The 110,097-nt window shown below is 73.6% G+C and carries 102 protein-coding genes, 1 other RNA gene, 2 pseudogenes and 1 riboswitch (1 of these 106 only partly in view); of the genes and pseudogenes, 64 read left to right on the top strand and 41 right to left on the bottom strand.

Going from position 1 to position 110,097, the window contains the following annotated elements:
* Positions 1–1,243 carry the 5' portion of an extracellular solute-binding protein gene (locus ACIRBY_RS09700; protein ID WP_403898545.1) on the bottom strand. Its footprint begins 32 nt before the window's first position, so only the first 1,243 of its 1,275 coding nucleotides appear in the window; the start codon lies at positions 1,241–1,243; the stop codon falls past the left edge of the window.
* A gap of 222 nt (positions 1,244–1,465) precedes the next feature.
* Here ACIRBY_RS09700 and ACIRBY_RS09695 point away from each other — a divergent pair, with 222 nt between their 5' ends.
* From ACIRBY_RS09695 to ACIRBY_RS09685, 3 genes are all read left to right on the top strand, one after another.
* Complete coding sequence (locus tag ACIRBY_RS09695) at positions 1,466–3,322, top strand: glycoside hydrolase family 13 protein (RefSeq protein ID WP_403898542.1); 1,857 nt, start codon at positions 1,466–1,468, stop codon at positions 3,320–3,322.
* A 26-nt stretch (positions 3,323–3,348) separates the two neighbouring features.
* A complete protein-coding gene (locus tag ACIRBY_RS09690; RefSeq protein WP_403898539.1) occupies positions 3,349–4,383 on the top strand; it encodes a LacI family DNA-binding transcriptional regulator in 1,035 nt (344 codons plus the stop codon).
* 102 nt (positions 4,384–4,485) lie between these two features.
* Positions 4,486–5,403, top strand: coding sequence for a phosphatase PAP2 family protein (locus ACIRBY_RS09685; protein WP_403898536.1), 918 nt, complete (start codon positions 4,486–4,488; stop codon positions 5,401–5,403).
* A gap of 78 nt (positions 5,404–5,481) precedes the next feature.
* On the opposite strand, the gene ACIRBY_RS09680 is transcribed toward ACIRBY_RS09685, so the two are convergent.
* Positions 5,482–8,469, bottom strand: a complete 2,988-nt coding sequence (locus tag ACIRBY_RS09680) for a bifunctional [glutamine synthetase] adenylyltransferase/[glutamine synthetase]-adenylyl-L-tyrosine phosphorylase (protein WP_403898534.1) — start codon at positions 8,467–8,469, stop codon at positions 5,482–5,484.
* Between the two features lie 261 nt (positions 8,470–8,730).
* Between ACIRBY_RS09680 and ACIRBY_RS09675 the strand changes: the two genes are divergently transcribed.
* Together ACIRBY_RS09675 and ACIRBY_RS09670 are read left to right on the top strand one after the other, a co-directional pair.
* Complete coding sequence (locus tag ACIRBY_RS09675) at positions 8,731–10,935, top strand: PIG-L family deacetylase (RefSeq protein ID WP_403898531.1); 2,205 nt, start codon at positions 8,731–8,733, stop codon at positions 10,933–10,935.
* Between the two features lie 287 nt (positions 10,936–11,222).
* A complete protein-coding gene (locus ACIRBY_RS09670) occupies positions 11,223–13,301 on the top strand; it encodes a PIG-L family deacetylase (protein ID WP_403898528.1) in 2,079 nt (692 codons plus the stop codon).
* Positions 13,302–13,374: 73 nt separating this feature from the next.
* On the opposite strand, the pseudogene ACIRBY_RS09665 reads toward ACIRBY_RS09670, so the two are convergent.
* Positions 13,375–13,461: pseudogene (locus ACIRBY_RS09665) on the bottom strand (glutamine synthetase); the annotation flags it as partial.
* A gap of 269 nt (positions 13,462–13,730) precedes the next feature.
* Positions 13,731–14,939 (bottom strand): restriction endonuclease, encoded by a 1,209-nt coding sequence (locus ACIRBY_RS09660; protein WP_403898525.1) that lies wholly within the window; start codon positions 14,937–14,939, stop codon positions 13,731–13,733.
* Positions 14,940–15,103: 164 nt separating this feature from the next.
* On the opposite strand from ACIRBY_RS09660, the gene ACIRBY_RS09655 reads away from it, so the two are divergent.
* On the top strand, positions 15,104–16,255 hold the full coding sequence (locus ACIRBY_RS09655) for a DNA cytosine methyltransferase (RefSeq protein ID WP_403898522.1): 1,152 nt from the start codon (positions 15,104–15,106) through the stop codon (positions 16,253–16,255).
* Between the two features lie 239 nt (positions 16,256–16,494).
* On the opposite strand, the gene ACIRBY_RS09650 is transcribed toward ACIRBY_RS09655, so the two are convergent.
* Positions 16,495–17,316, bottom strand: a complete 822-nt coding sequence (locus ACIRBY_RS09650) for an SLATT domain-containing protein (protein ID WP_403898519.1) — start codon at positions 17,314–17,316, stop codon at positions 16,495–16,497.
* A gap of 704 nt (positions 17,317–18,020) precedes the next feature.
* Between ACIRBY_RS09650 and ACIRBY_RS09645 the strand changes: the two genes are divergently transcribed.
* Positions 18,021–18,458: a GntR family transcriptional regulator gene (locus tag ACIRBY_RS09645; protein ID WP_403898517.1), complete on the top strand. Its 438-nt coding sequence runs from the start codon at positions 18,021–18,023 to the stop codon at positions 18,456–18,458.
* Between the two features lie 70 nt (positions 18,459–18,528).
* Here the strand turns inward: ACIRBY_RS09645 and ACIRBY_RS09640 are convergent, their stop codons facing one another.
* Positions 18,529–18,972: an NUDIX domain-containing protein gene (locus ACIRBY_RS09640; RefSeq protein ID WP_403898514.1), complete on the bottom strand. Its 444-nt coding sequence runs from the start codon at positions 18,970–18,972 to the stop codon at positions 18,529–18,531.
* A 29-nt stretch (positions 18,973–19,001) separates the two neighbouring features.
* On the opposite strand from ACIRBY_RS09640, the gene ACIRBY_RS09635 reads away from it, so the two are divergent.
* The 18 genes and pseudogenes from ACIRBY_RS09635 (at position 19,002) to ACIRBY_RS09550 (ending at position 32,519) form a co-directional block, all read left to right on the top strand.
* Positions 19,002–19,799, top strand: coding sequence for a GntR family transcriptional regulator (locus ACIRBY_RS09635; RefSeq protein WP_403898511.1), 798 nt, complete (start codon positions 19,002–19,004; stop codon positions 19,797–19,799).
* A 757-nt stretch (positions 19,800–20,556) separates the two neighbouring features.
* Positions 20,557–20,826, top strand: coding sequence for a DUF6284 family protein (locus ACIRBY_RS09630; protein WP_403898509.1), 270 nt, complete (start codon positions 20,557–20,559; stop codon positions 20,824–20,826).
* Positions 20,823–21,167, top strand: a complete 345-nt coding sequence (locus tag ACIRBY_RS09625) for a DUF6303 family protein (RefSeq protein WP_403898506.1) — start codon at positions 20,823–20,825, stop codon at positions 21,165–21,167. Before ACIRBY_RS09630 ends, ACIRBY_RS09625 begins: the two co-directional genes overlap by 4 nt.
* Positions 21,164–21,442 carry a DUF6303 family protein gene (locus ACIRBY_RS09620; RefSeq protein ID WP_403898503.1) on the top strand — a complete coding sequence of 93 codons (279 nt, stop codon included), beginning with the start codon at positions 21,164–21,166 and terminating at the stop codon, positions 21,440–21,442. Before ACIRBY_RS09625 ends, ACIRBY_RS09620 begins: the two co-directional genes overlap by 4 nt.
* A complete protein-coding gene (locus tag ACIRBY_RS09615; protein ID WP_403898500.1) occupies positions 21,439–22,287 on the top strand; it encodes a hypothetical protein in 849 nt (282 codons plus the stop codon). Before ACIRBY_RS09620 ends, ACIRBY_RS09615 begins: the two co-directional genes overlap by 4 nt.
* Positions 22,284–22,620: pseudogene (locus ACIRBY_RS09610) on the top strand (RRQRL motif-containing zinc-binding protein). The gene ACIRBY_RS09615 and the pseudogene ACIRBY_RS09610 overlap by 4 nt, the downstream one beginning before the upstream one ends.
* Before the next feature lie 26 nt (positions 22,621–22,646).
* Positions 22,647–22,892 carry a hypothetical protein gene (locus ACIRBY_RS09605; protein WP_403898498.1) on the top strand — a complete coding sequence of 82 codons (246 nt, stop codon included), beginning with the start codon at positions 22,647–22,649 and terminating at the stop codon, positions 22,890–22,892.
* Positions 22,893–22,912: 20 nt separating this feature from the next.
* The gene (locus ACIRBY_RS09600) at positions 22,913–23,443 is read left to right on the top strand and encodes a hypothetical protein (RefSeq protein WP_403898496.1); all 531 of its coding nucleotides are present in this window, start codon (positions 22,913–22,915) and stop codon (positions 23,441–23,443) included.
* Positions 23,440–24,057, top strand: a complete 618-nt coding sequence (gene traA / locus ACIRBY_RS09595) for a plasmid transfer protein TraA (protein WP_403898493.1) — start codon at positions 23,440–23,442, stop codon at positions 24,055–24,057. Before ACIRBY_RS09600 ends, traA begins: the two co-directional genes overlap by 4 nt.
* Positions 24,058–24,073: 16 nt before the next feature.
* Positions 24,074–26,128 (top strand): plasmid transfer protein TraB, encoded by a 2,055-nt coding sequence (traB, locus tag ACIRBY_RS09590; RefSeq protein WP_403898490.1) that lies wholly within the window; start codon positions 24,074–24,076, stop codon positions 26,126–26,128.
* 175 nt (positions 26,129–26,303) lie between these two features.
* Positions 26,304–26,768: a hypothetical protein gene (locus ACIRBY_RS09585; protein WP_403898488.1), complete on the top strand. Its 465-nt coding sequence runs from the start codon at positions 26,304–26,306 to the stop codon at positions 26,766–26,768.
* 10 nt (positions 26,769–26,778) lie between these two features.
* A complete protein-coding gene (locus ACIRBY_RS09580; protein WP_403898485.1) occupies positions 26,779–27,057 on the top strand; it encodes a hypothetical protein in 279 nt (92 codons plus the stop codon).
* The gene (locus ACIRBY_RS09575) at positions 27,057–27,401 is read left to right on the top strand and encodes a hypothetical protein (protein ID WP_403898482.1); all 345 of its coding nucleotides are present in this window, start codon (positions 27,057–27,059) and stop codon (positions 27,399–27,401) included. Before ACIRBY_RS09580 ends, ACIRBY_RS09575 begins: the two co-directional genes overlap by 1 nt.
* Positions 27,402–27,487: 86 nt before the next feature.
* A complete protein-coding gene (locus tag ACIRBY_RS09570) occupies positions 27,488–28,171 on the top strand; it encodes a DNA cytosine methyltransferase (protein ID WP_403898479.1) in 684 nt (227 codons plus the stop codon).
* Positions 28,168–29,013, top strand: coding sequence for a bifunctional DNA primase/polymerase (locus ACIRBY_RS09565; RefSeq protein ID WP_403898476.1), 846 nt, complete (start codon positions 28,168–28,170; stop codon positions 29,011–29,013). Before ACIRBY_RS09570 ends, ACIRBY_RS09565 begins: the two co-directional genes overlap by 4 nt.
* A gap of 2 nt (positions 29,014–29,015) precedes the next feature.
* Positions 29,016–30,491, top strand: coding sequence for an ATP-binding protein (locus tag ACIRBY_RS09560; protein WP_403898474.1), 1,476 nt, complete (start codon positions 29,016–29,018; stop codon positions 30,489–30,491).
* Between the two features lie 525 nt (positions 30,492–31,016).
* Positions 31,017–31,181: a helix-turn-helix domain-containing protein gene (locus ACIRBY_RS09555; protein WP_403898471.1), complete on the top strand. Its 165-nt coding sequence runs from the start codon at positions 31,017–31,019 to the stop codon at positions 31,179–31,181.
* Positions 31,182–31,253: 72 nt separating this feature from the next.
* The gene (locus tag ACIRBY_RS09550; RefSeq protein WP_403898468.1) at positions 31,254–32,519 is read left to right on the top strand and encodes a tyrosine-type recombinase/integrase; all 1,266 of its coding nucleotides are present in this window, start codon (positions 31,254–31,256) and stop codon (positions 32,517–32,519) included.
* Between the two features lie 75 nt (positions 32,520–32,594).
* Here ACIRBY_RS09550 and ACIRBY_RS09545 read toward each other — a convergent pair whose 3' ends face one another.
* The gene (locus tag ACIRBY_RS09545; RefSeq protein ID WP_007263785.1) at positions 32,595–33,956 is read right to left on the bottom strand and encodes a glutamine synthetase family protein; all 1,362 of its coding nucleotides are present in this window, start codon (positions 33,954–33,956) and stop codon (positions 32,595–32,597) included.
* Positions 33,957–34,130: 174 nt separating this feature from the next.
* Between ACIRBY_RS09545 and ACIRBY_RS09540 the strand changes: the two genes are divergently transcribed.
* From ACIRBY_RS09540 to ACIRBY_RS09530, 3 genes are all read left to right on the top strand, one after another.
* Positions 34,131–34,547, top strand: a complete 417-nt coding sequence (locus ACIRBY_RS09540; RefSeq protein WP_403898465.1) for a hypothetical protein — start codon at positions 34,131–34,133, stop codon at positions 34,545–34,547.
* Between the two features lie 69 nt (positions 34,548–34,616).
* Positions 34,617–35,267, top strand: a complete 651-nt coding sequence (locus ACIRBY_RS09535) for a DUF3105 domain-containing protein (protein ID WP_403898462.1) — start codon at positions 34,617–34,619, stop codon at positions 35,265–35,267.
* The gene (locus ACIRBY_RS09530) at positions 35,264–36,010 is read left to right on the top strand and encodes a DUF305 domain-containing protein (RefSeq protein WP_403898459.1); all 747 of its coding nucleotides are present in this window, start codon (positions 35,264–35,266) and stop codon (positions 36,008–36,010) included. Before ACIRBY_RS09535 ends, ACIRBY_RS09530 begins: the two co-directional genes overlap by 4 nt.
* On the opposite strand, the gene ACIRBY_RS09525 is transcribed toward ACIRBY_RS09530, so the two are convergent.
* The gene (locus tag ACIRBY_RS09525) at positions 35,979–36,905 is read right to left on the bottom strand and encodes an alpha/beta fold hydrolase (RefSeq protein ID WP_403898456.1); all 927 of its coding nucleotides are present in this window, start codon (positions 36,903–36,905) and stop codon (positions 35,979–35,981) included. The genes ACIRBY_RS09530 and ACIRBY_RS09525 overlap by 32 nt on opposite strands.
* Positions 36,902–37,618: a DUF998 domain-containing protein gene (locus ACIRBY_RS09520; protein ID WP_403898453.1), complete on the bottom strand. Its 717-nt coding sequence runs from the start codon at positions 37,616–37,618 to the stop codon at positions 36,902–36,904. The genes ACIRBY_RS09525 and ACIRBY_RS09520 overlap by 4 nt, the downstream gene beginning before the upstream one ends.
* 276 nt (positions 37,619–37,894) lie before the next feature.
* Here ACIRBY_RS09520 and ACIRBY_RS09515 point away from each other — a divergent pair, with 276 nt between their 5' ends.
* Together ACIRBY_RS09515 and ACIRBY_RS09510 are read left to right on the top strand one after the other, a co-directional pair.
* Entirely contained in the window at positions 37,895–39,601 is a 1,707-nt protein-coding gene (locus tag ACIRBY_RS09515; protein WP_403898450.1) for a DUF4352 domain-containing protein, read from the top strand.
* A gap of 68 nt (positions 39,602–39,669) precedes the next feature.
* Entirely contained in the window at positions 39,670–41,424 is a 1,755-nt protein-coding gene (locus ACIRBY_RS09510) for an NAD+ synthase (RefSeq protein WP_403898447.1), read from the top strand.
* A 62-nt stretch (positions 41,425–41,486) separates the two neighbouring features.
* Here the strand turns inward: ACIRBY_RS09510 and ACIRBY_RS09505 are convergent, their stop codons facing one another.
* Positions 41,487–42,536, bottom strand: a complete 1,050-nt coding sequence (locus ACIRBY_RS09505; protein WP_403898444.1) for an endonuclease/exonuclease/phosphatase family protein — start codon at positions 42,534–42,536, stop codon at positions 41,487–41,489.
* 307 nt (positions 42,537–42,843) lie between these two features.
* Here ACIRBY_RS09505 and panB point away from each other — a divergent pair, with 307 nt between their 5' ends.
* From panB to ACIRBY_RS09490, 3 genes are all read left to right on the top strand, one after another.
* Entirely contained in the window at positions 42,844–43,704 is an 861-nt protein-coding gene (gene panB / locus ACIRBY_RS09500; protein ID WP_403898441.1) for a 3-methyl-2-oxobutanoate hydroxymethyltransferase, read from the top strand.
* Positions 43,705–43,837: 133 nt separating this feature from the next.
* Positions 43,838–44,860, top strand: a complete 1,023-nt coding sequence (locus ACIRBY_RS09495) for an ATP-binding cassette domain-containing protein (protein ID WP_403898439.1) — start codon at positions 43,838–43,840, stop codon at positions 44,858–44,860.
* Entirely contained in the window at positions 44,857–45,699 is an 843-nt protein-coding gene (locus ACIRBY_RS09490) for an ABC transporter permease (RefSeq protein WP_403898436.1), read from the top strand. Before ACIRBY_RS09495 ends, ACIRBY_RS09490 begins: the two co-directional genes overlap by 4 nt.
* A gap of 56 nt (positions 45,700–45,755) precedes the next feature.
* On the opposite strand, the gene ACIRBY_RS09485 is transcribed toward ACIRBY_RS09490, so the two are convergent.
* On the bottom strand, positions 45,756–49,427 hold the full coding sequence (locus tag ACIRBY_RS09485) for an AfsR/SARP family transcriptional regulator (protein WP_403898433.1): 3,672 nt from the start codon (positions 49,425–49,427) through the stop codon (positions 45,756–45,758).
* A gap of 62 nt (positions 49,428–49,489) precedes the next feature.
* Here ACIRBY_RS09485 and ACIRBY_RS09480 point away from each other — a divergent pair, with 62 nt between their 5' ends.
* A complete protein-coding gene (locus tag ACIRBY_RS09480; protein WP_403898430.1) occupies positions 49,490–50,290 on the top strand; it encodes a site-2 protease family protein in 801 nt (266 codons plus the stop codon).
* 50 nt (positions 50,291–50,340) lie between these two features.
* On the opposite strand, the gene ACIRBY_RS09475 is transcribed toward ACIRBY_RS09480, so the two are convergent.
* Positions 50,341–50,523 (bottom strand): hypothetical protein, encoded by a 183-nt coding sequence (locus tag ACIRBY_RS09475; RefSeq protein WP_403898427.1) that lies wholly within the window; start codon positions 50,521–50,523, stop codon positions 50,341–50,343.
* A 127-nt stretch (positions 50,524–50,650) separates the two neighbouring features.
* A complete protein-coding gene (npdG, locus tag ACIRBY_RS09470) occupies positions 50,651–51,355 on the bottom strand; it encodes an NADPH-dependent F420 reductase (protein WP_403898424.1) in 705 nt (234 codons plus the stop codon).
* 96 nt (positions 51,356–51,451) lie between these two features.
* Between npdG and ACIRBY_RS09465 the strand changes: the two genes are divergently transcribed.
* Complete coding sequence (locus ACIRBY_RS09465; RefSeq protein WP_403898421.1) at positions 51,452–52,069, top strand: hypothetical protein; 618 nt, start codon at positions 51,452–51,454, stop codon at positions 52,067–52,069.
* Between the two features lie 9 nt (positions 52,070–52,078).
* Here the strand turns inward: ACIRBY_RS09465 and ACIRBY_RS09460 are convergent, their stop codons facing one another.
* Complete coding sequence (locus ACIRBY_RS09460) at positions 52,079–52,327, bottom strand: hypothetical protein (protein ID WP_403898419.1); 249 nt, start codon at positions 52,325–52,327, stop codon at positions 52,079–52,081.
* Between the two features lie 90 nt (positions 52,328–52,417).
* Between ACIRBY_RS09460 and map the strand changes: the two genes are divergently transcribed.
* Together map and ACIRBY_RS09450 are read left to right on the top strand one after the other, a co-directional pair.
* Positions 52,418–53,275 carry a type I methionyl aminopeptidase gene (gene map, locus ACIRBY_RS09455; protein ID WP_403898416.1) on the top strand — a complete coding sequence of 286 codons (858 nt, stop codon included), beginning with the start codon at positions 52,418–52,420 and terminating at the stop codon, positions 53,273–53,275.
* A gap of 135 nt (positions 53,276–53,410) precedes the next feature.
* Positions 53,411–54,058 (top strand): heme oxygenase (biliverdin-producing), encoded by a 648-nt coding sequence (locus ACIRBY_RS09450; RefSeq protein ID WP_403898413.1) that lies wholly within the window; start codon positions 53,411–53,413, stop codon positions 54,056–54,058.
* A gap of 51 nt (positions 54,059–54,109) precedes the next feature.
* Here ACIRBY_RS09450 and ACIRBY_RS09445 read toward each other — a convergent pair whose 3' ends face one another.
* Positions 54,110–54,760: a PhzF family phenazine biosynthesis protein gene (locus tag ACIRBY_RS09445; RefSeq protein ID WP_403898410.1), complete on the bottom strand. Its 651-nt coding sequence runs from the start codon at positions 54,758–54,760 to the stop codon at positions 54,110–54,112.
* 327 nt (positions 54,761–55,087) lie between these two features.
* Between ACIRBY_RS09445 and efeO the strand changes: the two genes are divergently transcribed.
* Genes efeO through efeU form a run of 3 tightly spaced genes read left to right on the top strand, consistent with a single transcriptional unit; the run spans position 55,088 to position 58,416 of the window.
* Entirely contained in the window at positions 55,088–56,239 is a 1,152-nt protein-coding gene (gene efeO, locus ACIRBY_RS09440) for an iron uptake system protein EfeO (protein WP_403898408.1), read from the top strand.
* Between the two features lie 31 nt (positions 56,240–56,270).
* Positions 56,271–57,551, top strand: coding sequence for an iron uptake transporter deferrochelatase/peroxidase subunit (efeB, locus tag ACIRBY_RS09435; RefSeq protein WP_403898405.1), 1,281 nt, complete (start codon positions 56,271–56,273; stop codon positions 57,549–57,551).
* 22 nt (positions 57,552–57,573) lie between these two features.
* Entirely contained in the window at positions 57,574–58,416 is an 843-nt protein-coding gene (gene efeU, locus ACIRBY_RS09430) for an iron uptake transporter permease EfeU (protein ID WP_403898402.1), read from the top strand.
* A 90-nt stretch (positions 58,417–58,506) separates the two neighbouring features.
* Here the strand turns inward: efeU and ACIRBY_RS09425 are convergent, their stop codons facing one another.
* Entirely contained in the window at positions 58,507–59,265 is a 759-nt protein-coding gene (locus tag ACIRBY_RS09425) for an SDR family oxidoreductase (protein WP_403898399.1), read from the bottom strand.
* 109 nt (positions 59,266–59,374) lie between these two features.
* On the opposite strand from ACIRBY_RS09425, the gene ACIRBY_RS09420 reads away from it, so the two are divergent.
* Both ACIRBY_RS09420 and ACIRBY_RS09415 read left to right on the top strand, forming a co-directional pair.
* Positions 59,375–60,694 carry a multidrug effflux MFS transporter gene (locus tag ACIRBY_RS09420; RefSeq protein WP_403898397.1) on the top strand — a complete coding sequence of 440 codons (1,320 nt, stop codon included), beginning with the start codon at positions 59,375–59,377 and terminating at the stop codon, positions 60,692–60,694.
* A 9-nt stretch (positions 60,695–60,703) separates the two neighbouring features.
* On the top strand, positions 60,704–61,717 hold the full coding sequence (locus tag ACIRBY_RS09415) for a small ribosomal subunit Rsm22 family protein (RefSeq protein ID WP_403898395.1): 1,014 nt from the start codon (positions 60,704–60,706) through the stop codon (positions 61,715–61,717).
* 43 nt (positions 61,718–61,760) lie between these two features.
* Here the strand turns inward: ACIRBY_RS09415 and ddaH are convergent, their stop codons facing one another.
* Positions 61,761–62,570: a dimethylargininase gene (gene ddaH, locus ACIRBY_RS09410; RefSeq protein WP_366452808.1), complete on the bottom strand. Its 810-nt coding sequence runs from the start codon at positions 62,568–62,570 to the stop codon at positions 61,761–61,763.
* Positions 62,571–62,721: 151 nt separating this feature from the next.
* Here ddaH and ACIRBY_RS09405 point away from each other — a divergent pair, with 151 nt between their 5' ends.
* Positions 62,722–63,333 carry a TetR/AcrR family transcriptional regulator gene (locus ACIRBY_RS09405; RefSeq protein ID WP_403898392.1) on the top strand — a complete coding sequence of 204 codons (612 nt, stop codon included), beginning with the start codon at positions 62,722–62,724 and terminating at the stop codon, positions 63,331–63,333.
* A 163-nt stretch (positions 63,334–63,496) separates the two neighbouring features.
* Positions 63,497–64,246 carry a bifunctional DNA primase/polymerase gene (locus ACIRBY_RS09400; RefSeq protein WP_403898389.1) on the top strand — a complete coding sequence of 250 codons (750 nt, stop codon included), beginning with the start codon at positions 63,497–63,499 and terminating at the stop codon, positions 64,244–64,246.
* A gap of 45 nt (positions 64,247–64,291) precedes the next feature.
* Here ACIRBY_RS09400 and yaaA read toward each other — a convergent pair whose 3' ends face one another.
* Positions 64,292–65,092, bottom strand: a complete 801-nt coding sequence (yaaA, locus tag ACIRBY_RS09395; protein ID WP_403898386.1) for a peroxide stress protein YaaA — start codon at positions 65,090–65,092, stop codon at positions 64,292–64,294.
* Positions 65,093–65,354: 262 nt separating this feature from the next.
* The gene (locus tag ACIRBY_RS09390) at positions 65,355–66,311 is read right to left on the bottom strand and encodes an ArsR/SmtB family transcription factor (RefSeq protein WP_403898384.1); all 957 of its coding nucleotides are present in this window, start codon (positions 66,309–66,311) and stop codon (positions 65,355–65,357) included.
* Positions 66,312–66,557: 246 nt separating this feature from the next.
* On the opposite strand from ACIRBY_RS09390, the gene ACIRBY_RS09385 reads away from it, so the two are divergent.
* Positions 66,558–68,000, top strand: a complete 1,443-nt coding sequence (locus ACIRBY_RS09385; RefSeq protein WP_403898382.1) for an RNB domain-containing ribonuclease — start codon at positions 66,558–66,560, stop codon at positions 67,998–68,000.
* Here the strand turns inward: ACIRBY_RS09385 and ACIRBY_RS09380 are convergent.
* Both ACIRBY_RS09380 and ACIRBY_RS09375 read right to left on the bottom strand, forming a co-directional pair.
* Positions 67,997–68,824: a hypothetical protein gene (locus ACIRBY_RS09380; RefSeq protein WP_403898379.1), complete on the bottom strand. Its 828-nt coding sequence runs from the start codon at positions 68,822–68,824 to the stop codon at positions 67,997–67,999. The genes ACIRBY_RS09385 and ACIRBY_RS09380 overlap by 4 nt on opposite strands.
* On the bottom strand, positions 68,821–69,555 hold the full coding sequence (locus tag ACIRBY_RS09375) for a MerR family transcriptional regulator (RefSeq protein ID WP_403898377.1): 735 nt from the start codon (positions 69,553–69,555) through the stop codon (positions 68,821–68,823). The genes ACIRBY_RS09380 and ACIRBY_RS09375 overlap by 4 nt, the downstream gene beginning before the upstream one ends.
* 77 nt (positions 69,556–69,632) lie before the next feature.
* Here ACIRBY_RS09375 and rnpB point away from each other — a divergent pair.
* Both rnpB and ACIRBY_RS09365 read left to right on the top strand, forming a co-directional pair.
* Positions 69,633–70,034, top strand: an RNA gene (gene rnpB / locus ACIRBY_RS09370) — RNase P RNA component class A.
* A gap of 70 nt (positions 70,035–70,104) precedes the next feature.
* Positions 70,105–70,455, top strand: a complete 351-nt coding sequence (locus tag ACIRBY_RS09365; RefSeq protein ID WP_403898375.1) for a hypothetical protein — start codon at positions 70,105–70,107, stop codon at positions 70,453–70,455.
* A 74-nt stretch (positions 70,456–70,529) separates the two neighbouring features.
* Here ACIRBY_RS09365 and ACIRBY_RS09360 read toward each other — a convergent pair whose 3' ends face one another.
* From ACIRBY_RS09360 to ACIRBY_RS09350, 3 genes are all read right to left on the bottom strand, one after another.
* Positions 70,530–72,053 (bottom strand): bifunctional RNase H/acid phosphatase, encoded by a 1,524-nt coding sequence (locus ACIRBY_RS09360; RefSeq protein WP_403898372.1) that lies wholly within the window; start codon positions 72,051–72,053, stop codon positions 70,530–70,532.
* Positions 72,053–72,433 carry a zinc ribbon domain-containing protein gene (locus ACIRBY_RS09355; RefSeq protein WP_403898370.1) on the bottom strand — a complete coding sequence of 127 codons (381 nt, stop codon included), beginning with the start codon at positions 72,431–72,433 and terminating at the stop codon, positions 72,053–72,055. Before ACIRBY_RS09355 ends, ACIRBY_RS09360 begins: the two co-directional genes overlap by 1 nt.
* A gap of 359 nt (positions 72,434–72,792) precedes the next feature.
* The gene (locus ACIRBY_RS09350) at positions 72,793–73,653 is read right to left on the bottom strand and encodes a Nif3-like dinuclear metal center hexameric protein (protein ID WP_403898366.1); all 861 of its coding nucleotides are present in this window, start codon (positions 73,651–73,653) and stop codon (positions 72,793–72,795) included.
* A gap of 291 nt (positions 73,654–73,944) precedes the next feature.
* Here ACIRBY_RS09350 and ACIRBY_RS09345 point away from each other — a divergent pair, with 291 nt between their 5' ends.
* The gene (locus tag ACIRBY_RS09345) at positions 73,945–75,042 is read left to right on the top strand and encodes a hypothetical protein (RefSeq protein ID WP_403898363.1); all 1,098 of its coding nucleotides are present in this window, start codon (positions 73,945–73,947) and stop codon (positions 75,040–75,042) included.
* An 81-nt stretch (positions 75,043–75,123) separates the two neighbouring features.
* Here the strand turns inward: ACIRBY_RS09345 and ACIRBY_RS09340 are convergent, their stop codons facing one another.
* The 4 genes from ACIRBY_RS09340 to ACIRBY_RS09325 form a co-directional block, all read right to left on the bottom strand.
* Positions 75,124–76,020, bottom strand: coding sequence for a hypothetical protein (locus tag ACIRBY_RS09340; protein ID WP_403898360.1), 897 nt, complete (start codon positions 76,018–76,020; stop codon positions 75,124–75,126).
* A 152-nt stretch (positions 76,021–76,172) separates the two neighbouring features.
* On the bottom strand, positions 76,173–77,114 hold the full coding sequence (locus ACIRBY_RS09335; protein WP_403898357.1) for a 3-oxoacyl-ACP reductase: 942 nt from the start codon (positions 77,112–77,114) through the stop codon (positions 76,173–76,175).
* Positions 77,115–77,128: 14 nt separating this feature from the next.
* On the bottom strand, positions 77,129–78,205 hold the full coding sequence (locus ACIRBY_RS09330; RefSeq protein ID WP_403898354.1) for a Zn-dependent alcohol dehydrogenase: 1,077 nt from the start codon (positions 78,203–78,205) through the stop codon (positions 77,129–77,131).
* A 44-nt stretch (positions 78,206–78,249) separates the two neighbouring features.
* Positions 78,250–79,122 carry a MaoC/PaaZ C-terminal domain-containing protein gene (locus tag ACIRBY_RS09325; protein ID WP_403898351.1) on the bottom strand — a complete coding sequence of 291 codons (873 nt, stop codon included), beginning with the start codon at positions 79,120–79,122 and terminating at the stop codon, positions 78,250–78,252.
* 237 nt (positions 79,123–79,359) lie between these two features.
* Here ACIRBY_RS09325 and ACIRBY_RS09320 point away from each other — a divergent pair, with 237 nt between their 5' ends.
* Positions 79,360–79,719 carry a DNA-binding response regulator gene (locus ACIRBY_RS09320; RefSeq protein ID WP_403899554.1) on the top strand — a complete coding sequence of 120 codons (360 nt, stop codon included), beginning with the start codon at positions 79,360–79,362 and terminating at the stop codon, positions 79,717–79,719.
* A gap of 101 nt (positions 79,720–79,820) precedes the next feature.
* On the opposite strand, the gene ACIRBY_RS09315 is transcribed toward ACIRBY_RS09320, so the two are convergent.
* A complete protein-coding gene (locus ACIRBY_RS09315) occupies positions 79,821–81,122 on the bottom strand; it encodes a cytochrome P450 (RefSeq protein WP_403898348.1) in 1,302 nt (433 codons plus the stop codon).
* Between the two features lie 191 nt (positions 81,123–81,313).
* Here ACIRBY_RS09315 and ACIRBY_RS09310 point away from each other — a divergent pair, with 191 nt between their 5' ends.
* Positions 81,314–82,435, top strand: coding sequence for an amidohydrolase family protein (locus ACIRBY_RS09310; RefSeq protein WP_403898344.1), 1,122 nt, complete (start codon positions 81,314–81,316; stop codon positions 82,433–82,435).
* 19 nt (positions 82,436–82,454) lie between these two features.
* Here the strand turns inward: ACIRBY_RS09310 and ACIRBY_RS09305 are convergent, their stop codons facing one another.
* From ACIRBY_RS09305 to ACIRBY_RS09295, 3 genes are read right to left on the bottom strand one after another with little or no spacing between them, the layout of a single operon-like run.
* Positions 82,455–83,645 (bottom strand): thiolase C-terminal domain-containing protein, encoded by a 1,191-nt coding sequence (locus ACIRBY_RS09305; protein WP_403898341.1) that lies wholly within the window; start codon positions 83,643–83,645, stop codon positions 82,455–82,457.
* 12 nt (positions 83,646–83,657) lie between these two features.
* The gene (locus ACIRBY_RS09300; protein ID WP_403898338.1) at positions 83,658–85,790 is read right to left on the bottom strand and encodes an acyl-CoA dehydrogenase; all 2,133 of its coding nucleotides are present in this window, start codon (positions 85,788–85,790) and stop codon (positions 83,658–83,660) included.
* 38 nt (positions 85,791–85,828) lie between these two features.
* Positions 85,829–86,842 (bottom strand): helix-turn-helix transcriptional regulator, encoded by a 1,014-nt coding sequence (locus ACIRBY_RS09295; protein WP_403898335.1) that lies wholly within the window; start codon positions 86,840–86,842, stop codon positions 85,829–85,831.
* Positions 86,843–86,942: 100 nt separating this feature from the next.
* Between ACIRBY_RS09295 and ACIRBY_RS09290 the strand changes: the two genes are divergently transcribed.
* The 5 genes from ACIRBY_RS09290 to ACIRBY_RS09270 all read left to right on the top strand — a co-directional run bounded on the left by ACIRBY_RS09290 (position 86,943) and on the right by ACIRBY_RS09270 (position 91,315).
* Positions 86,943–87,353, top strand: coding sequence for a DUF3224 domain-containing protein (locus ACIRBY_RS09290; protein WP_403898332.1), 411 nt, complete (start codon positions 86,943–86,945; stop codon positions 87,351–87,353).
* A gap of 129 nt (positions 87,354–87,482) precedes the next feature.
* On the top strand, positions 87,483–88,127 hold the full coding sequence (locus ACIRBY_RS09285; RefSeq protein WP_403898330.1) for a class I SAM-dependent methyltransferase: 645 nt from the start codon (positions 87,483–87,485) through the stop codon (positions 88,125–88,127).
* A 163-nt stretch (positions 88,128–88,290) separates the two neighbouring features.
* On the top strand, positions 88,291–89,250 hold the full coding sequence (locus ACIRBY_RS09280; protein WP_403898327.1) for an N-acetylmuramoyl-L-alanine amidase: 960 nt from the start codon (positions 88,291–88,293) through the stop codon (positions 89,248–89,250).
* Between the two features lie 104 nt (positions 89,251–89,354).
* Positions 89,355–90,140, top strand: coding sequence for a hypothetical protein (locus ACIRBY_RS09275; protein ID WP_403898325.1), 786 nt, complete (start codon positions 89,355–89,357; stop codon positions 90,138–90,140).
* A 164-nt stretch (positions 90,141–90,304) separates the two neighbouring features.
* Entirely contained in the window at positions 90,305–91,315 is a 1,011-nt protein-coding gene (locus ACIRBY_RS09270; RefSeq protein ID WP_403898322.1) for an LLM class F420-dependent oxidoreductase, read from the top strand.
* Positions 91,316–91,349: 34 nt separating this feature from the next.
* Here the strand turns inward: ACIRBY_RS09270 and ACIRBY_RS09265 are convergent, their stop codons facing one another.
* Complete coding sequence (locus ACIRBY_RS09265; RefSeq protein ID WP_403898319.1) at positions 91,350–91,991, bottom strand: hypothetical protein; 642 nt, start codon at positions 91,989–91,991, stop codon at positions 91,350–91,352.
* Positions 91,992–92,143: 152 nt separating this feature from the next.
* Here ACIRBY_RS09265 and ACIRBY_RS09260 point away from each other — a divergent pair, with 152 nt between their 5' ends.
* Complete coding sequence (locus ACIRBY_RS09260) at positions 92,144–92,446, top strand: hypothetical protein (protein WP_403898317.1); 303 nt, start codon at positions 92,144–92,146, stop codon at positions 92,444–92,446.
* 55 nt (positions 92,447–92,501) lie between these two features.
* Here the strand turns inward: ACIRBY_RS09260 and ACIRBY_RS09255 are convergent, their stop codons facing one another.
* The 3 genes from ACIRBY_RS09255 to ACIRBY_RS09245 form a co-directional block, all read right to left on the bottom strand.
* A complete protein-coding gene (locus ACIRBY_RS09255) occupies positions 92,502–93,590 on the bottom strand; it encodes a prenyltransferase (protein WP_403898314.1) in 1,089 nt (362 codons plus the stop codon).
* A complete protein-coding gene (locus tag ACIRBY_RS09250; RefSeq protein WP_390685539.1) occupies positions 93,587–94,321 on the bottom strand; it encodes a class I SAM-dependent methyltransferase in 735 nt (244 codons plus the stop codon). The genes ACIRBY_RS09255 and ACIRBY_RS09250 overlap by 4 nt, the downstream gene beginning before the upstream one ends.
* A 115-nt stretch (positions 94,322–94,436) precedes the next feature.
* Complete coding sequence (locus ACIRBY_RS09245; protein ID WP_403898311.1) at positions 94,437–95,747, bottom strand: glycosyltransferase family 4 protein; 1,311 nt, start codon at positions 95,745–95,747, stop codon at positions 94,437–94,439.
* Between the two features lie 317 nt (positions 95,748–96,064).
* Here ACIRBY_RS09245 and ACIRBY_RS09240 point away from each other — a divergent pair, with 317 nt between their 5' ends.
* Complete coding sequence (locus ACIRBY_RS09240) at positions 96,065–96,706, top strand: TetR family transcriptional regulator (protein WP_403898309.1); 642 nt, start codon at positions 96,065–96,067, stop codon at positions 96,704–96,706.
* Between the two features lie 40 nt (positions 96,707–96,746).
* Here ACIRBY_RS09240 and ACIRBY_RS09235 read toward each other — a convergent pair whose 3' ends face one another.
* Positions 96,747–97,484: an SAM-dependent methyltransferase gene (locus ACIRBY_RS09235; RefSeq protein ID WP_403898306.1), complete on the bottom strand. Its 738-nt coding sequence runs from the start codon at positions 97,482–97,484 to the stop codon at positions 96,747–96,749.
* 80 nt (positions 97,485–97,564) lie between these two features.
* Here ACIRBY_RS09235 and ACIRBY_RS09230 point away from each other — a divergent pair, with 80 nt between their 5' ends.
* Positions 97,565–98,098, top strand: coding sequence for a hypothetical protein (locus ACIRBY_RS09230; RefSeq protein ID WP_403898303.1), 534 nt, complete (start codon positions 97,565–97,567; stop codon positions 98,096–98,098).
* Here ACIRBY_RS09230 and ACIRBY_RS09225 read toward each other — a convergent pair.
* The 4 genes from ACIRBY_RS09225 to ACIRBY_RS09210 all read right to left on the bottom strand — a co-directional run bounded on the left by ACIRBY_RS09225 (position 98,087) and on the right by ACIRBY_RS09210 (position 102,395).
* On the bottom strand, positions 98,087–98,278 hold the full coding sequence (locus ACIRBY_RS09225) for a DUF1059 domain-containing protein (protein WP_403898301.1): 192 nt from the start codon (positions 98,276–98,278) through the stop codon (positions 98,087–98,089). The genes ACIRBY_RS09230 and ACIRBY_RS09225 overlap by 12 nt on opposite strands.
* Positions 98,279–98,361: 83 nt before the next feature.
* A complete protein-coding gene (locus ACIRBY_RS09220) occupies positions 98,362–100,569 on the bottom strand; it encodes a hypothetical protein (RefSeq protein WP_403898298.1) in 2,208 nt (735 codons plus the stop codon).
* Positions 100,570–100,710: 141 nt separating this feature from the next.
* Positions 100,711–100,944: a ferredoxin gene (locus ACIRBY_RS09215; RefSeq protein ID WP_403898296.1), complete on the bottom strand. Its 234-nt coding sequence runs from the start codon at positions 100,942–100,944 to the stop codon at positions 100,711–100,713.
* Positions 100,944–102,395, bottom strand: coding sequence for an aldehyde dehydrogenase (locus ACIRBY_RS09210; protein WP_403898293.1), 1,452 nt, complete (start codon positions 102,393–102,395; stop codon positions 100,944–100,946). Before ACIRBY_RS09210 ends, ACIRBY_RS09215 begins: the two co-directional genes overlap by 1 nt.
* A gap of 210 nt (positions 102,396–102,605) precedes the next feature.
* Between ACIRBY_RS09210 and ACIRBY_RS09205 the strand changes: the two genes are divergently transcribed.
* The 6 genes from ACIRBY_RS09205 to ACIRBY_RS09180 all read left to right on the top strand — a co-directional run.
* Positions 102,606–103,646: an MBL fold metallo-hydrolase gene (locus tag ACIRBY_RS09205; protein ID WP_403899550.1), complete on the top strand. Its 1,041-nt coding sequence runs from the start codon at positions 102,606–102,608 to the stop codon at positions 103,644–103,646.
* Positions 103,647–103,796: 150 nt separating this feature from the next.
* Positions 103,797–103,876, top strand: a riboswitch (cobalamin riboswitch).
* A 130-nt stretch (positions 103,877–104,006) separates the two neighbouring features.
* A complete protein-coding gene (locus ACIRBY_RS09200; RefSeq protein WP_403898290.1) occupies positions 104,007–105,257 on the top strand; it encodes a prenyltransferase/squalene oxidase repeat-containing protein in 1,251 nt (416 codons plus the stop codon).
* Positions 105,254–105,940, top strand: coding sequence for an SCO2322 family protein (locus ACIRBY_RS09195; RefSeq protein ID WP_403898288.1), 687 nt, complete (start codon positions 105,254–105,256; stop codon positions 105,938–105,940). The genes ACIRBY_RS09200 and ACIRBY_RS09195 overlap by 4 nt, the downstream gene beginning before the upstream one ends.
* On the top strand, positions 105,913–107,232 hold the full coding sequence (locus tag ACIRBY_RS09190) for an energy-coupling factor transporter transmembrane protein EcfT (protein WP_403899547.1): 1,320 nt from the start codon (positions 105,913–105,915) through the stop codon (positions 107,230–107,232). The genes ACIRBY_RS09195 and ACIRBY_RS09190 overlap by 28 nt, the downstream gene beginning before the upstream one ends.
* Complete coding sequence (locus ACIRBY_RS09185; protein ID WP_403898285.1) at positions 107,229–109,208, top strand: ABC transporter ATP-binding protein; 1,980 nt, start codon at positions 107,229–107,231, stop codon at positions 109,206–109,208. The genes ACIRBY_RS09190 and ACIRBY_RS09185 overlap by 4 nt, the downstream gene beginning before the upstream one ends.
* A partial coding sequence (locus ACIRBY_RS09180) for an ECF transporter S component (RefSeq protein WP_403898282.1) occupies positions 109,205–110,097 on the top strand: 893 nt, incomplete at its 3' end. The genes ACIRBY_RS09185 and ACIRBY_RS09180, both read left to right, overlap by 4 nt.

The following is a 110,097-nucleotide window of genomic DNA, read 5'->3' as shown; positions in this document are numbered from 1 at the left end:
CGACGCCGGCCGCCTTGGCCGCGTCCTCGGGGCTCGACGCACCGGTGACGGCCTTGGTGTACTCGACCTTCAGCGGCTCGAAGAGGGAGCCGTTCTCCGGGATCCAGGCACGCTCGACGGCCTTGTCGACGGCCGGCTTGAAGAACTGGACCATCTCGCTGCTCTTGACGTCCGGCTGCTCGTAGGCGGCGGTGCGCGTCGGGAGCAGGCTCAGCTCCTTGGCGGACTGCACCTGGACCTCCTGGGAGGTCATGTACTCGACGAAGGCGTGCGCGGCGGCGGTGTTCTTGGAGCCCGCGTACACGGCGAGGTCGTGGCCGCCCTGCGGGGCGCCGGCCTTGGCGGAGCCGGCCGGGACCGGGGCGACGCCGAGGTTGGACTTGTCCTTGAACTGGTCGCCGGCGTAGCTGTCGGCCACCGCCCAGGGGCCGTTGATCATCATCGCGACCTCCCCGGACTTGAAGGCGGTCTGCATGTTGGTCCAGCCGTCGGTGGCGTTGGTGACCGCCGCGCCGGAGGTGACCAGGTCGCGGGCGGCCTTGAAGCCCTTGACGCCGGCCGCGTTGTCGACGGTGACCGTCTTGGTCTTGGCGTCGACGAGGTCGCCGCCCTCGCCGTAGATGAACGGCAGGAACCAGTAGGAGTCGTCGCCGCGCAGGTAGAGGCCGGTCTTGCCGCTCTTGGCCTTGATCGCGGCGGCGGCGGTCTTCAGCTCCTCCAGGGTCTTGGGGGGCTGGACGCCGGCGTCGGCGAGCATCTTCTTGTTGTAGAAGAGGCCGAGGGTGTCGATGACCTGCGGGACGGCGAAGGTCTTGCCCTCGAACTTGCCGCTGGCGGCGGCCTGCGGCAGGAACTCGGCGTCGATCTTCTTGGCCTGGTCGGCCGGGACCTCGTCGAGGTAGCCGAGGGAGGCGAAGTCGGCGACCCAGCCGACGTCGGCGCGGATCACGTCGGGGGCGTCGGCACCGCTGCTGAAGGCGTTCTTGACCTTGTTCTGGGCGTCGCCGTAGGGCACGTTGACGTACTTGACGGTCACCTTCGGGTGCTTCGCGGTGAAGGCCTCGGCGATCTTCTGGAAGCTCGCCTTCTCGGCGTCGTTCGAGGTGTCCCACCAGGTGACGGTGCCGGACAGCTCGCCGCCGGCCTTCGTCTCGCCACCGTCGCCCTTGGTGTCACCGCCGCAAGCCGTCGCCGCGAGCGCCAGGGTCGCGACCAGCGCGGTGGCCGCTATGCCACGCCGCATATGAACTCCTTCGATGATCCCGGCCGCGCCCTCGCGGTCCCGAGTTGCAGGGAACGTAACAAGACTGAAAGCCGACGGAAAGACCTTGCGGCAATTTTCTGCAAGCGGAGGGGATCGTTACATCCGTGTGTCCCTACGGTTGCCGCAGCTTGCTGTTAGTTCGAGGCCGCTTCGATTCCCCCGGCCCGCAACCACGGGGCGTGTACGCGCGTTGACTGCGGTATGAACCACGAGTTGACGGCCCTCCCGCTTGCAAGAGCTTCCAGCGACCCGTCCCCGAACGGCGGCTGGTGGCGCGATGCCGTCATCTACCAGGTGTACGTCCGCTCCTTCGCCGACAGCGACGGCGACGGCATCGGGGACCTGCGCGGGGTGCGCGAGCGGCTGCCGCACCTGGCCCGGCTGGGGGTGGACGCGGTCTGGCTGACCCCCTTCTACGTGTCCCCGCAGGCGGACGGGGGCTACGACGTCGCCGACTACCGGGCCGTCGACCCGCTCTTCGGTGACCTCGCCGACGCCGACGACCTCGTCCGGGCCGCCCACGCGCTCGGGCTGCGGGTGATCGTGGACGTGGTCCCGAACCACACCTCCGAGCGGCACCCCTGGTTCCGGGAGGCCCTCGCCGACGTGCCCGGCGCCCGGGAGCGCTACCTCTTCCGCCCGGGGCGCGGGGTCGACGGCTCGCTGCCGCCGAACGACTGGGAATCCGTCTTCGGCGGTCCGGCCTGGACCCGGGTCGCGGACGGCGACTGGTACCTCCACCTGTTCGCCCCTGAGCAGCCCGACCTCGACTGGGAGCACCCGGAGGTGGCGGAGGAGTTCGCCTCGGTGCTGCGGTTCTGGCTGGACCTCGGGGTGGACGGCTTCCGCGTGGACGTGGCCCACGGCATGGTCAAGGCCCCGGGCCTGCCGGACATCGGCCGCGGCGCGCAGGCCACGCTGATCGGCACCGAGCCCCTCCCCTTCTTCGACCAGGACGGGGTGCACGCCATCCACCGCTCCTGGCGCCGCCTGCTCGACTCGTACGGGGACGGGCGCATCGGGGTCGCCGAGGCCTGGGCGCCGACCTCGGAGCGGCTGGCGCTGTACGTGCGGCCCGACGAGCTGCACCAGGCCTTCAACTTCCGCTTCCTGAACTGCCCCTGGGACCCGGCGGCGATGCGGACGGTGATCGACGAGTCCCTGGCCGCGACCTCGGCGGTGGGGGCGCCGACGACGTGGGTGCTGTCCAACCACGACGTCGTACGCCATGTGACCCGGTACGGGGGCGGGGCGCAGGGGCTGGCCCGGGCGCGGGCGGCGGCGCTGCTGATGCTGGCGCTGCCGGGGTCCGCGTACGTCTACCAGGGCGAGGAGCTCGGCCTGCCGGAGGTCACCGACCTCCCGGCGCAGGCCCGCCGCGACCCCGCCTTCCGACGCAGGCCCCCCGCGGGGGGCGGCGGCCCGGCGGGGGACGGCCGCGGCGCCGGCCCGGCGGGGACCGGGGCCCAGGCACAGGGCGGGGCCGGGACGCAGGCCCGGACTCCGGCCCGGGCACAGGCGCAGGACGGGGCCGGGGCCCAGGCACAGGCGCAGGACGGGGCCGGGACCGGGGCGGAGGGGCAGGACGGGCTGCGGGACGGGTGCCGCGTCCCGCTCCCCTGGTCCGGCCACGAGGCCCCGTACGGGTTCGGCCCCGGCCAAAGCTGGCTGCCGCAGCCCGACGGCTGGGGCGGGCTCAGCGTCGCCGCGCAGACCGGCGACCCGCACTCCACCCTGGAGCTCTACCGCGCCGCCCTGGAGCTGCGCCGCGCCCTGCCGGGCCTGGGCGCGGTCGAGGCCGGGCAGGGCGGCCCCGCCGAGGAGTGGCCCGGCACCGGGGCGGGACCCGCGGTCCTCGCCCGGGGCATGCGGTGGCGCCCGGCCCCCGAGGGGGTGCTCCTGTTCACCCGGCCCGGCTTCTCGTGCACCCTCAACACCCGCCCCTCCGCCGTGGACATGCCCTCCCCGGGCCGTCCCGTCCTCTCCAGCGCCCCCGTGGAGACCGACGGCCGCACGGTCCGTCTTCCCCCCGATTCCTGCACCTGGTGGGCTTCGTGAGCCCGCTACCGGTACAGTCCAATCCCGTGACCGCACGGCTTGCCGACATCGCAGCCCAGGCGGGGGTCAGCGAAGCCACAGTCAGCCGCGTGCTCAACGGCAAGCCCGGTGTGGCCGCAGGCACCCGCGAGTCCGTGCTGGCCGCGCTCGACGTGCTCGGCTACGAGCGGCCCGTACGGCTGCGGCAGCGCAGTGCCGGCCTGGTCGGCCTGATAACCCCCGAGCTGGACAACCCCATCTTCCCGGCGCTCGCGCAGGTCATCGGCCAGGCGCTGACCCGGCAGGGGTACACCCCGGTGCTGGCGACGCAGACGCCCGGCGGGTCCACCGAGGACGAGCTGACCGAGATGCTGGTGGACCGGGGGGTCTCCGGGATCATCTTCGTCTCCGGACTGCACGCCGACACCACCGCCGACACGGGCCGCTACGACCAGCTGCGCGGCCAGGGCGTCCCGTTCGTCCTGATCAACGGCTTCTCCGACAAGGTGCAGGCCCCCTTCGTCTCCCCCGACGACCGGGCCGCCATGCAGCTCGCGGTGACGCACCTGACGGCGCTCGGGCACACCCGGATCGGCCTCGCGGTCGGTCCGAAGCGGTTCGTGCCCGTGCTGCGCAAGATCGAGGGCTTCCGGCTCGCCATGCAGGAGCGGCTCGGGCTCGGCGAGGCCGAGGTCGAGGAGCTGATCCAGCACTCCCTGTACACCCTGGAGGGCGGTCAGGCCGCGGCCGCGGCGCTGATCGGGCGGGGCTGCACGGCCATCGCCTGCGCCAGCGACATGATGGCGCTCGGCGCGATCCGGGCCGCACGCCAGCAGGGGCTGCGGGTGCCGCAGGACGTGTCCGTGGTCGGCTTCGACGACTCCCCCCTCATAGCGTTCACCGATCCGCCGCTGACCACGATCCGCCAGCCCGTGCAGGCCATGGGGCAGGCCGCCGTGCGCACCCTGCTGGAGGAGATCGGCGGTACGCCGGCCCCGCACAGCGAGTTCGTGTTCCTGCCGGAGCTGGTGGTGCGCGGGTCGACGGCGTCCGGTCCCGGGCAGCGGCGCGCGGCAGGGTAGCGGGTCCTCCCCGGGGTGTCCTCCGCAGGGCGGAGCACGGGCGCGGAAGACCGTCCGGAGGGATGATCGGAGGCGAGGGCGTATCTGGCAGACTCTCTCCCCATGGGTGAAGCGAGCGTGAAGACACTGGAAACTCCCCCAGCCACCGCCGGGGGCGCCCCCAGGACGGACGTCTCGTCATCCCCCGTGGCCGAGGACGGCAGCCGCCCGGGGCCCGAGGGGCCCCTCCTCGCCCGGCTGCGCGCCCCTCGCCGGCCGCGGATCTGGTTCGAGGTCCTGCTGATCGGCATCAGCTACTGGACGTACTCGCTGATCCGCAACGCGGTCCCCGAGCAGAAGGCCGTCGCGCTCGCGAACGCGGACTGGATCTGGAGCATCGAGCGGGGCCTGGGCATCGCGGTCGAGCACTCCGTCAACCACGCCGTCAACTCGGTGACGTGGCTGGTCGTCGGCATGAACTACTACTACGCCACGCTCCACTTCATCGTGACCATCGGCGTACTGGTGTGGATCTACCGCTTCCATCCCGGCCGGTACGCGGCCACCCGCCTCATCCTCTTCGCCACCACGGGCGTGGCCCTGCTCGGCTACTTCTTCTTCCCGCTCGCGCCGCCCCGGCTGATGAACGGGGGACACTTCGTCGACACCGTGCTGGTGCACCACACCTGGGGCTCGATGGCCTCGGGGAACCTCAAGCACATGTCGAACCAGTACGCGGCGATGCCGTCCATGCACATAGGGTGGTCGCTCTGGTGCGGCCTGACGATCTTCGCGGTCGCCTCGGCCCCCTGGGCCCGCATCCTGGGCCTGCTGTACCCGGCGGCGACGCTGGTAGTGATCGTGTCCACGGCGAACCACTTCTGGCTGGACGCGGTCGGCGGCATGCTCTGCCTGGCCTTCGGCTACGCGGTCTCCCGCGCCTGGTACGGCGACCTCCCGCACCGCCTGCCCCGCAGCCCCCTGGAGACCTCGCCCCACCCGGCGACGGCGGCCGTACTGAACCGGCTGCGCCGCGCCTGACCCACTCCGGCGCGGCGACGGGCGACCCGGCCGCGCCGTCCCGGGGGGGGGACCCCGGGACCCGGGATCCCCGGGGGCTCACCCCCCGTAGAAGAGTTCGTCCACCACCGTGCGCGCGCGGCGGGTCGTGCGGCGGTAGTCGTCGAGCATCTCGCCGATCCTGCCCTCCGGGTAGCCGAGGTAGCGGCCGACGGCCGCCAGTTCCCGGGCGTCCGTGGGGAAGGTGTCGCCGGCGCGGCCGCGGACCAGCATCACGGCGTTGCGCACGCGGGTCGCCAGGACCCAGGCCTCGTCGAGGGTCTGCGCCTCCTCGGTCGGGATGAGGCCGGCGGCGTGGGCGGCGGCCAGGGCCTCGCGGGTGCGGGTGGTGCGCAGGCCGGGTTCGGCCCAGGCGTGGCGCATCTGGAGGAGCTGGACGGTCCACTCGACGTCGCTGAGGCCGCCGCGGCCGAGTTTGGTGTGGAGGGTGGGGTCGGCCCCGCGCGGCAGGCGTTCGGACTCCATGCGGGCCTTCAGCCGGCGGATCTCGCGGACCGCCTCCTCCCCCAGGCCTTCGGCGGGGTAGCGCAGCGGGTCGATCAGGTCGATGAACGTGCGGCCGAGGTCGGCGTCGCCCGCGACGGGCTCGGCGCGCAGCAGGGCCTGGCTCTCCCAGGTCAGGGACCAGCGGCGGTAGTAGGCGGCGTAGGAGGCCAGGGTGCGCACGAGGGGCCCGGAGCGGCCCTCGGGGCGCAGGTCGGCGTCGATGAGCAGCGGCGGGTCGGCGGTGGGGAGCTGGAGCAGCCGGCGCATCTCGGCGATGACGGTCTGGGCGGCCTTGGCGGCCTCCTGTTCGTCGACGCCCTCGCGGGGGTCGTGGACGAACAGGACGTCGGCGTCGGAGCCGTAGCCGAGCTCGTGGCCGCCGAAGCGGCCGACGCCGATGACGGCGAAGCGGGTGGGGAGGGTCTCGCCCCAGTGGTCGCGGACGGCGGCGCGCAGGGCTCCGGCGATGGTGGCGGCGGTCAGGTCGGAGACGGCGTCGCCGACCCGGTCGACGAGGGCGCCGGAGTCCGTCTCGGCGGGGCTGTCCTCGGTGCCGTAGGAGGCGATGATGTCGGCGGCGGCGGTGCGGAAGAGCTCGCGGCGGCGGACCCCTCGGGCGGCGGCGACGGCGGCTTCCCCGCTGTCGGCGCGGCCGACGGCCGCGAGCACCTCCTGTTCGAGGGCCTCGTGCGTACGGGGCTGGAGGCCTTCGGGGTCGCCGAGGAGGGCGACGGCCTCGGGGGCGCGCATGAGGAGGTCGGGGGCGAGGCGGCCGGCGGACAGGACGCGGGCGAGGTTCTCGGCGGCGGCGCCCTCGTCGCGCAGCAGGCGCAGGTACCAGGGGGTCTTGCCGAGGGCGTCGGAGACCTTGCGGAAGTTGAGGAGTCCGGCGTCGGGGTCGGCGGAGTCGGCGAACCAGCCGAGGAGGACGGGCAGCAGGGTGCGCTGGATGGCGGCCTTGCGGCTGACGCCGGAGGCGAGGGCTTCGAGGTGGCGCAGGGCGGAGGCCGGGTCGGCGTAGCCGAGGGCTTCCAGGCGCTGGCCGGCCGCGGCCGGGGAGAGGCGGGTCTCGCCGGGGGCGAGCTGGGCGACGGCGTCGAGGAGGGGGCGGTAGAAGAGCTTCTCGTGGAGGCGGCGGACGACGGAGGCGTGCCGGCGCCAGGCCTTGTTGAGCTCGGCGACGGGTTCGGTGCGCAGGCCCATGGAGCGGCCGAGGCGGCGCAGGTCGCCCTCGTCCTCGGGGACGAGGTGGGTGCGGCGGAGCCGGTGGAGCTGGATGCGGTGCTCCATGGCGCGCAGGAAGCGGTACGCGTCGTGGAGCTGGGCGGCGTCGGCGCGGCCGACGTAGCCGCCGGCGGCGAGGGCGTGGAGGGCGTCGAGGGTGGTGCCGGAGCGCAGGGTGGTGTCGCTGCGGCCGTGGACGAGCTGGAGGAGCTGGACGGCGAACTCGACGTCGCGCAGGCCGCCGGGGCCGAGTTTGAGCTCGCGGTCGATCTGGGAGGCGGGGATGTTGTCGACGACGCGGCGGCGCATCTTCTGGACGTCGGCGACGAAGTTCTCGCGTTCGGCGGCCTGCCAGACGAGCGGCGTTATGGCCTCGATGTACTGGGCCCCGAGGTCGGGGTCGCCGGCGACGGCGCGGGCCTTGAGGAGGGCCTGGAACTCCCAGGTCTTGGCCCAGCGCTGGTAGTAGGCCATGTGGGAGGCGAGGGTGCGGACGAGGGGGCCGTTGCGGCCCTCGGGGCGGAGGTTGGCGTCGACGGGCCAGATGCTGCCCTCGACGGTGGTCTCGGAGCAGATCCGCATGAGGTGGGAGGCGAGGCGGGTGGCGGCCTGGATGCCCTTGCCCTCGTCGGTGCCGGGCGCGGCCTCGCCGACGAAGATCACGTCGACGTCGGAGACGTAGTTGAGCTCGTTGCCGCCGCACTTGCCCATGGCGATGACGGCGAGGCGGCAGGCGGCGGCGTCCTGGGGGGCGGCGGCCGAGGCGATGCGCAGGGCGGCGCGGAGGGTGGCGGTGGCGAGGTCGGCGAGTTCGGCGGCGGTCTGGGCGACGTCTATGGTCGCGCAGACGTCGCGGGCGGCGATGGAGAGCAGGCAGCGGCGGTAGGCGACGCGCAGGGCGACGGGCTCGTGGGCGTCGGCGAGGCCCTGTTCGAACTCGGCGAGGCCGGGGTGCAGGTCGGCGGCCTCGTAGGTGACCAGGGCCTGCCAGTCGTGGGGGTGGCGGGCGAGGTGGTCGGCGAGGGCCTCGGAGGCGCCGAGCACGCCGAGGAGGCGGTCGCGCAGGGGCTTGGCGCTGACCAGGGTGTCGAGGAGGAGCCGCAGGTCCTCGGGGGTCTGCGCCTCGGCGAGGCGGACGAGTCCGAGGAGGGCGAGGTCGGGGTCGGCGGTGGCGCCGAGGGCGTCGAGGAGCACCGGGTCGGTGCGGACGGCGGCCAGCGCGTCGGCGTCGAGCAGCCGGGCGGCGGCGGTGGGGTCGGTGAATCCGCTCCGCAGCAGCCGGATGAAGGTACTGCTCCTGCGTCCCGGGACTGTCATCCCGCCGCCTCCCGAGTCTGTCGCCGCCGGTCCGGTCCGGCCCGGCCGGTGATCCGATCCGGCGCTGCCGGTGATCCGATCCGGCCCTGCCGGTGGTCTGGTCCTGTCCGTGAGCGAGCCTAGCCGGAGCAGGCGTTCGACTCACCGGGTGTCGTGGCCGATATCATGAGGCGGATTATCGGATTATCTGCTTACTTATAGCTCTCTAGATCTGTGCGTCAGGGGCCGCCGGTCCCCGCCCGACCGGCCGCGAGGAGCCCCATGTCCGACGGACCCCCGTCCTCGCCCGCCGTCGCCGCGCCCGCGTCCGAGCCCGGCCCCACCGCGCCTGGGACGTCCTCCGAGGCCTCCGCGACCACCCGGCACGGTCACCACCACGTCGGACACCCGCGCGCCCGCGCCGTCGTCAAGGCCGTCGCCCTCCTGGCCGCCACCGCCGCCGGCGGCATGCTCATCCTCCGCGGCAACGAGGCCCTCACCGGCCTCGACGCGCCCACCGCGCCCGATTCCCGGGCCACCACCGCCACCGCGGCGGACTCCCCCGACCCCGGCCGGGTGCTCCAGATCGTCGCCCACCCCGACGACGACCTCTACTTCATGAACCCGGACCTCGGGTACTCCATAGCCGCCGGCCACCCGGTGACCTCCGTCTACCTCACCTCCGGTGAGGCCGACGGCATCAACGCCTCCGCCGGCAAGGCGGCCACGACCCCGCCCGACAAGCCCGCCTACGCCGAGGCCCGGCAGAACGGCATCCGCGCCGCCTACGCCAAGATGGCCACCGGCGACCGCAGCAGCGCCTGGAAGCGCAGCGTCATCCCCACCAAGGGCGGCGGCCACGCCGAGGTCGACGTCCTCGTCGCACGGCCCCAGGTCAACCTCGTCTGGCTCCAGATGCGCGAGGCGGGCAACGTCTACCAGGACGTCCCCGACAGCCTCCACGGCCTGTGGGACGGGAAGGTACCCCACCTGGAGTCGGTGCTCGCCTCCGGGACCCCCGTCCGGCACGGGTTCACGTACACCAAGGACCAGGTCGTCCAGACGATCGTCGGCATCCTGGAGCGGTACCGGCCCACCACCATCCGCACCCAGGACCCGACCCCCGGCCGCTTCCGCGACACCAAGCGCTACACCGACCACCAGGACCACTTCTACGGCGCCCGGTTCGTCCAGATGGCCACCGCCGCCTACGCGGAGCAGTTCAAGGACCGGCCGCACTTCACCGTCCAGAACTACGTCGGCTACTTCAACGGCTCCCTGCCCCGCGCCCTCGGCCCCGGCGAGGCCAAGGAGAAGCTGGACATCCTGGACACCTACGCCTGGCTGGACAAGGAGAACCACTGCGGCAGCGAGGCCGGCTGCGGGGACCTCAAGGTCGCCGAGCACCCCTCGGGCAACGGCTGGACCCAGTCCATCAACTACGCGCGCGGCACCGGCACCACCTGGCTGACCTCCGACGCCGAGCACGGCCTGTGGGCCTTCAAGGTCCTCGACGGCCAGGTCGCCCTCTGGCACCGCAGCGGGCTCATAGGCCGCTGGACCGGCCCCCTCCTGCTGCCCGGCACCGGGATGGACCAGGGCATCTCCACCGTCACCCTGAAGGACGGCCGGATAGCCGCCTTCGGCACCCGCACCTCCTTCGGCGAGAAGCCCGCCGACTACCGGCGCGAGGTGGTCTACGCCGTCCAGCAGGCCCCCGGCTCCGAGGAGTTCGGCGCCTGGCAGTCGCTCGGCACCCCGGAGGCCTCCGACGCCGACTGGACCTCCGACATCAGCGCGCCCGCCGTCTCCGTCGACGGGACCGGCGCCCTCGCCGTGTACGTGCGCGACGGCGCCTCCACCCTGCGCGGCCGCGTCCGGCACCCGGACGGCACGTGGGGCCCGTGGGAGGCCCACGGCGGCGCCGACCTGCACGGCACTCCCGTCACCGCCACCGACGGGACCGGGCGGCGGATGGTCTTCTCCGCCACCACCAAGTCGGTGACCGGCTGGCTCCAGCCCGGACCCGGCGCCCCCCTGGGCCCGGCCACCCCCACCGGCCTGCCCGAGACCACCCTCCCCCTCACCGCGGAGGGCCGCGAGGGAGGCGTACGGGTCTGGTTCCGCAAGCCCGGCTCCGGCAACGTCCGCACCGCCCTGATGACGGACGAGGAAGGCCTGAAGGCGACCGGCCTCACCGACCTCGGCGGCCTCCAGGGCTTCGGCTCCGTGACGGCGAGCGGGCACCTCCTCGCCGGCCGCTCCGCCGGCGGACTCCTCGGCGCGGACGTCGGCGAGGGACAGCCCTGGCAGCGCTCGCCGCTGATGTTCGTGGGCGCCCCGTCCAGCACCATGACCGGAAAGAACCTGGTCAGCCTGGCGGTGGTGGGCCTCGACGCGCGGCTGTACGTCACCTCGTCGGCGGACGAGCCCGACGCCTACCTGGCGCCCTGGCAGCCGGTGGGCCCCCGCAACACCGCTCCATAACCCGCCCTTACCCAGGCATAGGCGACGCACCGGGTGGACAGACACCATCCGTGCCACACCAGCCCCAACACCCCGCACCAGGACCGTCCTTGCCCCGCGCGGGGGACGGCGCGCGTCCACGATCCGGGCGGACGCGCGCACCGGGCCGCCGACCGTGCACCACCACACCCGGTCGTTTTCGGAAAACGCGCGTCATCGGTGGAATCGGTGAACCAACCCGCCCGATTTCGCCTCTCAGTGACTACACAGCGGTTCTTCCCGTCCGGAACGACCCCAAGGCGTAACCGATGCCCGTTTCCCGCCGCCGCTTCCTCCTCGCGGCCGTCGTGCCCATGCTCACCCTGGGCGCCTCCGGCGTGCTCTCCATCGCCTCCGGGCAGCAGACGTCGGCCGAGGCCACCCAGGGCAGGGACCCCTCCGCCCTCCTGCCCGCCAGCACCACCTCGGGCACGGTCGTCCAGATCGTCGCCCACCCCGACGACGACCTGTTCTTCATGAACCCCGACCTCAGCCGCTCCCTGCTGGCCGGACTCCCCGTCACCACCGCCTACCTCACCTCCGGCGAGGCCGACGGCCGCAACGAGGCCAACGGGGGCCAGGCCAAGGACCCCGAGCAGCCCGCCGACCGCGCCCGCTACGCGGAGGCCCGGCAGAACGGCATACGCTCCGCCTACGCCCAGATGGCCACCGGCGACCGCACCAGCGCCTGGAAGCGCACGGTCATCCCCACCGCCGGCGGCGGCCAGGCCGAGCTCGACGTCCTCGTGGCCCGGCCCCAGGTCAACCTGGTCTGGCTCCAGCTGCGCGAGGCCCGCAACCCGGCCGCCGCGAACCCGGACAGCCTGCGCGGCCTGTGGAACGGCGACATACCGGCGCTGGGCGCCCAGCTCACCACCGGAACCCCGGTCAAGCAGCAGTTCTCGTACACCAAGGACCAGGTCGTCCAGTCCATATCGGGCATCCTGGAGCGGTACCGGCCCACGACGATACGGATGCAGGACCCGACGCCGAACCGCTACGCGGACACCGGCAAGTACACCGACCACCAGGACCACATGTACGGCGCCCGCTTCGTACAGGCCGCCACCGCCGCGTACGCCGAACGGGTCGCCGACCGGCCGCGGTTCTCGGTGCAGAACTACCTCGGCTACCACAACGGCACCCTGCCGCACGCCCTGGACCCGCAGACCGCCGAGACGAAGATCGGCTACCTCAAGACCTACGCCTGGCAGGACCACGCCGACTACTGCGGCTCCCCCGACGGCTGCGGCGACCGCAAGGTGGCCGGCAGCCCCACCGGCCGCAACTGGGCCCAGTCCCTGCGCTACGCCCGCGCCGACAACGCCTCCTGGCTCACCGAGGGCACCCCCGGCCGGCTCTGGGCCTTCGCCGCCCTCGACGGCCGGATGGCCGTCTGGAGCCGCGACCGCTCCGGCACCTGGACCGGCCCCGCCCTGCTCCCCGGCACCGGCATCGACTCCGGCGCCACCACCGCCCGCCTCCCCGACGGCCGCGTCGCGGTCCTCGCCACCCGCACGGTCCTCGGGCCCCGGCCGGCCGAGTACCGGCGCGAGGTGGTGTACGCCGTCCAGGCCGCCCCCGACGGCGCGTTCGGCGCCTGGCAGTCCCTCGGCACCCCCGAACCCGGCGACGAACCCGGCACCTCCGCCATCAGCGCCCCCGCGGCCGCCGTCGACCCCGAAGGCCGCCTGACCGTCTACCTGCGCGACGCGCGCCGCACCCTGCGCGCCCGCGTCCAGCAGCCCTCGGGCGCCTTCACCGACTGGCAGGAACTGGGCGGCGAGGACCTCCAGAGCGACCCGGTCACCCTCACGGACTCCGCGGGCCGCCGCCACGTCTACGCCACCACCACCAAGTCCGTCCTGGCCTGGACCCAGCCCGCCCCGGCCGCCCAGCTCGCCGGCCCGTACCCCACCGGCCTCCCGGCCACCACGGTCCCCCTCACGGCGGCCCGCGACGGCGCGGGCGTCCGCCTCTACTTCCGCCGCCCCGACTCCGGAGTGGTCCGCAGCGCCCTGGTCACCGCCGGCCCGGGCGCCCCGCAGGTCTCCAGCGTCTCGGAGTCCGGCGGCCGGGCGGGCTACGGCGCGATCGGCGTCGCGGGCCGCCTCCTGACGGGCCGCGCCGACGCGGGCACGGTCTCCACGAGCACCCTCGGCGGCCCCCCGGCCTGGACGGAGTCCCGCATGCTCTACGCGGGCGCCCCTTCGGCGGTCCTCGACGCGACGGGCACCACGACCACAGCCGCCCTCGGCCTCGACGCCCGCCTCCACACCGCCACACCCCGCCCCACCAGCCCCACCCCCACCTGGCACCCGGCGATCCTCCCGACCCCCACCACCTGACCCCGACACGCCCGCGGCCCCGCCCCCCTCGTCGGGGGCGGGGCCGCGGTCGCCGTGGCGGGGGCTCGGAGCCCTACAGCACCGGCAGGTTCTTGCGGAGTTCGAAGGCGGTGACCTCGCTCCGGTACTCCTCCCACTCCTGCTTCTTGTTGCGCAGGAAGTCATGACGCCGTTGACGCACCAGGAAGACCCCGCTGCAACGCCGTTCTGACCACCATCCAAGCGGTCGTCATCGGTTGTCCATGGTGACCCCCGGCCGCCTTCGGACGGCCCAGAGACGGCCCAGACCGGTCGCACAGGGGGCCCTCGGGGGAAGTCCGGACACGGCTCCGGAGGGCCCGTGCGTCTGACGCGTTCCAGCAGGTCAGAGGCTAGTAGACCGGCTGAAGGCACTCGGCAGTCCACGAATAGGCCGCGGCCAGCAATGGACTACGGGTGAGGGAAGCTTTGCTTGAGCCACTCCCGAACGGAGTCCACTGTTGTCCGCCCGTGCTGCCGCAGCACATCGATGATGTCCCGCCCGCAGACCAGTGCAATCGGATGGGCATCTTCGTGAACCTCGTCCTGCACCTGCTTGTTGAAAAACGAGGTCGTGACCAGCACGCCGAAGTTGCGGTGCCGGAGCCGTGAGATCAACCGGGAAACCTCGCGTACGCCGACCGAGCTGTCTGTTGCGTAGCACTTGGCTTCAAGTGCGAAGTCGATTGCGATGGGGTTCGCCACCGGGCCCAGCACGTAGATGCCCACCGCGTCTCGCCCACCGTCCCGGCTCGGGCGGGTGACGTCTACCGCTCCCGTGCTCGGGGCGATCAGGCGCCAGATGGCAACTGCGCAGGCCTCGAAGTCGTGCTCGCGTCCGCGGAAGTACTCGCGGATCTCTTCCAGGATGGCCTGGCCGACGGGGTCATCAGGGAGCTGGTTCGCCTTCGAGCGGATGACAGTGGTGGAAGGTGCCAGCAGGGGCCGGTAGACGCGGCTCTCGACCCACGTCCGCCACACGGCGGGGCAGTCTCCGCCCAGAGGGCCTCCTCCATCAAGCAGCTGCTGGATCCAGGTGCGGGGGATCAGGTTGTGGTCGAGCACGGTGAAGCGCGCCCGGTAGTTCTGGAACCGCTTGTCGCCGGTCGCTCTCCAGATCGCTGCCAGCTCTTCGTCAGAGGTCATAGTTGGCCCACCGGGAGCCAACAGGCCACGGAATCTGACTGACCGGCCTGAGGTGCCCGATTTCTCGAAGAGGAGAAAGGGCGGGACGTTAGCGCGTTCCGCAGGGGTCCCGTGAGACGCCTTGAACGCGTCCCGCATCAGGGCGTTGCCCAACCGCTTGGTCTCATGTAGCCCCTGCCCCGGCTTTTTGTTGTCGCCGTAGTAGGTGAAGGTGCCCGTCTGCACGTCAAGGTGGTCAGGCCAGTCCACGTCCTCGCCGCTGGTGTACAGCACGACCAAGCGCACTGTTCCCTTGGCTGGCGAGCCGGCGTACCTGAAGCCGCCCTGGTTGCCAACACCCTTTATCAGCTTGGACATCGGGTCGTCGCCGGTGTTGCCCTTCGCTCCACCTGCGTAAAGCTTGTCGACCACAAGGTCAGCGGACGGCAGGTCGGCGAAGGGCACGTGGGGTTCAGGAGCGACAGGGAGGGTCATGCTCCATGATCTATCACCCTGCGCTGACAGTCCCGCGGTCGCTGGCTCGCCTGCTGCGGTGTCTGGCGAAGGCGAACCGGCCCTAGCAGTCGGGGCTGTTGCGTAGGATCCCCTCGATACCGCCGGGTGATCTTGAGGGATGGTTGATGCGACCGCTGCGTGTGATGGACCTCTTCGCAGGCTGCGGGGGGTTCAGTGAAGGGTTCCGCTCGTTCTCCGCTGTGGGGCACGCCCGCGAGCACGCGTTCACTACCGTTGCGGCTGTGGAATACGCCCCTGCGGCAGCAGCTACCTTCCAGGCCAACCACGTGGGCGCCAATGTGATGTGCCTCGACATAGAGAAGTTCGACGCGTACGACTTCGAGGGTGGCGTCGACGTCATCACGGGTGGGCCGCCCTGCCAGGGTTTCTCGGGCCTCGGAAAGGAGGATCATTTTGATCCGCGTAACGCCCTCTGGGAGCAGTACGCCAGGATTGTGAGTCAGGTGCGCCCGAAGGCCTTCGTCCTGGAGAACGTCGACCGATTCTTTAGATCCATTGAGCATGAGCGACTCCTGGAGGCTGTTCGGCCGGGAAATCATCTCGCTGACTATACCCTGGCCGAGGGAATTCTGAATGCGGCGGACTACGGAGTTCCGCAGGCGCGCCGACGCGCTATTGTGATCGGAACGCATCGTTCGGCTGGGAAAGCGATTGCGCTCCCCGCTCCGACGCACGCGAAAGATCCGGACCGATCCGACAGTCTGCCTCTATTTGATGCGGAGCCCCCACTCCTGCCTTGGGTTCCAGTCGACCCAGTCTTCGAGAAGTCTGCGGCACTTGAGATACGTGGAACGCATCTCCCTGAGGGCCGCGAAGTCGAAAAAATCGCGGGGCCGTACTCCACACGAGAGCTGCATATTGGGCGCAGTCCCACGGCTCTCTCTCTGGCTCGATACCAGGCCATCCCGCCAGGAGGTAACCGGAAGAACCTCCGCGATAAGGAGGCTGAGGTCGATGGCAGGCTTATGTACCTCAGTACAGAGAACTGGGACAGACATCATCATGGCTCAGGGGATGTGATGGGGCGCCTGCGTTTGGGGCAGCCGTCTGTCACAATCCGCACCGAATTCTATAAGCCTGAGAAGGGCCGCTACCTTCACCCAGTGGAGCACCGCCCCATCACACACTATGAGGCCGCACTCATCCAGGGATTCCCTGAGGATTATCTTTGGCGTGGGACGAAAATTGAGATCGCGCGACAGATTGGCAACGCGGTACCTGTGGGGCTGGCGCGTGCCGTGGCCGGCGTCCTCCATCAGCGGCTCGCTACCTGAGCCTGGAGGGTTGCGTGGCCCAAGCGGAGCGTTTCTCCTGATTGGTGAAGTCGTGGGTTGATCGGGCCGCGGTCTGGGCAGTTCGAATCGTGTAGCTAATCACAGTCAGTGGCCAGGTCGGGGAGGCGCGGGGGGGCACATGTTCGGGACCCCCGTCGTTTAACCGCCGCTCCCCCACCTGATCCGGCGCGTGACGCGGTGTTGCCGACGACAGTGTGGCGTACGTCGAGAATCGAAAGCTAGATGACCTCTTGCTGGCCTTGGTGAGGTTGGTCGAGTTGCTGCTCCCGCTTCCTCTGCTCAACTCGCATATTCTCTACATTGTTTGCGAAGAGCTCTAGGTTCGCAGCCTCTTCCTGGACGTAAGGCGCGATTCCTAGATCAAGCGCGGTGACATGCTGTTCGATGTTATCCGCCGTCTGCTGCAAGTTGAAGGCGCGCTCGCGAGGTTTGAAATATCCGTTAGCGGCGGTGATTACCGTAATGGTGAAGCCCAGCGCGATCAGGACCCCTTTGCCCGGCTGTGGGGGGTCGTACCAGGCGGTGATCGCGGTAACGCCGGCCGAGCTGAAGAAGAGCAGCCATTGCATCCAAAGGTGTACACGGCGATAATGGCGGGATTCTCGCCGCAGCCGTTCCACCTCCGCAGGGGTTCTCTCCTTGTATGATGCTTGACGCTCCACGGGTGAGGGAGTAAGCCGCCTGGCTTCCAGGATCCGGCGTTCCTCCGCAAGTTCCAGGTCGAGGCGGAGCTGAGAAACCGACTTCCCTTCGTCCTCCCACTCCCAGAATTCATTGCTGAACTCAACGGCGAACTGAAGTGCGGTGGCAGCAGCCAGAATCGCTGACACTGCAAGGAACGCCACGTTGGCGGACCCGGGCATGTCCTGGCCTAACCAAAACAGATTCTTTGTGGCGATCCATGAAATGAGTGCAGAAATGAGCATCAGAGGGGTTCCGTAGAGCCCAAGGACCTGAATGCGTCGATTTCTAATGCGCCGCTGCAAGTCGGCGACGTCGCGGCGGTATTCAATCAGCTCGTTGGTCCTGGAGTTGGGCATGGGTCGCGTACCACCTCCGGCGTGATTGCAGACAATGCGCTGATGGCGTAGCTCTTCATCTGCTTCGATCTTTCGCCTCTGAGGCGACGTGGTGCAAGTTCGAGGCGAGTCTGCCAGCTGTGGACACTGAGCGTGTCAGCTTTCGTCACATTCCCGGCTGTGCCTACCTAGGGATATCGGCTCCCGTGGTGCCGTTGACGAACAGCACCGCTCCCAACTCCCATCCCGTCTGCCGTCGACCCACACGTATGTGGAGCGGGCGCGGTGTCGTGGCTGCTCGGCTTGTCCTGGGCGGACGGCAGACGGGATGGGAGTTCCCCCGCCTCAGCCCCCTTCGACCGGCACTCACGAGCGGCGCCCCCGCCATCCTGGTGCTTGTTGCGCCCCCGCCCGAAGGCATGTCGGTAAGAGTGGGATCCTGCGGCCCGTATGGGCTCGACTCATGCCTTGGGCCTATCCCGCCGTAGGGGCGGGCGCCGCCGCAGCGCGCGCGGAGCGGCCCGAAGGCAGGAGCGGCGCGCGGAGCGGAGCCGGGAAGCCCGCCCGGCGGAGCGGGCGCAGCAGGGTGCTTGATGAGGTAGAGAAACCTGTAACAGCTGACCGAGGCAGCCACAGACGGGCAGGAGGGCCTCGGTAGACGACTTTCGACGTGCGAAGCTGGGGAGGTCAACTGTCGCCACCGAGTCCCAGGAGAATGAAGCCGCGTGCCGCAGGCCAGTCCGCGAGGAACCTACCTGCTCATCTCGGAGGCGCTGCGAGCGAGGATCGCCGAGGGTGCCTACGCCGACGGCCTTCCGTCTGAGGCCGAGATCGGACGTGAGTTCGGAGTGGCCCGTACGACCGTGCGTCGGGCCCTGCGCACCCTGGAGGAGTCCGGGGACGTCGCCACCGTCGCAGGAGTGGGACGGCAGGTCCCTGGGGGCACCCGGCAGGCCCCTTACGAGCGGATCATGGCCGACCTGCTGCGCCAGATCCAGGAGGGAGCCCTCCCCGCCGGCTCCCGTCTGCCCAGCGAGGCTGAGCTTGCAGCGACCTACGACGCTGCCCGCGGCACCGTCCGCCGGGCGGTCCGAGAACTGGAGACAGCCGGTCACGTCAGGGCTCAGCAGGGAGCGGGGAGATTCGTCAGCCCTACCCCCTAAGCCGCGAGACTCCCTGAGGCGGGGTCGGGGGATCGCCGTCGTTCGCGGACGTTGCCGTCACGTACTGCCGTCAGGCCGCAAGCAGTCGAACCCCGTCGTGTGACCGGACGTGCGGCGCCGAGCCATCCAGCGCGTCCGCCACGCGAACGGCGAACACTTCCTTCATGGACTGCTCCACCTCGTCGGGCGTCAGCCAGCGGACCGCCGTCGATTCCTCGGACAGCTGCTCCACCCCTCCGACCGGCCGGCATCGGAAGACCAGGGCGATCACCCCGAGCGTGAGGTTCTTGTAGACCCCAGTGAGCCGCTCCACCTCGACGGCGATCCCCGTTTCCTCGGCGACCTCGCGCAATACGCCCTCCTCCGGCCGCTCATCCCGTTCGAGGATGCCGCCCGGCGGCTCCCAAGCGCCGTTGTCGGCGCGCTGGATCACGAGTACGCGCCCGTCCTCCCGGACGACGATTCCGGCAACCGAGACGGAGTGCAGCGGTCTCTCAGCGGTAGCGTTGGTCATATACATGAGTCTAGGAGAATCAGCAGAGTATGCCTCTATCGCCAGCACGTGACGCAGGTCGCCCGCGCTACCTCCAGATCGCAGACGACCTCAGCCAGCAGATTCAGGAAGCCCTCCGGGACCCTCAGGCCAAGCTCCGCCCCGGAGAGAAGGTGCCGAGTGAGTCCGAGCTCATGGAGCGCTACTCGGTCGCACAGGGGACCGTCCGCAAGGCGATGACCGAGCTCCGGGTTCGCGGTCTGATTGAGACGCATCACGGTCGCGGCAGCTTCGTGCGCAAGGCCCCGCCGGTGCAGCGGAAGTCCAGTGACCGCTTCCGCCGCTCGCACAGGAAGGCCGGCAAGGCCGCCTATCTGGCCGAAGCCGAGCAGTCGGGGGCGAAGCCCAGCGTCCGCGTCCTTTTCGTAGGTCAGACCGAGGCCCCGGCCGAGGTCGCCGCCCGGCTTGGACTGGACCCTGGCGCCAAGGTGCTCGCGCGTCGTCGCCTGTACTACACCGACGGCATCCCCACCGAGGAGGCGACGTCGTACCTCCCGTGGGACCTCGCCGAAAGCATCCCGCTCCTCAGGGAGGAGAACCCGGGGCCGGGCGGGATCTACGCCCGCATCGAGGAGCGCGGGGACCTGCTGGTGGAGTTCCGGGAAACCGTGCGGGTTCGTCTCGCCACCAAGGAGGAGCAGGGTTCGCTGAGTCTGAGCCCGGGGGCGCCTGTCATCCACCTCATGAGGGACGCTCAAATCGAGACAGGTCGTGTGGTTGAGGTCTGCGACACCCTCATGAGCGCTGACCAGTTCGTTCTGGAGTACCGGATCCCCGCCGGAGACTGACGACCTACCACATTCAAGTCAGCCCGCAGCCCGACTTGCTGCCGGACGAGTTGACTCCTCTACATGAGTACAGCACTCTCTTACTCGTAACTCCTGCACAGGAGTGCATGACTGTAGGAGATCTGGATGGCCCTTCTTTGGGCTGTCCAGGTGCAGAGGGCGGGGACGCTGCAATCCCGCTAAAGGCCAGGTAGGACGCAAAGGGCTTCGGCCCGACTGGCGAGGTGGCCCGGCGACCGCGAGCAACGGCCGGAGAGTGGGGACTCGGTCCCCCTTGCAGTGCTTCTACAGCCGCCGCCATAGGAGGTCATCGTGATCCGCTTAAGACTCTGGGCCCGTTCGTGCTGGACCGGTACGTACGGATAGCCCTCCGCGTCACCCGCCGCCATCAATCACACCGGGATCCCCGGTCGGCGGCCTACCCCCGCAGCCCTACCCGGCTGCGGCCGACTGCCTCCCTCGCCCGTCCGCCGCTCAGGCGGTGTACGGGCGGGGTGGTGGGGAGCCGGAGAGTCCTGCCCCGGAAGGGGTTCGAGATGGACAAGAAGCTCGCCGCCGCAATCAAGCGTGACAACGCGCTGGAGGACGCCGGATCAGAGCTGGGCCGCCGACTGCGCGGACCAGCCGTTCCACACCCAGCCGAGCGCGATGCACTACCCGCGTCCGGCCTGATCTTCCGCCCCCAACGGCGTGCGGCCCCGGTGCTCGAACACCGGGGCCGCTGTGAGCCGTCCACCTGCTAGGGAGAACACGACTCATGAAGCACATCGCCGCACTTCAGAAGCTCGTCACCTCGTGGTCCGACGGCCTGGAGCCGTCGGACGCGGAGCTGGACGCGATCGAGACCGAGATGCCGCTGGTCCTGGCCGAGGTCGAGCTGCTGGACGCGCTGATCGCCCAGCTCGACCGGACGCCGAACGACTTCGACGCCCGCAGGATCCGCCGGGCCCGCAACCGCGTACTGGACGCCCGCCGGGACCTCGCCAACCGCGCCGCCGACCTGACGGTTTCGGGGGACGCGGCATGAACAAGCAGATCTTCCGCGCGCAGCTGTCGCTGCGCTGCTGCGGCACCACCACCCCGGACGTGACGGCCGGCCCGTGCTGGCAGCTGTACGTGGCCAGGACGGGTCTGGTCTGCGAGTGGCCCACCTACACGTGGCCGCCGTCGGCGGAGATCCCGACGCTCGCCGAGCGGGCCGCGGCGCTGGCGGACCTCGGGTTCGCGCCGGCCGAGGACATCGAGGACGTCGAGGGTGCCGGGTGGGAGTGGATGGAGATCGCCAGCCCGGAGTACCACCCGCACCCGGTGCGGGTCCTGCTCCTGGGCGCGGTCAAGGTCCGGCTGTTGGACGGCGGTGCGGCATGACGTACAGCGCCCGCCTGGCCAACTCCTGCTTTGGGGAGTGGGAGATCTACATCGTCACCGACGGCCCCGCCCACAACTGGCCGGCGTGCGACTTCCGCCGCACGCAGCCGATCCCGACGCTCGCCGAGCGGACCGCCGCTCTGGCCGACCTCGGATTCGGGGCGGCCGACGGGGCCATGTGGGAGTGGATCGAGATGGACAACGGCGACACCGGCGACGTCGCCCTCCTCGCCGCGTTCGACGTCCGCCCCATTGCCCAGGGGCCGGAGCGGTGACGGCGCGGCCGCCGTTGGAGCAGATCGCGGCCCTCGAGGCCATGCTGTCGAAGCTGACGAAGGTCCTGGTGGCCGTCGCGTTCGTGGCGCTGGTCTTCACCGCCTCGAACGTGACGCTCTTCGCCATCGACCACCACGTCTCCCCGTGGATCGCCTGGCTCCTCGACCCCATGGTCGCCGTCGCGCTTGGCACCGTCCTCATCTTCGACGGGCGCCTCTCCGAGTACGGCCTCTACCCGTCCGGGTGGGCCACCGCCCTGCGCTGGTTCACCGGCCTGGGCACTTGGGTGATGAACTGCTGGACGTCGCTCTGGCCGGCGGGTTCCACCTTCGGGATCCCCCGCGAGGTGGACCCGGCCGGGCTCGTCCTCCACTCCGTCCCCCCGGTCCTCCTGATCGTCCTCGCCGAAGCGATCAACCACTACCGGCACCAGATCCTCGCCAAGACCGCCGCCCTTCGGGCCCTAGTGGACGGCGCGGTGGACGAGGTGGACACCGCCCCCGTCCCCTCCCCTTCCACCCCCGCGTTCACCCCGGCGGTGATGGAGGCCCCGGCGGAGCCCGCACTCGGGCCGCAGCAACGGAAGCCGCTGGTCATCTGCGGTGACCGGCAGGTGTTCCACCCGCACGTCCCCCGCCTGTCCACCCCCGTCCCCCGGGCGGAGCTGGAGCCGGTGCGCCTGTCGGCGGAGGAGGCCGCGAACGTGATCCGCGCTTGCTGGACGCAGGGCAAATCCCTCCCTGAGGCGGCCCGGCTTTCCACCCGTTCCACCTCCTACGTCCACAAGATCTACCAGCGCCTCGCCGAGACCCGCGAGGCCCTGCCCGCCGGGGTGGGTGGATGACCACCCTGCCCGTCTACCGGTGGCGCCTGGCCCCCGATGGCCTGGCCACCCGCCGACAGCTCCGCGCCGCCGGGCTCCGGCCCGGCGGCCAGGAAGTCGTCGCCCAACTGGAACGGCCCCCGCCGCCGGCGGGGGCCGCTGGTCGCCTACCTCTACCGGCTCGACCTCGCCAAGCCCGTCCGGCCCATGACTCCGGCCCGGCGGGCGGCCCTGGCCAAAGCCAACGCCGCCCGGCGTCTTTGCCCGGCCTGTGGGCGGGATGCCGGGTACGTGATCCCGGCCTCGCTCGGCATGTGCGTCCCCTGCGCGGACGCCCCGCGCCTCGCCGCCTGAACACCCCACCTCTTCAAGGAGTTCCAGTGACCTCCACGACCTCTACCGCCACGTCCCACATCCCGACCGCCGCCCAGGGCTCCCACATGTGGGTGCTGACCCTGGAGATGCCCGGCCGGGGGATGAGCACGCAGTACGGGACGTGGACGCCGCCCGCCGGCGCCACCCGCTACGACGTGTTCATCGTGCTCCGGGACCACATCGTGGCCCAGCAGCCGCAGATGGCCTCCGCCAACTGCGTCTTCTTCAGCCTGGAGCCCAACCAGCTCTGACCAGTGTCTTTGGAGGTTCGGTGTTCTTCACCAAGACCCGGCACGCTCCGGGCGTCATCACAATCCCCCGCCAGCGCGGTACCGGCCGGGGTCGTCAGCCGCTGATCGTCGTCGTCGAGCAGCCCCCGCCGTCGCTGTCGGCCCGTGCGGGCCGGGCGGCCGGCCGGTGGGTCTGGCGCCACCGCCGCCACTGGGCCCCCACCGGCCTCGCCGTCGCCGCGTGGCTGGCCGCTGGGATCGCGCACCTGATCGCCCCGGCCGCCGCGTCGTGGCTGTCCCCGCTCCTGCTGGCCCCGGCCGGCGTGTGGGCGTGGGCCCGTCTGCGGCGCCGGACCACGTTCCGCAGCACGCAGCTGTGGCGGGCCGCGCTCGCCGCCCTGGGCACCGCCCTGATCGGATGGCTCCTCGCCGCCGTCCTCGTCGGTCCCGCCCGCCCGGCCCTGGCGCTGGCCTGGCTGCTGCTGACCGGGCTGGTGCAGGCGCTCTGGCTCCTGCTCCGCCCTTCCAACTCCGCCTCGTCCACCGTCTCTGGTGAGGAGAGCAGCCGATGACCACTCCCCCTCAGCCCGGCTACCGCCCGACCGCCGGGATGCCTCCCGGCTGGACCGGCGGCACCTTCGGGCCCCCGCCCCCGCGCCGCCAGCAGCAGCCCCGCAGCGCGCCGAAGAACGGGGCGAGCGGGGCGCAGGCCAAGTCGAAGGTCAACAACAAGAGCTTCGCGCCGGGAATCACGTTCAACGTCACGACCGGCTCCCACAACACCACCGGAGGCGGGCAGGGCCGGGGCGGCGGGAACGGCGGCCGGTCGGTCGAGTCGCTGCTCCCGCCGCCGGAGTTCACCTCGCCGGCACAGATCAGGGACTACTGCAACAGCCTGCGGGCGGCGGCGGTGTCGCTGTCCATCGAGGTCGCGATGGGCGCCGAGATCCTCAAGGGGATCCTGGCGACGGTCCCGGACCCGGAGGGCCGTATCGGCGCCTCCCGGATGCGGGCCGCCCGCGTGTCCCGCAAGCTCGCCCGCAGCGCGGACGCGCTGCGGGACGCGGCGAAGAACGCCGCCAGCACGTACGCGATGTTCCAGCGCGAGTACGAGGAAGAGATCGGCCGCGTCCGCCACCGGGCCCGGCGTCCGCAGGCCCCGCGCATGGACTGGGCCCAGCAGTAACAGGGGAGGGATCGTGATGGTCGAGAACCACGTTGAGCAGCAGTACGAGGTCCAGCTCCAGGGCGGATCGGACGCGGCCGGTGTCGGCGGCTACCTCCTGCACCGGGCCAAGCCCCACATCCCGCCGTGGCTGTGCGCCGGCGGCGTCGGCGCGGCCGGCGTCCTCGGGAATCTCGCCTGGGCCAACAGCGCGGCGGCGGGGGTCGGGCTGACGCTCGCCTCGATCGCCCTGTCCGGGGTGACCTGGTGGGCGGGCAAGTCCACGTCGGCTCAGCGCAGGCTGCACTCGGCCATCACGGTTGCCGGCGGCTCCGCGTGGGTTACCGCCGCCGCCCTCGCCGGGCCCACCGCCGGGCCGCTCGGCGACCTCTACCTGATGGGGGCGCCGGCGTTGGCCCTGTCGTGGAACATCCGCTCGGTGCTGCGCCGCAACACCGACGGGGCCGCGGCCGGTTCGGACAGCGGCCTGCTGGAGAAGATCGGCCTGGCCAAGGCGCAGATCGGCCGGACGACGGTGGAGCCGAACCGGGTCACGGCGAAGGTGGCGTTGGAGCCGGGCGAGCAGACCAACGAGGACGTCTCCAAGAGCCTGGCCCGCCTGGCCTCGGCCCTGGACCTGCCCACCTCCGCCGTCCGCTACATGCCCTCGCCCGACTCGGCCCGGCGGGGTGAGCTGGTCATCGTCCCGGAGGACATGCTGGCCCAGCCCATGGACTGGCAGGGCCCTTCCAATCTGGGCGGGTCGATCGCCGATCCGCTGGTCATCGGCCGCTACGACGACGGCGCCCCGCTGATGCTGTGGCTGCCCGGAGACCCGGAGATCAAGCGCAACAGCACGCACCTGCTGATCGCGGGCGGGACCGGCTCCGGCAAGGGTGAGACCGCCCTGAACGTCATGCTGGAGATCCTCTCCCGCCGCGACGTGTTGCTGTGGCTGTCGGACCCGAAGATGTTCCAGGACTTCCGCCCGCTCCTGCCCGGCCTGGACTGGTCCGCCGAGGGCGGCACCTCCACCGAGGTCATGGTCGAAGCGATCCGCGCGGTCATCCCCGCCCGTACTCGCTGGCTCGGCGAGCACGGCTACCGCCAGTGGATCCCCGAAGCGGCAGGACGGCAGAGCAGCCGGGAGCACACCTGCCGCCCCGACGGCCGCCCCTGCGGCTGCCCCGGGATGCCGTTCGTCGTGGCGTGGGCGGAGGAGGCCGCGAACACCCTCCGCGCGATGGGCGACGACGCGTTCACCGGCATCGCCCAGGAAGCCCGCTCGGCCGGCGTCTCCCTGATCGTCTCCCTCCAGCGGCCCTCCTACGACCAGATGTCCACCTCCACCCGAGCCTCGCTCCCGTCGGTGGTCGCGCTGGGCTGCGACCCCCGCGACGAGGGGTTCTCCCTGCCGGATTCGGTGCTGGACGCAGGCGCCCACCCGGGCGCGTGGGGCAACCGCAAGCCCGGCTACTGCTACGTCGTCTCCCCGGGCATCCCCGAGGACCGCTACCCCTCCCCGGCCCGCACCTTCGCCGTCCCCCACACCGTCACCGACGAGATGGCCGCGCTGGCCGAGTGGGCCCAGCACCACGGCGCGGCCGCCGACCCCATTACCGCGGGCGCCGCGCGTTCGGTCGCCGGGAACGCCTACACCGGCCGCCCCGCCCCCGGCCAGACCACCACCCCGGCCCCGCTCCGGCAGGTGCCGGGTGGGCACGACGAGGAGGACGAGATGCAGGAAGCGGAATACACCGGGCCCCTCGTGGACCCCGAGGACGACGGCATCGACCCCGAGGCCGAACTCCCCGCTGGCGACCCCGGGGACGACACCCCGCTGTGGGAGTCGCCCGGCTACAAGCCGTCCCCGGAGGAGGCCCGCGAACTCCTCGCGCACGCCCTCGCCGAGTTCGAGCACGCCGGACAGATGGTCGTCGGTCCGAAGGACTTCACCGACTGGTGCGACCGCCACAACCTCTCCCGCCCGTGGGTCTCCGCCCGCCTCAAGGAAGCGGCCGCCGCCGGCCGTCTCGCCCCGACCACGGCCGCCGGCCGGTGGCGGATCGTGCCGGTCCCGGTCGCGGCCTGACACCTGACACCCCCTGACACCGTCAGGGCCCCGTGACACCCAAACCCTTAGGCAGACCCGCTGTCAGAAACCCGTGACACCGGGCCCTGACACTGCCTGACACCCGCGCCTGACACCTCACCCACGGGCCCGCGCCACCACCGCGCGGGCCCGCCCCTCTTCCCCGGAGGCAGTCATGCATCACCCCACCCAGCCCGCCCACACCCCGGTCCCGCTCCACTACGGGGACGCGCTCATCCACCCGCCCGCCATCCCCGGACCCCGGGCCCTGCCCGCCGAGATACCGCCCGGGATCCAGCTCGTCACCCTCCCCGACGGGACCCGCACCCTCGCCTACGCGCCCCTGCCCGAGCCGCTCCCGGCCCAGGGGATCCCGAGGTGGGCGAAGACCACCGCGCTGCTGACTCCGGCCATCGGCGGGGGCATCGCCGCCGCCGGAATCGGAATCTCCTACGCGGCCCCGGGACTGGCCGCCCTCAGCCACGCCCTGTGGGCCGTCGTCGCCCTCGTCGCCACCGGCGCCGCCGTCACCCTCGCCCGCCCCCGGCGCGCTGCGGCCCGGCCGACCACCCACATCACCCAGCACATCACCGCCACCGGCTGGTTCGGCAAGGCCACCGGCACCATCCACCACCGCTGAGGAGAAGCCCATGCTCCGACTCCGCATCCACCGCGCCAGCTGGCCCCGCCCGGCTCTGATCCTGATGGACACCCCCCGCCCGGCCTGCCCGGACTGCCGGGGCGAGGGCGGCCACAACCACGACTACGGCGATTACGACACCGGCGAGTACGCCGGCACCGAATGGGAGCCCTGCACCTGCTGGGACGAGAACCGCCGCTGGACCCTCCTCCCGCTCCCGCGCCTGCCCCGGCGCCCCCGCAGCAGCCCCGACCCGTGGGGCGGCTACAGCGACGAGCCCCCGTTCTGATGGACGCGGTCCCGCTCCTGGACTGGGGCGACAGCAGCCACTTCGACGCCCGGACCACCCGACCGTGCTGCCTGTGCGGCAAGCCCACCCCGATGCGCTCCCACGCCGACGAAGCGGTCCACAAGGTGTGCGCGGAAGAGTGGAACACCGCCCACCCGGACGAGCCCCGCCGCTACACCCCGCCCGCCCCGGGCCGAGAGCAGCACGACGTCGGCACCTGGCGCTTCCACAACGACGGCCCCACCGTCGAGACCTTGCGGCGCCCGGCCGCCGTCGCCCGCCGCTCCCCTCAGCGCCCCGCCGCTCCTCGGGCCGGGGACCAGGACGGCCTGTTCGCCGCCTGAACAGCACGAAAGAGGGCGGCCCCCGTCTCGGCGAAGTCCGGGGCCGCCCTCATCCAGCACGCCAACAACGACTGGAGGCATCCAGCATGACCCACACCACCCCCATCCGGCGAGGCCGCACGCTGCGGCTCCTGGACGCGTTCTGCTGCCAGGGCGGCGCCGGCATGGGCTACCACCGCGCCGGATTCGACGTGACCGGCGTCGACAAGGACGCCCAGACCCGCTACCCCCTCGGCTTCCACCAGGACGACGCCATCGACTTCATCGCCAAGTTCGGCGCCGGATTCGACTTCATCCACGCCTCGCCGCCCTGCCAGCGCTACTCCCGGGCGCAGAAGATCCGGGGCCGCCAGCACCCGGACCTGATCGGCCCGGTCCGCGAGGCGCTGGAGGCCACCGGCCGGCCGTGGGTCATCGAGAACGTGGTCGAGGCCGCCCCGGAGCTGCGGAACCCGGTGGTGATGTGCGCGGCCGTGTTCGGGATGCGCACCTACCGCCACCGCCTCTTCGAGACCGGCGGCGGCTTCACCCTCACCCCTCCCGCCCACCAGCCGCACACCGCGCCGCTGACCAAGATGGGCCGCCCGCTGCGGGAGGGCGACTGGTACCACGCCGTGGGCAACTTCTCGGGCGTTCCGTACGTCCGGGCCGACATGGGCGTGCCGTGGATGGACCGGGACGGGATCCGCGAGTGCATCCCCCCGGCCTACGCCGAGCACATCGGCCGCCAGGCCCTCGCCCACCTGACCGCCGGGGCGGTCGCCGCATGAGCACCGCCACCGGGCACCTGCGTACCGCGCTCCAGCTCGCCACGTCGGGCCTCCCCGTCATGCCCCTGCGCCGGGGCAAGATTCCCGTCGGCAACTGCCCGGCATGCGCGGGCTCCTTCTGCGGGGACCGGCCCCACATGAAGGCCGCCGGCCCTTGCCAGTGCCCTGCCCCCTGCCACGGCTGGGCCGCCGCCACGACCGATCCGGCCGTCCTCACCTCCCCGGCCTGGGCCCGGGCCTGGCGGCACGCCGAAGCTGTCGCCTACCACCCCGGCGGCGCCGGGCTCACCGTCGTTGACCTCGACACCCCGGACGCGGTCGCGTGGGCCCGCCAGGCCCTCCCTGCAACCATGACCGTGGCCACCACGCGGGGCGAGCACTGGATCTACCAGGGCGCCATGCGGTCCGTGAACGGCGTCCGCGAGGGCGTCGACCTGAAGTCCACGATGTCCTACGCCCGGTGGCGCGGCCTCGGCATCAGCCCCATGGCGCCCCTGCCGGACACCATCCGCGCGCTGGCCGTCAAGAACTCCGCTCCGGCCCGGCCCGTGCTGTCCGCCGCCGTGCCCGCATTGGCTGGGGGTGGGGAGTGCCGTCACCGCTCGCCCGCCTACCTGGAACGCGGCATCACCATGGCCGAACAGCGCATCACCACCGCCACCAGCGCGATCCACCACACGGTCTACCGGACGTTCCTCGCGGTCCTCTCCACGCACGGCCGGTGCGGCTGCCTGACCGAGGCACACGTCGAGCGGCTCTTCACCGCCGCGCAGGCCAAGGGCGAGTCGCTGCGGCACTGCACCACGGCCTGGACGAACGCCCGCACCGCGCTGGGGATGTGACCGTGACCGACGAGGACAAGACCCCGGCCCGTCAGATCATCACCGGTTACGCCCAGGCCCACTTCCGGTACTTCCGCACCACCGAAGGCACCGTCTACGCGCAGCGCAACGGTCACCCCGTCGCCCGGCCCATCCGCTCCCAGGGCACGACCGGCAGCCACCGCCAGGAACTCATGGTCGGCCTCTACAACGACGGGCACGCCTCCTTCAACGGCTCCGCCCTCAGGGAGGCGTTGGACTTGATCGAGGCACTCGCGCTCAGCGAGGACGTCCAGGCCACCCACATCCGAGTGGCTCCGGGGTTCGACGGTGCGACCTGGCTCGACCTGGGCCGCGACGACGGCCGATCGGTCCGCATCCACCCCAACGGCTGGGAGATCCTCACCCCGGACCCGCGAGAGGTGTGCTGGCGGCGTACCCAGCTCACCGGGGAACTCCCCCTCCCCGAGAAGGACACCGAGGGCAAGGGCATCGACCGGCTGCTCAGGCTGTGCAACTTCGCCAACGCCGAGAGCGAATGCCTGGCCGTCGCGTGGCTGATCGGCTGCCTGGAGCCGTCCGTGCCCGTCCCCGCCCCGTTCCTCACCGGCCCCCAGGGCGCCGGCAAGTCCACCGGCGGCCGGATGCTGGTGCGGATCATCGAGGGCATGACCGGTGACCTGCGCCGGGCCCCGAAGGATGAGGAGAACCTGATCACGGCCGTGGCCGCCGGATGGGTCACCGCCCTGGACAACCTCTCCCACCTGCCCCCGGACCTCTCCGACCTGATGTGCTGCATCGTCACCGGCGCCGAGAGCATCAAGCGAGCCCTGTTCAGCGACGGAGACGTCTACCGCTCCCGCTACCGCCGCCCCCTCCTGCTGACCGGCATCGACGTGGGCGTCATCCGACCCGACCTCGCCGAACGCCTCCTGCCCCTACGGCTGGAGCGGCCCAAGGTGCGGCGGACCGAGGCAGAGCTGTGGGCGGACTACGCGCAGGCACTGCCCGTCATCCTCGGCTCCCTCCTCGACCTCGCCGTCAAGGTGCGGGCCACCGAAGCCGACATCCCCACCGACCTGCGCATGGCCGACTTCGCCCACCTCTGCGCACAGCTCGACGCGACCACCGGCTTCGGAGCGCTGAACGCCTACCGGGCCAGCCTCGACGACCTCAACGACGACGTCATCGAAGGAGACCTCCTCGCCCAGACCGTCCTCAAGCACGCCGCCGGCATCGACCCCGGCGCCGAGATCCGCATGACCTCCGCCGAGTGGCTGCACACCCTCACCCAGCTCTACACCGGCGAGGACTTCCGCCCCCTGCCCAAGGGCTGGCCCACCACCGGCAAGGTCCTCTCCGACCGCCTCAAGCGACTCCAGCCCACCCTCGCCGCCCGCGGCGTCCTCATCGACTGGGGCCGCACCAAGACCGCCCGCTACATCGAACTGACCCGCCCCGGCGCCCCGCCGCCGGAACAGCCGGACCCGATGTTCTGACCGGCCGCGCCACGGCGGGACCGGCACAAGCAAGAGGAGCACCCGCCCCCGGCGGGGCGTGCTCCTCTTGCAGTTCCGGCGGAACGCCGGCCCAAGGAACGTGCCGCGCAGCGGCTCCGCATTCGCGCTCTAAGCCGCGCACAACAACAGACACACCCCCCTCTTTTTTCCTAAGAGAAGAGACGCTGCGTCACCCGCGTCACCACCACCCCGCATACCGCACGTGACCTGCGCATACGTGGGTGACGCAGACGGCCCACGGCTGCGTCATCCCGCGTCACCTGCGTCACCGTCCTACGTCACCCGATGACGCGGTGACGCAGGACGGTGACGCACGCCCGCACCCCACGTCACCGAAAAGCGCAGGTCAGAGGGTCGAGTGACGCGAATGACGCGGTGACGCAGAAATCCCAGGCTCGGACAGGTGCAGCCCCGAAAGGACTCGCAATTCGGCCCTGAGGACCCCAGTCGAATCGAGGGATCACCCTGAACACACTCCCTGCCCAGTTCCTCAGCCCGGACGACGTGGCCACCCTCTTCAAGGTCCCCGTCGAAACCGTCTACCAGTGGCGCAAGAAGCGCACGGGCCCGCCCGGCTTCCGCGTCGGCAAGCACACCCGCTACCACCCCCAAGCGGTCCTCGACTGGGCCGCCCAGCAGATGGCAGACGACATCAGCGCCGCCGCCTGATCACACCCCACCACCACGAGGGCGGGCCCGCTCCGGGCCCGCCCTCTCCCCATTCCTCAGGAAGGCTCCTCAGTGGCAGGGCACATCCAAGACCGCTGGTACAAGACCGAGAACGGCCCCGCCGGCAAGGCCCACCGGGTCAAGACCGACCGCTACGGCAGCGGCATGCGCTACCGCGCCCGCTACATCGGACCGGACGGCACGGAGAAGTCGAAGAGCTTCCCCGACCGGCAGAAGCGCCTCGCCGAGAAGTGGCTGGCGCACATCGAGGCGGACATGTCCCGGGGGCAGTACATCGACCCGGCCGCCGGACGGATCACGTTCCGGGAGTACGGAGAGAAGTGGCTCGCGTCGCTGACGACGGACGTGACCACGCGGTCCTCCGTCGAGGTGCAGATCCGCAAACACGCGTTCCCGTACCTCGGGCCGCGGCCGCTCGACTCGTTCCGGCCGGAGCACATTCGCGACTGGCTCAGCGAGTTGGAGCAGGTCCTGCCGGTCTCCTCGTACCGGCGCGTCATCTTCGCGAGCGTCTCCGCCGTGCTCGCCGCCGCCGTCGATGACGAGCTACTGGCGAAGAACCCCTGCAAGGCCCGCACGGTCCGGGCGCCCGCCCCAGTCCCTCCGCGGGTCAGGCCGTGGACGCCCGAGCGGCTCTTCGCCATCCGGGCCGCACTGCCGAAGCGGTACCGGGCGATGGCCGATGCCGGCGGCGGTCTGGGGCTCCGGCAGGGCGAGATCTTCGGTCTGTCTGACGACCCTGACGACTTCCGCGGTGAATGGCTCCGGGTGGCCAATCAGGTGAAGGTGGCGAACGGGCACCTCGTCTTCGGTCCGCCGAAGCGGGAGAAGGAGCGGGACGTGCCGCTCCCCCGTCGCATCGGTCAGGTGCTGCGGGAACACCGCCAGGAGTTCCCGCCGGTGGACGTGACGCTTCCCTGGCTGAAGCCGGACGGGCCGCTCGTCACCAAGCGGCTGGTGTTCTCCCTGCCGGGCGGGGGCGCGGTACGGCGCACCGACTTCAACACCCGGGTGTGGAAGTTCGCCCTCGTACAGGCCGGCGTCATCCCTGAGCCGCGGCCGGGCGAGCGCCACCAGGCAGCGCGCGAGCACGGGATGCACGCGCTGCGGCACTTCTACGCGTCCGTGCTGCTGGACTCCGGGGAGAACATCAAGGCGCTCAGCACCTACCTCGGACACGGCGACCCCGGGTTCACGCTCCGGGTCTACACGCACCTGATGCCGAGCAGCCACGAGCGCACGCTGAGGGCCGTGGACGAGGTCTACAGGGCCGCCGATCCGACGGCCGACGGCCCACAGGCGGCCCAGGAGGGGTAAGACGGGTCCGGGCCGGCGGCTGTCTGCCGCTGGCCCGGAGTGCCGTCTGACTGGGGTACTGCCTCTGACCTGTGGTTACAGCACCGGGAGGTTCTTGCGGAGTTCGAAGGCGGTGACCTCCGAGCGGTACTCCTCCCACTCCTGCTTCTTGTTGCGCAGGAAGAAGTCGAAGACGTGCTCGCCGAGGGTCTCGGCGACCAGTTCGCTGCGTTCCATCAGGGAGATGGCCTCGCCCAGGTTCTGCGGGAGGGGTTCGATGCCCATCGCGCGGCGTTCGGCGTCGGAGAGGGCCCAGACGTCGTCGTCGGCGCCCGCCGGGAGTTCGTAGCCCTCCTCGATGCCCTTGAGGCCCGCCGCGAGGAGGACGGCGTACGTGAGGTAGGGGTTGGCGCCCGAGTCGATCGAGCGGACCTCGACCCGGGAGGAACCGGTCTTGCCCGGCTTGTACATCGGGACGCGGATCAGGGCCGAGCGGTTGTTGTGGCCCCAGCAGATGTACGAGGGGGCCTCGCCGCCGGAGCCGGCCGTGCGGGAGGAGCCGCCCCAGATGCGCTTGTAGGAGTTGACCCACTGGTTGGTGACCGCCGCCGTCTCCGCGGCGTGCCGCAGGAGGCCCGCGATGAAGGAGCGGCCGACCTTCGAGAGCTGGTACTCGGCGCCCGACTCGTAGAAGGCGTTGCGGTCGCCCTCGAAGAGGGAGAGGTGGGTGTGCATGCCGGAGCCCGGGTACTCGGAGAAGGGCTTCGGCATGAAGGTGGCCTGGACGCCCTGTTCCAGCGCGACCTGCTTCATGACCAGGCGGAAGGTCATGATGTTGTCGGCCGTCGAGAGGGCGTCGGCGTAGCGCAGGTCGATCTCCTGCTGGCCCGGGGCGCCCTCGTGGTGGCTGAACTCGACCGAGATGCCCATGGATTCGAGCATCGTGATCGCCTGGCGGCGGAAGTCCATGCCGACGTTCTGCGGAGTGTGGTCGAAGTAGCCGGAGTTGTCCGCCGGGACCGGGCGGGTGCCGTCCAGCGGCTTGTCCTTCAGCAGGAAGAACTCGATCTCCGGGTGGGTGTAGAAGGTGAAGCCCAGGTCGGAGGTCTTGGCCAGGATGCGCTTGAGGACGTAGCGCGGGTCGGCGAAAGAGGGGGAGCCGTCCGGCATCAGGATGTCGCAGAACATCCGGGCGGTCCCGGGGGCCTCGGCACGCCACGGCAGTATCTGGAACGTGCCCGGGTCCGGCTTGGCGATCATGTCGGACTCGTAGACGCGGGCGAAGCCCTCGATCGCGGAGCCGTCGAAGCCGATGCCCTCGTCGAAGGCCTGCTCCAGCTCGGCGGGAGCGACCGCGACGGACTTCAGGAAGCCCAGCACATCGGTGAACCACAGGCGCACGAAGCGGATGTCGCGCTCCTCGAGCGTCCGGAGGACGAATTCCTGCTGCTTGTCCATGCCTTCATCCTCGCAGTTCAGACGACCTGTGCACCACCGACCCGAGGGACCGGCGGCACAGCCGGGCCCGTCCAGTATCCCTAGTGGTGGTTTCCGCCACATTACGCACCCCCCAAGGCCGATGGCACCCCCGCTCTGACCTCATGCCCGTCATGAGCATTACCATCTGCGGCCATGGGGGGCTGGGAGCACACGCGGAGCGGGCGTCACGGACGTCCCGCCCGTCGCGGCGTCCTCCTGCTGCTGCTCGCCCTCGGCGTGGCGGCCGGAATGGGGTTCCTGTGCGTGCGGGGCGCGGCGGTCGGCCAGGGTGCCGGGGCCGCGGAAGGGCCCGTACGGGCGCACGCCGCGCACGGGCCGTACGCCGGGCACGCCGCGCACGCCGCCTGCGTGTCCCCGTACGAGCTGCCGGGCTGCTCCCCCCTCTCCCATGTGACCCCGGCCGTGCTGCCCGCCCCTCCGCCCGCCGTGACCGCGGCGCGGCCCGGGCCGGCGCCCCGCGCCCTCCCGGCGGCCACGGGCCCGGCTCGGCCGCCGGGGACCCTCGCGCGCGCCCCCGACCTGCACGCCCTGCAAGTACTGCGGACCTGACGGATCCGGCGCGGTACACGGCACCACTGCACCACCCGACACCCCCCTCAGCAGAAGGAACCAGGGCACATGGCCAGCAGGACGTCCGACCAGAACTCCCGCCAGAACCGCATAGCCGAGATGCGCCGCGCCGAGAAGGCGCGCGACCGGCGCAACAAGATCATCGCGATCAGCGTCTCCGCGGCGGTCGTCGCCGGTCTCATCGGCTTCGGCGCGTGGGTGATCATGGACCAGAAGCAGAAGGACCGGGACGCGGAGGCGGCCCGCAAGGCGCCGGTGAACGGCGAGCAGACCTGGGACGCGAAGAAGCTCGGCCGCAACCACGTCGAGACCCCGGTCAAGTACGAGATGAACCCGCCCGTCGGCGGCGACCACAACCCCCGCTGGATGAACTGCAACGGCGACGTCTACAAGAACGCGATCCCCGAGGTGAACGCCGTGCACTCGCTGGAGCACGGCGCGGTCTGGGTGACGTACAACGAGAAGGCCGCCAAGGCCGACGTCGACGCGCTCGCCGGGAAGGTGGGCAAGACCCCCTACACGCTGATGAGCCCGGACAAGGAGCAGGCGGGCGCGATCATGCTGAGCGCCTGGGGCAAGCAGCTGACCGTCGACAAGGCGGACGACCCGCGGGTGGCGCAGTTCTTCACCAAGTACGTGCAGGGACCGCAGACCCCCGAACCGGGCGCGGCCTGCACCAACGGGCTGGGCGAGAAGTGACCCGCGGCGCGACGAACCGGACGTACTGGGCCGCGGGCGCCGCGGTGGTCCTGGCCGCGCTGTTCGCGGCGGGGGCCGCCTTCGCCACGGCGGACGGCCCGGACGACGCGGGCGGGTCCGCCGCGCGGACGCCGGCGCTGTACTCCCCCGACGCGGGCTTCGCGCGGGACATGGCCGTGCACCACCAGCAGGCGGTGGAGATGTCCTTCATCGTCCGCGACCGCACCCAGGACGAGCCGGTCCGCGGTCTCGCGTACGACATCGCCAACACCCAGGCCAACCAGCGCGGCATGCTGCTGGGCTGGCTGGACCTGTGGGGGCTGCCGAAGGTGGTGGCCGACGAGCCGCCGATGTCGTGGATGGAGTCGGCGGAGTCGACGAAGTCCGCGGGGGCGACGGACTCGATGGGGTCCATGGGGCCGATGGGGTCCATGGGGCCGTCGGAGGGGCATGCGGGGCACGGCGGGCACGCCACCAAGCCCGGCGCGCTCATGCCCGGCATGGCCACCAAGGAGGAGCTCGACCGGCTCGGCAGCAGCAGCGGCCGGGACGCGGAGGTGCTCTACCTCCAGCTGATGACCGACCACCACAAGGGCGGCGTCGCCATGGCCCAGGGCTGCGCCAAGCAGTGCCGGACCCCGGCGGAGCGGGCGCTCGCCCAGGGCATGGTCGAGGCCCAGCAGTCGGAGCTGAAGCTGATGGCGGACATGCTCAGGCAGCGGGGGGCCGCGCCGCGCGAGTGAGGCGGCGGCCCGGCGGGAGCGGGGCCGCCGCGTACCGGACCGCCCGCGCCACCTGGTGCGGGCGGTCCAGCATGACCAGGTGCCCCGCCGGCTCGGCCACCTCGAAGCGGGCGCCGAGCCGGTCGGCGAGGGCCGCCTGGCGGGCCAGCCAGCGCAGCGCGGCCCGGTCGCCGCCGCCGTCGTGCGCGACGAGGACGGTGGCGGGGGCCGGCAGGGGGTGGCGGGCCCGCAGGGCGAGCAGCTCGGCGGCGGTGTCGGGGTAGCGGGAGTTCTCCAGCAGGATCCCCCGCCAGACCCGGCCGGTGCGGTAGCAGCGGCGTACGAGGTCCCGCGCGGCCGGATCGCCGGCCCGGCCCCCGGCGCGGGAGGCCCGTACGGCGGCCCTGCGGGCGGCCGGCCCCAGCACGGCCGGGAGCCCGGCGGCGGTGAGGGCCCGGCCGAGAACGCGGGCGGCGCCGGTGCGCAGCGCGGCGGGCAGGAGCGCACGGGGTGCCTCCTCGACGCTGGAGTCGACCAGGACCAGGGCGGCGGTGCGCGCGGGGTGGAGGCGGGCGAAGGCCTCGGCGTGGAAGCCGGCGAGGGAGTGCCCGACGACGGTGACCGGCTCAACGACACCGAGGGCGTCCAGCAGGCCGGCGATGCGGCGGGCCTCGCCGGCGGCGGTCGGCGGGGCGGTGGCGGGGGCGCTGAGGCCGTGGCCGGGGCGGTCGAAGCGGATGACGGTCCGGCCGGCGGCCACGAGCAGCGCGGCGACCTCGTCCCAGTCGAACCAGGCCATGGCGAGCCCGGCGCTCAGGACGACGGGAGGGCCGTCGCCGCCCGCCCCCTCGACGAGGATGTGGAGGGGGGTTCCGTCCACCCGGACGAAGCGGCCGGGGGCGTCCGGTCGGGTCATGTGCGGTGCTCCTTGTGGACGGAGTACGCCAGCAGGCCCAGCCAGAGCGCCACGAGGAACACCTGGAGCCGCTGCCCGGCGCCGAGGGCCCAGGTGCCGTGCCCGGCGGTGAACAGGGAGATGGCCGTCAGGGTCCAGGCGGTGGCGAGCAGTTCCAGTACGACGAGGGCGGGGCCGTAGCGGGCGAGGGGGGCGAGGCGGCGGTAGCGGCGGGCGGCGACGGTGAGGGCGACTATCCCGACGAGCGCACCGGTCATGGCGAGGCTGCTGCTGACGGCATGGGCCTGGTGGGTGGCCGGGACCAGGCCGGCCGTCTCGCGGGCCGCGCACTCGGGGTCGGCGGTCGGCCGGCAGCTGAGCGGCAGCCAGGCGTCGGCGGCGGTGGCCGCGCCGAAGAGGGTGACTCCGGCCCAGCCGGCGACGGCCCAGGGGCGGCGGGCCCGCGGGTACCGGACGAGGCGGACGAGGGCGAGCAGCCCGCCGAGGAAGACGAGCAGGCCGGCGGTGAAGTCGGTGGCGCGGAAGAGGCCGCCGAGGGGCTGGTCCTGGGCGGCGAGTTCGCTGACGTACGCCTCGATGGGGTCGAGGCCGGTGGAGAGGACGACTTCGAGCACCCAGGCGGTGTAGGCGGCCCCGCCGAGTCCGACCAGTCCGGCGACGGCCCCGCTGCCGCTCTCGTTCTCGTTCTGGTCGGGGTCGGCTGGTGTACCCATGGAGTGAATGATCCTCAGCAGATCCGGCGTGGGCGCGCGGCGGCGCGCGCGGCGCCGCTGCTGGGGATCACCGGGGGCCGTTCGGCGGGGTCCCTCACCCGGCTGAACGAGGCGGCGGCCCCGCGCGTTCCCCGCCGGGCGGACGGGATTCCGGCAGATCGGCCGATTTCCGCCGGTGCGGGGAGGTCGGTGGCCGAATCCGGTTGGAGGGGGCGGGTCGCCATGGCAGGCTGCCCGCATCTCCGTACGCCGCACTTCGCAAGGACGCCGCCAGGTATGAGCACGCCGCCGACCCCGCCCGACCAGCCGACCCAACCCGGGGAGACGCCGATACCCGAGGCGACGGCACCGTCCGGGCAGCCCGCGGCCGCCGACACCGCCCGTCATCCGCTCGACCGCTCCGGCACCGCCCGGACCCCGTCGACCGCGGCGGACCCCCTGGCCGAAACGGCACGGCTGTCCCTCGACAAGACCCCGGTCCCCCCGGCGCCGAAGCCCACCGCGGCCGCCGCGGCGGATCCCGTGGCCGAGACCACCCGGCTCTCGCCGGAGGAGGCCCCGCCGACCCCGGCCGAGGACCTGGCCGAGACCGCGCGGCTGTCGCTCGACAAGGCCCCGCCGACCCCGGCCGACGACCCCGCCGAAACCACCCGGCTCTCGCTCGACGAGCCCACCGCCCCGGCCGGGGAACAGCCCGCGGCCCCCGCCCCGCCGGACAAGGCCCCGCCGACCCCGACCGAGGACCTGGCCGAGACCGCGCGGCTGTCGCTCGACGAGGCCGCCGCCCCGGCCGGGGAGCAGACCGCTGACCCGGCCTCGCCGGACGGGAGGCCGGCGGTGGAGCCCGCGGCGACCGTCACGGCGGAGGGGCTCGCCGGGGCCGCGCGGGTTTCGTTCGACAAGGCCGCGGAGCCGGCCGCGCCCGTGGTGGGGAGCGTGCCTGCGCCGCAGGCCGGGCCGCCCGCGCCTCAGGCGCACGACCCGTGGGCGACGCCCGCGCCGGGGGCGTTCCCGCCGCCCGCCGCCGGTGCGCCCGGAGCGTTCGCGCCGCCCGGGGCCGGGGCGTTCGCGGCACCCGCCGGGCCCGCGTACGGGGTGCCCGGGGGTTCCTGGGGGGCGCCCGGGCCCGGCGGGTATCCGGGGTACCCCGGATACCCCGGCGTGGCCGGGTACTACCCCGCCCCGCCGCCCCGGACCAACGGCCTGGCCGTCGCCGCGCTCGTCCTCGGGATCCTCTCCGTCCTCATCGGGCCGATCCCGTTCCTCTTCTGGATCGGCACCTGCCTCGCCCTCACCGGCATCGGGCTCGGCGGCGGCGCACTGGCCCGCGCCCGCAAGGGTGCCGGGCGCAAGGCGATGTCCGTGGCCGGCGTGGTCCTCGGCGTCGTCGGCCTCGGCGCCTCCGTCGGCGGCTGGTTCCTGACCTCCGCCGTCCTCGACAAGGCCCGCGAGCGCATCGCCCACGAGCGGGTGAACGACCCCCAGTGGGGCGAGGACCCCGAGGACTGGCAGGACGAGCCCTTCCCCGGCCCCACCCCCACCGTGCCGCGCTTCTCGATCCCGCCCACGGCCCCCAAGGCCCCCAAGGGGCCGGGCATCAGCACGCCCGTCCCCTTCGGCCGGACGGTGTCGTACCCCGACGGCATCAAGGTGACCCTGGCGCCGCCGCGCAAGTACGTCAGCAAGGCCGACTGGATGGACGTGGGCAACGCGGTGGAGGTGTCCTTCACCATCACCAACGACGGCGACAAGCCCCACAAGGTCATCTACGCCATGCCGGCAGTGAAGGACGACAAGGGCGGCTCCGCCAAGCTCGTCTTCGACGGCGACACCCCGAAGCGGATCGAAGGGGTGATCCAGCCCGGCCAGTCCGCGACCGGCGTCGCCGCGTTCGAGGTTCCCGAGGGGACGAAGAGCATCAGCGCCGAGCTCTCCCCCGGCATCCTGATGGACCCCGCGAAGTTCAGCGGACCCGTCGAATAGCCCGTCGGACAGCGGCGGATCGGCACGGGCCCAGGACATCGCGTCAGAAAGACGATTAGACTGGGCCCGTGCCTCAACTTCGCCTCGCGCTGAATCAGATCGACTCGCACGTCGGCAACATCGCCGCCAACGCCGACTCGGTCGTGCACTGGACCCGGCACTCCGCCGAGCAGGGCGCCCACCTCGTGGCGTTCCCGGAAATGGTGCTGACCGGGTACCCCGTCGAGGACCTCGCCCTGCGCGGTTCCTTCGTCGACGCCTCCCGCACCGCGCTGGTGGACCTCGCCCGGCGCCTGGCGGACGAGGGCCTCGGCGAGCTCCCCGTCGTCGTCGGCTACCTCGACCGCGCCGAGCGGGCCGCCGCCCGCCTCGGCCGCCCGGCCGGCTCCCCGGAGAACGCGGCCGCCGTACTGCACCGCGGCCGGGTGGTCCTGCGCTTCGCCAAGCACCACCTCCCCAACTACGGGGTCTTCGACGAGTTCCGGTACTTCGTGCCGGGCGACACCCAGCCGGTGATCCGGGTGCGGGGCGTCGACGTGGCCCTGGCGATCTGCGAGGACCTCTGGCAGGAGGGCGGCCGCGTCCCGGCCACCCGCTCCGCCGGGGCCGGTCTGCTGGTCTCGATCAACGCCTCCCCGTACGAGCGCAACAAGGACGACGTACGCCTCGAACTCGTCCGCAAGCGCGCCCGGGAGGCCGGCTGCACACTGGCCTACCTGGCGATGATCGGCGGCCAGGACGAGCTGGTCTTCGACGGCGACTCGATCGTCGTGGACGCCTCCGGCGAGGTCGTCGTCCGGGCGCCGCAGTTCTCCGAGGGATGCGTCCTGGTGGACCTGGAGCTGCCGGCCGCGCGGCCCGACGCCCCCGAGGGCGTCGTGGACGACGGCCTGCGCATCGACCGCGTCGTCCTCTCCGAGGAGCCGCTGGAACCGTACGAGCCGGTCGTGACCGGCGGCTACGCCGAGCGCCTCGACGACGACGAGGAGGTCTACGACGCGCTGGTCGTGGGCCTGCGCGCGTACGTGAAGAAGAACGGGTTCCGCTCCGTCCTGATCGGCCTCTCCGGCGGGATCGACTCCGCGCTCGTCGCCGCGCTCGCCTGCGACGCGATCGGCGCGCAGAACGTGTACGGCGTGGCGATGCCCTCGAAGTACTCCTCGGAGCACTCCCGGGGCGACGCCGCCGACCTCGCCGCGCGGACCGGCCTGAACTTCCGCACCGTCCCGATCGAGCCGATGTTCGACGCCTACATGGGCGCGCTGGGCCTGACCGGCCTGGCCGAGGAGAACCTCCAGTCCCGGCTGCGCGGCACGCTGCTGATGGCGCTGTCCAACCAGGAGGGGCACATCGTGCTCGCCCCGGGGAACAAGTCGGAGCTGGCCGTGGGCTACTCCACCCTCTACGGGGACTCCGTCGGCGCGTACGGGCCGATCAAGGACGTGTACAAGACGGACGTCTTCCGGCTCGCCCGCTACCGCAACCGGGCGGCCGTGGAGCGGGGCGAGACCCCGCCCATCCCGGAGAACTCGATCGTGAAGCCGCCCAGCGCCGAGCTGCGCCCGGGCCAGGTGGACACGGACTCGCTGCCGGACTACCCGGTGCTGGACGCGGTCCTGGAGCTGTACGTGGACCGCGACCAGGGGCTGGAGGCGATCGTGGCGGCCGGCTTCGACCGCGGGCTGGTGGCGAAGACCATCCGGATGGTCGACACGGCCGAGTACAAGCGCCGCCAGTACCCGCCGGGCACGAAGATCTCCGCGAAGGGCTTCGGGAAGGACCGCCGGCTGCCGATCACGAACGGCTGGCGCGAGCACCCGTAGCCCGCACGGCGGAAGGGCCCCGCCGCGGCCGCGGCGGGGCCCTTCGGCATACCTGCCCCGTCCTACTTGCGGATCGTGAGGCGCGCCGCGACCGGGAGGTGGTCGCTGCCCGTGCGCGGCAGGGTCCAGGAGGCCTCCGGCTTCACCCCGCGGACCATGATCTGGTCGATGCGGGCCATCGGGAACTGCGCGGGCCAGCTGAAGCCGAAGCCGTTGCCGGCCGCGCCCTGGGTGGAGCGCATCTGCGAGGTGACCTCGGAGAGGGAGCGGTCGTTCATCGTGCCGTTGAGGTCGCCGAGCAGGACCACGTTCTTCAGCGGCTCGGCGGCGAGGGCCGCGCCCAGCGCGTCGGCGCTGTTGTCGCGCTGGTTGGCGGTGAAGCCGGCGTTGAGCTTGACGCGCACCGACGGCAGGTGGGCGACGTAGACGCCGAGCTCGCCGAACGGGCCGGCGACGGTGGTGCGCATGGCCCGGGTCCAGCCCAGGCGGATGTCCACGGGCTTGCTGGAGGTCAGCGGGTACTTGCTCCACACCCCGACCGTGCCCTCGACCGCGTGGTACTTGTACGTGCCCCCGAGGACTTCCTCGTAGACGGGGACGGCTCCGGCCTTGAGCTCCGTGAGGGCCAGGATGTCGGCCCCGGACTTGGCGACCGACCGGGCGGTGCCGCGCGGGTCGGGGTTGTCGGCGTCGACGTTGTGGGCGGCGACCATCAGGTTGCCGCCGGGGCCCGACTTGTCGTTGACCAGGCCACCGAAGAGGTTCACCCAGACCGCGGCCGTCAGCAGTATCGCGAGCAGGGCGGTGGCGGACCTGCGGACCACCGCGATGACCAGCAGGACCGGCACGAACACGCCCAGCCAGGGCAGGAACGTCTCAGTGAGGCTGCCGAGGTTGCCGACGTCGTTGGGCAGCTCCGCGTGGAAGACCATGATCCCGGAGATCAGCAGCGCGACGGCGGCGGTGACGACGCCCCGCTTCCAGATCCCGGGGTCGCGGCGCAACTCGGCCAGTTTCCGGCGCAGTGCGGCCCATCGGCGTCGCAGACCGGATCCGGAGGGCCCGGGCTCTGAGCCGCCGTTCCCCGTCTCCGTCAGGTACGCCTGTGCCATGCCATGTCCTCGCTGCCGTGCTCGCGCTCCGTCCCCGCCCCTTGACCCTAGGCGATGTCGGGAGCCTTCCGCGCCGTCCTTCACGGACGTACGACCGGGAGGACGAACGGCCGTGCGGCCGGGGTTCCGCTTGTCACGAAACGCGCACATTGGCTCCCGCGCGCCTCGAGGCGGGCCAGGAGTGTGACGGACCGGTCAGCGCGCCGCGGCTGCGCCACTTCCGTCCGCGGCCGCCCGGGTGCCACCATGGTGGGTGAGTCCGGGGACGCCGTGAGGGCGCCTCGAGATGACACAAGGAGCAGTTGCAATGACGCATGCCGTTTCGCCTGCCCGCGAAGCCTCCTCCCCCACCCTGTACGGAGGCACGGGCACCCGGCGGATCACCGTCCGCGACCTCACCCTCGCCAAGGAGCGCGGGGAGAAGTGGCCGATGCTCACCGCCTACGACGCCATGACGGCGTCCGTGTTCGACGAGGCCGGCATCCCGGTCATCCTCGTCGGCGACTCGATGGGCAACTGTCACCTCGGCTACGAGACCACCGTCCCCGTCACCATGGACGAGATGACGCTGCTGTCGGCGGCCGTCGTACGGGGCACCGGCCGGGCCCTGGTCGTCGGCGACCTGCCGTTCGGCTCGTACCAGGAAGGCGCCGTGCAGGCGCTGCGCAGCGCGACCCGGCTGGTGAAGGAGGCCGGTGTCGGGGCGGTCAAGCTGGAGGGCGGCGAGCGCTCGCTGCACCAGACCGAGCTGATCGTGCAGTCCGGCATCCCGGTCATGTCCCACCTGGGCCTGACCCCGCAGTCCGTGAACGCCATGGGCTACCGGGTGCAGGGCCGCGGCGACGAGGCCGCGCACCAGCTGCTGCGCGACGCGAAGGCCGCGCAGGACGCGGGCGCCTTCGCGGTGGTCCTGGAGCTGGTCCCGGCCGAGCTGGCCGCCGAGGTCACCCGGTCCCTGCACATCCCGACCGTCGGCATCGGGGCGGGCGCGGAGTGCGACGCGCAGGTGCTGGTGTGGACCGACATGATGGGCCTGACCGGCGGGAAGATGCCGCGGTTCGTGAAGCAGTACGCGAACCTGCGCGCGACCATGGGCGACGCGGCGAAGGCCTTCGCCGAGGACGTGGTCGGCGGCACCTTCCCGCAGCCGGAGCACGCCTTCCACTAGGGATCCGGCCTGCCGGTCCGCCGGCACCGAAGGCCCGGCGACGGCCCTGACGACGGCCCGCCGACAGCCCGCCACGGGGATGTCGGCGGGCTGTCGGTCCGCTGTCGGAGGTTTGTCGGCGGCGGCTGGTCCCATGGTGGACATGACGCGAAACGACAAGAATCCCCACGCCGTCGAAGTGCGGGGGCTGGTGAAGCACTACGGCGAGACGAAGGCCCTGGACGGGGTCGACCTCTTCGTCCGCGAGGGCACCGTGCTCGGTGTCCTCGGTCCGAACGGCGCGGGCAAGACCACCCTGGTGCGCTGCCTGTCCACCCTGATCGTGCCCGACGCGGGCACGGCGACGGTCGCGGGCTACGACGTGGTCCGCCAGCCGCGGCAGCTGCGCCGCACCATAGGCCTGACCGGCCAGTACGCCTCGGTCGACGAGAAGCTCTCCGGCTGGGAGAACCTCTACATGATCGGCCGGCTGCTGGACCTGTCCCGCAAGGAGGCCCGGTCGCGGGCCGACGAGCTGCTGGAGCGGTTCTCGCTCACCGAGGCCGCGAAGAAGGCCGCGATGCACTACTCCGGCGGCATGCGCCGCCGGCTCGACCTGGCCGCCTCGATGATCGGCCGCCCGGCCGTCCTCTACCTGGACGAGCCGACCACCGGTCTGGACCCCCGCACCCGCAACGAGGTGTGGGACGAGGTGCAGCGGATGGTCGCCGAGGGGGCCACCGTCCTGCTCACCACCCAGTACATGGAGGAGGCCGAGCAGCTCGCCAACGAGCTGACGGTCATCGACCGCGGCAAGGTCATCGCCAACGGCAAGGTCGACGAGCTGAAGGCGCGCGTCGGCGGCCGCACGCTGCGGATCCGCCCGGTGGCCTCCGCCGACCTGCCGGACATGGCCCGCGCCCTGTCCGAGGCCGGTCTGGACGGGGTGGCCGGCTCCCAGGCCGTGCCGGACGAGGGCGTGCTGCTCGTCCCGATCCTGAGCGACGAGCAGCTGACCGCCGTCGTCGGCCTGCTGGCCGGCCGCGGGTACGCGATCGCCGACCTCGGCACCTACCTGCCCAGCCTGGACGAGGTGTTCCTGTCCATCACCGGACAGCGGCCGGCCCCGTCCGAGGACTCCGTTCCCACCGAGAAGACCGAGGAGGTCGCGGCATGAGCACCGTCACCACCACCAAGCCCGCGGCCGCCCGGGGCGGCGCGGCACCGGCCCCGTCCGACGACGGCCGGATCGGCCTGCGGGGCAACCTGCGGCACATCGGCGCCCTGGTGCGCCGCAACGCCCTCCAGATCAAGCAGGACCCGGAGTCGATGTTCGACGCCGTGTTCATGCCGATCATCTTCACGCTGCTGTTCGTGTTCGTCTTCGGCGGCGCGATGTCCGGCAAGGGCAACCAGGAGCAGTACGTCAACTACCTGGTGCCCGGCCTGATGGCGATGATGGGCATGAACATCGCCATGGGTGTGGGCACGGGCGTCAACGACGACTTCAAGAAGGGCGTGATGGACCGGTTCCGGTCCATGCCGATCGCCCGGTCCTCGGTGCTCATCGCCAAGATCGTGGTCGAGCTCGGCCGGATGATGGTCGCCATCGCGATCCTGCTCGCGGTGGGCTTCATGCTGGGCCTGTCCGTCCACTCGGTGGTCGACCTGCTGCTGGCCATCGGGCTGTCGGCCGTCTTCGGCGCCTCCCTGATGTGGATCTTCATCCTGCTGGGTCTGACGATGAAGACCGCGCAGGCCGTCCAGGGCATGGCGATGCTGGTCCTGATGCCGCTGCAGTTCGGCAGCTCCATCTTCGCCAAGCCGACGACCATGCCGGGCTGGCTCCAGTCCTTCACGGACTACAACCCGCTGTCGAACCTGGCCGACGCGGCGCGCGGCCTGATGAACGGCACGCCGCTGGGCCACTCGGTGTGGATCACCCTGGCCTGGTCGGTGGCCATCACCGCGGTCCTCATGCCGCTCGCGGTGCGCAAGTTCCGCCAGAAGACCTGATCCGGGGCCGGTCCGTTCCGGATCGCGTCCCGGACCGGGCCCGGCACGGGGGCGGGTCAGTAGAGGGCGGCGGCCTCCTCCATCGTGAGGCCGCCGCCTTCGGCGTGCGCGGCCTCGTACGCGGCGTCCCCCAGCACCGCCCGCGCCAGCTCCTCGGCGCGGGCGGCGTCCTCGCGTTCCGCGGTGACCGGGACGTGCCGGGGCGGCAGGTGCGCGCGGTAGGCGCCGACCAGCCGCGCCGCGTCGTACGCCCGCGGCCGGCCGCCGAGCGAGGCGAGGGAGACGGCGGCCGTCACCAGGAACACGGCGGGCAGCTGGGGCGCGACCATCATCGCGAGCGGGTGGCGCATGGCCGCCCGGGCGTCGCGGACCCGGTCCAGGGCGTCCGCGTACGCGCCCTCCTGGTTGTCCAGCCAGGCCGTCGTGGCGTGCAGGAACACGTCGAAGACGGCGAACGCGCCGAGGGCGAACTCCTCGCGCAGGATCGCGATCTGGGCGCGGGCCTCGGGGATCCGACCGGTCCGGCCGAGGAGGCCGGCGTAGAACATCCGGGCGGCCGGCATGGCCTCGTTCCCGAACCGCTGGTCGCTGGCGGTGATCTCGCCGAGGATCTTCTCGGCCTCCTCCAGCCGGCCGCTCTCGACGAGGGAGCCGGCCATCCGCACCCGCAGCACCGTCACCTGGGCCCGGGCGCCCAGCCGTTCGGCGTAGGTGACGGCCTCCAGGTAGTCCTGGCAGGCGAGGTCGTAGGCGCCGCTCTTCTCCCGGGACTCGGCGCGCGCGGACAGCGCCTCGGCGCAGCCCCAGTCGTCGCCGAGCCGGCGGAAGAGGGCGAGGCTCTCGTCGGCGTCGCGGGAGGCGTCGCCGGCCCAGTCGGCGCGGTTGGCGAGGATGTTGGCCCGCAGCTGGAGGGCGGAGGCGAGCTCCCAGTCGTAGCCGAGGGTGCGGGCGGCGGCGACGGTCTCGTCGACGACCCGCTTCAGCAGTCCGGCCTCCCCCGCGATCATGACGGCGTAGATCCACAGCAGGCCGGGCGGGCGGCAGGTCTGCGGGAGGCCGGGGCGGTAGGTGGCGAGGACGCCCTCCACCGCGGCACGGACCTTGGGGTCGTCCCAGGTGTCGGCCGTGTGGTCGCGGGAGGAGAGGCGCACCAGGTACAGGGCCCGCCAGGCCTCGGCGAGGACCTCGCCGGAGTAGGGCGGCGGGGAGTCGAGCAGCCGCTCGTAGACGGGCTCGGCCGGGACGTGGGGCGCCGCGAAGGGGTCGGGACCGAGCAGGGTGGCGGCGTCGGTCCAGTGCCGGGTCTCGGCACGCAGGTCCTGCATCTGCCAGTACCAGCACAGGGCGTGGACCAGGCACAGAACCTCGCCGGCGTCGCGGGTGGCGAGGGCCCGGCGCAGGGCGGTGCGCAGGTTCTCGTACTCGGTGTCGAGGCGGTCGGCGGCCGCGCGCTGGCCGTGGCCGCGCAGCAGGGGCTCGGTGGTGCGGGCGAGTTCGCGGTAGTGGACGAGGTGGCGCTGCTCGGTCTCCTCGCGGTCGCGGCCGGCGGCGGCCTCGCCGAGGCGCTCGGCGGCGTACTCGCCGACCGTCTCCAGGAGCCGGTAGCGCATGTCGCCTGCCGGGCCGGGGGCGGCGACGACCAGGGACTTGTCGACGAGGGCCGCCATGACGTCGGCGACGTCGAGCCCGCTGCCGTCGCCGCAGACGGCCTCGGCGGCCTCCAGGTCGCAGCCGCCCGCGAAGACGGACAGCCGGCGCAGGACGGCCCGCTCGGCGGCGTCCAGCAGGTCCCAGGACCAGTCGACGACGGCGCGCAGGGTCTGCTGGCGGGGCAGCACGGTCCGGGCGCCGCCGGTGAGCAGCCGGAAGCGGTCGTCGAGCCGGTCGGCGATCTGGCGGGGGGTGAGGAGCCGCAGCCGGGCGGCGGCCAGTTCGATGGCCAGCGGCAGCCCGTCGAGCCGGCGGCAGATCTCGGCGGCGGCCTCGGGGTCGTCGGCGGCCCGGAACCCGGGCTTCGCGGCGGCGCCGCGCTCGTCCAGCAGCCGGAGCGCGACGGGGTCGGGCAGCGGCTCGACGGGCCGCAGGAACTCCCCTGGCACCCCGAGCGGTTCCCGGCTGGTGGCGAGGATCCGCACTCCGGGGCACCGGGTCAGGATCCGCTCGGCGAGCTCGGCGGCGGCCCCGATCACGTGCTCGCAGTTGTCCAGGAGCAGCAGGAGCCGGCGGCGGGCGCAGTGCTCGGCGAGCCGGTCGAAGGGCCTGCCGCCGGTCCGGTCGGTCAGCGCGCGCAGTTCCTCCGCGGCGGCGCCGCGCAGCTTGGTCTCGCGGGCGCCGACGGCGGCGAGGGCGGCCTCGGCGACGTCCTCGGGATCGTCCACGGGCGCGAGTTCGACGAGCCACACCCCGTCGGGCCAGCCGCCGTCGGCGTGCGCCTCGGCGGCCTCCTGGGACAGCCGCGTCTTCCCGGCCCCGCCGGGCCCGAGCAGGGTGACGAGCCGGGCCCGCGCGAGATCGTCCCCGATGACCCGGATGTCCTCCTCCCGCCCGACGAAGCTGGTCAGCCGCGCCCGCAGGTTCCCGGGAGCGGGAGCGGGGCGGCCTGAGGCGGGAAGCCCAGGGCCCCCGGCCCCGGCGGCCGCGGCCGGCCCGGGCGGGGCCGTGGCGGCGGGGTACGGGGCGAGGTACGGGGGCTGGCCGGGCGGGGCCGTGGCGGCGGGGTGCCGGGGTGTGCCGGGGGCGGTACCGGGCCACGGGTGGGCGGGCGCGGGCGCACCGTCGACCGGGCCGGACGAGACGCGCCGGCCCGGGTCCGCAACGGGGTACGGGGGCGTGCCGGAGGCGGCACCGGACCAGGGATGGGCGGCGTCGGGCCCGTCGGAGGCCCGGGCGGCGGGCGCGGGACCGGCGGGGGCGCCGGCCGGGTGCGGGGCCGTGGGGCGGGCCTCCGGGCGGCCCGCGGACGGCCCGCCCGGGTGCGGGGACGGGGCGTCGGCGGTGCTCTCGCCCGCCGGGGCCGGGGTGCCCGCGAGGAGTTCCGCGTGCAGGGTGCGCAGGGCCGGGCCCGGGTCCGTGCCCAGGCGGGCGGACAGGTCGCGGCGGACCGTCTCGTAGGCGGCCAGGGCCTCCGCCGGGCGGCCCACCGCGCGCAGGGCCCGGATGCGGAGCGCGTGCAGGGGCTCGTCCAGGGGGTGGCGGGCGCACAGTTCGGTGAGCTCCGGCAGGGCCCGTTCCGCCTCGCCCAGCGCCAGGGCCGCGCCCAGCCGGCCCCGGCGCGCGTCCAGCCGTACGGCCTCCCAGCGCACGGCCTCGGCCGCCGGAGCGGGCAGGGAGGCCAGCGCGGGGCCCCGCCACAGCGCGAGCGCCTCGTCGTACAGGGCCGCCGCCCGGGCCGGGTCCGGATCGGCCGCGGCGGCGCGCACGAGCCGGTCGAAGCGGTACAGGTCGACGTCGTCCCGCTCCGCGTCCAGCCGGTAGCCGCCCTCCGCCGAGCGGACGGCCTCGTGCCCCAGCGCCCGCCGCAGCCGGGCCACGAGGGCCTGGAGCGCGGCGACGGCCTCGGCCGGCGGGTCGGCGTCCCACACCTCGGCGACCAGCAGTGCGGCGGGCACGCTGCGGCCCGGCCGCAGCGCGAGCGCGGTCAGCAGCGCGCGCAGGCGCGCTCCGCCGACGGCGACGGGGGTCCCGTCGTCGCGGATGGCCTGGGCGGTGCCGAGAATCGCGTAGCGCACCGGCCCATTGTCCCCGGCCCCCGCCCCCCGCCGGCCCGCGAGCCCGGGATAGGTTTCCCCGCATGGTTCACCAGGGCGGCCGCGGCGAGCGGCGTATCAGTTCCGTTTTCCTCGGCATCGTCGCCGTCATGGCGGTCACGGGCTGGGCGGTGTGGACGGGGTACGCGTCGAGCCCGGGGCTGGCCGTGTTCCTCTTCGTCACCTCGGCCTGGGTGGTCTCGCTGTGCCTGCACGAGTACGCGCACGCCCGTACCGCCCTGCACGGCGGCGACTTCACCGTCGGCGCCAAGGGCTACCTCACGCTGAACCCCCTGAAGTACACGCACGCGCTGCTCAGCATCGTGCTGCCGGTGGTCTTCGTGATCCTGGGCGGGCTGGGCCTGCCCGGCGGGGCCGTGTACATCGAGCGGGACCGGATCCGGGGCCGCTGGCAGCACAGCCTCGTCTCGGCGGCGGGTCCGCTGACGAACGTGGCCTTCGCCGTCATCTGCACGGCGCCGTTCTGGCTGGACGCCCTCGACGGGGTGCCCCTGCCGTTCCGCTTCGCGCTGGCCTTCCTGGCGCTGCTCCAGGTCTCGGCGGCGATCCTGAACTTCCTGCCGGTCCCGGGCCTGGACGGCTACGGGGTCATCGAGCCCTGGCTGTCCCACCGCGTCCGCCGCGAGCTGGCGCCGCTGGCCCCGTTCGCGCTGATCGGGGTGTTCGCGCTGCTGTGGATCCCGGAGGTCAACGAGGTCTTCTTCGACGCGGTGCGGGGCATCCTGCGCGCGCTCGGCGTCTCGGACCTGGAGACGTACTGCGGCCACGACCTGTACCGCTTCTGGGAGGACCAGGACGGCTTCTGCGCCGGCCCGGCCGACTGACAGGCTGACCGGCACTGACCGGCTGACCGGCTGACCGGCCGGACGACGGCCTAGGCGGCGCTGCGCTGCTTCTCCGCCCTGGCCTTGCGGATGTAGAACCAGGCCATGTTGGACGTCACGCCGGCCAGCAGCACCCACACGATCCCGAGGAAGCTGCCCTCCACGAAGGCGACCACGGCGGCGGCCACGGCAAGGACGCAGACGACAACGGCGAACACGGCAAGGCGGGGCATCCGGAACAGCTCCTCGGCAACACGGGACGGGGTCGAGCCCCTCCAGTGTCCCCCATCCCTCCCGGGCCCCGCGTCCGCGGCACGGGGTCCGGGGCGGGGTCCGGGAGCGGGGTCCGGGGGCCGGGGCTCAGACGTCCGTGAGGCGCAGGCCCGCGTGGGCCTTGTAGCGGCGGTTCGTGGAGATGAGGTTCGCGACCATCGCCTCCACCTGGTGGGCGTTGCGCAGGCGGCCCGCGAAGACGCCGCGCATGCCGGGGATGCGGGCCGCGAGGGCCTGGACGAGGTCGGTGTCGGCGCGGGACTCGCCGAGGACCATGACGTCGGTGTCGATCTCCTCGACCGAGGTGTCCTGGAGGAGGACCGCGGAGAGGTGGTGGAAGGCCGCGGTGACCCGGGAGTCGGGGAGCAGGGCGGCGGCCTGCTGCGCGGCGCTGCCCTCCTCGACCCGCAGGGCGTACGCGCCCTGCTTGTCGAAGCCCAGCGGGTTGACGCAGTCCACGACGAGCTTGCCCGCGAGGTCCTCGCGCAGGGCCTCCAGGGTCTTGGCGTGGCCCTCCCACGGCACCGCGATGATGACGATGTCGCTGCGGCGGGCGCACTCGGCGTTGTCGGCGCCCTCGACGCCGAGGCCCAGTTCCCGCGCGGCGGTCTCGGCGCGGTCGGCGGCGCGGGAGCCGATGATCACCTTCTGGCCCGCCCGTGCGAGCCGGTAGGCGAGGCCGCGGCCCTGGTCTCCGGTGCCGCCGAGGACGCCGACGACCAGGCCGGAGACGTCGGGGAGGTCCCAGGGGTCCTTGGCCGGCGGCTTCTGCGTGCTGTCTGAGGAAGTCATGGGGGCGAGCGTACTGCCGGGTACGCCGGGGTCGAAGGGGTGGGAGACGTGGCGAAGTGCTCCCCGGCGCCGGGCGGGTGCGGCAGGATGCGGGCCATGGATGCCGTGAGGGTGGCTCTGTTGCGGGAGGTGCTCGCGGGGACGCCGTGGCCGGGTGAGGCGCGGAGGTTCGCCGGGACGCTGCGGCGGGCGGTGGTGCCGGCCGGCGGGGGCCTGCTGCTGGTGGGGACGGAGCAGTACGAGCCCTGGCACCTGGCGGCGCACCTGGTGGACGAGGCCGCCTGGTCGGGGCGGCCGGAGCTGGCGCCGACGCTGGTCCGGCACCGGGTGCCGCCGGACGGGCCGCCGCACCTGTCGGTCGGGCTGGGCCGGCTGGAGGCGGCCCGGCGCGGGCACACCCTGCTGGTGGTGGCTCCGCAGCGGCCGGGCGGGGGGCTGCTGGAGCGGGTCCACGACGCCCGGCGCGCCGGGGCGACCGTACTGTCGCTGGACGGCGGGGACCCCGATCTGGGCGCCCTCGCCCACGACGCGCTGTCGGTGCCGGCCGAGGACTGCGTCCTGGACCTGGACACGGTGCAGCACCTGGTCGGCGCGGCCGCCGGCGAGAACGCCCTGCCGGCGCGGCGGGGTGGCGGTACGGGCCGGCCCCGGCTGCGGGACCGGCTGGCGCGGCTGGCCGACCAGCTCACCGCGCCGCCGCCCAGCGGCTGGTAGGGCGACTCGTCAGGGGGTCGCCGTGCCCGTGCCGTCCCCCTCCTCCTCACGGGTCCTGTCGTTCCAGTTCGGGTCGTTCTGCCATTCGAGGTTGCGCTCCTGGGCCGTCTCCATGGCGTGGGCCGCCTCCTCCCGGGTCGTGTACGGGCCGAAGCGGTCCTTGGCGGGGCACTCCGGGCCCTCCTCGACCTTCTTGTGGACCAGGCAGTAGTACCACTCGCCCGGTTTGCCCACCTGACGCTTCTTGAACAGGGCCATCGTCCCCAGGCTCCTCTCGGTCCTCTCGGTCCCTCTCGGTCCTCGCTACAGCGCCATGCTGCCCCACGGCCGCTCGATACACTCGCTTGCATGTCTGGCCAGTCGCTGCTCGTACCAGGCGAGCTCTCTCCCGCCCGTTCCGTTCCCGGAAACATCCGCCGGCCCGAGTACGTGGGCAAGCCCGGCCCCAAGCCGTACACCGGCCCCGAGGTGCAGTCCGCCGAGACCGTCGAGGCCATGCGCGTCGCGGGCCGCATCGCCGCGCAGGCGATGGAGGAGGCCGCGAAGCACATCGCGCCGGGGGTGACCACAGACGAGCTGGACCGCGTCGCGCACGAGTACATGTGCGACCACGGCGCCTACCCGTCGACGCTCGGCTACCGGGGCTTCCCGAAGTCCCTGTGCTCCTCGCTCAACGAGGTCATCTGCCACGGCATCCCCGACTCGACCGTCCTGCGCGACGGCGACATCGTGAACCTCGACGTGACCGCGTACATCGGCGGGGTGCACGGCGACAACAACGCCACCTACCTGTGCGGCGAGGTGGACGAGGAGTCGCGGCTGCTCGTGGAGCGCACCCGCGAGGCGCTGAACCGGGCCATCAAGGCGGTCAGGCCCGGCCGCCAGATCAACGTCATCGGCCGGGTCATCGAGTCCTACGCGAAGCGGTTCGGCTACGGCGTGGTCCGGGACTTCACCGGGCACGGCATCAACTCGTCCTTCCACTCCGGCCTGATCATCCCGCACTACGACAGCCCGCACGCCACCACGGTGATGGAGCCGGGCATGACGTTCACGATCGAGCCGATGCTGACGCTCGGGACGCACGAGTACGACATGTGGGACGACGGCTGGACGGTCGTCACGAAGGACCGCAAGCGGACGGCCCAGTTCGAGCACACCCTGGTGGTGACGGACACGGGGGCGGACATCCTGACCCTCCCGTAGCCGCGGCCGTGGGCGGCGGGGGATCTTTTTACCGACAGCATGTCGGGAACACATTGACTTAGGTATGCCTAAGCAGGAGGATCGGGCGTGGCGGCGGTGTCGCCGCGCCCGATTCCTCTTTCCCGGAGGTCCGCTTTGGACGCCTTCTCCACGGCCATCCGCCTCGCCTCGCACGAGCAGCACACCGAAGCCGAGACCTCCGCGTTCATGGGCGACCTGCTCGGCGGGCGGCTCGGCGTGGACGCCTACACGCGCTACACGGAGCAGCTGTGGTTCGTGTACCGGGCGCTGGAGGACGCCGCCGACGCGCTGCGCGGGGACCCGGTCGCGGGGCCGTTCATCCGGCCCGAGCTGATGCGCGTGGCGGAGATCGAGCGCGACCTGGCGCACCTGATCGGCCCGGACTGGCGGGAGGGCGTGACGGCGCTGCCCGCCACGGAGGCCTACGCGGCACGGGTGGCGGAGTGCGCGGCGCGCTGGCCGGGCGGGTACGTCGCCCACCACTACACCCGCTACCTGGGCGACCTCTCCGGCGGCCAGATCATCCGGGACCGCGCGGAGCGCGCCTGGGGCTTCGAGCGCAAGGGCGACGGGGTGCGGTTCTACGTGTTCGCGGACATCGCCAATCCGGCCGCGTTCAAGCGGGTGTACCGGGAGCTGCTGGACGCGATCGCGGCCGACGACCTGGAGAAGCAGCGGATCATCGACGAGTGCAAGCGGGCCTTCGACCACAACGGGGCCGTCTTCCGGGAGCTGGGCGAGGAGTTCCCGCTCAGCGCGTAGGCCCCGGCGGTGCGCGGGGAGGGGGCGCGGGACGTCGCCCCTCCCGGTGCGTCAGGCGGCGAAGCGGACCCGCCCGCCGAGCTCCACCGTGCCGTCCGGGCCCGGGGCCGTGAGGAGCTGGGAGCCGGCGCCCTGGGTGATGTTGAGGGCGCGGTTCAGTTCGGCGGTGAGCAGGATCGCCGCCGAGCCGGTGGCCTCGTCCTCGGCGACGACCCCGTCGGGGCGGCGCGGGAAGCCCCGGGCCCGGATCCGGCCGGCGGGCTCGTCCTCCCAGGCCCAGGCGTAGAGCCAGCCCTCGCCGGGCGGCGGGGTGGGCAGGGCCTCGACCTCGGCGGCGGTGGCGTACTGCCGGGTGTGCTTGCCGGTGACCCACTCGGGGCGGGCCGTGATCCAGGTGAACTCCCCGTCGCCGCGGGCCCATACGGAGCCGACGGGCGGCTGGAGCTCCTCGATGTCGAGCAGCCAGGCGAGTCCGACCAGCGGGTGCCCGGCGAAGGACATGCGCGTGCCGGGGGTGCGGATGTCGACGACGCCGCGCTCGGGGTCGTCGACGAACACCGTCTCGCTGTATCCCAGTTCGGCGGCGAGGGCCTGCCGGGCCGCGTCGTCCGGGACGGTGCGGCCGTCGCGGACGACTCCGAGCAGGTTGCCGTACCGGCCGTCACCCGCGCAGAACACCTTGATCACGTCGAGATCGTTCACGTCGGCATTCAAGCACGGCGCGGGACGGGCCCGGTTCCGCACGCGGACCGGGCCGCCGCCCCGCACGGCGGGCGGATCGCGGCGGCGGCCGGAGCCCGGGCAAAAACCGGACGGTAACCCCGTTCCCGCACGACATCCGAGCGGGAACTTGACTCCCTCTTGACCTTCGCTTGAACCGGCCATGGAGGTGCCGTGACGGGCCCGTGTCCGGGGCCGGAAGGTGAGAGCTGAATCACTGGACGAGCGGGCATCGGTCAGGTAAGCCTCGGTTAAGTTAGGTCCGCCTCACCAGGCCGCCCCACGCCTCCACCCTCGCCAGGAGCCCTCATGCGCCCCGCCCGCCTCACCGTCTTCACCGCGGCCGCAGCCGTCGCCGCGCTCGCCGCCGTCACCGGCTGCGCGCAGAAGAGCGACAAGGGCGAATCGGACGCGATCCGCGTGAACGCGACCGACAGCGCCTGCGAGGTCTCGAAGACGGACTTCCCGGCGGGCAAGGTCTCCATCGAGGTCGAGAACAAGGGCTCCAAGGTCACCGAGCTGTACGTGCTCTTCCCGGACGACCGCATCGTCGCCGAGCGCGAGAACATCGGCCCCGGCACCAAGGCCACCATCACCGCCGAGATCAAGGCGGGCGACTACCTCTTCACCTGCAAGCCCGGCATGAAGGGCGACGGCATCCGGACCAAGGTCAAGGCCACCGGCAAGGGCGCCGCCGAGAAGCGCAGCCCCGAGCTGGACGCCGCCGTGGCCGCGTACCGCAAGTACGTCCAGGAGCAGGCCGACGAGACGATGCCGAAGGCCCAGGCCTTCGCCGACGCCGTCAAGGCCGGGGACCTGGAGGCCGCGAAGAAGGCCTACGCCCCCTCCCGCCTGGGCTGGGAGCGCACCGAGCCGGTCGCCGAGTCCTTCGGCGACATCGACCCGAAGGTCGACGTCCGCGAGGACGGCCTGGAGGCCGGCCAGGACCCGGCGAAGGACTGGACCGGCTGGCACCGTCTGGAGAAGGCCCTCTTCCAGGACGGCAAGATCGGCGACGACGAGAAGAAGCTCGCCGACACCCTGATGACGGACCTCACCGCCTGGCAGAAGAAGGTCGGCGAGGCGGAGATCACCCCCACCTCCATGGCCAACGGCGCCAAGGAGCTGCTCGACGAGGTCGCCACCGGCAAGGTGACCGGCGAGGAGGAGCGCTACAGCCACACCGACCTGGTCGACTTCAAGGCCAACGTCGAGGGCGCCGAGAAGTCCTACGAGCTCCTCAAGGCCGTCACCGCGAAGAACGACCCGGAGCTCGCCAAGCAGCTGGACACCCAGTTCACCGCGCTGAACACCCTCCTGGACAAGTACCGGGCGGACAAGAACGGCTACGAGTTCACCTCGTACGACAAGGTCGGCGAGACCGAGCGCAAGGAGCTCTCGGACGGCGTCAGCGCCCTGGCCGAGCCGCTCTCGAAGCTGGCCGCCGCGGTCGCCAAGTAGTCCACAGCCAGGCAGAGCGGGAGATCCCACCATGACCGACGCCCAGGAGCCGCAGGTGACCGAGGCCCCGGAGTCCACCGAAGGCGCCGCCGCGCCCTCGCGCCGTGCCGTCCTCGGCTGGGGCGGGGCCGGGCTCGCGCTCGGCGCGGCCGCGGCCGGCGGCGCCGTGGCCGCCTTCAACGGCGGCTCGGACATCACCCCGGCGGCCTCCGCCGGGGCGGCCGTGCCGTTCCACGGCGAGCACCAGGCGGGCATCGCCAGCGCCGTCCAGGACCGGCTGCACTTCGCGGCCTTCGACGTGAAGACGAAGGACCGCGGGGAACTGGTCAAGCTCCTCAAGGACTGGACGGCCGCCGCCCGGCTGATGACGGCCGGCCTGCCGGTCGGCGACGTGTACGAGGGCGTCCCCGAGGCCCCGCCGACCGACACCGGCGAGGCCCTGGGCCTCAAGCCCTCCCGCCTGACCCTGACCTTCGGCGTCGGCCCGGGCCTGTTCGCCAAGGACCGCTTCGGCCTGGAGGGCAGGCGCCCCGAGGCCCTGGTGGACCTGGAGGCCTTCCCCGGCGACAACCTGGACCAGGCCCGCTCCGGCGGCGACCTGTGCGTCCAGGCCTGCGCCGACGACCCGCAGGTCGCCGTGCACGCCATCCGCCAGCTGGCCCGCATCGGCTTCGGCAAGGTCGCGGTGCGCTGGTCGCAGCTCGGCTTCGGCAAGACCTCCTCGACCACGCCCGACGAGCAGACCCCGCGCAACATGATGGGCTTCAAGGACGGCACCCGGAACATCGCCGGCACCGACACCGCCCGCCTGGACAAGCACGTGTGGGTCGGCGCGGGCGACGGCAGCGACTGGATGACCGGCGGCTCGTACCTCGTCGCCCGGCGCATCCGGATGCACATCGAGACCTGGGACCGCACCTCGCTGCGGGAGCAGGAGGACATCTTCGGCCGCGACAAGGGCGAGGGCGCGCCGGTCGGCAAGTCCAAGGAGCACGACGAGCCGTTCCTGAAGGCGATGAAGCCCGAGGCGCACGTGCGCCTCGCGCACCCCGACAGCAACGACGGGGCGACCATCCTGCGCCGCGGCTACTCCTTCACCGACGGCACGGACGGCCTGGGCCGCCTCGACGCGGGCCTGTTCTTCCTGGCCTACCAGCGCGACGTCCGCAAGGGCTTCGTCGCGATCCAGCGCCGGCTGTCGAAGAACGACGCGCTGAACGAGTACATCCAGCACGTGGGCTCGGCCGTCTTCGCCGTCCCGCCGGGCGTCCGCGACAAGGACGACTGGTGGGGCCGGGCGCTGTTCGCGTAGGACCTTCCGGAGAGGAAACGCCGTGTTCGGCAACTATCTGATCGGCCTGCGCGAGGGCCTCGAAGCCAGCCTGGTCGTCTGCATCCTGGTCGCCTACCTGGTGAAGACCGGGAACCGGGCCGCGCTGCGGCCCGTGTGGCTCGGCATCGGGATCGCCTGCTCGATCTCGCTGGCGTTCGGCGCGCTGCTGACCTTCGGCACGCAGGAGCTGACCTTCGAGGCGCAGGAGCTGCTCGGCGGCAGCCTGTCGATCGTCTCGGTCGGCCTGGTGACGTGGATGGTCTTCTGGATGAAGAAGACCGCGCGGCACCTGAAGAGCGAGCTCCAGGGCAAGCTCGACGCGGCGCTCGCCATGGGCACCGGCGCGCTGGTCGCGACCGCCTTCCTGGCGGTGGGCCGCGAGGGGCTGGAGACGGCGCTGTTCGTGTGGGCGTCGGTGCGGGCCAGCGGCGAGGGCTCGTCGGCGCCGCTGATCGGTGTGCTGCTGGGCATCGGGACGGCCATCGTCCTGGGCTGGCTGTTCTACCGGGGCGCGCTGAAGATCAACCTGTCGAAGTTCTTCACGTGGACCGGCGGAATGCTGGTCGTCGTGGCGGCGGGCGTCCTCGCGTACGGCGTCCACGACCTCCAGGAGGCCGGGTTCCTCGGCGGCCTGCAGAACAAGGCGTTCGACATCAGCGCGGCGATCCCGCAGGACAGCTGGTACGGGGTGCTGCTGAAGGGCGTCTTCAACTTCCAGCCGGACCCGACGGTGGTGCAGCTGGTGGTCTGGAGCCTGTACCTGGCGGCGGTCCTGACCCTGTTCCTCCTCCCGGCCCGCGTGCGCGGCGCGGCACCGGCCCCGGCCCCGGCCGCGGTGAAGTAGCCCGCAGCAGCCCGCCCCCTCATGACCCGGCGCCCGGTTCGCTCCCCCCTCCGCGGGGGCGAACCGGGCGCCGGCGCGTGCGGGGCGCGGCTACCCGCGGCCGATGTACGGCATGGCGGTCGCCATCACCGTCGCGAACTGGACGTTCGCCTCCAGGGGGAGCTCCGCCATGTGGAGGACGGTCCGGGCGACGTCCGCCGCGTCCATCACCGGCTCCACCGCCAGCTGTCCGTTCGCCTGGAGGATCCCGGTCTGCATCCGCGCCGTCATGTCCGTCGCCGCGTTGCCGATGTCGATCTGCCCGCAGGCGATCCGGTACGGCCGCCCGTCCAGCGAGAGCGACTTCGTCAGGCCCGTCATGGCGTGCTTGGTCGCCGTGTAGGCGATCGAGTGCGGCCGCGGGACGTGGGCCGAGATGGAGCCGTTGTTGATGATGCGCCCGCCCTGCGGGTCCTGCTCCTTCATCACCCGGAACGCCGCCTGCGCGCAGAGGAAGGACCCGGTGAGGTTGACGTCGACCACCCGGCGCCAGTCCTCGTGGGCGATGTCCTCCAGCGGGACCCCGGCCGGGCCGAAGGTGCCGGCGTTGTTGAAGAGGAGGTCGAGGCGTCCGTAGCGGGCCCGGACCGTCTCGAACAGCGCGGTCACGTCCGCCGGGTCGGCGACGTCCGCCCGGACCGGCAGGACGTCCGCGGTCCCGCCCGCGGCGGCGGTCTCCTCCAGGGGCTCGGTCCGGCGCCCGGCCACGGCCACCGACCAGCCGGCCCCGGCGAGGGCGAGGGCCACGGAGCGGCCGATCCCGGATCCGGCGCCGGTCACTACAGCGATCTTGTTCCCACGTGCGCTCATGGGGCCGCAGAGTACGTCACAGCGGACATCCGGCCCGGAACGTTCCGACAGCTGAGAGCATGGGTCGGTCAGGGGTGCATAAAAGCAGATGAAAAGACTGGAGTTCCGTATGTCGGAGAGAGGCCCCTCCGCGGCCCCCTCGCACGAGCACGACCCCTCACCCGCCACCGCCCCTCCCGCAGCCCCCCTGACGGCCGCGCGCCGTACCGGCCTGCTGGTCACCTTCATCCTGGGCGGCCTGACCGCCCTCCCCCCGCTGTCCATGGACATGTACCTCCCGGCCCTGCCGGAGGTCACCGCCGCCCTGCACAGCCCGGCCGCGACCATCCAGCTCACCCTCACCTCCTGCCTCGCCGGCATGGCGCTCGGACAGCTGGTCGTCGGGCCCATGAGCGACAAGTGGGGGCGGCGCCGCCCCCTGCTGACCGGGATGGCGGTCTACGTCCTCGCCACCGCGATATGCGCCCTCGCCCCCTCCGCCGAACTGCTGATCGGCTTCCGGCTGCTCCAGGGCCTGGCCGGCTCGGCGGCCATCGTCATCGCCCGGGCCGTCGTCCGCGACCTGTACGACGGGGTCGAGATGGCCCGCTTCTTCTCCACCCTGATGCTGATATCCGGCACCGCCCCGATCATCGCCCCGCTGATCGGCGGCCAGGTGCTCCGCTTCGCGGACTGGCGCGGGGTCTTCGTCGTCCTGACCGCCGTCGGCCTCGCGCTGACCCTGGTGGTCTGGCGCGGGCTCGGCGAGACGCTGCCGCCCGAGCGGCGCCAGACCGGCGGCGTGGGCGCCGCGCTGCGGACCATGCGGGGGCTGCTCTCCGACCGGGTCTTCGCCGGGTACACCCTGGCGGGCGGCTTCGCCTTCGCGGTGCTCTTCTCGTACATATCCGCCTCGCCCTTCGTCGTGCAGGAGATCTACGGCGCCTCCCCGCAGGCCTTCAGCCTGCTCTTCGGCCTCAACTCCGTCGGCCTGATCGTGGTCGGCCAGGTCAACGGCAAGCTGCTGGTCGGCCGGGTCAGCCTGGACAAGGTCCTCGCCGTCGGCATCGCCGTGCTCACCACGGCCTCGGTTGCCCTGCTGCTGATGTCCACCGGGGTGTTCGGGGAGGTCGGGCTGGTCCCCGTCGCCGCCGCGCTGTTCGTGCTGATGTCGGCGATGGGCCTGGTCCTGCCGAACACCAACGCGCAGGCGCTGATGCGCACCCCGCACGCCGCCGGATCGGCGTCCGCCCTGCTCGGCACCTCCTCCTTCCTCGTCGGTGCGGTGGCCTCCCCGCTGGTCGGGATCGCGGGCGAGCAGACGGCCGTGCCGATGGCCCTGGTCCAGCTGAGCTGCTCGCTGCTGGCGGCCGGCTGCTTCCTCGCCCTGTGCCGCCCCTGGCGGGAGCGGGAGCCCATGGCCGCACCGGCCGGGCGGGCCGCGCCGTAAACTTCGCTGGTGAACGCCACCGCCCCCACCACCGCCGAAACCCTCCGCAGCGCCCTCGGCGGGCTGCTCGACGGACTCCCGCAGAAGCAGGCGGCGGCCGCCGTCGAGCGGCTCATCGCCAACTACCGGGGCACCACCCCCACCGACGCCCCCGTGCTGCGCGACCGCTCCGACGTCGCGGCGTACGCGGCGTACCGGATGCCGGCCACCTTCGAGGCCGTGCGCTCCGCGCTGGACGGGCTCGCGCAGGCCGCGCCGGAGTGGGTGCCGGGCTCGCACGTGGACGTGGGCGGCGGGACCGGGGCGGCGACCTGGGCCGTGGACGCCACCTGGGACGGGCCGCGTTCGACCACGGTCCTGGACTGGGCGGAGCCGGCGCTGGCCCTCGGCCGGGAACTGGCCGGCCGCTCCTCGTCCGACACCCTGCGCGCGGCCGAGTGGCGGCGGGCCGTGATCGGGACCGGGATCGCCCTGCCCGACGCGGACCTGGTCACCGTCTCGTACGTGCTGGGCGAGCTGACCGGGCAGGCCCGCCGGGCGGTCGTCGCCGAGGCGGCCCGCGCCGGCCGGGCCGTCGTCCTGATCGAGCCGGGCACGCCCGAGGGGTACCTGCGCATCCGCGAGGCCCGCGACCAGCTGATCGCCGCCGGGTTGAAGGTCGCCGCGCCCTGCCCGCACGACGGGGCCTGCCCGATCGAGGTCGGGCAGGACTGGTGCCACTTCTCGGCGCGGGTCAGCCGCTCCTCCCTGCACCGGCAGGTCAAGGGCGGCTCCCTCCCGTACGAGGACGAGAAGTTCAGCTACGTGGCCGCGACCCGCTTCCCCACGGCGCCGGTCCCCTCCCGGATCACCCGGAGGCCGCAGATCCGGAAGGGGCTCGTCCTGCTGGACCTGTGCGGTCCCGAGGAGACGGGGCTGGGCCGGGCCACCGTCACCAAGCGGCACGGCGGCCTCTACAAGGCGGCCCGGGACGTCGAGTGGGGCGAGCAGTGGCCCCCCGCCGACCCGGGCCGGCAGCTCTAGGCCGGTCGGCCCCGGGAGTCGCGGCCCAGGGCCTGTCGGCGCCCTAGGGCCGCAGCTCCTGGGTGCAGCACTTCACGCTGCCGCCGCCCTTGAGCAGCTCCCCCAGGTCCATCGGGATCGGCTCGAAGCCGCGCTCGCGCAGCGGCGCCAGCAGCCCGGTCGCGGCCTGCGGCAGCAGCACGTGCCGGCCGTCCGAGACGGAGTTCAGGCCGAAGGCGGCGGCGTCCGGGGCGTCCACGAGCAGGGCGTCCGGGAAGAGCCGGCGCAGCACCGCCTGGCTGCCCGGGGAGAAGGCCGGCGGGTGGTACATGATCTCGTCGCCGTCGAGCACGCACAGCGCCGTGTCCAGGTGGTAGTAGCGCGGGTCCACCAGGTCGAGGCCGATGACGGGGCGGCCGAAGAACTCCTGCGCCTCGTCGTGCGAGAGCGGGCTGGAGCGGAAGCCCCGGCCCGCGAGGATGAAGCCGGCGGTGACGGCGAAGTCGCCCTCGCCCTCGTTGACGTGCGAGGGCTCGTGGATGTCGGTGAAGCCGTTGGCGCGGAACCAGTCGAGGTGGATCTCCGCCTCGGCGGTGCGTTCCGGATAGGCGAAGCGGGCGCCGAGGACCCGGCCGTCGACGACGAGGGCGCCGTTCGCGGCGAAGACCATGTCGGGCAGGTCCGGTGCCGGCTCCAGGGTCTCGACGGTGTGCCCCAGGGAGAGGTAGCGGTCCCGCAGGTCCTCCCACTGGGCGAGTGCGAGGGGCAGGTCCACCGGTTTCGTGGGGTCCATCCACGGGTTGATGGAGTACGTGACCTTGAAGTGTGCGGGTGCGCACATCAGGTAGCGCCGGGGTGTGGCGTCTCTGCGCAAAGAAGGCTCCTCACGACTGCGGACTCACGGTACGGGTGTGTACGGAGAGAATCGTCTCCCCTCAGGGTGCGGCCGCACAGTGAACCGATCGGGTGATTTACCACAACGGCCGGGAGACGAGACGTCTCGGCCGGGTTGGTACGTTGGGCCGATGAGCAAGCCTCCGGACTCCAGCCGCCGCAGCGAACGCTCCCGGCGCGCCATCCTCGACGCCGCCCTCGCCCTCGTCGGGGAGGTCGGCTACGACAAGCTGACCATCGAGGCCATCGCGGCCCGCGCGGGCGTCGGCAAGCAGACCATCTACCGCTGGTGGCCCTCCAAGGCCGCCGTCCTGCTGGACGCCTCGCTGGCGCTGTCCGGCGAGGCCTGGGCGGACTCCGGCTGGGCCGGGTTCCCCGACACGGGCGACCTGGCGGCCGACCTGAAGACCGTCCTGCGGGCCACCGTGGACGAGTTCGGCGACCCCCGGTACGAGGCCCCCACGCGCGCCCTGACGGCGGCCGGGGCGACCGACCCCGGCCTGGCCGCGCGCTTCACCGAACAGCTGCTGGAACCCCAGCTCGCCCTGTACGAGGCGCGGTTGCGGGCGGGACAGGAGGCCGGGCAGCTCGCGGCGGACGCCGACGTCCGGCTGGTGGTGGAGATGCTGGTGGGGCCGCTGACGTACCGGTGGCTGATGCGGACCGCTCCGGTGACGCACGCCTTCGCGGACGCGCTCGTCGACGCCGTGCTGGGCGGCGTGGCAAAAGTCACCGTCCGATAGCCGGACGCCCGGTGACCTCGGCAAGGCCGAGAACATATGGCCGGATTGAGCCGTTATCGGGGGAAGTAGGCCCCGGGGCCCGATCGGGGGTGCGGTCACCGGGCCCCCGGGATGGTGGGACCATGGAATGGTCTGCCGGGGCAACGGTGAGGTGAGGGGATAGATGGGGTCTGAGTCCGGCCGCGTCAAACGCGGCGAGCAGAGCAGGATCTCCCAGTGGCTGCGCCGCCGCGCGAAACCCGCTCCCGAGGACCCCGGCAGGGAACGCGAAGCGCTCCTCCTGGCCGTCGCCGCCGCCGGACTCCCGGTCGCCCCCGCCGCCCATCCCGTCGGGTACCGCTGTTCGTGCGACCGCATCGGCTGTCCCACGCCGGCCCGGCACCCGGTCTCCTTCGCCTGGCAGACCCAGTCGACCACCGACCGCGCCCAGATCGAGCGCTGGGCCCGCAGCCAGCCCCAGGCCAACTTCATCACCGCGACCGGCATGGTCCACGACGTCCTGGACGTCCCCCTCGAAGCCGGCCGCAGCGCCCTGGAGCGCCTCCTCGCCGCCGGTGTCGAGGTCGGCCCGGTCGCCGAGTCGGGCGGTACGGGCGACCACGCCCGGATGCTCTTCTTCACGGCCACCCGCGGCACGCCCGAGGACGAGGACGAGTGGTGGCCCTGCGAGCTGGACTGCCACCCCGAGACCATGGACGAACACCCCGGCCTGCGCTGGCACTGCCGCGGCAGCTACGTCCTGCTGCCCCCGGCCGCGCTCCCCGGCGACTTCTCCGTGGCCTGGGTGCGCGACGTCCGCCAGCCGCTCCCGGACCCCCTGACCCTCCTGGAGACCCTCACGGACGCCTGCGCCCAGTACGCGGGCGCGGCGGACCAGACCCCGTCGGCGGTCGCCTGGCCCCTGGGCCGCTGACCGCCCGCTGCGCGGGGGCTCCCTCCCCGCGCAGCGCCGGCCCGGTCAGTGGATCCGGCTGACCACCACGTCCAGGGACCAGGCCCTGCCCGCCTTCGCCGGGGCCTCGGCCTCGACCACGTACCCGAGGTCGCGCAGCGCGGCGACCAGCTCCGCCGGCCCCGCCGGCTCGGCTCCGGCCAGGAGCAGGTCCCGGACCAGACGGCCCTTCGTGGCCTTGTTGAAGTGGCTCACCACCGACCGCTTCTCCACGCCGTCCACCATCTGCGCGTGCAGCACCCGCACCGTGGCCGTGCGCCCCGCCGTCTCGCCCTTCGGCTTCCACGCCGACGCGTACGCCGACGAGCGCAGGTCCAGCACCAGCCCGTCCCCGGCCGCCTCCGGCATCACCTCGGCCATCGGCGTCCGCCAGTACGCGCCCAGCGCGCCCAGCGCCGGCAGCTTCACGCCCATCGAGCACCGGTACGAGGGGATCCGGTCGGTGACCCGCACCGCGCCCCACAGCCCCGAGAACACCAGCAGCGTCCGCTCGGCGATCGCCCGCGCCGACGCGGACAGCCCCGCCAGGTCCAGGGCGTCGTACAGCACCCCGGTGTAGACCTCCCCCGCGGGCCGGGCCGGCGCCGAGCGCAGTGCGGCGTTCTTCGCGACCTCGCCGCGCAGGCCCTCGCTCAGCCCCAGCACCTCGCGCGCCTTGAGCTCGTCGCCCGCGCACAGCTCGGCCAGCTCCTCCAGTACGGCCGCCCGCGCCCCGGCCAGCCCGGGCAGCGACAGCGACGCGGGGTCGAGCGGTGCGCCGGAGCCGCCGGCGGCCTTTCCCTCGGAGGGCGGCAGCAGCACGAGCACGGTGGTTCTCCTATCGGTGGCACGACGCGGGGGGTGCGGCCCCCGAGCCAGGGTAGACGTCCCGCCGTCGGCCGGTCACGGGCGAACGGCCACGGCGGCGCCCCCGGCCGCCGGGGCCGGGGGCGGGCCGTGGCCGCCGGTGGGGGGTCGTGGTGGGCGGTGCTGCGTCGCCCTTCCCTGCTGTGGTGCAGGACGACTGTCCGGCGCGCCGCCGGTCCGCGTCCAGCTGTTTCGAGGAGGTTCGAAAGACCTGGACACCTCCTCACCCGCTCAGTAGGAGGGAGCCCAGCGAGGTCGCCGTGTGCAGGACCGAGTTCCGGTGCCGGGTCGAGCTGATCAGGCCCGCCGCGCGCAGCACGGAGGTGTGGTGGCTGACCGAGGCCTGCGACATCCCCACCAGCCGGGCGAGCTCCGATGTGCTGCGGGAGCCCTCGCAGGTGTGGTGCAGGATCTCCGAACGGGTCCGCCCGATCAGCGGCACGAGCTTGCGCCCGGCGGAGTCGCCCGGGGCGCGCGTGCGCCGGGCGGGATAGGTGAGCACGGGCGGGAGCTCGGGGTCGAGGAGCGACACGGGGGTGCGGGCGCGGAACAGGGTGGGGACCAGGAGCAGGCCCCGCCCGTTGAGGTGGAGTTCCTGGTCCACCGGGTACTGGACCTCCAGCACCGGCGGCCTCCACCGCATGCCCGGCCCCAGTCCCGACAGGACGCCCTCGATCCCCGATTCGGCGGCCGTCTTCGCCTGCGCCGCGTACTCGGCCCGGACCGTCGTCCTCATCGTCTGCTCCAGCGGCGCCACCGCCGCCGCGTGGTAGCCGCGCAGGGCCGCGGCGAGGTCCCGCAGCGCGTCGGGGCGGCCCGCGGCGAGGTCCCGCGTCCAGGGCGGGAGGGTCCCGCCGGCCCCGAGGACCTCCAGGTCGCCGCGCAGGTGGCGGGCGGGGGTGGCGGTCAGGGCGTCGAGGCCCTGCTCGATCTCCGGGGACCCGTCGGAGGGGGTGAGGAAGTCGGGGAAGTAGCCGAGCGGACGCACCAGGGGCAGGAGGACCCGCAGGCTGGCGGCCTGCCGGGCCAGGACCGCGCGGCCCCAGGCCTCGGCCGCCGGGTTGCCGCTGCGGTGCTGGAGCATGCGCAGGCTCAGCACCGTCTCCCACAGCGGGTCGGGCCGGCTGGCCACGCTCGTGCGCGCCAGGTCGGCTCCCGTGAAGTGAATCCGCAACAACATGCGCCGCCCCGTGAATGAGTTCCGATCGGTTCCGGTGGGTTCGGGCGATCCGCCCCCCACATTGCGCCCCGGCCGGGCGCCTCGTTCCAGGAGGTTTCACGCCGTCGTGCGCGGCCGTTTCCGCGCCGTGTTCCGGTGAGCGGACCCCGGCGCGGAATTCCGGACACCCGCGTACCGGGCCCCGTCCCGGGCGGCCCCGTGCGCGGCCGCCGAGAAGATCTCCCGGGCAGGACATACGCTCGGTCCATGCCACGCCGCCACATGCACATGGCCGGTGCGGACGGTGCCGCCCTGGGCGCCGCGCTCCGGGGGCTGCGGACGCGACTGGACGTGCCCGACGCCTTCCCGGCGGAGGTGCTCGCCGAGGCCGAACGGGCCGCCGCCGCCGCGCTGCCGCCCGCCGAGGACGCCACCGGCATCCCCCTGTTCACCATCGACCCGCCGGGCTCCGTGGACCTCGACCAGGCCATGCACCTGGCGAGACGGCCGGGCGGCGGCTACCGCGTCCACTACGCCATCGCCGACGTCGCCGCCTTCGTCGCCCCCGGCGGGGCCCTCGACGCGGAGGCGCACCGCAGGGTCACCACCCTCTACTTCCCCGACGTCCGGGTACCGCTGCACCCGCCCGTGCTCTCCGAGGGGGCGGCCAGTCTGCTGCCGGACCGGACCCGCCCGGCCCTGCTGTGGCGGCTCGACCTGGACTCCGACGGCCGGGTGGAGGACACCGACGTCCGCCGCGCCCTGGTCCGCAGCCGGGCCCGGCTCGACTACGAGGGGGTCCAGAAGGCCGTCGACACCGGCACCGCCGAACCCGCCCTGGCGCTGCTGAAGGACATCGGAACGCTGCGCGAGGCCCTGGAGACCGAGCGCGGCGGGATCTCCCTGAACGTCCCCGAGCAGGAGGTCGTGGCGCAGGACGGCTCGTACCGCCTGGCCTACCGGGCCCCGCTGCCGGCCGACGGCTGGAACGCCCAGGTCTCCCTGATGACGGGCATGGCCGCCGCCGACCTGATGCTGGCCTCCGGGACCGGGATCCTGCGGACCCTGCCGCCCGCCCCCGACGGCGCGGTGGGGCGGCTGCGCCGGGCCGCGAAGGCCCTGCGGATCGACTGGCCGCACCACGTCCCGTACGCCGCGCTGGTGCGCTCCCTGGACCCGCGCCTGTCGGCGCACGCCGCGTTCCTCCAGGAGTGCACGGCCCTGCTGCGCGGCGCCGGGTACACGGTGTTCACCGGCGGCGAGCGGCCCGACCCCGCCGTCCACGCGGCGGTCGCGGCGCCGTACACGCACTGCACCGCCCCGCTGCGGCGGCTGGTCGACCGCTACGCCGGAGAGCTGTGCCTGGCCGCGGCGGCCGGGGTGGCGGCCCCCGCGTGGGCGGTGGAGGCGCTGGCGGCGCTGCCGCGGGAGATGCAGGCGGGGGCCCGGCTGGCCAACTCCGTGGAGCGCGAGTGCGTGGACCTGGTCGAGGCGGCCGTGCTCAAGGACCGCGTCGGGGAGACCTTCGAGGCGACGGTCATCGACGTGGAGGAGCGGGACCCGCGGATCGGGACGGTCCACCTGGAGGAGCCGGCGGTGGTGGGCCGGGCCGAGTCCCCGGCCGGGCCCCTGCCGCTGGGCGACCGCGTCCGGGTCCGCCTGACCCGGGCCGACCCGGGCACGGCCAAGATCCTCTTCGCGCCGGCCTAGGTAGGGCCCGGCGCGGCCTGGGCGGCCGGCTGTCGCAGGGCCGTGACCAGGGCGCGGGGGTCGTCGGCGTGGAAGCGGACCGTACGGGCCCGCGCGCGGGCGCCGAGCGGGCGGCGGAAGTCCAGCGGGCGGTTCAGCTCCAGGGTGACCGTCGTCTGGCTGCCCACGATCAGGTCGAGCACCCCGTCGTCGGAGAGGCTGACCAGCCGGCCCTCCGGGTAGCGCCGGTCGACCCGGGCCGAGGCCACCGCGTCCGGCGGGACGGTGAGGTCGAACAGGGCCCCGTAGCGGATCCGCAGCGTCCCGTCGGGCCGCACGACGTGCGGGCGGGTGACGCAGGCGGCGTGCAGGGCCAGCACCAGCAGCACCCCGTAGACGTCGAGCACGAGCACCACCCGGTCCAGGGCGGGCCAGGGGATGAGCAGGGCGAGCCCGACGGTCTCGATCAGCGACACGAAGAGCAGCCCGTACACCATCGCCGTCTGCGGTCCGGTGTAGGCGGCGGCGAGGTCCCCCGGTCGCACCCCGTGCGGCCGGCGCGCCACCCACCGCCCCAGCGAGGCGCAGGCCCGCAGCTCGTGCAGCAGCAGCCGGCGCACCGGCTCCGGGACCACGGCCCGTGCGGCCTCCCGCCAGGAGCCGGTGCGCCGCCGCAGCGCGTACAGCACCCCGGCCTCCAGCAGCAGCACCCCGATCACCAGCGCCTCCGCCCCGGCGGTCACCCACCCGGGCGGCCGCACCCCGGCCGCGAGGCATCCGGCGAGGGCCGGCTCGCCCGGTACCGCGGCGGCGGCCGCGATCCGGGCCGCGCGCACGGCGCTCACGCCGGCCCCTTCCCGGTGAAGGCCGCCGTCACCCGGCGGACGACCTCCGCCTGCGCGGGGGTGTACTCGGCGAGCAGCGCCTCCCCGAACCCGGGGACGACGGGCCCGTCGGACGGGATCGCGGCGAGGGCGGCGGCCGGTACGGCGTCGACCATCGCCTCCGCGAGCGGGCCGATCCGGGGGTCGTCGGCGGGGGCGTCGGCCAGCTCGTCGAGCCGCTCGTACAGGGCGAGCACGGCGGGGTCGGCGGCCAGCGGCCCGAGGGCGGCGTACAGCTCCTGCCCGGCGGCGCCGGTGGCGTCGAGCAGGGTCAGGTGTTCCCGGTCCTTCGCGGCGGCCGGGGAGTCCGTCGGCGGGGCCTTGGCCAGCAGCGCGGCGAGGGCCGGGGAGACCGGCTCGCCCTCGCCGGGCCCGGCGGCGAGCAGCGCCGCGAGGCGTGCGCGCCGCCCGGCCAGTTCGGCCTGCTGCCGGGCGAGGTCGGCGTCGAGCTCCCCGAGCACCTCGGCGAGCTCGCGCCCCGCGTCGTCCGCGAGGACGTCGCGCACCTCGTCCAGGCCCAGTCCGAGCTCGGTGAGCCGGCGCACCCGCGCCAGGTGCACGGCGTCGCGCACGGTGTAGACCCGGTAGCCGTTGGCCCGCCGCTCCGGCTCCGGGAGCAGCCCGACATGGTGGTAGTGCCGGACCGCCCGGGTGGTGACCCCGACCAGTGCGGCGATCTCTCCGATCCGCATGCCCCTCAGTAGAAACCCTGCCGCTGCGTCAAGGTCAAGCCGCTCCCGGCAGCCGGTAGCATGGTCGGCACGACAGACGAGTCGGCCGGGCGGCCGCGTCGGGGTCCCCGGACCCCGCCGAGGAACGTCCGGGCTCCACAGGGCAGGGTGGTGGGTAACGCCCACCCGGGGTGACCCGCGGGACAGTGCCACAGAAAACAGACCGCCGGGGACTTCGGTCCCCGGTAAGGGTGAAACGGTGGTGTAAGAGACCACCAGCGCCTGAGGTGACTCAGGCGGCTAGGTAAACCCCACCTGGAGCAAGGTCAAGAGGATCCGTCCCCGGACGGGTCTGCGCGAACGCTTGAGGGCTGCCCGCCCGAGTTCGCGGGTAGACCGCACGAGGCCGGCGGCAACGCCGGTCCTAGATGGATGGCCGTCTCCCCGGCGACCGCGAGGTCTCCGGGCGACAGAACCCGGCGTACAGGCCGGCTCGTCTGTTGTTCCCCCTCCGTTCGGAGTACCGCGAACGCCCCTCGCAAGGGCGCGCGATGGTGCACCCTCGCACCCATGACGGATCACCCCGCTCTCGCGGCCTGCGCGGCCGCGCACATACGCGACCTCGCCGCCGCGACCTCCGACCCCCGCAACGCCTACGCGAGCCACGCCGACCTCGCCTCCGTGACCGGGAGCCTGCTCGCCCTCGCCCAGCACCTCGAAGACGCGCTGCGGCACCTGGCCCAGCACGTCGAGCGGCACGACAGCGACTGGGACACCGCGGACGCGGAGCGGCGGCTGCCCCGGCAGGTGGCCCGGGCGGCGAGCGACAGGGCCCGGTCCGCCGAGGCCGAAGCCCGCAACATGGCCCGCGCGCTGGGCCGGGCCGTCGAGGAACTCGGGCGGCTCAGGCCCGCCCCCTGACCCCGGCGCGGTGGACGGCCGGGCCCCCGCCCCCGGAACTTCCGGTGACGGGGGCCTTCCGGGCGGGCGCCGCCCTACCGCAGGTGCGAGGTGTCGTTGAGGAGCCGGACCGAGGCGTTGCCGTCGGCGTAGTAGGCCACCGCCGAGAGGGAGGCCGCGGAGAGCTCCATCTTGAACAGGGCCTCCGGCGGGGCCCCCAGGGCGAGCCGGACCAGCGTCTTGACCGGGGTCACGTGGGTGACCAGCAGCACCGTGCGGCCCGCGTACGCGGACAGCAGCCGGTCCCGGGTGGCCGAGACCCGGCGGGTGACGGCCGCGAAGCTCTCCCCGCCGCCCGTGGGGGCGGCCTTCGGGGAGTCCAGCCAGGCCTGGAGGTCCTCCGGGAAGCGCTCCCGCACCTCGGCGAAGGTCAGGCCCTCCCAGGCGCCGAAGTCCGTCTCGCGCAGGCCCTCTTCGACGGTGACCGGCAGCCCGAGGCGGTCGGCGACCGCCTGGGCGGTCTCGCGGCAGCGGCGCAGCGGTGAGCTGACGACGGCCTGTACGGTGCCCCGCGCGGCCAGCGCCCCGGCGACGGCGGCGGCCTGCCGCCGGCCGGCCGGGGACAGCTCCGGGTCGGTGCCCCCGCTGCCGGAGAACCGCTTCTGCGGGGTCAGGGCGGTCTCCCCGTGCCGCAGCAGCACGAAGGTGGCCGGGGCCCCCATGTCGGGCCCGCCCCAGCCCGTTCCGGTGCCTCCGGCGGTGCTCGGGGGCCGCTCGGCGGCGGCCGGACCGGATCCCGGTACGGGCGCACCCGCCGGGCGGGCCGGGGCGGGGGCGCCCGCCGGTGCCAGGGCCTCGGCACCGCCGAAGAGGGTCCCCGCCTCGGACACGGCCGCACCGCGCGCCGCGCGCGCGTCGGAGGCGTCGCCGGCCGTCGCGGATCCGGACGCGCCGACGGAGGACGTCCCGGCGGCCCCGGAGGCACTCCGCGCCGCCCGCAGGTCGGCGCCGGAGGCCGTCGCGGAGGCCGTCCCACCCGCTTCCGCCGCACTGCGCGCCGCACCGGCGGCCCCGGAGCCCGGCGCGCCGGACCCCGTGCCTGCGCCGGAGGCCAGGGCGGCCCGGACCGCGGCCGCGCCCTTGGCCGCGTCGCCCGGGGGGCCGGCCGGGGCGAGGTCGGCCGTGGAGGCGGAGGGTTCCCACTGCTTTCCGCGGTGGCCCGCGTCCATCGCCTCGTTGGCGAGGCGGTCCGCGTGCTTGTTTCGCTCGCGCGGGATCCACTCGTAGGTGACCTGCCCGCGCGGCAGGACCGCCGCGGCCTCGGCCGCCAGCGGCTTCATGTCGGGGTGCTTGATCTTCCAGCGGCCCGACATCTGCTCCACGACGAGCTTGGAGTCCATCCGGACCCGGACCACCGCGTCGGGGTCCAGTTCACGGGCGGCCTTCAGCCCCGCGATCAGCCCCCGGTACTCGGCGACGTTGTTCGTCGCGATGCCGATGAACTCGGCGCGCTCGGCCAGGGTCTCCCCCGTGACCGGGTCCAGGACGACCGCGCCGTAGCCGGCGGGGCCCGGGTTGCCCCGGGAACCGCCGTCGGCCTCCACGACGAAACGCGGCATCAGATGCCCGAGTCCGCCGCACGGACGAGGATGCGGCCGCAGTTCTCGTGGCGCACGACCTGGTCGCGGGCGGCGGCCTTGATCTCGTTGACCTCGGCCAGGTCGAGCTCCAGGCGGCAGCCCTCGCAGCGGCGCTGGTACAGGCGCGCGGCGCCGACCCCGCCCTGCTTGACGCGGATCTTCTCGTACAGGGCCATCAGGTCGGCCGGCATGGAGCCGACGATGACCTCGCGGTCCTTGGTGACCTTCGCGGCCTCGGCGTCGAGCTCGCCGGTGGCGGCGTCGCGGCGGGCGGTGGCGTCGGACAGCTTGGACTCCAGCGCGGAGACGCGCTCGGTGATCGCGGTGACGCGCTCCTGGGCGCCCTCCAGGCGCTCCATGACCTCCAGGACGACGTCCTCCAGGTCGGCCTGCCGCTTGGCGAGCGAGGCGACCTCGCTCTGGAGGTTGGCCAGGTCCTTGGCCGAGATGCCGGCGCCCGACTCCAGGCGCTGCTGGTCGCGGGCCGCGCGCTGGCGGACCTGGTCGACGTCCTGCTCCGCCTTGGTCTGCTCGCGGGCGGCGTCGCTGGCCTGCGTCTGCGCGGCGACGAGCAGGTCGCGCTGCTGGCTGAGGTCCTTGGTCAGGGAGTCGACCTCGGCGTGCTCGGGCAGCGACTTGCGCTTGTGGGCCAGCTGAGACAGCCGGACGTCCAGGGCCTGGACGTCGAGGAGTCGGATCTGGTCGGCGGGCTCGGCGTTCAGTTGGGGGCTCCAGAGACACTAGAAGGGGTGGTTTCGGACGGCGCGTGCGCCGTCCACGGGTCGGTGACCGTGCGCGAGACGTGGGTCCGAAGACCCCAGCCGTGGCGCTCGGAGACGGCGTCGAGCTGGGCCGCGGCCTGCTCGCACCAGGGCCACTCCGTGGCCCAGTGGGCGGCGTCGACGAGGGCGAGCGGGCTCTGCTCGCGGGCCTCGGACACCGGGTGGTGGCGCAGGTCTGCGGTGAGGAAGGCGTCCACGCCGGCGGCGCGGACCTGCGCGAAGAGGCTGTCGCCGGAGCCGCCGCTGACGGCGACGGTGCGGATCAGCGCATCGGGGTCGCCGGCCGCGCGGACGCCCTGGGCGGTGCGCGGGAGCCGGGCGGCGGCGCGGGCGGTGAACTCGCGCAGGGTCTCGGGGTGGTCCAGCTCGCAGATCCGGCCGAGGCCGCGGCGGCCGGACGGGTCGGTCGGGTCGGGCACGAGCGGGCCGGTGACGCGCAGGTCGAGGGCGCCGGCGAGGGCGTCGGAGACCCCGGGGTCGGCGGTGTCGGCGTTGGTGTGGGCGACGTGCAGCGCGATGTCGTTCTTGATCAGCGTGTGCACGACGCGGCCCTTGAAGGTGCCCGCCTCGACGGTGGTGGTGCCGCGCAGGTAGAGGGGGTGGTGGGTGACGACCAGGTCGGCGCCGAGCTTCACCGCCTCGTCGACGATCTCCTGGACGGGGTCCACGGCGAACATCACCCGGGTGACCTCGGCATCGGGGTCGCCGCAGACGGTGCCGACGGCGTCCCACTGCTCGGCCCGCGAGGGGGGCCAGAGAGCGTCCAGCGCGGCGATGACTTCAGAGAGAGAGGGCACGGGCCAAGGCTACCGTCCGTGGCGACCGCCCAGCCTGTCCCCCGGGCTGGGGGCGGACGGGGAGCGGGAAGGACGGACGGGGTCACCGGGCGCCCGGTGGGGCGCCCGCCGTCGCACCCTGAGGCAAGGCTTACCGCATCTGCCCCCAAACGCCCCGATATCAACAGCACAGTCACCCCCCGCGGCACCGGAGAACCGCGGGGGCGCCACCCGTACGTGTGAAGCGTGCGAGGTCGTGTTGTCCGGCCGGAAGCGCGAAACCTAGGTTCCTCCCCGGAGGTGACGGCCCGGATGACTGTCTGTGCCACCGAGATGACCACGACCGCCCCCCTCACGATCACCGCCGACGGGGCGTACGCCGCGCGGCTGGCCGGGGAGGGCGAGGCCCGCTATCCCGAGCGCTGGACGCTGGACGGGCCGGAGCCGTACGCGGTGCCGCTGCCGCTCGCGCAGCCGGAGGAGGCCGACAGCGAGGTGCTGCCGCTGTCCGACGGGCGGGTCCTGATCCACCGCCGGATCGCGGACCGGCACGCGTTCTCCCTGCTCTACCCCTCGGGCACCTACACGGGCCCGCGCCCGTCGGGCCCCGGCGCCGGCCCCCGCACGGGGGAGCTGCGGCTCGGCGGGATCGACGCCGCCGAGGGGCTGCTGGTCCGCCTGCTGCCGCCGTCCCCCGACGGGTCCGCGGCCTACGCGCTGGCGGTGGCGGGCGGGGAGACCACCGTCTGGCAGGTGGCCGGGCAGGGCTCCGACGGGCCGCGGCGGGCCGCCGTGCTCCCGGGGCGCTGCTCCGGCGGGGTCTGGCTGGACCGCTCGGGCCGGCTGCTGTCCCTGGACCGCGAGCAGGACGGCCGGGTCAAGGCCGTCGCCGTGGACCTGCTCCGGGGCGGGGTGGTCACCCCGCTGCTCCAGATCGCCGAGGACAGCGACGACCGGCTGCTGATGGCCGCCCCCGACAGCGGGCTGCTGCTGATCCGCTCGGACGCGCCGGGCGAGCCCCGGCTCGGCTGGGGCGTGCTGGGCAGCTCCCGCCCGGTCCGCTTCCCGGAGTGCCTGCGGCTGGAGGACGCCCGGCCCTTCGCCGTGCAGCCGGGCCAGATCCTGATGCCGGAGACCTGCGGGGTCGCGCTGCGCGTCGGCGGGACGGGCCTCGCGCTGTGGCGCCCGGCCGACCGGTACGTGTTCCGCTTCACCGCCCCGGCGGGCTGGCTCGGCACCGGCCTGTGGACCCCGGAGGGCCGGCTGCGGCTCCCGTACGCCGTCCCCGGGGTCCCCTGCGGCATCGCCTCCCTGAGCCAGCCGGCCGCGCCGCCCCCACCGGTCCACCTGGACCCCCCGCCGAAGCAGGCGGCCCGCCCGGTCCCCCTCCAGCAGGCCCCGCTGGGCTGATCCGGGCCCGGCGGGCCGGCCACCCCGGTCATCCAGGCCGGGACGCCGGGGCCGCGGCGGGCCCGGTGGCGGGGGCCGGTCCTACCGGACGACCGCCACCCCGGTCAGGAAGGTGAACTGGCCGCCCGAGGCGAGCACCTTCTGGGCTCCGGTCACCGGGTCCACGCGGAACAGGGTGCGGTCGCTGCCCCCGGGGTCGCTGTCGGTCACCAGCAGGCTGCCGTCGGCCTCGATCGCGATCGCCCCGGGGGCGACGAAGCCGCCGCCGGAGGACACGGTGGTCTGGGCGCCCGTCACCGGGTCCACCCTGATCACACCGCCGCCGAAGCCGGGGAAGGCGTTGGCGTCGGCGACCAGGATGCGGCCCGCGGCGTCCACCACCACATCGGTGGGACTGCGCAGGTCACCGCCCGAGGTGACCGTCGTGCGGGCGCCGGTGACCGGATCGACGCGCACCACCCGGGACGAGAGGTCCTCGCCCCCGATCATGTTCTGCTCGACCACCAGGACGGACCCGTCGGGAGCCACGCACAGCCCCACCGCCCGCACCGGCGGGTCGGCCCCCGCCCCGTCGCCCTGGGACAGGACCGTCTGCCCGCCCGTGGTGCGGTCGACGCGGACCACGGCCCCGAACCCGCCCGCGGAGCCGTCGGCGACGAGGATGCTCCCGCCGGCCTCGACGGCCACGCCGAGGGGGGCGGAGAACTTCCCGCCGGAGGAGACCTCGGACTGGTGCCCCGTCCCCGGGTCGAGGCGCAGCACGCTGCCGGTCCCGGGGAAGTGCCGGTCCTTGCTCACCAGGATGCCGCCGCCGGCCTCCACGGCGATGCCGGTTCCCCCCAGCAGCTCGCCGCCCAGGGAGAACTGTCCGACCTCGCCGGTCGACGGGTCGACGCGGAACACCGCTCCGGAACAGCCCAGGGCCTGGGAGTCGACGATCAGGATCGTGCCGGCGGGGAGGTGCTCCTGAACGGTCATGGCGGGGTACTCCTCTGGGGGAGGGGGCGATCCCCCCACTCAACCGCAGCCCCCGCACCGCACCCCGCCCCGCGAGCCGCCACGCCGACCGCCCCCGCGGCGAACCGCCCGTTCGCAGCACCGGGGCCGCTGGGGGCGGACGGCGGGCCGGCTCAGCCGTGTCTGAGGCCCAGGACCTCGGCCGCGGCGAAGGTCTCGTCCGCCGGGCGGGAGTCGTAGTGCGGGCTGAGGAGGGAGTCGAGCTCCTCGAAGGTGAAGGCCTCCTTCGAGGTGTCGAACTTCGCCGCCACCCGGGGCCGTTCCATGACGACGACGATCCCGCCGTGGACCACGAGGAGCTGGCCGTTCGCCTTCGCCGAGGCGGGCGAGGCGAGGTAGCCGACCAGCGGGGCGACGTGCTCGGGGGCGAGCGGGTCGAGCTCGCCCTCCGCCGGGACCTGGAAGCCGGCGAAGACGTCCTCGGTCATCCGGGTACGGGCCCGCGGGCAGATGGCGTTGGCCGTCACCCCGTACTTGGCCAGGGCCAGGGCGGTGGAGGTGGTCAGGCCCACGATGCCGCCCTTGGCCGCCGCGTAGTTCGGCTGGCCCGCCGAACCGCCGAGGAAGGCCTCGGAGGAGGTGTTGACGATCCGCCCGTACACCGGGCCGCCCGCCGCCTTGGAGCGCTCCCGCCAGTGCGCGGAGGCGAAATGGGTGGTGTTGAAGTGGCCCTTGAGGTGGACCCGGATCACCGAGTCCCACTCCTCCTCCGACATCGAGAAGACCATCCGGTCGCGCAGGATCCCCGCGTTGTTGACCAGGACGTCGAGCTTCCCGAAGCGCGAGACGGCCAGCTCGACCAGGTCCCGCGCCTGCGCGAAGTCGGCCACGTCCCCCAGGTGCGCCACCGCCTGCCCGCCCGCCGCGCGGATCTCGGCGGCGACCTCCTCCGCCGGGGCGGCCGAGGCCTCGCCGGAGCCGTCGCGGCCGCTCTGGCCGAAGTCGTTGACGACCACGCTCGCGCCGAGCCGGGCCAGTTCGAGCGCCTCGGCCCGGCCGAGCCCCCGGCCGGCGCCGGTGACGATGGCGCTGAGCCCCTCAAGTGGCAGTGACATGTGCCGGATTCCTCTCAGATCTCAATGCAGGTGCGCAGGGCCGTGCCCGTGCGCATCTGGTCGAGGGCGTCGTTGATCTCGGCGAGCTGCACCCGGTGGGTGATCAGGCCCGCCAGGTCGATCCGGCCGGCCCGCCACAGCTCGATGGTGCGCGCGTAGGAGCGGAGCACGTCCCCGCCCCCGTACATCGAGGGGAGGATCTTCTTCTCGTCGAAGAACAGCGAGAACATGTCGATCTGGAAGTTGTCGTCGAGGGCGCCCGCGCCGACGATCACGACCGAGCCGCCGCGCCGGGTCATCTGGTAGGCGGTGCGGGCGGTCGCCGACTTGCCGACGACCTCGAAGACGTAGTCGAAGCCCTCCCCGGAGGTGATCCGGGCCTTGGCGTCCTCGAAGGCCTCCGGGGCGACCGCCTCCGACGCCCCGAAGCGCAGGGCCGCCTCCCGGCGCGACTCCACCGGGTCGACGGCGACGATCCGGGCCGCGCCCTGCACCTTGGCGCCCTGGATGACGGAGATGCCGACGCCGCCGCAGCCGATGACGGCGACGGAGGAGCCCGCCTCCACCTTGGCGGTGTTGACGGCCGCGCCGAGTCCGGTGGTGACCCCGCAGCCGATCAGCGCGGCGATGTCGAAAGGCACGTCGTCGGGGATCGGGACGGCGCAGTTGGCGGCGACGACGATCTCCTCGGCGAAGGTGCCGGTGGCGGCGAAGCCGAAGACGTCCCCGCCCGCCCTGCGGAAGTTGGGGATGCCCGCGTTGACCAGGCTCTCCAGGCACAGGTGCCCCTGGCCGCGCTTGCAGGCGGCGCAGTGCCCGCACGGCGGCAGCCAGCAGACGAGCACCCGGTCGCCCTCCTTGTGGCCGGTGACCCCTTCACCGACACCGGTGATCACCCCGGAGCCCTCGTGGCCGGGGACGAAGGGCGCGGGCTGCGGCAGGACCCCGCTCATCGCGGAGAGGTCGGAGTGGCACAGGCCGGTGGCCCTGATGCGGATCCGCACCTTGCCGGGGCCCAGGCCCACGGCTTCCATGTCGTCGACGACCTCGAGCTTGTCCTGACCTATCTCGCTCAGCAGTGCTGCGCGCACGGTGCGGCTCCTTAGGGGCGTGTGCCTGGTGCGTGGGCCTGTGGTTACGCGTGCTCGACGACGGTGTCGGCGAGGACCTGGGCGTCGTCGCGTTCGGCGGCGGTGACCGCGACCAGGACGCGGCCGGGCTCCTGCCACATCCGGATGCGCAGGGTCTCCCCGGGGAAGACGATCCCGGCGAAGCGCGTGCGGTAGGCGCGGACGCGGGAGACGTCCCCGCCGAGGGCGGTGTCGACGACGGCTTTGAGGGTCATCCCGTACGAGCAGAGGCCGTGCAGGATCGGCCGGTCGAAGCCGGCCAGCTTGGCGAACTCGGGGTCGGCGTGCAGGGGGTTCCAGTCCCCGGAGAGCCGGTAGAGCAGCGCCTGCTCCTCCCGGATCGGCCGCTCCTCGGTGCGGTCGGGCGCGCGCTCGGGCAGCTCGCCGCGCACGGAGGGCCCGCGTTCGCCGCCGAAGCCGCCCTCGCCGCGGACGAAGATCTGGGCGTCGCTGGTCCACAGCGGCCCGTCGGCGTCGGCGACCTCGGAGCGCAGCACGATCACGGCCGCCTTGCCCTTGTCGTAGACGGCGGCGACCTTGGAGGAGGAGGTCGCCCGGCCCTTGACCGGGATGGGCCGGTGCAGTTCGAGGGAGTGCCCGCCGTGCAGGACGTTCGCCAGGTTGACCTCGATGCCGGGGGCCGCGAGCCCGCCGAGCATGGCCATGCCGGCGCCGGCGACGGTCGCGAAGCTGGGGAGCACGTGGAGCCTGGACTCCAGGGTGTAGCGCAGCTCGTCGGGGTCGGTGGCCAGGCTGCGCCCGTGCAGGGACGAGCCGGCTCCGAGGCCGAGGTGGTAGAGCTGGATGTCCTTGTGGTCCCAGTCGATCTCCCCCTGGCGGGGGTCGGCGGCGAGGGCCCTGGCGGCATCGATCGGCATTCGGATGCTGCTCCTTCTGCTCTCTGGAAGACCTCGGCGCGGCCGTCCGCACCGTCGGCCGCACCGAGGTCGCATGCGGAGCCGCTTCTAGAACGCGTTCTAGGAAGCGGCTGAGGGAATGTATAACGCACGCCCCTCGGGTTGGGAAGAGCGCTGACGACACGTCAGATGATCGTGGTGCGGGGCGTGTTGCCGGACCCGGGGAGGGCCGGCCGATAGCCTGCGGCGGTGGAAGAGATGCCCGTGGCGCACCGGCCCGCCCGCTCCCTGCGCGTCCTGCTGGACCCGCCCAACCCCCCGCTCGCGGTCCGGCTCGGCCTCCAGCCGGACATCGAGGTGGTGGCCTCCCTGACGGAGCGGCCGGCGGTGGCGCTGGTCGAGGATCCTGGATCGGTGGCGGTCCTGCTGGCGGAGGACCCCGAGTGCCGGGTGCTGGTGGCCACGGGCTCGGCGCACCCGGGGCTGCGGGAGGCCGTGCTGGCGGCGGGCGGGGCGGGGCTGGTCCTGCGGGACGGGCCGGTCGGGGAGCTGGCGGAGTACCTGCGGCGGGCGTCGACGGGCGAGACGGTGGTGGACCCGGCGCTGGCCCGGCCCTGACGCCGCACCGGGGGCGGGTACGGGCGCGGGTGGTCCCGTACGCGTACGGAAGCCCTCCGCCGGTCAGTCGCGGAGGGCTCCCCTCGGGGCTCGGGCCCCGGTCAGTCGCCCGCGGTCCAGTCGTCGACCGTCCGCGAGGGGTCCAGGGCGACGGGCAGCTTCTCCAGCCCGCGGAAGGCCGGGAAGGGGCCCTTGAGCCAGTCCCCCTCCGCCGGCGTCGGCATGGCCAGGACCATGTCCGGGAAGCGGTCGAGCAGCGCCGTCAGGCAGATCTCCAGCTCCAACCGGGCCAGCGGGGCGCCCAGGCAGTAGTGGGCGCCGTACCCGAATCCGAGGTGGCTGCTCTGCAGTCCTTCGCGGGTGAAGTCCAGGGTGTCCGGGTCGGGGAATTTCTCCGGGTCGCGGTTGGCCGAGTTCAGCGCGATCTGCACGACCGCGCCTTTCGGAATCACCGTCCCGCCGATTTCCACGTCCTCCAGCGCGTACCGGAAGGTGGAGGTTTCCACCGAGCCCTCGAAACGCTGCATTTCCTCGATCGCCTGCGGCAGCAGTGCCCGGTCCTCCTGGACCGCCCGCAGCTGGTCGGGGTGGGTGAGCAGGCTGAAGACGCAGTTGCCGATCTGGAGGGTGGTCGTCTTGTGCCCGGCGAAGAGCAGCACCCAGATCATCGACACGAGTTCGTCGTCGGTGAGCGGCTCCTCCTCGTGCGGGGTCTGCACCAGCATGCTGAGGAAGTCGTCCGTGGGGCGGAGCCGGGTGCGGTGGATGTGCCGGGCGAAGTAGTCCCGCAGCCAGATCTCGGCCTCCTCCAGGTCGCCCTTGAGGTCCTTGCTGAACCGCGAGCGCGTCACGACGGCGAACCAGCGCAGGACCTCGGTCCGCTCCTCGCCGACGATCCCGAGGAGCTCGCAGATGACCATGACGGGCAGGGGCAGCGCGAAGGCCTGCATCAGGTCGACGGGCCGGTCCGTGGGGCAGCGGTCGAGCAGCCCGTGGGCGAGCTCCTCGATGTGCGGGCGCAGCGCGTGGATGTGGCGCGGGGTGAAGGCGGTCTTGGCGATGTGGCGCAGCCGGGTGTGGCGGGGCGGGTCGGCGAAGAGGAGGTTGTCGTCGAGCGCCTCGCACAGGTCCCCGAAGAGGGCGTGGTAGAGGTCGATGCCCTCGTGCATGTCCTTGCCGACGCGGGGGTCGGCGAGGAGGGCGTGGGCGTCCTCGTAGCGGGTGACCAGGTACGTGTCCACGCCGTGGCCCGGGGTGAGCCGGGCGATGGGGGCCTGTTCGCGCAGGGTCCGGTAGACGGGGTAGGGGCACTGCCGGTATTCCGGCGTGCTCTTCGTCGCGGCCGCCACCGCTTCGTGCAGCGCGAGACCGTCACCCGCCGCGGTCGTCGGTTCAGTCGTCACGCGCCCAGACCTTTCGGATACACCTGAATTGACAGTCGGCTCCTTTCCCGTGCCGGTTCGAGGGCGAAACCCGATACACCCGTTCGGAGCCGAAACCTCCCCCGGCGGAATGTCCGGCGGGCGGATTCCGGAAGCCGACCTAGGGTGTGCGGTGGATTTCCGTTCACGGTCGACGAGAGGGAAACGCGCACATGCCGGAATTCGGTGCGGGCGGCCTGGCCGTCGGCGGGGCGGCACACCCGGGCGCGGCGAGCGGGCGGGAGGACGACGGGAGCCGCGCGGTCATCGACGTCCACCACCACTTCTGCGCCCCGGCCTGGCGCCGCTGGGCCGAACGGCAGGGGCTGGTGGGCCCGCGGTCGCTGCCGCCGTGGGCGGGCTGGGAGGCGGAGGCGGCGCTGGCCCTGATGGACCGGGCGGGGATCGCCCTCGCCGTGCTCAAGCCGATGCTGCCCGCGCGCTACGAGAGCTCCGCGCAGCTGCGGGAGGCGGTCGCCGTCACCCTGGACGCGGCGGCCGAGGTGGTGGAGGCGTACCCGGGGCGCTTCGCGTTCCACGCGCCGCTGTTCCTCGACGAGGAGGAGGTCTCCTCCTGGACGCTGCGGCGCGGCCTCGACGAGCTGGGGGCGGTCGGGGTGAACGTGACGGCGAACTACCGCGGGACCTACCTGGGGGACCCGGCCTACGACCGGATCTTCGCCGAACTCGACGAGCGCGCGGCGGTCGTGGACACCCACCCGCACGTCCTGCCCGACGGCCCGGGCGGCGGACGTCCCACCGTGGCGGCCGGGCCGCCGGAAGGACCCGGCCACGCGCCCGGAGGAAACCCGGGCGGCCCGGGCGGTCCCGGGGGGCCGGCGAGCGTGCCCGGGCTGCCGAACTTCCTGTGCGACTTCCTGCTGGACACCACCCGCGCCGCCGCGAACATGATCCGCACCCGGACCCTCGACCGCTTCCCCCGCCTGTCGGTGGTCCTGCCGCACGGCGGGGGCTTCCTCCCGCAGATCGCGACGCGGATGGAGGCCTTCGCGGGCGCCTTCGACCCGCCCGTGGACCCCGCGGCGGTCCGGGACCACATGCACCGCTTCTACTACGACACCGCCGGCCCGCTCTCCCCGGCCGGCACCCTGCTGGCCACCGTGGACCCGGGCCGGATCCTGTTCGGCAGCGACTGGCCGGCCTGCCCGGCCGGCGTGGTCGCCGATCTGGCCGTACCCGCCCTGGCCGCCGATCCGGCACTGACCGTGGGCCAGCGCCGGGGCATCAACCGGGAGAACGCGCTGCGGCTGATGCCCGGCCTCGTCCCCGCGTAGGAAGCCGCGCGGGGCCGCGTCAGCCCTCCTTGCGCAGCAGCGTCACCACCGCCGCCCCGCCGAGCCCGATGTTGTGGGCCAGCCCCACCCGGGCGGCGGGGACCTGCCGCGGTCCCGCCTCGCCGCGCAGCTGCCACACCAGCTCCGCCGCCTGCGCGAGCCCCGTCGCCCCCAGCGGGTGGCCCTTGGAGATCAGGCCGCCCGAGGGGTTGACCACCCAGCGGCCGCCGTAGGTGGTGGCGCCGCTCTCGACGAGCCCGCCGGATTCCCCGTCCGCGCACATGCCGAGCGCCTCGTAGGTCAGCAGCTCGTTGACCGAGAAGCAGTCGTGCAGCTCGACGACGTCGACGTCCTCGATGCCGAGCCCGGAGTCCTCGTAGACCCGCCGGGCCGCGGCCGCCGTCACCGGCTTGCCGACCACGTCGATGCAGGAGCCGCCGAAGCTCTCCGCGGTGTCCGTGGTCATGGCCTGGCCGACGATCTCGACGGCCTTGCCGTGCAGCCCGTGCGCCACGACGAACCGCTCCGATACGACCAGCGCGGCGGCCGCGCCGTCGGAGGTGGGCGAGCACTGGAGCTTGGTCAGCGGGTCGTGGATGGTCTTGGCGGCGAGCACCTCCTCCACCGTGTAGACGTCCTGGAACTGCGCGTTCGGGTTGTTCGCGGAGTGCCGGTGGTTCTTCGCGCCGACCGCCGCGAGCTGCGCGGGCGTGGTCCCGTACCGCTCCATGTGCTCGCGGGCCGCGTTGCCGAAGATCTGCGCGGTGGGCGGGGACATCTCGAAGCCGTGCGCGGCCGCCATGATCCCGTAGTGCCGGGCGACGGGGGACGTCTTGAAGTCCCCGCCGTCGGCCCCGCCGCCCAGCGCGCCGCGCTTCATCTTCTCGAAGCCGAGCGCGAGCACGCAGTCGGCGATCCCGCCCTGCACGAACTGGCGGGCCATCATCAGGGCCGTCGAGCCGGTCGCGCAGTTGTTGTTGACGTTGTAGACCGGGACGCCGGTCAGGCCCAGTTCGTACGCCGCCCGCTGGCCGGCGGTGGAGGGCTGGAAGCAGTAGCCCACCGGCACCTGCTCGACGAGCCCGTAGTCCACGCCGGCGTCGGCGAGCGCCGCGCCGCCGGCCTCCCTGACCATGTCCCAGTACTGCCAGTCCCGCGACTCCGGCTTCTCGAACCTCGTCATGCCGACGCCCACGATGTACGACTTCATCCGCCCTGACTCCTAGTCCCTGGGAAGGCCGAGGATCCGCTCGGCGACGACGTTCAGCTGGACCTGTGTGGTGCCCCCGGCGATGGTCAGGCAGCGCGACATCAGCATCCCGTGCACCGCCCGCTCCCCCGCCCCCTCCCGCACCGCGCCCGCCGGGCCCAGCAGTTCGAGCGCGAGCTCGGCGGTCCGCTGCTGGTGGGGGGTCTGCACGAGCTTGCGTACGGAGGCGCCCGCGCCCGGCTCCAGCCCGGACACCTGCTGCAGGGTGGTGCGCAGCCCGATGCAGGCGAGGGCGTGGGCCTCGGCGGCGAGCGCGCCGATCCGGACCCCGTAGGAGGCGTCGAGGCCGGCGGAGCGGGCGATCAGCGCCTCCAGGCCGGTACCGAAGGCCATCTGGTCGGCCATGTGGACGCGCTCGTTGCCGAGGGTGTTGCGGGCGGCCTTCCAGCCGCCGTCGGCCGCGCCGACCAGGGCGTCCGGCGGCAGCAGGACGTCCTCGAACCAGACCTCGTTGAAGAGGGAGTCGCCGGTGATCTCCTTCAGGGGCCGGATCTCGATCCCCGGGGTGTTCTTCATGTCCACCACGAAGTACCCGAGGCCGCGGTGCTTGGGCGCCTGCGGGTCCGTCCGGGCGAGCAGGATCCCGAAGTCGGCGGTGCGGGCGGAACTCGTCCACACCTTCTGGCCGTTGACCCTCCAGGAGCCGTCGGCGGCCCGTTCGGCCCGGGTGCGCAGGGAGGCCAGGTCGGAGCCGGCGCCCGGTTCGGAGAAGAGCTGGCACCAGGTCGCGTCCCCGCGCAGGGTGGGCAGGACGTAGGCCTCGCGCTGGGCCTCGCTGCCGAAGGCGATCAGCGAGGGCACGATCCAGGTGGCGATCCCGAGGTCGGCGACCTTGACGCCGGCGTCCTCCAACTCCTGCTGGATCACGATCTGCTCGGCGGGGCCCGCGCCGCGCCCGTACGGGGGCGGGAGGTAGGGGGCCGCGTAGCCGGTGGGCGCGAGGGCCCGGCGGGCGGCGGCCGGGTCGAGGCCGCGCGCGGCCCCGATGGCGGCGCGGGCCGGCGCCCGGTGGGCCTCGGCCTCCGCGGGGAGTTCCAGGCGCAGCTCGCGCCGGGCGCCGGCGGCCGCGAGGCGCACGGCGCGCAGGCGGTGGGTGTCGCCGGGGCCGAGGAGCTGGCGGGCGACGAGTGCGCGGCGCAGGTGGATGTGGGCGTCGTGCTCCCAGGTGAAGCCGATGCCGCCGAGGATCTGGATGCAGTCCTTGGCGCAGGAGTACGCGGCGTCGAGGGCGGTGCCGGCGGCCAGGGCGGCGACGAGCGAGCGGGCGGCGGGCTCCTCGTCCGCGGCGTTGGCGGCGTCCCAGGCGAGGGCGCGGGCCTGTTCGAGGCGGACCAGCATGTCGGCGCACAGGTGCTTGACGCCCTGGAACCTGCCGATGGGGCTGCCGAACTGCTCCCGGGTCCCGGCGTACTCGGCGGCCGTGTGGACCGCCCAGGCGGCGGTGCCGCAGGCGTCGGCGGCGAAGAGCACGCAGGCCAGGTCGCGTACGAGGGCCTCGTCCAGGTCCAGGAGCCGTCCGGCCGGGACGGCCACGGCGCGCGCCCGCACCTCGGCGGTGGGCCGGGTCGGGTCGGCGCTCTCGTGCGGCCGGACCTCCAGCGCGCCCGCGTCCACCGCGAACCACCGGGTGCCGGCCGCGCTCCCGGCGGCGAGCAGCACCCGTTCCGCCTCGGCGGCGCCGAGCACGGGGGGCGCCACCCCGTCCAGCAGCCACCCGCCCCCTTCGGCGGCGACGGCGGTGACCCCGCCGGCCCCCAGGGCGACCGCCCCGACCCGCCCGCCGAGCGGTTCGGCCGCCGCCCGGTCCAGGAGGACGGAGGCCAGCGCGCTCGGCAGGAAGGCCCCGGGCAGCGCCGCCCGGGCGGCCTCCTCCACGACGACGGCCAGATCGAGCAGGGTCCCGCCCTCCAGGTGGGGCGCCATCAGCCCCTGCGCACACATCCCGTCCCAGTAGTCGGGCCGCGCCCCGGTCCGCGGCGGGGCGTCGAGCACCTTGCGCACCGCCTCCGGCGGCACGGCCCGCGCCACCCACCCGCGCACGGCGCCGGCCAACTCCCGCTGCTCCTGCGTGATTCCGATGCCCATGCGCGGCAGACTAGAACACGTTCCAATCTGACGGAAGGTCAGATGACGGTGTTCTTCGCCCCGTCCGGCACGGCGGCCGGCCCGCCGCCCCCGTAGAGCTCCGCCAGCTCCCCCACGGCCTCCGCCACCGCCGCCCGGAGTTCCGGCGGGCCGAGGACCTCCGCCTCCGCCCCCAGCCTGAGCAGGTCCCCGACCGCGACCGCCCGCGACTCCACCGGCAGCGCCACCTCCACCCAGCCCTCTCCGTCCGGCGGCCCGGCCCCCTCCAGGGCCTTCGCCCCCGGGGCACCGAACTGCATGGGCAGCAGCCGCCGGGCGCGCGGGGAGATCCGCAGGCGGGCCGTGTCCTGGTGCAGGGCGGCCGCCAGCCGGCGGGAGGAGGCCTCCCAGTGGGCGGCCAGGTCGAATCCGGGCGGCCGCTCGAAGGCCTCGCCCGTCTCCTCCACCCCCAGGAACCGCGACACCCGGTACGTGCGCGGGCTCCCGTCCGCTGCAGCGACCAGGTACCAGATGCCCCCCTTGAGGACGATGCCCAGCGGATGCAGCTCCCGCCGCCGCACCTCGCCCGACCAGCGGCGGTACTCCGCCCGCACCACCCGCCGCTCCCACACCGCCCGGGCCGCCGCCGCCAGGAGCGGGACCGGGTCGGCGTCTCGGAACCAGGCCGGGGCGTCCAGGTGGAAGCGGTCCTGGACCAGCCGGGCCCGGTCCGCCCGTGCGGCGGGTAGCGCGGCCTCCAGCTTCAGCCGGGCGGTGGCCAGAACCGCGTCCAGGCCGAGGTCGCGGGCGGGACCCGGCGCCCCGGCCAGGAAGAGGGAGCCGGCCTCGGCGTCGGTGAGGCCGGTCAGCCGGGTGCGGTAGCCGTCCATCAGGCGGTAGCCGCCGGCGGGCCCCCGGTCGGCGCAGACCGGCACGCCGGACGCGCCGAGCGCCTCCACGTCCCGGTACACCGTGCGGACGGACACCTCCAGCTCCGCGGCGAGTTCGGGGGCGGTCATCCTGCCGCGGCTCTGGAGCAGCAGGAGCAGGGAGAGGAGCCGGTCGGCGCGCATGCCCCATTGTGGCCGCGTACCTGACAGAAGATGTCAGGTACGCGGCCGAGGCTGGTCCCGAACCGCGGGGGAACCGCCCCGCAGCCCCGAAAGGACCGCCATGCCCACACGCACCTCCACCGGCCGCTTCACCTACGCCCAGTGGGAGGAGCAGGCCGCCGGCCCCGCCGGCGCACCGCCCCGGCTCGCCCGGGCCTCGGTCGTCAACTCCTTCTCCGGCGGCATCGAGGCCGCCGACACCGCCTGCACCTACGCGATCGCCTACCTGACGGCCACCTCCGGCACCTTCACCGGCCTGGAACGCGTCGAGGGCACCCTCGACGGCCGCAGGGGCGGCTTCGTGCTCGAGGAGCGGGGCTCCTTCCAGGAGGACGGCACGACCCGCTGCTCCTTCGAAGTCGTCCCGGGCTCGGGCACGGGCGAGTTGGCCGGCCTGCGCGGCAACGGCGGCTTCGTGCACCGGCGGGGCGAGGGATCCGTCCCCTACACCTTCGACTACGAACTGGACTGAGACCGGCCGGCGGTCCGGCCCGCCGGCCCCCGCCACCGGCACGGACCCGGGACCCCGGCATGGTGCCCTACCGGGCGGTAGGGCACCATGGGCCGCCACGCCCGCACCGCTCACGCCGGAGGACCAGCCATGGCCGCCACCCCCAAGCCGGAGACCCTCGCCGCCTTCGAGGCCGCCAAGGGGTTCATGCCCGTCGGCGAGGGCCTCGCGCTCCACGAGGCCGCCTCCGCCGCGGCCGCGCTCGGGCTGCCGCTGCTGGAGGTCGGCACGTACTGCGGGCGCTCCACCATCCTGCTGGCCGACGCCGCCCGCGAGGCGGGGGTCGCCGCGATCACCGTCGACCACCACCGGGGCAGCGAGGAGCAGCAGCCCGGCTGGGAGTACCACGACCCGACGGTCGTGGACCCGGAGGTCGGGCTGATGGACACCCTCCCCGCCTTCCGCCGCACCCTGCACCGGGCCGGCCTGGAGGAGCACGTCATCGCGGTCGTCGGCCGCTCCCCCCAGGTCGCGGCGGCCTGGGGCGGCCGGCTCGGCCTCGTGTTCATCGACGGCGGCCACACCGACGAGCACGCCACGAACGACTACGAGGGCTGGGCCCCGCACCTGGCGGTCGGCGGGACCCTGGTCATCCACGACGTGTTCCCCGACCCGGCCGACGGCGGCCAGGCCCCGTACCGGATCTACCTGCGCGCCCTGGCCTCCGGGGCCTTCGAGGAGGTCTCGGTGACCGATTCCCTCCGCGTCCTGCGCCGCACGGGCGAGGGGATCTAGAGCCCGTCCGCGGGACCCGCGCTCCCGGCCGGGCGCTCCCCGGACGGGGCGTCCGGCCCCGGCGGCCGGGGCCGCCTCAGGCCCACCGGAACGACTATCGGACCACGCCCTCGGATGGCGCAGGGTGCGGAGGGGTGCCGGCCGGGCGTTCTAGCATCGCGACGTGCGCTACGACGACAGCCCCCCGCCGCCCGAGTCCGCCTCCTCCGTCAGCCCCGACCGGCCCTGGTTCGCGCGCCGGCCCGCCCTCGCGGTGGCGCTCGCCTCCCTGGCCCCGACCTGCCTGGCGGTCTGGGTGCTGACCCAGGTGCTGGCCGGCCCGGGCTCCGACGCCCCGCGGCCCGCGGGGGCGCGGCTCGCCGGCGCCTCCCCCGGCGCCGCGGCGGACGCCAAGCCCAGCGCCTCCGCCGGCGGGCCGTCCGCCGCCCCGGCGGCGGCCCCCGCCAAGGGCCCGCTGACCGGCCGGACCGTCGTCATCGACCCCGGGCACAACACGGGGAACTTCAAGCACGGCCGGGAGATCGACCGGCAGGTGGACATCGGCACCCACCGCAAGGAGTGCGACACCACCGGGACCACCACCAACTCCGGTTACATGGAGGCCGAGTTCTCCCTCGACGTCGCCCACCGGGCGCGCGCCCTGCTGGAGGCCAAGGGTGCCAAGGTGGTCCTCACCCACGACGGCGAGCGCCCCTGGGGCCCCTGCATCGACGAGCGGGCCCGGATCGGCAACGAGGCCGCGGCCGACGCCGTCGTCTCCGTCCACGCGGACGGCGTGTCCTCCGGCAACCGCGGCTTCCACGTCATCCTCCCGGCCCGGGTCAAGGGCGGCGCGGCCGACACCGCGAAGATCGTGGGCCCCTCCCGCGACCTCGGGGAGCGCCTCGCCTCCAACTTCGCCCGCACCACCGGATCCTCGCCCGCCAACTACCTCGGCAGCGGCACGGGGTTGGTGGTCCGCGACGATCTGGGCGGGCTCAATCTCTCGACCCGGCCCAAGGTGTTCATCGAATGCGGCAACATGCGTGACGACAAGGACGCGGCGCAACTGACGAGTCCGGAGTGGCGACAGAAGGCGGCCCAGGGCATCGCGGACGGCATCACCGGCTTCCTCGGCGGGTAGTCCGCGGGGGCGGCCCCGCCGCCCCGTTCCTCTCGGCCGCGGAAACCTCCGTACCATGGGGGCGCCCGATCCGCCCTGCCAAGACCGAGAAGGACACCAGAGACGTGAACATCCGCTCCCTCACTCGAGGCGACGGCGTGGTGATCGGAGCAGCGGTGCTGCTGTTCATCGCCTCGTTCCTCGATTACTACTCCGTCACCGGCGCCGACCTCCCGAGTGCGTGGGACACCGATGTCTACGGGCTGGCCCTCCCGGCCGTCTTCCTGACCGGCTTCATCGCGGCGGGCCTGCTGATCGGCGCCCGCTTCCAGCCCGAGGGCCGCAAGCTCGGCGGCCTGCCGCTGACCGCCTGGGGCACGGTGCTGGCCGTGGCCGCCGCCTGGAACGCCCTGTGGTCGCTGATCACCACCCCCACGCGGGCCGACCTGGGCGCCGGCAGCATCCTGGCGTTCCTCGCCGCGCTCGCCCTGGCGGGCGTGGCCGTCGCCGGCGCGAAGGTCCCCGCGCTCGCCGGGCCGCTGGTGCCGGAGCCCAAGCCCGTCACCGCCCAGCCGTACGGGGGCCAGCCCGGCACCGGCTACGGCTACCCGGGCGGCCAGCAGCCGCAGGGCTACGGGGCCACCCCGCAGCCGGCCCCGCCGTACGGGGGCGCCCCTCAGGAGTCGGCCGGCGCCGGTTTCCCCGCCGGGGACTTCACGCCGTTCTGGTTCGCGGTGCCGGTGGCCCGGCCCCTCTTCCCCGAGGACGGCTCCCCCACCCCGATCGCGGAGCTCGCCCCGGGCACCTGGTACCTGGCCGTCGACCAGCGCGGCCCGTCCACGCTGATCGCCCAGACCCAGGACGGCCGCCGCGGCGTCCTGAACGACACCGCGGGCATCCAGCGCGGCTGACGCCCCCGCGCGTCCGCGCACGTCCGCACGCCTACGGCCCCCCGCCCCCACGGGCGGGGGGCCGTCGCACTTCCCGGCGGGCCCCGCGTGCCCTACAGTCGCCCGGACACACGGATCTGATGTAGTGTCAGATATGCCGTCGGCCATCGCGGAGGGGACCGTACATGCGCCTCGGACTCGCACTCGGCTACTGGGGCCGCGGACCCGCCCCGTCCCACCTCGACCTCGCCACCGAGGCCGAGCGCCTGGGCTACGACTCGGTGTGGACCGCCGAGGCATGGGGCTCCGACGCCTTCACCCCGCTCACCTGGATCGCCGCACACACCTCCCGCATCCGCCTGGGCACCGCCATCGCCCAGATGGCCGCCCGCACCCCCACCGCCACCGCCATGCACGCCCTGACGCTGGACCACCTCTCCGGCGGCCGGATGATGCTGGGCCTGGGTCTGTCCGGGCCCCAGGTGGTGGAGGGCTGGTACGGGCGCCCGTTCCCCGCGAGCCCGCTCACCGCGACCCGCGAGTACGTCGACGTCGTGCGCCAGGTGCTGCGCCGCGAGGGCCCGGTGGCGCTGGACGGCCGCTTCCACGCCCACCCCTACCGCGGGGAGGACGGCACCGGCCTCGGCAAGCCCCTCAAGCCCATCACCCACCCGCTGCGCGCGGACCTCCCGCTGCTGCTGGGGGCGGAGGGGCCGAAGAACATCGCCCAGACGGTCCGGATCGCCGACGGCTGGCTGCCGCTGTACTGGTCCCCGACCCGCACGGACGTCTACCAGGCCTCCCTGGCCGGCCTCCCCGAGGAGTTCATGATCGCGCCGATGGCCCGGGCCCACGTCTGCGACGACGTCGCCGAGGGCCTGCTCCCGGTCAAGGCGATGCTGGGCTTCTACATCGGCGGCATGGGCCACGCGGCCCGCAACTTCCACGCCGACCTGATGGCCCGGATGGGCTACGAGGCCGAGGCCCGGAGGATCCAGGAGCTGTTCCTGGCCGGGCGCCGGCAGGAGGCGGTCCTCGCCGTCCCGGACGCCTTCGCCGACGAGATCTCCCTGGTCGGCCCCCGCGAACGGATCGCGGAACGGCTGGAGCTCTGGCGCAAGGGCCCGGTCACCGACCTCCTCGTCACCGCCCCGGACCCGCACACCCTCCGGGTCCTGGCCGAGCTGAACGGCTAGGCCGGGACCCGGCGGTCAGCAGCACACCCGGCGGTCAGCCGCCCAGCTGGGAGACGCTCGGCACCTGGTCGGTCACCGGGGCGCCCGCGCTCTTGCCGGCCTCCTTCACCCCGGTGATCACGTTCTCGAAGGAGCTGATGTCGGCATCGCCCGCGGCGCCCTTGCGCAGCTTGGTGCCCAGGTTCTTGAGGGAGTCGATGCCCGCCGTCAGCGGGACCATGGCCTTCGACAGGAGCGGGTCGCCCTGGGCGTTCTGGGCCGCCGCCTTCAGCCGGTTGTACGCGAACGCCCCCGCGAGACCCGCCTTGATCAGCGCGAAGGTACGGCCCTTCGCGCCCTTCTTGAACTTGCCCGCCCGGTACGGCTTGACGATCCACTGGTAGGTGGCCCCCGCCGCGAGCCCGGCGTTGGCGACGAAGCGCGTCTTGGCGAACTTCTGCCGCTCCGCCGACGTGCTCGGCTCCGGCGTCGCCGCGGCCAGCGCGTCGGCCTCGGCCGCCTCCGGCTCCGCCACCGCGAGGGCGGCCAGTTCCGCCGCCGTCGCGGCCGACGAGGCCTCCTCCCGCCGGCCCCGGTCGCCACCGGTGCCGCACGCGGTCGCGCCGGCCAGCAGCGAGGTGGACAGGACCACGGCCGCCACGGCGCGGCGGAATCGGACGGTGCTGGGTACGCGCACGGCTGCCTCCGGGGCTGGGGTGTCCCCCGCAGCCTCACCCGGCCGCCGCCGCCCCGCCACTCGGGTCACCCGTTCGGAGAGGGCGGGGAGGGCGGGAAGGACTCCTGCGACCGTACGGGTTTCAACCGCGCCGGAGCGGCAAGACGCCCGGCATGCACGGAGACAGCATCGCAGGACGCCGGGCCGGCTGGTCGGCCGGCCGGATCGTGGCACTGGCCGCCGACGCCGTGGCGCTGATCATCATCGTGTGGATCGTGATGGACCTGCTGGGCGCGAACCGCTCCAGCGAGGTCGTCCAGTGGTTCCACGACGCGGCGACCTGGCTGGCGGGCTGGTCGCTCGACATCTTCCACCTCAGCCGCCACTGGGCACAGGTGGTCGTCGGATACGGCATCGCCGCCGTCGTCTACCTGGTGGCGGGCCATGCCCTGGCCCGCCTCCTGCGCCGCGTCTGACCCCGCCCCCGGGCGGGGCCCTACGCGTCGGTGGGCCTCTGCGGCCGGCGGGGCCCTACGCGCAGCAGCCCGGGTCCATGCCCGGCGGGAGGCGTTCGCCGCCGAAGACCTCCGTGGTCGCCTCGTCGCCGCCCAGCGCGGCCACGGCCAGCAGCAGCGAGCCCGCCGTCCAGGCCGTCTGCTCCACCGGCCACACCGCCCGGTCCTCGAAGACGTAGCCCGTCCAGTACATGCCGTTCTCGGCGCGCAGGTGGCCGATCGAGCGCAGGATCTCCAGCGCCCGGTCCGACTCCCCCATCGCCCACAGGGTGAGCGCCAGCTCGCAGGACTCCCCGCCCGTCACCCACGGGTTCGGCAGCACGCACCGCACCCCCAGGTCCGGGACGACGAACTCGTCCCAGCGCTCCTCGACGCGCGCCTTCGCCTCCGCACCCGTCAGGGCGCCGCCCAGCACCGGGTAGTACCAGTCCATCGAGTAGCGGGACTTGTCCAGGAACCGCTCGGGGTGCCTGCGTATCGCGTGCGCCAGCGCGCCCGCCGCCAGCTCCCAGTCGGGCTGCGGGTCGCCGCGGTGGTCGGCGATGGCCAGGGCGCAGCGCAGCGCCTGGTGGATGGAGGAGGAGCCCGTCAGCAGGGCGTCGGTGACGGCCGTGCCGTCCGGCTCCCGCTTCCAGCCGATCTCGCCGCCGGGCTGCTGGAGGCCGAGGACGAACTCGACGGCCGCCACGACCGCCGGCCACATCCGGTCCAGGAAGGTGTCGTCGCCGGTCGCCAGGTAGTGGTGCCAGACGCCGACGGCGATGTACGCGACGAAGTTGGACTCGCGGCCCGCGTCCTGCGGTTCCGCGGTGTCCACCCCGTCGGGCCGGTCCGCGTAGGCCGCGTACCAGGAGCCGTCCGGGTTCTGGTGGCGGGCCAGCCAGACGTAGGCCCGCTCCGCCGCCTCGTGCTCGCCCGCCGCGTCCAGGGCCATCGCGGCCTCGGTGTGGTCCCACGGGTCGAGGTGGTGGCCCCGGAACCACGGTATGGCCCCGTCCGAACGCTGTACGGCGAGTATTCCGGCCACCGTCCGCGCCGCCTGTTCGGCGGTCAGCACGCCGTCCAGGACGAGGTGTTCGGGCACGGTGCGCCCCGGCGAGCTCACTGGGCCGCGCCGACCGGGAGGTGGGGCTTGGTCGCGTACGCCACGAAGCTCTTGCCGATGACCGGGTTGAGGGCCTGCTCGGCGAGGCGGGTGGCCAGCGGCTTCTTCATGATGTCCCAGACGAGGAGCTTGTGGTACGCCTTGACCGGCAGCGCCTTGTCGTTGTCCACGCCGAAGGCGCACTTGAGCCACCAGTACGGGGAGTGCAGGCCGTGCGCGTGGTGGGTGCCGTACGGCTTGAGGCCCGCGGCCTCCATCTTGCCGAGCAGCTCGTCCGCCTTGTAGATGCGGATGTGGCCGCCCTCGACCTCGTGGTAGGCGTCGGACAGCGCCCAGCAGATCTTCTCCGGGCCGTAGCGCGGGACGGTGACCGCTATGCGGCCGCCCGGCTTGAGCACGCGCACCATCTCGGCGAGGACGCCCTTGTCGTCGGGGATGTGCTCCATCACCTCGGAGATGATGACGACGTCGAAGGACTCGTCGGGGAAGGGCAGGGCCAGGGCGTCGCCCTCCATGGCCGTGGCGGTGGCGCCGGCCGGGGCCTCGCCGGCCTCCTTCATGGCCGCGAACCACTTGGCGACCTCGCGGATCTCCTCGCCGTTGCGGTCGACGGCGACGACCTGGGCGCCGCGCCGGTAGCACTCGAAGGCGTGCCGGCCTGCGCCGCAGCCCAGATCGAGCACTCGGTCGCCGGCGGCGAGCGGGAACCGGGAGAAATCGACGGTCAGCACGGGGTCCTGCCTTCGCGGTCACGGGGGTGAAGGGTGGTGCGGATGGAGCGGATGGAGCAGCTGATGCGGATGGGATGACGTTCGTACGGCGCTCGCGTGCCCGGTGGGGCGCCGCTCACCGGGTCCGGGCGGCGGCGGAGCGCGCGATCGCGGCCCGGTAGTGGGCCGCGGTGCCCTCGGCGGCTCTGGCCCAGGTGAACCGGGCCAGGACCCGCTCCCGCCCGGCCGCCCCGAGACGGGCGCGCAGGCCGGCGTCGCCCAGCATCCGGCCCAGGGCCGCGGCCAGCGCCCCCGCGTCGCCGGGCGGCACGGCCAGGCAGGTCTCCCCGTCGGGGCCGGCCACCTCGGGGATGGCCCCGCCGGTGGTGGCGACGAGGGGGGTGCCGGTGGCCATGGCCTCGGCCGCCGGGAGCGAGAAGCCCTCGTAGAGGGAGGGCACGCAGGCGACCTGGGCGCTGCGCACCAGGTCGACGAGCTCGGCGTCGGTGATGCCCTTGACGAAGCGCACCGCGTCCTGGAGGTCGTACTTCTCGATCGCGCGGGCGACCGGCCCGCTCTCGGCGCGCTTGCCGACGACGACGAGGTGCGCGTCGGGCCGCTCGGTGCGCAGCTTGGCGAGCGCCTCGACGAGGTGGACGAGGCCCTTGAGCGGGACGTCCGCGCTGGAGGTGGTCACGATGCGGCCGGGGACCTCGGCCACGGACGGGTCCGGCGACCACAGGTCGGTGTCGGCGCCGATGTGGACGACGTGGATGCGGTCGTCGCGGACGCCCAGGTGCTCGGCGATCTCCTGCCGGGAGGAGCCGGAGACCGTGAGGACGGAGGGCAGGCGGCGGGCGACGCGGCCCTGCATGCGCGTGAACGCGTACCAACGGCGCACGGAGGCCCGCTTCTTGCGGTCCTTCGCGGCGGCGAGGTCGAGCTTGCGGTCGACGGTGATGGGGTGGTGGATGGTCGTCACCAGCGGCGCCCCGAGGTCGCCGAGCAGCCCGTAGCCGAGGGTCTGGTTGTCGTGGATGACGTCGAACTCGCCCGCGCGGGCCAGGAGATGGCGCCGGGCGCGCAGCGAGAAGGTCAGCGGCTCCGGGAACCCGCCGGTCCACATGGTCGCGACCTCGAGGGCGTCGATCCAGTCCCGGTACTCGTCGCGCTTGGGCGTGCGGAACGGGTCGGGGCTGCGGTAGAGGTCCAGGCTCGGCAGCTCGGTGAGCGTGGCGCCGGTGTCGAGCACCGGGTAGGGCTGCGCGCCGATGACCTCGACGGAGTGTCCGAGCTTCACGAGCTCGCGGGAGAGGTGCCGGACGTAGACGCCCTGGCCGCCGCAGAACGGGTTCCCCTTATAGGTGAGCAGTGCGATGCGCAACGGCCGTTCGCCGTCGGTGGCGGAACCCGCGAAAGGGCTCGTCACCATGGCCTCTGCGGTCACTCTCGGCCCCCTTCTCCCTGCGCTGTCGCCGGAGCGTAACCGCTCGGATAATGTAGAACAAGTTTCAGACTTGATCCGTCGAAGACCATTGAATCTACCGGCCGGAAACCACACCGTAAGAGGCGGAGCAGGTGATTCGCGCCACGGCTCGGACGCCCGGCGCGAGGCCTGACATGCTGGCTTCCGGAGCGTCTGCCACGGGGGCGGAACGGGTCCCGTTCCGGGCCCGTGGACGGGTCCCGTTTCGGATGGGTCCCGTTTCGGATGGGTCCCGGAAGCCAGCCCCGCAACGACACGGAACGCCAGGAACGGGACAGATGAGAACGGAAGCGAAGGCCGTCACGACACCGGCGACCACGACCGGGCCGGCGTCCCCTCCCTTGACGGAGCGCCAGGAGGCGCGCCGCCGCCGGATCCTGCACGCGAGCGCGCAGCTGGCCAGCCGGGGCGGCTTCGACGCCGTGCAGATGCGGGAGGTCGCGGAGTCGTCGCAGGTCGCGCTGGGCACGCTGTACCGGTACTTCCCGTCCAAGGTGCACCTGCTCGTCGCGACCATGCAGGACCAGCTCCAGCACATGCACACCACCCTGCGCAAGCGGCCCCCGGCGGGCGAGGAGCCGGCGGAACGGGTCGCGGAGACCCTGATGCGCGCGTTCCGGGCGCTCCAGCGGGAGCCGCACCTGGCGGACGCCATGGTCCGCGCCCTGACGTTCGCGGACCGCAGCGTGAGCCCGGAGGTGGACACGGTCTCCCGGCTGACCACGGCCATCATCCTCGACGCGATGGGCCTGGACGCCCCGCCGACACCCGAACAGCTCTCGGCGGTCCGCGTCATCGAACACACCTGGCACTCGGCCCTGATCACCTGGCTCTCGGGGCGGGCGTCCATCGCGCAGGTGAAGATAGACATCGAGACGGTGTGCCGCCTGATCGACCTGACGGCCCCGGAAACGTCCTGATCGGGTTGTCGGGCGGCGGCGGTTTGCCACCGCCCGCGGGTCAGGCCGGGGTGGGGCGGAGCAGGAGGGTGGCGAAGCCCCAGGTGTCGCGGTAGGTGCGGAGCCATTCCGTGCGGCGGGCCGTGGCCCAGGCGAGGACCTCGGGGCCGTCCGGGTGGGCGGGGTGGTCCAGGGCCCAGGAGGCCAGGGTGCCCCAGTTCGCCCACTCGTAGTCGTCCAGCTCCCGGCGGGTGCTGACGTGGCCCTGGACGGGGGTCCAGCCGGCGGCGGTGACGCGCTCGATGGTGGTGGGGAGGTCGGCGAAGTCGCCCAGCACCTCCACCGCCTCCGGGGAGGGTTCGCGTTCCCAGATGCCGTCGCCGACCAGGACGCGGCCGCCGGGGGCCAGGTGGTCGCGGGCGGCTTCGAGGGTGGGGAGCAGGCCGCCGAGGGCGTGGGTGGAGCCGATGCACAGGACCAGGTCGAAGCGGTGGGGGGCGGAGAACTCCTCGGCCTTGCGGCAGTGGAGGGCCAGCCGGTCGTCGAGGCCGAGGCCGACGGCCTTCCGGCGGGCCTCCGCCAGGTCGGACTCGGAGATGTCCACGCCTTCGGCCCGCAGGCGCGGGTGGGTCGTCAGGGCGCGCAGGAGCCATTCGCCGCCGCCGCAGCCGAGGTCGAGGACGCGTTCGTCGCCGTTCGGGAGGGCGTGGGCCAGGAGGCGGCTCACGGATTCGTCGTCCAGGGGGGATTTGATGGGGTGGTGGGTATGGGCGATCTTGGACATCTGTTCGCGGTTCACCGGCGCAGCCTCGCAAGGGGAAGGCGTGCGCGCACCCCGTTTTTCCCGGCGGTGTCGGTGGGTGTCGTTAGCCTCTGCGGATGATCGATGAAGCCGAGGTCTGGGACCGTTTCGCCGCCCTGCTGCCCGACGCCGACGCCGAAGAGGTGCGGACGTGCTGGGAGGTCGGTGAGCAGGAGGCGGGCGTCGAGTACCTGGTGGACGCCCTCCTGCGGCACCGGGTGCGGATCGGCGAGGACAGCCGGGCGGAGCTGTCCGTGGTGGCGGAGGCGTGGGGGATGCGGCAGGCCGTCGCCGGGCGGCTCCTCGCATGTCCCGGTGACGGGCTCCCGGCGGGACTGGAACTGGTCGAGCGGCCGGACACCCTTGCGCTCGACGGCCCCGGGCTCATCGACCCCGCGCTGGCCGACTGCGTCCTGATCCCGTGGATCCGGTCCACGGGATCAGGGCGGCTCCTGGTGCGGGCACACGTCGAGGAGCCCTGGGGGGACCTCTCCCTCGTGCCCGAGTACTACGGCGTCCTGGCCTCCGCGCAGGGGCCGTCGCTGGCCCTCTTCGAGTCCTTCACCGCGCGCGCGGCACTGGAGGAACTCGTCCGGCCGTCACACCCCTGAGGTCACCTCGGGCTTCAGCATGCCGCGCAGCGCGTCGCGGAACTCCTGGGTGTCCTCCTCGCCGTGCACGGCGACCGCGTGCTGGACGGCCGCGCCCATGACCTCGTCCTCCTCGCCGATGATCGTCAGGGTGCACCCGATCTCGCTGGGGTACTCCCTGCAGTCCATGACCTTGCGCATGACGCACCTCCCAGTGGCGATGCCTACCGGTCACACCTCCTACGATCCTCCGGTCACCGCCGGGAGGAAAGCCGGGGCTCCGGTCAGCTGCCGCCCGGCTGGAGGGTGCCGTTGACGGTGAGGCGGTAGGGGGCGGCGGACTTGATCGTCTCGGTGGGTTCGTAGTGGTCGACGATCGCGAAGACCGTCCTCGCCCGTGTGCCGAGGAGGCGGCGCAGGCGGCGTTCGTCGAGGGCCGCGTGGTGGTCGGCGTCCAGGGGGACGTCGGCGGTCCAGGCCCGCGCGTGGTCGTCGGTATAGGCGACGAGGCGCAGGCTGATGCCGGGGATCTTCCGGATCTGGTGGTCGCTGATCGTCTGCCAGCCGGTGAGGGAGGACCCGTCGGAGATCAGGGTCGGGCCGGATGCGATGTTGTCGATCCACAGGCCCGGGTCGGTGGTGAAGGAGTCCGCCCGGTAGCGGAAGGCCACGAGTACGGTCCGGCCCGCGAGGTCGGAGAGGTCGATGCTCTGGTGGGTCCAGCCGCCGGAGTCGCCGTTGAAGCCGGGCAGCAGGCCGAGGACGTCGCCCTCGGCGTCGGTGTTCAGGCTGGTGGCCATGCCCGCGCTCTTGCGCGAGGTGAAGGTCGCGCCGCCGTCGGTGGACACCTGGACCACGCCGAGGTCGTAGCCGGGCTCGATGTCCCAGCGGGCGTCGAAGGAGAGGGTGGGGTCGGCCGGGTCGACGGTGATCGGGCGGACGATGCTGCGGTCGAGGTTGACCTCGTCGTTCACGGGGCCGGAGTAGAGGGCGGGGTCGCCCGCGGCGTGGCCGTCCGGCTCGGCGGTCCACTCCACCGGGCGGGTCGGGTACACGGCGGGAGCGTCGAAGGTCAGGGACTTCAGCGCGCCGGCGGGGAGGTACGTACCGGCGCCGTCGCGCAGGCGGACGAAGTCGGCGCCGTTGGTGGGGGCTCCGGGCCGTGCGGAGGCGAAGGGGGTGTCGGGGTTGATCGTGGAGTGGAGCGGCTTCGCCCGGAAGCGGCGGGGGTCGGCGCCGGTGAGTTCGGCCCCGTCGTCGAGGATGCCGTCGAGGGCCGCGGTGGCGGACCAGTCGCGCAGGAGCGCGAAGGCGTCCTCGTGGGCGCCGCGGCGGGCGAGGACCCTGGTGAGGCGTTCGAAGCCGGAGCCGTCGCCCTCGTAGAGGAAGTCCCTGACGAAGCCGTGCCCGTACCGTTCGGCGAGGGTGTGGATCATGACCTCGGCGGCCCCGTAGTCGCACAGCACGCTCTGGCCGGGGTCGCCCCAGATGGTGAGGGAGTTCTCCGGGCCGCCGTTGCGGTCGTTGTACGCGTCGGTGTAGCCGGCGGGGAACATGGCCCGCTGGCGGCCCTGGAAGCAGCCGATCTTGAGGTTCTTCAGGGCGTCCTGCCTGCGGTCGTCGTAGCCGACCAGCCATCTGGCCCATTCGGCGACGCCCTCGACGGCCCAGGTGGCGCTCTGGGCGTCCTTCGCCCTGCTGTACCAGAGCACGTGGTTGTACTCGTGCGCGAGCAGGCCCTCGATGTAGTGCGGCATCGGGAAGCCCTCCCAGATGCGGCACGGGGTCCCGCCCAGGTCGGCCGGCTCGGCTCCGAGCATGGTCTTCCAGCCCGCGGCCTGGACGATGAGGAGGTTGCGGTCCACCGCCTCGACGTCGTCGCTGATGAACTGCCCGCCGGCGGCCATGTTGTCGACGAGGACGACGACGCGGTCGCCCCTGCCGCGCCAGGCGTCCGCCGGGATGCCCGGGTCGAGGAGTTCCGGCTTGGCGCGGCTGCCGTCGCGGGGCCTGGGGACGCCGAAGACCTCGGCCTCGCGGGGGCGGATCACCCGCTCGAACTGTTCGCCCAGGTAGCGCAGTTGCGGGTCGGTGATGACCAGGTCGTCGGCGTTGGAGGTGGCGCAGTCCTCGGTGTCCACGCGCAGGTCGCCGGTGGGGACCCAGATCTCGGTGTGCGGGGTGAGGGTGCGCAGCTTGAACTCGCGGAGCACGGTCTGGCCGGACCAGTCGATGGTCGGCCAGCTGCGGAGGGTGCCGATGGCCTCTCCCCCGCCGCCGTAGCGGCCCGCCTTCGCCTGCTGGGACAGCCGGGGGTGGTGGCGGTGCTTGTGGTGGTCCGCGTGGTGGCGGTCGTGGTTCGGCCGGGGCTGGGGCTGGGGGGCGGCCCGGGCCGGGGCGGGGGGAAGGGCCCAGGCCAGGAGGAGCGCGGTCAGGACCAGGGGCCACCACGCGGCGCGTGCGCGCGCGGTGGTGGGGGCGGGCTGGCGCATCGGTCTTCTTCCGGAGCGGTGGAAGTGGATGATGCGACAAGTTAGCGAGATGCGATATTTCGTCCGGGCATGTCGGGCGGGGCGTGTCGGGCCGTGCGTGTCGGGCCGGACCGGAGCCGGTCGGCTCCGGCCCGACCGGGCTCAGTCCTCCGGCGGGAACACCGGCTCCCCGGTGGCCGCCAGGGTGATCAGGATGGCCTCCACCGGGCAGCCCTCCGCCGCCGTGAGGGTGGGTTCGTTGGCGTCCGTCTCCGGGGAGCGGGGGTGGGACTGGCGGGCCGCGTCGAGGGTGAAGGCGTCCGGGGCGTGGTTCACGCACATGCCCGAGCCGATGCAGACGCCCCGGTCCACCTCCACCTGCCAGCGGTCGCCCATCAGGAGCCCGCCGGCAGGTGGATCATCTTGTGCTCCAGGTACTCGCCGAGCCCCTCCGGTCCGAACTCCCGTCCCACGCCGCTGTTCTTGTAGCCGCCGAACGGGCCGAGCATGTCCAGGCTGAAGGTGTTGACGTTGAAGGTGCCGGTGCGGATGCGGCGGGCGAAGTCGACGCCGTGGCCGGTGTCGGCGGTCCAGACGCTGCCGCTGAGGCCGAACTCGGAGTCGTTGGCGATGCGTACGGCCTCCGCCTCGTCCCCGTAGGGGATCAGGCAGACCACCGGGCCGAAGATCTCCTCGCGGGCGATCCGCATCGTGTTGTCGACGTCGCCGAACAGGGTGGGTTCGACGTACCAGCCGCGTTCCAGGCCCGCCGGGCGGCCGCCGCCGGCGAGGATCTTGGCGCCCTCCTCCTGGCCGATGCGGATGTAGTCGAGGGAGCGCTGCTGCTGGCGCCGGGCGACGAGCGGGCCGACCTGGGTCGCCGGGTCGAGGGGGTCGCCGACGACGAGGGCGCCGGCCGCCGCCGCGAGGGCCTCGGCCACCTCCCCGTAGCGGCTGCGCGGGGCGAGGATCCGGGTCTGGGCCACGCAGGCCTGGCCGTTGTTCATCCAGGCGGCGGGGACGATCCCGGCGACGGCGGACTCCAGGTCGGCGTCGGGCAGGATCACGGCGGCGGACTTGCCGCCGAGTTCGAGGGTGACCCGGGTCAGGTTGCGGGCGGCGACCTCCATCACCCGCCTGCCGGCCGCGACGGAGCCGGTGAAGGCGACCTTGTCGATGCCGGGGTGTCCGACCAGGTACTCGCTGACCTCGCGGTCGGCGGGCAGGACCGACAGCACGCCCTCGGGCAGCCCGGCCTCCCGGGCGATGTCGGCCAGGATGAAGGAGTCCAGCGGGGCTTCCGGCGAGGGCTTGAGGATGACCGAGGAGCCGGTGAGCAGCGCCGGGGCGAGCTTCGCGGCGGCCACGAACTGCGGGACGTTCCAGGGGATGACGGCGGCGACGACCCCGACCGGTTCGCGGCGCACGAGGATGGGGCCGAGGGCGCCCTGGCGGCGTTCCTCGTACGGGTAGTCGCGGGCGACGGTGATGGCGGCGTCGTAGACCATCATCGTGCCGAGGGCCTGGGCGAGGACGCTCCAGGAGTACGGGGAGCCGTTCTGGGCGCTGATGGAGCGGGCTATCTCCTCGTGCCGGACGGTGATGGCGTCCTTGATGCGGGAGACGACGGCGATGCGCTCGTCCAGGGTGAGCCGGGGCCAGGGGCCCTCGTCGAAGGCCTTGCGGGCGGCAAAGACGGCCCGGTCGACGTCGGCCTCGGTGGCGTGCGGGACGCTGCCGATGACCTGCTCGGTGTGGGGGGAGACGACCCGGATGGTGCCGGTGCCCAGCGGATCGGTCCATTCCCCGCCGATGAACAGTTGTCCGTGTTCCACGAGCTCGGTCATGTCCGATGCCTCCAGGGGCTGCGCACGATCTCACCGATGTCGCAGAACTGATACCAGTTCTAGTTCCAGGAGTCCACGGTGCGGACGGGGGCGCCGGAAGATCCGACGGCTGGTCAGAACGGCCGCCACATGGTCGACTTGGGCTACCAATGGAACGTGTTCTCATCGGAGCGGGACCGAGTCAGCCAGGGAGCCCCCATGTCAGAGGTCATGTCACCGGTCACCGACCACGGCGGGGGCGTCTGGGGCATCAAGGTCCCCATCCCCGACAACCCCCTCGGGCACACCCTCGTCCACGTCCTCGACACCGGCTCGGGCCCGGTCCTCGTCGACACCGGCTGGGACGACCCCGGCTCCTGGGACGCCCTCGCCGCCGGGCTCGACGCGCTCGGTCTCGCCGTCGGCGACGTGCACGGCGTGGTCATCACCCACCACCACCCCGACCACCACGGCCTGTCCGGGAAGGTCCGGGAGGCCTCCGGGGCGTGGATCGCCATGCACGCCGCCGACACCGAGGTGGTGCTGCGGACCCGCTCGGCCGAGCCGGGCGTCTGGTTCGACTACATGAGCGGGAAGCTGGCCGCCGCCGGAGCCCCCGAGGCCCACCTCGCCCCGCTGCGGGCGGCCCGGGAGAGCGGCCGGATGCGGACCCTGCCCGGGCTGCGGGCCGCCGTCCCCGACCGGGAGATCGTCCCCGGCGAGCTGCTGCCGCTGGCCGGGCGCCGGCTGCGGGCGATCTGGACCCCGGGACACACCCCCGGCCACGTCTGCCTGCACCTGGAGGAGGCCCACCCCGCGCGGCTGCCCGGCAACGGCCGCCTCTTCTCCGGCGACCACCTGCTGCCCGGGATCTCCCCGCACATCGGCCTGTACGAGGCTCCTGAGGACACCCGGGCCACCGACCCCCTGGGCGACTACCTCGACTCCCTCGAACGCGTCGGGCGCCTGGAGCCCGCCGAGGTGCTCCCGGCGCACCAGCACGCCTTCACCGACGCCCCCGCCCGCGTACGGGAGCTCCTGGCGCACCACGAGGAGCGGCTGACCGGGCTGCGGCGGCTGCTGCTGGCCGAGCCCCTGACCCCGTGGGCGCTGGCGGAGCGGATGGAGTGGAACCGGCCCTGGGAGCAGATCCCGTACGGCTCCCGGAACATCGCCGTCTCGGAAGCGGAAGCCCATCTGCGGCGGCTGGTGAAACAGGGCCGGGCGGAGGCGGTGCCCGGGAGCGACCCGGTGGCGTACCGGGCGGTGTGAGCGGCGCGGCCCGCCGCCCTGCCACGGCCCGCCGCCCGGCCACAGCCCGCAGCCCGGCCGCGGCCCCGCCGGGGCCGCGGAGGCCCGGTGCCCCGGGGCCCGCGGGGTACGGGCCGGTAGAGTGAGGCCGTCGTCCACACCTCCGTACGGGGGGAAGCCGGTGCGAATCCGGCGCTGACCCGCAACCGTGACCCGGCCCGCAGCACGCGGGGCGGGAAGCCGGAATGCCCCGTACCGGAAGTGCGCGGCTCGTGCCGCCGGGGCCTCCGGCGGCCGGCACCGTCGAGGTAAACGGAGCCGGAGCCCGGTGCCCGCGCGTGCCCGTCTCCCGCTCCCCGCACGAGAGGCACCCGCCCCGCCATGAACGTCCGCCGCAGCGCCGCCGCGCTCGCCGCCTCCGCCGTGCTCTGCGTGGGCGCCGCCCCCGCAGCCCTCGCCGACACGCCGCCGCCCGCCCCCTCCGCGCCGCCGGTCGTCCCGTCGGGCCTCTTCGGCAAGGCCGACCCCTCGTACGACGGGGTGTGGCGCCAGTCCCTCGCACTGCTCGCCCAGCAGACGGTCGGCGAGAAGCCCGCCCCGCAGGCCGTCGACTGGCTGACCGGCCAGCAGTGCGCGAACGGCGGCTTCGCCTCGTTCCGCGCCGACGCGACGAAGGCCTGTGACGCGACGACCGTGTACGACACGAACGCCACCGCCGTCGCCGTACAGGCCCTGAAGGCGCTCGGCGGCAAGGACGCGCAGGTCAAGAAGGCCACCGACTGGCTGAAGTCCGTCCAGAACGAGGACGGCGGCTGGGCCTTCGCCCCCGGCTCCCCCAGCGAGGGCAGCTCCACCTCGATCGTGATCAGCGCGCTCGCGGTGGCGGGCGAGAAGCCGGCCGAGGTGAAGTCGAAGGCCGGGAAGTCCGCCTACGACGGCCTGCTCGCCTTCCAGCTGGGCTGCTCCGCCGAGCCCGCCGGGGACCGGGGCGCCTTCGGGTACCAGCCGGCCGACGGCAAGCTCCCCGCCAACGCCGACGCCACCGCCGCGGCGGCCCTGGCGGGCCTGGGCAAGGGCATCCTCGTCGAGCCCGCCGCCACGGACACCCCCGCCGCCACGCTGGCCTGCCCGGCCGGCGCCGCCGACCCGGCGGGCGCCGCCCAGGCCGCCGCCGGCTACCTGGCGGAGGCCCTGAAGAAGGACGGCCACCTGACCGCCGTCACCCCGGGCGCCGACCAGCCGACCCCCGACACCGGCAACACCGCCGACGCCGTGATCGCCCTGGCCGCGGCCGGCCACCGGCAGGCCGCCTCCGGCGCGCTGGAGTGGCTGAAGAACAACTCGGCGTCCTGGTCCAACCGCAACCCGGCCGCCCTGGCCACCCTGGTCCTGACCGCCCACGCCACGGGCGCCGACCCGAAGGCCTTCGGCGGCGTCGACCTGGTGGCGGCGCTGAACGCGACGGGCCCGGCCCCGCAGCAGCCGGACGCCGAGGCGCAGAAGGTGGAGAACAAGAAGGACGGGAGCGGCTCGGGCGGCCAGAGCCTGTGGTGGATCATCGGCGCGGGCGCCGCGGCCGGCATGGGCATCGGCATCCTGCTGAGCGGCCGCCGCAAGAAGAACGAGCTGTGAGCCGCCGCCGTTCGCGGGCCGCGGTCGGCCTGCTGGCCGCCCTGGGCCTGCTGCTGACCCTGTTCGCGGCCTCCCCCGCCCTGGCGGCGGGCTACCGCTACTGGTCGTTCTGGCAGGGCTCGGGCGGGACCTGGGGGTACGCGACCGAGGGCCCCTCGACGGCCCGGCCCGCGGACGGCGCCACGCTCGGCTTCCGCTTCTCGGTGAGCAAGGACGCGGCCGCCGAGGCCGCCCGGCCCCGCGCCGCCGCCGACTTCGAGGCCGTCTGCGGCGGGACCCCGGCCGCGGAGGGCAGGAAGCGGGTGGCCCTCGTCGTCGACTTCGGGGTGGCCGAGGACGCGCCCGCCGGCGACGCCCCGCCGCAGGACGCCCCGCGCACGGCCTGCGCCCAGGTGGCCCCGGACGCCACGGCGGCGGAGGCCCTGGCGTCGGTGGCGAAGCCGCTGCGCTACAACGGCGCGGCGCTGCTGTGCGCGATCTCCGGCTATCCGAAGTCGGGCTGCGGCGAGCCGATCGCCGACGCGGAGGCGAAGGCGTCCGCTCCGGTGCCCTCCGCCTCCTCCGCCCCCGCGCACTCCCCGGGCGGGGGCTCCGGCCCCTCGGCCGGGCTGGTCGTGGGCGCGGCGGCGGTCGCCGCCCTGGGCGCGGCGGCCGTCTGGCAGTCCCGCCGCCGCCGGCGATGACGGACGCCGCGGAGCCGGGAGCACCCGGCGGGACCCCGCGCGGGACCCGCGGCCCCCGTGGCCCGCACGGCCCGCACGGCCCGCAGGCCGCGGTCGTACCGCCGCCGCGGGCCGGTTCCGGCGGGGTCGTCGGGGCCGACGGGGCCGGCCGGGGGCCGCGCGGGGCCGCGTACACGAAGGAACGGCCCTGGCGGGCTCCCGAGGCCCGCCGGAGCAACGCCCTGCACGCGGGTGCCTGGTGGCTGTGGGCCCTCGGGCTGGCCACCGCCGCCTCCCGGACGACCAACCCGCTGCTGCTCGGGCTGGTCGTCGGCGTCGCCGGGTACGTGGTCGCGGCCCGCCGCACCGAGGCGCCCTGGGCGCGCTCGTACGGGGCCTTCGTCAAGCTCGGGCTGTTCGTCGTCGGACTGCGGCTGCTGTTCTCCGTGCTGCTGGGCTCCCCGGTCCCCGGCGCGCACACCCTGTTCACGCTGCCGGAGCTGCCGCTGCCGGCGTGGGCGCAGGGCATCCGCCTCGGCGGCCGGGTCACCGCCGAGCAGCTGGTCTTCGCGTTCTACGACGGGGCGAAGCTGGCGACCCTGCTGATCTGCGTCGGCGCGGCGAACGCCCTCGCCAGTCCGTCACGGCTGCTGAAGTCGCTGCCCGCCGCCCTGTACGAGGCGGGCGTGGCCGTGGTCGTCGCCATGACCTTCGCGCCGAACATGGTCGCGGACGTGGCCCGGCTGCGGACCGCACGCCGGCTGCGCGGCCGTCCCACGGGCGGGGTGCGGGCCGTCCTCCAGATCGGGCTGCCGGTGCTGGAGGGCGCGCTGGAGCGCTCGGTGGCCGTCGCCGCCTCGATGGACGCCCGCGGGTACGGGCGTACGGCGCAGGTCCCGCGGGCCGTGCGGCACACCACCAGCGCCCTCACGCTGGGCGGGCTGCTCGGCATGTGCGCGGGCACCTACGGGCTCCTCGCGGCCGAGGGCGCCGCGTTCGGGCTGCCCCTGCTCGGCATCGGCCTGGCCCTGGCCCTCGCGGGGCTGCGGCTGGGCGGGCGGCGCAGCATCCGCACCCGTTACCGGCCCGACCGGTGGGGGGTGCGCGCCTGGCTGGTCGCCGGGTCGGGGGCGGCGGTGGCGGCCCTCCTCGTCCACGCCGGGTCGGTGGACCCCGAGGGGCTGCGGCCGGGCGTGGTCCCGCTGGTGGCGCCGGGCCTGCCGCTGTGGCCGGCGGCGGCGGTCCTGATCGGCCTGCTCCCGGCGTTCGTGGCCCCCGTACCCTCCCCCTCTTCCAAGGAGCCGTCCCGTTGATCCGCTTCGACCAGGTCTCGGTGACGTACGACGGCGCCGCGCACCCGTCCCTCCGCGACGCGGACTTCACCCTCCCGGAGGGGGAGCTGACCCTGCTCGTGGGCCCGTCGGGCGTCGGCAAGTCGACCCTGCTCGGGGCCGTGTCCGGGCTGGTCCCGCACTTCACGGGCGGCACGCTGCGGGGCCGGGTGACGGTCGCCGGGCGCGACACGCGGACGCACCGGCCGCGCGAGCTCGCGGACGTGGTGGGCACGGTCGGACAGGATCCGTCGGCCCACTTCGTGACGGACGTGGTCGAGGACGAGCTGGCCTACGGCATGGAGTCGCTGGGCCTGGCGCCCGCGGTGATGCGCCGCCGGGTGGAGGAGACCCTCGACCTGCTCGGCCTGAACGAGCTGCGCGACCGCCCGATCGCGACCCTCTCCGGCGGCCAGCAGCAGCGGGTGGCGATCGGCTCGGTCCTGACGACGCACCCGAAGGTGCTGGTCCTGGACGAGCCCACCTCCGCGCTGGACCCGGCGGCGGCGGAGGAGGTCCTGGCCGTGCTCCAGCGCCTGGTCCACGACCTGGGCACGACGGTCCTGATGGCCGAGCACCGCCTGGAGCGGGTCGTCCAGTACGCCGACCGCGTCCTGCTCCTCCCGGCCCCCGGCGAGCCCCCCGTCCTGGGCACCCCGTCCGACATCATGGCCGTCTCCCCGGTCCACCCCCCGGTGGTCTCCCTGGGCCGCCTGGCGGGCTGGACCCCCCTCCCCCTCTCGATCCGCGACGCCCGCCGCGCGGCCGCCCCCCTCCGCGCCCGCCTGTCCGGCCGGGCCCCGGCAGCCACAGATACAGCCCCACCGGCGCTTGAGGCTCTTCCGGCCCCGCCGGTGCTCGGGGCTCATCCAGCCCCGCCGGCGTCTGAGGCGCGGGGGTCCGGGGGCGGAGCCCCCGAAACGGGGTCCGGGGCAGCGCCCCGCACCCTTCCAGCCCCGCCGGCGCTTGAGGCGCGGGGATCCGGGGCAGCGCCCCGGGGAACGGCGGAAGGGCGGGGCGGGGAGCGGCTCCGCGCAGCGGCACCCACCGCACCGACCCCCCGCCCCGGCCTGCTGGCCCGCCTCACCCGGCGCCGGCCGGCCGGCACGACGCCCACCACCCCCACGCCCACCAGCAGCCCCGCCGCCACCGCGGCCACCGCCGCCCCCGCGGCCACCGCCACCCACCTCGGCATCCGCCGCGCCCGCGCCGAGGTCCTCCACGACATCGACCTCACCGTCGCCCCCGGCGAGACCATCGCCCTCATGGGCCGCAACGGCGCCGGCAAGTCCACCCTCCTCGCCGCCCTCACCGGCACCCTCGCGCCCACCACCGGCCAGGTGGCGGTCGGCGGCCTCGCCCCCCACCGCACCCCGCCCGCGGAGATGGTCCGCCGGGTCGGCCTGGTCCCGCAGGAGCCCCGAGACCTCCTCTACGCCGACACCGTCGCCGCCGAGTGCGCCGCGGCCGACGCCGACGCCGGGGCCGCACCCGGGACCTGCCGCGCCCTGGTCAGCGCCCTGCTGCCCGACGTACCGGACGGCACCCACCCCCGGGACCTGTCCGAGGGCCAGCGCCTCACGCTCGCCCTCGCCCTGGTCCTGACCGGCCGCCCCGCCCTGCTCCTCCTCGACGAGCCCACCCGCGGCCTGGACTACGCCGCCAAGGCCCGCCTCGTCGAGACCCTGCGCGCCCTGGCCGCCGACGGCCACGCCATCGTCCTCGCCACCCACGACGTGGAGCTCGCCGCAGAGCTGGCCCACCGCGTCGTCATCCTGGCGGGCGGCGAGATCGTCGCGGACGGGCCGACGGCCGAGGTCGTGGTGTCCTCCCCCGCCTTCGCCCCGCAAGTGGCCAAGATCCTGGCCCCGGACCACTGGCTCACGGTCCCCCAGGTGGCCGCGGCCCTGAACTCCACGGAGACCGCGAAGGAGACCGCGGAGGAGCCCACGCCATGAGCACCCGCCCCCGCACCCACCCCCACGCCCGCACCCACCCCGTCCGCATCGGCCCCCGCGCCGCCGCGGCCCTGGTCCTCGTCACCCTGATCGGCATCGCCGCCTTCGGCTGGCCCCTGCTCGCGGACGCCCGGTCGGGCCTGGCCCACTCCCAGGACGCCCCCTGGCTCTTCGCCGCGCTGCTCCCCCTCCTCGTGGCCGTCGTCGTCGCGACGATCGCCGACAACGGGATGGACGCCAAGGCGGTGGCGATGCTCGGCGTGCTCGCCGCCGTCGGGGCCGCGCTGCGCCCGCTGGGCGCGGGCACGGCCGGCCTGGAGCCCATGTTCTTCCTGATGGTGCTCAGCGGCCGCGTCCTCGGCCCCGGCTTCGGCTTCGTCCTCGGAGCCGTCACGATGTTCGCGTCCGCCCTGCTCACGGGTGGGGTGGGGCCGTGGATGCCGTTCCAGATGCTGGCCCTGGGCTGGTTCTCGCTGGGCGCCGGGCTGCTGCCCGGGGCGACGGGGATCCGGGGGCGGGCGGAGCTGGCGATGCTCGCGGCGTACGGGTTCCTGGGCTCGTTCGCGTACGGGACGGTCATGAACCTCCAGGGCTGGGTCCTGCTCCAGGGCATGGGCCAGGGGGTCTCCTTCCATCCGGGCGACCCGGTGCCGGAGAACCTCGCCCGCTTCCTCGCCTACTGCCTGGCGACCTCGCTGGGCTGGGACCTGGGGCGGGCCGCGCTGACGGTCGTCCTGACCCTCACGCTCGGCAGCACCCTGCTGCGGGCGCTGCGCCGGGCGACCCGGAAAGCCGCGTTCGACGCACCCGTTTCCTTCGCCCGGGCGGGCGGGAGTGGCCCGGGTCACGCACCCGAGAGGCTCGGGGCGGACACGGAAGGTGAGATGGG

Source organism: Streptomyces sp. NPDC096136 (assembly GCF_044763325.1).
Lineage (GTDB): Bacteria > Actinomycetota > Actinomycetes > Streptomycetales > Streptomycetaceae > Streptomyces.
The sequence above is the reverse complement of the archived record's forward strand: the minus strand, read 5'-3'. Positions and strand labels throughout refer to the sequence as shown.

What these genes read in the sequence shown, in the direction of transcription:
- ACIRBY_RS09260 (WP_403898317.1), top strand. Translation starts at nt 92,144, where the DNA reads ATGCACGGAGACAGCATCGCAGGACGCCGGGCCGGCTGGTCGGCCGGC.
- ACIRBY_RS09355 (WP_403898370.1), bottom strand. Translation starts at nt 72,433, where the DNA reads ATGGAGCGCCTGGAGGGCGCCCAGGAGCGCGTCACCGCGATCACCGAG.
- ACIRBY_RS09620 (WP_403898503.1), top strand. Translation starts at nt 21,164, where the DNA reads ATGACGTACAGCGCCCGCCTGGCCAACTCCTGCTTTGGGGAGTGGGAG.
- ACIRBY_RS09290 (WP_403898332.1), top strand. Translation starts at nt 86,943, where the DNA reads ATGCCCACACGCACCTCCACCGGCCGCTTCACCTACGCCCAGTGGGAG.
- ACIRBY_RS09240 (WP_403898309.1), top strand. Translation starts at nt 96,065, where the DNA reads ATGAGAACGGAAGCGAAGGCCGTCACGACACCGGCGACCACGACCGGG.
- ACIRBY_RS09205 (WP_403899550.1), top strand. Translation starts at nt 102,606, where the DNA reads ATGTCACCGGTCACCGACCACGGCGGGGGCGTCTGGGGCATCAAGGTC.
- ACIRBY_RS09480 (WP_403898430.1), top strand. Translation starts at nt 49,490, where the DNA reads ATGGTTCACCAGGGCGGCCGCGGCGAGCGGCGTATCAGTTCCGTTTTC.
- ACIRBY_RS09495 (WP_403898439.1), top strand. Translation starts at nt 43,838, where the DNA reads ATGGTGGACATGACGCGAAACGACAAGAATCCCCACGCCGTCGAAGTG.
- ACIRBY_RS09325 (WP_403898351.1), bottom strand. Translation starts at nt 79,122, where the DNA reads ATGCCGATCGATGCCGCCAGGGCCCTCGCCGCCGACCCCCGCCAGGGG.
- efeO (WP_403898408.1), top strand. Translation starts at nt 55,088, where the DNA reads ATGCGCCCCGCCCGCCTCACCGTCTTCACCGCGGCCGCAGCCGTCGCC.
- ACIRBY_RS09310 (WP_403898344.1), top strand. Translation starts at nt 81,314, where the DNA reads ATGCCGGAATTCGGTGCGGGCGGCCTGGCCGTCGGCGGGGCGGCACAC.
- ACIRBY_RS09520 (WP_403898453.1), bottom strand. Translation starts at nt 37,618, where the DNA reads ATGGGTACACCAGCCGACCCCGACCAGAACGAGAACGAGAGCGGCAGC.
- ACIRBY_RS09375 (WP_403898377.1), bottom strand. Translation starts at nt 69,555, where the DNA reads ATGCGGATCGGAGAGATCGCCGCACTGGTCGGGGTCACCACCCGGGCG.
- ACIRBY_RS09405 (WP_403898392.1), top strand. Translation starts at nt 62,722, where the DNA reads ATGAGCAAGCCTCCGGACTCCAGCCGCCGCAGCGAACGCTCCCGGCGC.
- ACIRBY_RS09565 (WP_403898476.1), top strand. Translation starts at nt 28,168, where the DNA reads ATGAGCACCGCCACCGGGCACCTGCGTACCGCGCTCCAGCTCGCCACG.
- ACIRBY_RS09335 (WP_403898357.1), bottom strand. Translation starts at nt 77,114, where the DNA reads ATGTCACTGCCACTTGAGGGGCTCAGCGCCATCGTCACCGGCGCCGGC.
- ACIRBY_RS09515 (WP_403898450.1), top strand. Translation starts at nt 37,895, where the DNA reads ATGAGCACGCCGCCGACCCCGCCCGACCAGCCGACCCAACCCGGGGAG.
- ACIRBY_RS09580 (WP_403898485.1), top strand. Translation starts at nt 26,779, where the DNA reads ATGCTCCGACTCCGCATCCACCGCGCCAGCTGGCCCCGCCCGGCTCTG.
- ACIRBY_RS09215 (WP_403898296.1), bottom strand. Translation starts at nt 100,944, where the DNA reads ATGGGCGACCGCTGGCAGGTGGAGGTGGACCGGGGCGTCTGCATCGGC.
- ACIRBY_RS09625 (WP_403898506.1), top strand. Translation starts at nt 20,823, where the DNA reads ATGAACAAGCAGATCTTCCGCGCGCAGCTGTCGCTGCGCTGCTGCGGC.
- ACIRBY_RS09460 (WP_403898419.1), bottom strand. Translation starts at nt 52,327, where the DNA reads ATGGCCCTGTTCAAGAAGCGTCAGGTGGGCAAACCGGGCGAGTGGTAC.
- npdG (WP_403898424.1), bottom strand. Translation starts at nt 51,355, where the DNA reads ATGACTTCCTCAGACAGCACGCAGAAGCCGCCGGCCAAGGACCCCTGG.
- ACIRBY_RS09420 (WP_403898397.1), top strand. Translation starts at nt 59,375, where the DNA reads ATGTCGGAGAGAGGCCCCTCCGCGGCCCCCTCGCACGAGCACGACCCC.
- ACIRBY_RS09465 (WP_403898421.1), top strand. Translation starts at nt 51,452, where the DNA reads ATGGATGCCGTGAGGGTGGCTCTGTTGCGGGAGGTGCTCGCGGGGACG.
- ACIRBY_RS09400 (WP_403898389.1), top strand. Translation starts at nt 63,497, where the DNA reads ATGGGGTCTGAGTCCGGCCGCGTCAAACGCGGCGAGCAGAGCAGGATC.
- ACIRBY_RS09525 (WP_403898456.1), bottom strand. Translation starts at nt 36,905, where the DNA reads ATGACCCGACCGGACGCCCCCGGCCGCTTCGTCCGGGTGGACGGAACC.
- ACIRBY_RS09340 (WP_403898360.1), bottom strand. Translation starts at nt 76,020, where the DNA reads ATGACCGTTCAGGAGCACCTCCCCGCCGGCACGATCCTGATCGTCGAC.
- efeB (WP_403898405.1), top strand. Translation starts at nt 56,271, where the DNA reads ATGACCGACGCCCAGGAGCCGCAGGTGACCGAGGCCCCGGAGTCCACC.
- ACIRBY_RS09490 (WP_403898436.1), top strand. Translation starts at nt 44,857, where the DNA reads ATGAGCACCGTCACCACCACCAAGCCCGCGGCCGCCCGGGGCGGCGCG.
- ACIRBY_RS09680 (WP_403898534.1), bottom strand. Translation starts at nt 8,469, where the DNA reads ATGACAGTCCCGGGACGCAGGAGCAGTACCTTCATCCGGCTGCTGCGG.
- ACIRBY_RS09545 (WP_007263785.1), bottom strand. Translation starts at nt 33,956, where the DNA reads ATGGACAAGCAGCAGGAATTCGTCCTCCGGACGCTCGAGGAGCGCGAC.
- ACIRBY_RS09650 (WP_403898519.1), bottom strand. Translation starts at nt 17,316, where the DNA reads ATGCCCAACTCCAGGACCAACGAGCTGATTGAATACCGCCGCGACGTC.
- ACIRBY_RS09635 (WP_403898511.1), top strand. Translation starts at nt 19,002, where the DNA reads ATGCCTCTATCGCCAGCACGTGACGCAGGTCGCCCGCGCTACCTCCAG.
- ACIRBY_RS09345 (WP_403898363.1), top strand. Translation starts at nt 73,945, where the DNA reads ATGACTGTCTGTGCCACCGAGATGACCACGACCGCCCCCCTCACGATC.
- ACIRBY_RS09655 (WP_403898522.1), top strand. Translation starts at nt 15,104, where the DNA reads ATGGACCTCTTCGCAGGCTGCGGGGGGTTCAGTGAAGGGTTCCGCTCG.
- ACIRBY_RS09685 (WP_403898536.1), top strand. Translation starts at nt 4,486, where the DNA reads ATGGGTGAAGCGAGCGTGAAGACACTGGAAACTCCCCCAGCCACCGCC.
- traA (WP_403898493.1), top strand. Translation starts at nt 23,440, where the DNA reads ATGACCACTCCCCCTCAGCCCGGCTACCGCCCGACCGCCGGGATGCCT.
- ACIRBY_RS09675 (WP_403898531.1), top strand. Translation starts at nt 8,731, where the DNA reads ATGTCCGACGGACCCCCGTCCTCGCCCGCCGTCGCCGCGCCCGCGTCC.
- ACIRBY_RS09210 (WP_403898293.1), bottom strand. Translation starts at nt 102,395, where the DNA reads ATGACCGAGCTCGTGGAACACGGACAACTGTTCATCGGCGGGGAATGG.
- panB (WP_403898441.1), top strand. Translation starts at nt 42,844, where the DNA reads ATGACGCATGCCGTTTCGCCTGCCCGCGAAGCCTCCTCCCCCACCCTG.
- ACIRBY_RS09695 (WP_403898542.1), top strand. Translation starts at nt 1,466, where the DNA reads ATGAACCACGAGTTGACGGCCCTCCCGCTTGCAAGAGCTTCCAGCGAC.
- ACIRBY_RS09225 (WP_403898301.1), bottom strand. Translation starts at nt 98,278, where the DNA reads ATGCGCAAGGTCATGGACTGCAGGGAGTACCCCAGCGAGATCGGGTGC.
- ACIRBY_RS09360 (WP_403898372.1), bottom strand. Translation starts at nt 72,053, where the DNA reads ATGCCGCGTTTCGTCGTGGAGGCCGACGGCGGTTCCCGGGGCAACCCG.
- ACIRBY_RS09540 (WP_403898465.1), top strand. Translation starts at nt 34,131, where the DNA reads ATGGGGGGCTGGGAGCACACGCGGAGCGGGCGTCACGGACGTCCCGCC.
- ACIRBY_RS09660 (WP_403898525.1), bottom strand. Translation starts at nt 14,939, where the DNA reads ATGACCCTCCCTGTCGCTCCTGAACCCCACGTGCCCTTCGCCGACCTG.
- ACIRBY_RS09425 (WP_403898399.1), bottom strand. Translation starts at nt 59,265, where the DNA reads ATGAGCGCACGTGGGAACAAGATCGCTGTAGTGACCGGCGCCGGATCC.
- ACIRBY_RS09505 (WP_403898444.1), bottom strand. Translation starts at nt 42,536, where the DNA reads ATGGCACAGGCGTACCTGACGGAGACGGGGAACGGCGGCTCAGAGCCC.
- ACIRBY_RS09575 (WP_403898482.1), top strand. Translation starts at nt 27,057, where the DNA reads ATGGACGCGGTCCCGCTCCTGGACTGGGGCGACAGCAGCCACTTCGAC.
- ACIRBY_RS09200 (WP_403898290.1), top strand. Translation starts at nt 104,007, where the DNA reads ATGAACGTCCGCCGCAGCGCCGCCGCGCTCGCCGCCTCCGCCGTGCTC.
- ACIRBY_RS09670 (WP_403898528.1), top strand. Translation starts at nt 11,223, where the DNA reads ATGCCCGTTTCCCGCCGCCGCTTCCTCCTCGCGGCCGTCGTGCCCATG.
- map (WP_403898416.1), top strand. Translation starts at nt 52,418, where the DNA reads ATGTCTGGCCAGTCGCTGCTCGTACCAGGCGAGCTCTCTCCCGCCCGT.
- ACIRBY_RS09270 (WP_403898322.1), top strand. Translation starts at nt 90,305, where the DNA reads ATGCGCCTCGGACTCGCACTCGGCTACTGGGGCCGCGGACCCGCCCCG.
- ACIRBY_RS09365 (WP_403898375.1), top strand. Translation starts at nt 70,105, where the DNA reads ATGACGGATCACCCCGCTCTCGCGGCCTGCGCGGCCGCGCACATACGC.
- ACIRBY_RS09285 (WP_403898330.1), top strand. Translation starts at nt 87,483, where the DNA reads ATGGCCGCCACCCCCAAGCCGGAGACCCTCGCCGCCTTCGAGGCCGCC.
- traB (WP_403898490.1), top strand. Translation starts at nt 24,074, where the DNA reads ATGGTCGAGAACCACGTTGAGCAGCAGTACGAGGTCCAGCTCCAGGGC.
- ACIRBY_RS09385 (WP_403898382.1), top strand. Translation starts at nt 66,558, where the DNA reads ATGCCACGCCGCCACATGCACATGGCCGGTGCGGACGGTGCCGCCCTG.
- ACIRBY_RS09305 (WP_403898341.1), bottom strand. Translation starts at nt 83,645, where the DNA reads ATGAAGTCGTACATCGTGGGCGTCGGCATGACGAGGTTCGAGAAGCCG.
- ACIRBY_RS09585 (WP_403898488.1), top strand. Translation starts at nt 26,304, where the DNA reads ATGCATCACCCCACCCAGCCCGCCCACACCCCGGTCCCGCTCCACTAC.
- ACIRBY_RS09630 (WP_403898509.1), top strand. Translation starts at nt 20,557, where the DNA reads ATGAAGCACATCGCCGCACTTCAGAAGCTCGTCACCTCGTGGTCCGAC.
- ACIRBY_RS09300 (WP_403898338.1), bottom strand. Translation starts at nt 85,790, where the DNA reads ATGGGCATCGGAATCACGCAGGAGCAGCGGGAGTTGGCCGGCGCCGTG.
- ACIRBY_RS09570 (WP_403898479.1), top strand. Translation starts at nt 27,488, where the DNA reads ATGACCCACACCACCCCCATCCGGCGAGGCCGCACGCTGCGGCTCCTG.
- ACIRBY_RS09230 (WP_403898303.1), top strand. Translation starts at nt 97,565, where the DNA reads ATGATCGATGAAGCCGAGGTCTGGGACCGTTTCGCCGCCCTGCTGCCC.
- ACIRBY_RS09295 (WP_403898335.1), bottom strand. Translation starts at nt 86,842, where the DNA reads ATGCGCGCCGACCGGCTCCTCTCCCTGCTCCTGCTGCTCCAGAGCCGC.
- ACIRBY_RS09535 (WP_403898462.1), top strand. Translation starts at nt 34,617, where the DNA reads ATGGCCAGCAGGACGTCCGACCAGAACTCCCGCCAGAACCGCATAGCC.
- ACIRBY_RS09320 (WP_403899554.1), top strand. Translation starts at nt 79,360, where the DNA reads ATGCCCGTGGCGCACCGGCCCGCCCGCTCCCTGCGCGTCCTGCTGGAC.
- ACIRBY_RS09220 (WP_403898298.1), bottom strand. Translation starts at nt 100,569, where the DNA reads ATGCGCCAGCCCGCCCCCACCACCGCGCGCGCACGCGCCGCGTGGTGG.
- ACIRBY_RS09475 (WP_403898427.1), bottom strand. Translation starts at nt 50,523, where the DNA reads ATGCCCCGCCTTGCCGTGTTCGCCGTTGTCGTCTGCGTCCTTGCCGTG.
- ACIRBY_RS09640 (WP_403898514.1), bottom strand. Translation starts at nt 18,972, where the DNA reads ATGACCAACGCTACCGCTGAGAGACCGCTGCACTCCGTCTCGGTTGCC.
- ACIRBY_RS09390 (WP_403898384.1), bottom strand. Translation starts at nt 66,311, where the DNA reads ATGTTGTTGCGGATTCACTTCACGGGAGCCGACCTGGCGCGCACGAGC.